At 72.7% G+C, this 111558-nt stretch carries 113 protein-coding genes and 2 pseudogenes (1 of these 115 only partly in view); 91 read left to right on the top strand and 24 right to left on the bottom strand.

The window, feature by feature from the left end; genetic code table 11:
- Positions 1-650, top strand: a pseudogene (locus Q7L73_RS07145) (choice-of-anchor D domain-containing protein); its annotated part reaches 109 nt to the left of the window's first position; the annotation flags it as partial.
- Between the two features lie 332 nt (positions 651-982).
- Here Q7L73_RS07145 and Q7L73_RS07140 read toward each other — a convergent pair.
- The gene (locus tag Q7L73_RS07140; protein WP_304687544.1) at positions 983-2095 is read right to left on the bottom strand and encodes a YihY/virulence factor BrkB family protein; all 1113 of its coding nucleotides are present in this window, start codon (positions 2093-2095) and stop codon (positions 983-985) included.
- Positions 2096-2212: 117 nt separating this feature from the next.
- Here Q7L73_RS07140 and Q7L73_RS07135 point away from each other — a divergent pair, with 117 nt between their 5' ends.
- Positions 2213-3091, top strand: coding sequence for a sulfurtransferase (locus tag Q7L73_RS07135; RefSeq protein ID WP_304687543.1), 879 nt, complete (start codon positions 2213-2215; stop codon positions 3089-3091).
- Positions 3092-3094: 3 nt separating this feature from the next.
- Here Q7L73_RS07135 and Q7L73_RS07130 read toward each other — a convergent pair whose 3' ends face one another.
- Positions 3095-4528: a cytochrome P450 gene (locus Q7L73_RS07130; protein WP_304687542.1), complete on the bottom strand. Its 1434-nt coding sequence runs from the start codon at positions 4526-4528 to the stop codon at positions 3095-3097.
- A gap of 66 nt (positions 4529-4594) precedes the next feature.
- On the opposite strand from Q7L73_RS07130, the gene Q7L73_RS07125 reads away from it, so the two are divergent.
- Genes Q7L73_RS07125 through Q7L73_RS07100 form a run of 6 tightly spaced genes read left to right on the top strand, consistent with a single transcriptional unit; the run spans position 4595 to position 8623 of the window.
- On the top strand, positions 4595-5311 hold the full coding sequence (locus tag Q7L73_RS07125; protein ID WP_304687541.1) for a TetR/AcrR family transcriptional regulator: 717 nt from the start codon (positions 4595-4597) through the stop codon (positions 5309-5311).
- A 34-nt stretch (positions 5312-5345) separates the two neighbouring features.
- Positions 5346-5567, top strand: coding sequence for a ribbon-helix-helix domain-containing protein (locus Q7L73_RS07120; protein WP_304687540.1), 222 nt, complete (start codon positions 5346-5348; stop codon positions 5565-5567).
- A complete protein-coding gene (locus tag Q7L73_RS07115; protein WP_304687539.1) occupies positions 5560-5913 on the top strand; it encodes a type II toxin-antitoxin system VapC family toxin in 354 nt (117 codons plus the stop codon). Before Q7L73_RS07120 ends, Q7L73_RS07115 begins: the two co-directional genes overlap by 8 nt.
- A gap of 13 nt (positions 5914-5926) precedes the next feature.
- Positions 5927-6943: a tryptophan--tRNA ligase gene (trpS, locus tag Q7L73_RS07110; RefSeq protein ID WP_304687538.1), complete on the top strand. Its 1017-nt coding sequence runs from the start codon at positions 5927-5929 to the stop codon at positions 6941-6943.
- Positions 6944-6983: 40 nt separating this feature from the next.
- Complete coding sequence (locus Q7L73_RS07105) at positions 6984-7649, top strand: RNA polymerase sigma factor (RefSeq protein ID WP_304687536.1); 666 nt, start codon at positions 6984-6986, stop codon at positions 7647-7649.
- The gene (locus tag Q7L73_RS07100) at positions 7646-8623 is read left to right on the top strand and encodes a hypothetical protein (RefSeq protein WP_304687534.1); all 978 of its coding nucleotides are present in this window, start codon (positions 7646-7648) and stop codon (positions 8621-8623) included. Before Q7L73_RS07105 ends, Q7L73_RS07100 begins: the two co-directional genes overlap by 4 nt.
- A gap of 1 nt (position 8624) precedes the next feature.
- On the opposite strand, the gene Q7L73_RS07095 is transcribed toward Q7L73_RS07100, so the two are convergent.
- Positions 8625-9068, bottom strand: coding sequence for a nitroreductase/quinone reductase family protein (locus Q7L73_RS07095; RefSeq protein WP_304687533.1), 444 nt, complete (start codon positions 9066-9068; stop codon positions 8625-8627).
- A 101-nt stretch (positions 9069-9169) separates the two neighbouring features.
- Between Q7L73_RS07095 and Q7L73_RS07090 the strand changes: the two genes are divergently transcribed.
- Together Q7L73_RS07090 and scpB are read left to right on the top strand one after the other, a co-directional pair.
- A complete protein-coding gene (locus Q7L73_RS07090) occupies positions 9170-9922 on the top strand; it encodes a ScpA family protein (RefSeq protein WP_304687531.1) in 753 nt (250 codons plus the stop codon).
- Entirely contained in the window at positions 9922-10758 is an 837-nt protein-coding gene (gene scpB, locus Q7L73_RS07085; protein WP_304687529.1) for an SMC-Scp complex subunit ScpB, read from the top strand. The genes Q7L73_RS07090 and scpB overlap by 1 nt, the downstream gene beginning before the upstream one ends.
- On the opposite strand, the gene rlmN is transcribed toward scpB, so the two are convergent.
- Positions 10736-11728 (bottom strand): 23S rRNA (adenine(2503)-C(2))-methyltransferase RlmN, encoded by a 993-nt coding sequence (gene rlmN, locus Q7L73_RS07080; RefSeq protein ID WP_304687516.1) that lies wholly within the window; start codon positions 11726-11728, stop codon positions 10736-10738. The two genes, scpB and rlmN, sit on opposite strands and share 23 nt — an antisense overlap.
- 25 nt (positions 11729-11753) lie before the next feature.
- Between rlmN and Q7L73_RS07075 the strand changes: the two genes are divergently transcribed.
- The 16 genes from Q7L73_RS07075 to metK all read left to right on the top strand — a co-directional run bounded on the left by Q7L73_RS07075 (position 11754) and on the right by metK (position 27877).
- Positions 11754-12470 carry a pseudouridine synthase gene (locus tag Q7L73_RS07075; protein WP_304687509.1) on the top strand — a complete coding sequence of 239 codons (717 nt, stop codon included), beginning with the start codon at positions 11754-11756 and terminating at the stop codon, positions 12468-12470.
- Entirely contained in the window at positions 12470-13129 is a 660-nt protein-coding gene (locus Q7L73_RS07070) for a haloacid dehalogenase-like hydrolase (protein WP_304687502.1), read from the top strand. The genes Q7L73_RS07075 and Q7L73_RS07070 overlap by 1 nt, the downstream gene beginning before the upstream one ends.
- 21 nt (positions 13130-13150) lie before the next feature.
- Positions 13151-13516 (top strand): chorismate mutase, encoded by a 366-nt coding sequence (gene aroH / locus Q7L73_RS07065; RefSeq protein ID WP_304687498.1) that lies wholly within the window; start codon positions 13151-13153, stop codon positions 13514-13516.
- 21 nt (positions 13517-13537) lie between these two features.
- Positions 13538-15658 carry an ATP-dependent DNA helicase RecQ gene (locus Q7L73_RS07060; RefSeq protein WP_304687493.1) on the top strand — a complete coding sequence of 707 codons (2121 nt, stop codon included), beginning with the start codon at positions 13538-13540 and terminating at the stop codon, positions 15656-15658.
- Positions 15659-15666: 8 nt separating this feature from the next.
- Complete coding sequence (gene hisC, locus Q7L73_RS07055; RefSeq protein WP_304687491.1) at positions 15667-16752, top strand: histidinol-phosphate transaminase; 1086 nt, start codon at positions 15667-15669, stop codon at positions 16750-16752.
- Between the two features lie 66 nt (positions 16753-16818).
- Positions 16819-17889, top strand: coding sequence for a hypothetical protein (locus Q7L73_RS07050; protein ID WP_304687489.1), 1071 nt, complete (start codon positions 16819-16821; stop codon positions 17887-17889).
- A gap of 315 nt (positions 17890-18204) precedes the next feature.
- Positions 18205-19245 (top strand): 3-deoxy-7-phosphoheptulonate synthase, encoded by a 1041-nt coding sequence (gene aroF / locus Q7L73_RS07045; RefSeq protein WP_370552361.1) that lies wholly within the window; start codon positions 18205-18207, stop codon positions 19243-19245.
- A 16-nt stretch (positions 19246-19261) separates the two neighbouring features.
- Complete coding sequence (locus Q7L73_RS07040; RefSeq protein WP_304687480.1) at positions 19262-20332, top strand: prephenate dehydrogenase/arogenate dehydrogenase family protein; 1071 nt, start codon at positions 19262-19264, stop codon at positions 20330-20332.
- Positions 20329-21630 carry a 3-phosphoshikimate 1-carboxyvinyltransferase gene (aroA, locus tag Q7L73_RS07035; protein ID WP_304687473.1) on the top strand — a complete coding sequence of 434 codons (1302 nt, stop codon included), beginning with the start codon at positions 20329-20331 and terminating at the stop codon, positions 21628-21630. The genes Q7L73_RS07040 and aroA overlap by 4 nt, the downstream gene beginning before the upstream one ends.
- A complete protein-coding gene (gene cmk / locus Q7L73_RS07030; RefSeq protein ID WP_304687472.1) occupies positions 21630-22247 on the top strand; it encodes a (d)CMP kinase in 618 nt (205 codons plus the stop codon). Before aroA ends, cmk begins: the two co-directional genes overlap by 1 nt.
- A complete protein-coding gene (locus Q7L73_RS07025) occupies positions 22247-22801 on the top strand; it encodes a hypothetical protein (protein WP_304687470.1) in 555 nt (184 codons plus the stop codon). Before cmk ends, Q7L73_RS07025 begins: the two co-directional genes overlap by 1 nt.
- A 28-nt stretch (positions 22802-22829) precedes the next feature.
- The gene (locus tag Q7L73_RS07020) at positions 22830-23117 is read left to right on the top strand and encodes an AbrB/MazE/SpoVT family DNA-binding domain-containing protein (RefSeq protein ID WP_304687468.1); all 288 of its coding nucleotides are present in this window, start codon (positions 22830-22832) and stop codon (positions 23115-23117) included.
- A gap of 10 nt (positions 23118-23127) precedes the next feature.
- Complete coding sequence (locus Q7L73_RS07015; protein WP_304687465.1) at positions 23128-23490, top strand: type II toxin-antitoxin system VapC family toxin; 363 nt, start codon at positions 23128-23130, stop codon at positions 23488-23490.
- A complete protein-coding gene (gene der / locus Q7L73_RS07010) occupies positions 23487-24917 on the top strand; it encodes a ribosome biogenesis GTPase Der (RefSeq protein WP_304687464.1) in 1431 nt (476 codons plus the stop codon). The genes Q7L73_RS07015 and der overlap by 4 nt, the downstream gene beginning before the upstream one ends.
- Positions 24918-25001: 84 nt before the next feature.
- Entirely contained in the window at positions 25002-26657 is a 1656-nt protein-coding gene (locus Q7L73_RS07005; protein ID WP_304687460.1) for a DUF3352 domain-containing protein, read from the top strand.
- Entirely contained in the window at positions 26654-27877 is a 1224-nt protein-coding gene (gene metK / locus Q7L73_RS07000) for a methionine adenosyltransferase (protein ID WP_304687455.1), read from the top strand. Before Q7L73_RS07005 ends, metK begins: the two co-directional genes overlap by 4 nt.
- 1 nt (position 27878) lies before the next feature.
- Here the strand turns inward: metK and Q7L73_RS06995 are convergent, their stop codons facing one another.
- Both Q7L73_RS06995 and Q7L73_RS06990 read right to left on the bottom strand, forming a co-directional pair.
- Positions 27879-28652: an alpha/beta fold hydrolase gene (locus Q7L73_RS06995; protein WP_304687452.1), complete on the bottom strand. Its 774-nt coding sequence runs from the start codon at positions 28650-28652 to the stop codon at positions 27879-27881.
- Positions 28653-28715: 63 nt separating this feature from the next.
- Positions 28716-29243, bottom strand: coding sequence for a PH domain-containing protein (locus Q7L73_RS06990; RefSeq protein WP_304687451.1), 528 nt, complete (start codon positions 29241-29243; stop codon positions 28716-28718).
- Between the two features lie 111 nt (positions 29244-29354).
- Here Q7L73_RS06990 and priA point away from each other — a divergent pair, with 111 nt between their 5' ends.
- The 3 genes from priA to Q7L73_RS06975 are packed head-to-tail and all read left to right on the top strand — an operon-like array spanning position 29355 to position 33146.
- Positions 29355-31625, top strand: coding sequence for a primosomal protein N' (gene priA, locus Q7L73_RS06985; RefSeq protein ID WP_304687449.1), 2271 nt, complete (start codon positions 29355-29357; stop codon positions 31623-31625).
- A gap of 23 nt (positions 31626-31648) precedes the next feature.
- Positions 31649-32248: a peptide deformylase gene (gene def / locus Q7L73_RS06980; protein ID WP_304687448.1), complete on the top strand. Its 600-nt coding sequence runs from the start codon at positions 31649-31651 to the stop codon at positions 32246-32248.
- 7 nt (positions 32249-32255) lie between these two features.
- Complete coding sequence (locus tag Q7L73_RS06975) at positions 32256-33146, top strand: methionyl-tRNA formyltransferase (RefSeq protein WP_304687447.1); 891 nt, start codon at positions 32256-32258, stop codon at positions 33144-33146.
- Positions 33147-33195: 49 nt separating this feature from the next.
- Here Q7L73_RS06975 and Q7L73_RS06970 read toward each other — a convergent pair whose 3' ends face one another.
- Positions 33196-34440 (bottom strand): cytochrome d ubiquinol oxidase subunit II, encoded by a 1245-nt coding sequence (locus Q7L73_RS06970; protein ID WP_304687444.1) that lies wholly within the window; start codon positions 34438-34440, stop codon positions 33196-33198.
- Positions 34440-35813, bottom strand: a complete 1374-nt coding sequence (locus tag Q7L73_RS06965; RefSeq protein ID WP_304687443.1) for a cytochrome ubiquinol oxidase subunit I — start codon at positions 35811-35813, stop codon at positions 34440-34442. Before Q7L73_RS06965 ends, Q7L73_RS06970 begins: the two co-directional genes overlap by 1 nt.
- A 27-nt stretch (positions 35814-35840) precedes the next feature.
- Here Q7L73_RS06965 and rsmB point away from each other — a divergent pair, with 27 nt between their 5' ends.
- From rsmB to Q7L73_RS06920, 9 genes are all read left to right on the top strand, one after another.
- Positions 35841-37265, top strand: coding sequence for a 16S rRNA (cytosine(967)-C(5))-methyltransferase RsmB (rsmB, locus tag Q7L73_RS06960; protein WP_304687440.1), 1425 nt, complete (start codon positions 35841-35843; stop codon positions 37263-37265).
- Between the two features lie 78 nt (positions 37266-37343).
- Positions 37344-37571, top strand: a complete 228-nt coding sequence (locus Q7L73_RS06955; protein WP_304687439.1) for a zinc-ribbon domain-containing protein — start codon at positions 37344-37346, stop codon at positions 37569-37571.
- Positions 37572-37648: 77 nt separating this feature from the next.
- Entirely contained in the window at positions 37649-38401 is a 753-nt protein-coding gene (locus Q7L73_RS06950; RefSeq protein WP_304687436.1) for a hypothetical protein, read from the top strand.
- 44 nt (positions 38402-38445) lie between these two features.
- The gene (rpe, locus tag Q7L73_RS06945; RefSeq protein ID WP_304687435.1) at positions 38446-39138 is read left to right on the top strand and encodes a ribulose-phosphate 3-epimerase; all 693 of its coding nucleotides are present in this window, start codon (positions 38446-38448) and stop codon (positions 39136-39138) included.
- A gap of 83 nt (positions 39139-39221) precedes the next feature.
- The gene (locus Q7L73_RS06940; RefSeq protein ID WP_304687432.1) at positions 39222-39575 is read left to right on the top strand and encodes a response regulator transcription factor; all 354 of its coding nucleotides are present in this window, start codon (positions 39222-39224) and stop codon (positions 39573-39575) included.
- Positions 39572-41362, top strand: a complete 1791-nt coding sequence (locus Q7L73_RS06935) for a sensor histidine kinase (protein ID WP_304687428.1) — start codon at positions 39572-39574, stop codon at positions 41360-41362. The genes Q7L73_RS06940 and Q7L73_RS06935 overlap by 4 nt, the downstream gene beginning before the upstream one ends.
- A 22-nt stretch (positions 41363-41384) precedes the next feature.
- Positions 41385-42053 (top strand): response regulator transcription factor, encoded by a 669-nt coding sequence (locus tag Q7L73_RS06930; RefSeq protein ID WP_304687426.1) that lies wholly within the window; start codon positions 41385-41387, stop codon positions 42051-42053.
- A gap of 89 nt (positions 42054-42142) precedes the next feature.
- A complete protein-coding gene (locus tag Q7L73_RS06925; protein WP_370552360.1) occupies positions 42143-42877 on the top strand; it encodes an ABC transporter ATP-binding protein in 735 nt (244 codons plus the stop codon).
- Positions 42877-45435 carry an ABC transporter permease gene (locus Q7L73_RS06920; protein ID WP_304687424.1) on the top strand — a complete coding sequence of 853 codons (2559 nt, stop codon included), beginning with the start codon at positions 42877-42879 and terminating at the stop codon, positions 45433-45435. The genes Q7L73_RS06925 and Q7L73_RS06920 overlap by 1 nt, the downstream gene beginning before the upstream one ends.
- Before the next feature lie 43 nt (positions 45436-45478).
- On the opposite strand, the gene Q7L73_RS06915 is transcribed toward Q7L73_RS06920, so the two are convergent.
- From Q7L73_RS06915 to Q7L73_RS06905, 3 genes are read right to left on the bottom strand one after another with little or no spacing between them, the layout of a single operon-like run.
- Entirely contained in the window at positions 45479-46843 is a 1365-nt protein-coding gene (locus Q7L73_RS06915) for a lipopolysaccharide biosynthesis protein (protein ID WP_304687423.1), read from the bottom strand.
- Between the two features lie 3 nt (positions 46844-46846).
- On the bottom strand, positions 46847-47476 hold the full coding sequence (locus Q7L73_RS06910) for a class I SAM-dependent methyltransferase (protein ID WP_304687421.1): 630 nt from the start codon (positions 47474-47476) through the stop codon (positions 46847-46849).
- Positions 47473-48519 carry a glycosyltransferase family 2 protein gene (locus Q7L73_RS06905; RefSeq protein ID WP_304687420.1) on the bottom strand — a complete coding sequence of 349 codons (1047 nt, stop codon included), beginning with the start codon at positions 48517-48519 and terminating at the stop codon, positions 47473-47475. Before Q7L73_RS06905 ends, Q7L73_RS06910 begins: the two co-directional genes overlap by 4 nt.
- Before the next feature lie 155 nt (positions 48520-48674).
- On the opposite strand from Q7L73_RS06905, the gene Q7L73_RS06900 reads away from it, so the two are divergent.
- Genes Q7L73_RS06900 through ribH form a run of 5 tightly spaced genes read left to right on the top strand, consistent with a single transcriptional unit; the run spans position 48675 to position 53905 of the window.
- The gene (locus tag Q7L73_RS06900; RefSeq protein ID WP_304687419.1) at positions 48675-50351 is read left to right on the top strand and encodes a glycosyltransferase family 39 protein; all 1677 of its coding nucleotides are present in this window, start codon (positions 48675-48677) and stop codon (positions 50349-50351) included.
- 60 nt (positions 50352-50411) lie between these two features.
- Positions 50412-51533 (top strand): bifunctional diaminohydroxyphosphoribosylaminopyrimidine deaminase/5-amino-6-(5-phosphoribosylamino)uracil reductase RibD, encoded by a 1122-nt coding sequence (gene ribD / locus Q7L73_RS06895; protein ID WP_304687417.1) that lies wholly within the window; start codon positions 50412-50414, stop codon positions 51531-51533.
- On the top strand, positions 51533-52123 hold the full coding sequence (locus Q7L73_RS06890) for a riboflavin synthase (RefSeq protein ID WP_304687415.1): 591 nt from the start codon (positions 51533-51535) through the stop codon (positions 52121-52123). Before ribD ends, Q7L73_RS06890 begins: the two co-directional genes overlap by 1 nt.
- Positions 52120-53442 (top strand): bifunctional 3,4-dihydroxy-2-butanone-4-phosphate synthase/GTP cyclohydrolase II, encoded by a 1323-nt coding sequence (locus Q7L73_RS06885; RefSeq protein WP_304687409.1) that lies wholly within the window; start codon positions 52120-52122, stop codon positions 53440-53442. Before Q7L73_RS06890 ends, Q7L73_RS06885 begins: the two co-directional genes overlap by 4 nt.
- Positions 53432-53905, top strand: coding sequence for a 6,7-dimethyl-8-ribityllumazine synthase (gene ribH / locus Q7L73_RS06880; RefSeq protein WP_304687407.1), 474 nt, complete (start codon positions 53432-53434; stop codon positions 53903-53905). Before Q7L73_RS06885 ends, ribH begins: the two co-directional genes overlap by 11 nt.
- 69 nt (positions 53906-53974) lie before the next feature.
- On the opposite strand, the gene Q7L73_RS06875 is transcribed toward ribH, so the two are convergent.
- Positions 53975-55477, bottom strand: a complete 1503-nt coding sequence (locus tag Q7L73_RS06875) for a tail fiber domain-containing protein (protein WP_304687403.1) — start codon at positions 55475-55477, stop codon at positions 53975-53977.
- Between the two features lie 151 nt (positions 55478-55628).
- Here Q7L73_RS06875 and rpmB point away from each other — a divergent pair, with 151 nt between their 5' ends.
- Together rpmB and Q7L73_RS06865 are read left to right on the top strand one after the other, a co-directional pair.
- Positions 55629-55817, top strand: coding sequence for a 50S ribosomal protein L28 (rpmB, locus tag Q7L73_RS06870; protein ID WP_304687401.1), 189 nt, complete (start codon positions 55629-55631; stop codon positions 55815-55817).
- A 24-nt stretch (positions 55818-55841) separates the two neighbouring features.
- On the top strand, positions 55842-57542 hold the full coding sequence (locus Q7L73_RS06865) for a DAK2 domain-containing protein (RefSeq protein ID WP_304687399.1): 1701 nt from the start codon (positions 55842-55844) through the stop codon (positions 57540-57542).
- Between the two features lie 50 nt (positions 57543-57592).
- Here the strand turns inward: Q7L73_RS06865 and Q7L73_RS06860 are convergent, their stop codons facing one another.
- Positions 57593-57976, bottom strand: a complete 384-nt coding sequence (locus Q7L73_RS06860; RefSeq protein WP_304687397.1) for a hypothetical protein — start codon at positions 57974-57976, stop codon at positions 57593-57595.
- A gap of 59 nt (positions 57977-58035) precedes the next feature.
- Between Q7L73_RS06860 and recG the strand changes: the two genes are divergently transcribed.
- The 14 genes from recG (at position 58036) to Q7L73_RS06790 (ending at position 72699) form a co-directional block, all read left to right on the top strand.
- Positions 58036-60159: an ATP-dependent DNA helicase RecG gene (gene recG / locus Q7L73_RS06855; protein WP_304687394.1), complete on the top strand. Its 2124-nt coding sequence runs from the start codon at positions 58036-58038 to the stop codon at positions 60157-60159.
- Between the two features lie 10 nt (positions 60160-60169).
- Positions 60170-60715 carry a 16S rRNA (guanine(966)-N(2))-methyltransferase RsmD gene (gene rsmD, locus Q7L73_RS06850; RefSeq protein ID WP_370552359.1) on the top strand — a complete coding sequence of 182 codons (546 nt, stop codon included), beginning with the start codon at positions 60170-60172 and terminating at the stop codon, positions 60713-60715.
- The gene (coaD, locus tag Q7L73_RS06845; protein ID WP_304687392.1) at positions 60702-61199 is read left to right on the top strand and encodes a pantetheine-phosphate adenylyltransferase; all 498 of its coding nucleotides are present in this window, start codon (positions 60702-60704) and stop codon (positions 61197-61199) included. The genes rsmD and coaD overlap by 14 nt, the downstream gene beginning before the upstream one ends.
- Before the next feature lie 16 nt (positions 61200-61215).
- Positions 61216-61680, top strand: coding sequence for an ATPase (locus Q7L73_RS06840; RefSeq protein WP_012935166.1), 465 nt, complete (start codon positions 61216-61218; stop codon positions 61678-61680).
- A gap of 71 nt (positions 61681-61751) precedes the next feature.
- Positions 61752-62894 carry a DNA recombination protein RmuC gene (locus tag Q7L73_RS06835; RefSeq protein WP_304687385.1) on the top strand — a complete coding sequence of 381 codons (1143 nt, stop codon included), beginning with the start codon at positions 61752-61754 and terminating at the stop codon, positions 62892-62894.
- Entirely contained in the window at positions 62887-63870 is a 984-nt protein-coding gene (locus Q7L73_RS06830) for a hypothetical protein (protein ID WP_304687383.1), read from the top strand. Before Q7L73_RS06835 ends, Q7L73_RS06830 begins: the two co-directional genes overlap by 8 nt.
- A gap of 81 nt (positions 63871-63951) precedes the next feature.
- Positions 63952-64902 carry a hypothetical protein gene (locus Q7L73_RS06825; RefSeq protein WP_304687382.1) on the top strand — a complete coding sequence of 317 codons (951 nt, stop codon included), beginning with the start codon at positions 63952-63954 and terminating at the stop codon, positions 64900-64902.
- A 64-nt stretch (positions 64903-64966) separates the two neighbouring features.
- Positions 64967-66565, top strand: a complete 1599-nt coding sequence (locus tag Q7L73_RS06820; protein ID WP_304687381.1) for an AMP-binding protein — start codon at positions 64967-64969, stop codon at positions 66563-66565.
- A 22-nt stretch (positions 66566-66587) separates the two neighbouring features.
- On the top strand, positions 66588-67103 hold the full coding sequence (locus tag Q7L73_RS06815) for a DUF177 domain-containing protein (RefSeq protein ID WP_304687379.1): 516 nt from the start codon (positions 66588-66590) through the stop codon (positions 67101-67103).
- Between the two features lie 98 nt (positions 67104-67201).
- The gene (gene rpmF / locus Q7L73_RS06810; protein ID WP_304687377.1) at positions 67202-67393 is read left to right on the top strand and encodes a 50S ribosomal protein L32; all 192 of its coding nucleotides are present in this window, start codon (positions 67202-67204) and stop codon (positions 67391-67393) included.
- 13 nt (positions 67394-67406) lie between these two features.
- A complete protein-coding gene (gene plsX / locus Q7L73_RS06805) occupies positions 67407-68441 on the top strand; it encodes a phosphate acyltransferase PlsX (RefSeq protein WP_304687376.1) in 1035 nt (344 codons plus the stop codon).
- Complete coding sequence (gene acpP / locus Q7L73_RS06800) at positions 68438-68704, top strand: acyl carrier protein (RefSeq protein ID WP_304687374.1); 267 nt, start codon at positions 68438-68440, stop codon at positions 68702-68704. The genes plsX and acpP overlap by 4 nt, the downstream gene beginning before the upstream one ends.
- Positions 68692-69378, top strand: coding sequence for a ribonuclease III domain-containing protein (locus Q7L73_RS06795; protein WP_310720153.1), 687 nt, complete (start codon positions 68692-68694; stop codon positions 69376-69378). The genes acpP and Q7L73_RS06795 overlap by 13 nt, the downstream gene beginning before the upstream one ends.
- A 9-nt stretch (positions 69379-69387) precedes the next feature.
- Entirely contained in the window at positions 69388-72699 is a 3312-nt protein-coding gene (locus Q7L73_RS06790; protein ID WP_304687371.1) for a chromosome segregation SMC family protein, read from the top strand.
- Between the two features lie 16 nt (positions 72700-72715).
- Here Q7L73_RS06790 and Q7L73_RS06785 read toward each other — a convergent pair whose 3' ends face one another.
- Both Q7L73_RS06785 and Q7L73_RS06780 read right to left on the bottom strand, forming a co-directional pair.
- Positions 72716-74134 carry an amidase gene (locus tag Q7L73_RS06785; protein WP_304687366.1) on the bottom strand — a complete coding sequence of 473 codons (1419 nt, stop codon included), beginning with the start codon at positions 74132-74134 and terminating at the stop codon, positions 72716-72718.
- A 96-nt stretch (positions 74135-74230) separates the two neighbouring features.
- Positions 74231-74719, bottom strand: a complete 489-nt coding sequence (locus Q7L73_RS06780; RefSeq protein ID WP_304687365.1) for a GNAT family N-acetyltransferase — start codon at positions 74717-74719, stop codon at positions 74231-74233.
- A 22-nt stretch (positions 74720-74741) separates the two neighbouring features.
- Here Q7L73_RS06780 and ftsY point away from each other — a divergent pair, with 22 nt between their 5' ends.
- The 11 genes and pseudogenes from ftsY to Q7L73_RS06725 all read left to right on the top strand — a co-directional run bounded on the left by ftsY (position 74742) and on the right by Q7L73_RS06725 (position 82767).
- Positions 74742-75737, top strand: a complete 996-nt coding sequence (gene ftsY, locus Q7L73_RS06775; protein ID WP_304687362.1) for a signal recognition particle-docking protein FtsY — start codon at positions 74742-74744, stop codon at positions 75735-75737.
- Positions 75738-75778: 41 nt separating this feature from the next.
- On the top strand, positions 75779-76210 hold the full coding sequence (locus Q7L73_RS06770) for an NfeD family protein (RefSeq protein ID WP_304687358.1): 432 nt from the start codon (positions 75779-75781) through the stop codon (positions 76208-76210).
- Between the two features lie 56 nt (positions 76211-76266).
- Complete coding sequence (locus Q7L73_RS06765; RefSeq protein WP_304687356.1) at positions 76267-77232, top strand: SPFH domain-containing protein; 966 nt, start codon at positions 76267-76269, stop codon at positions 77230-77232.
- 71 nt (positions 77233-77303) lie between these two features.
- Positions 77304-78638 (top strand): signal recognition particle protein, encoded by a 1335-nt coding sequence (ffh, locus tag Q7L73_RS06760; RefSeq protein ID WP_304687351.1) that lies wholly within the window; start codon positions 77304-77306, stop codon positions 78636-78638.
- Between the two features lie 163 nt (positions 78639-78801).
- Positions 78802-79047 carry a 30S ribosomal protein S16 gene (gene rpsP / locus Q7L73_RS06755; RefSeq protein ID WP_304687345.1) on the top strand — a complete coding sequence of 82 codons (246 nt, stop codon included), beginning with the start codon at positions 78802-78804 and terminating at the stop codon, positions 79045-79047.
- 29 nt (positions 79048-79076) lie between these two features.
- Positions 79077-79310 (top strand): KH domain-containing protein, encoded by a 234-nt coding sequence (locus tag Q7L73_RS06750; protein ID WP_304687339.1) that lies wholly within the window; start codon positions 79077-79079, stop codon positions 79308-79310.
- A 4-nt stretch (positions 79311-79314) separates the two neighbouring features.
- On the top strand, positions 79315-79944 hold the full coding sequence (rimM, locus tag Q7L73_RS06745) for a ribosome maturation factor RimM (RefSeq protein ID WP_304687338.1): 630 nt from the start codon (positions 79315-79317) through the stop codon (positions 79942-79944).
- Between the two features lie 6 nt (positions 79945-79950).
- Entirely contained in the window at positions 79951-80706 is a 756-nt protein-coding gene (trmD, locus tag Q7L73_RS06740; protein WP_304687336.1) for a tRNA (guanosine(37)-N1)-methyltransferase TrmD, read from the top strand.
- 84 nt (positions 80707-80790) lie between these two features.
- Positions 80791-81132: pseudogene (gene rplS / locus Q7L73_RS06735) on the top strand (50S ribosomal protein L19); the annotation flags it as partial.
- Positions 81133-81384: 252 nt separating this feature from the next.
- Positions 81385-82011, top strand: coding sequence for a signal peptidase I (gene lepB / locus Q7L73_RS06730; protein WP_304687330.1), 627 nt, complete (start codon positions 81385-81387; stop codon positions 82009-82011).
- 66 nt (positions 82012-82077) lie between these two features.
- Positions 82078-82767, top strand: coding sequence for a ribonuclease HII (locus Q7L73_RS06725; protein ID WP_304687328.1), 690 nt, complete (start codon positions 82078-82080; stop codon positions 82765-82767).
- A 38-nt stretch (positions 82768-82805) separates the two neighbouring features.
- Here the strand turns inward: Q7L73_RS06725 and Q7L73_RS06720 are convergent, their stop codons facing one another.
- Entirely contained in the window at positions 82806-83174 is a 369-nt protein-coding gene (locus tag Q7L73_RS06720; protein WP_304687326.1) for a YraN family protein, read from the bottom strand.
- 145 nt (positions 83175-83319) lie between these two features.
- Between Q7L73_RS06720 and Q7L73_RS06715 the strand changes: the two genes are divergently transcribed.
- The 6 genes from Q7L73_RS06715 (at position 83320) to ilvD (ending at position 89958) form a co-directional block, all read left to right on the top strand.
- Positions 83320-84846, top strand: coding sequence for a YifB family Mg chelatase-like AAA ATPase (locus Q7L73_RS06715; RefSeq protein ID WP_304687324.1), 1527 nt, complete (start codon positions 83320-83322; stop codon positions 84844-84846).
- Entirely contained in the window at positions 84843-85958 is a 1116-nt protein-coding gene (gene dprA, locus Q7L73_RS06710) for a DNA-processing protein DprA (RefSeq protein ID WP_304687322.1), read from the top strand. The genes Q7L73_RS06715 and dprA overlap by 4 nt, the downstream gene beginning before the upstream one ends.
- A gap of 88 nt (positions 85959-86046) precedes the next feature.
- Complete coding sequence (locus tag Q7L73_RS06705; protein WP_304687320.1) at positions 86047-86952, top strand: hydroxymethylpyrimidine/phosphomethylpyrimidine kinase; 906 nt, start codon at positions 86047-86049, stop codon at positions 86950-86952.
- 70 nt (positions 86953-87022) lie between these two features.
- On the top strand, positions 87023-87271 hold the full coding sequence (locus tag Q7L73_RS06700; RefSeq protein ID WP_304687318.1) for a hypothetical protein: 249 nt from the start codon (positions 87023-87025) through the stop codon (positions 87269-87271).
- Positions 87272-87283: 12 nt separating this feature from the next.
- Complete coding sequence (locus tag Q7L73_RS06695) at positions 87284-88273, top strand: hypothetical protein (protein ID WP_304687317.1); 990 nt, start codon at positions 87284-87286, stop codon at positions 88271-88273.
- Positions 88270-89958, top strand: coding sequence for a dihydroxy-acid dehydratase (gene ilvD, locus Q7L73_RS06690; protein ID WP_304687315.1), 1689 nt, complete (start codon positions 88270-88272; stop codon positions 89956-89958). Before Q7L73_RS06695 ends, ilvD begins: the two co-directional genes overlap by 4 nt.
- A 109-nt stretch (positions 89959-90067) precedes the next feature.
- On the opposite strand, the gene Q7L73_RS06685 is transcribed toward ilvD, so the two are convergent.
- The gene (locus Q7L73_RS06685; RefSeq protein ID WP_304687314.1) at positions 90068-90982 is read right to left on the bottom strand and encodes an alpha/beta fold hydrolase; all 915 of its coding nucleotides are present in this window, start codon (positions 90980-90982) and stop codon (positions 90068-90070) included.
- 24 nt (positions 90983-91006) lie between these two features.
- Between Q7L73_RS06685 and Q7L73_RS06680 the strand changes: the two genes are divergently transcribed.
- Together Q7L73_RS06680 and Q7L73_RS06675 are read left to right on the top strand one after the other, a co-directional pair.
- On the top strand, positions 91007-91579 hold the full coding sequence (locus Q7L73_RS06680; RefSeq protein WP_304687312.1) for a hypothetical protein: 573 nt from the start codon (positions 91007-91009) through the stop codon (positions 91577-91579).
- Positions 91580-91648: 69 nt separating this feature from the next.
- On the top strand, positions 91649-92686 hold the full coding sequence (locus Q7L73_RS06675) for a L,D-transpeptidase family protein (protein WP_304687309.1): 1038 nt from the start codon (positions 91649-91651) through the stop codon (positions 92684-92686).
- Positions 92687-92738: 52 nt separating this feature from the next.
- Here the strand turns inward: Q7L73_RS06675 and Q7L73_RS06670 are convergent, their stop codons facing one another.
- Complete coding sequence (locus Q7L73_RS06670; RefSeq protein WP_304687307.1) at positions 92739-93041, bottom strand: hypothetical protein; 303 nt, start codon at positions 93039-93041, stop codon at positions 92739-92741.
- Between Q7L73_RS06670 and Q7L73_RS06665 the strand changes: the two genes are divergently transcribed.
- The 7 genes from Q7L73_RS06665 to Q7L73_RS06635 all read left to right on the top strand — a co-directional run bounded on the left by Q7L73_RS06665 (position 93040) and on the right by Q7L73_RS06635 (position 99059).
- Positions 93040-93969: a tyrosine recombinase XerC gene (locus tag Q7L73_RS06665; RefSeq protein WP_304687305.1), complete on the top strand. Its 930-nt coding sequence runs from the start codon at positions 93040-93042 to the stop codon at positions 93967-93969. The genes Q7L73_RS06670 and Q7L73_RS06665 overlap by 2 nt on opposite strands.
- Before the next feature lie 15 nt (positions 93970-93984).
- A complete protein-coding gene (whiG, locus tag Q7L73_RS06660) occupies positions 93985-94776 on the top strand; it encodes an RNA polymerase sigma factor WhiG (RefSeq protein ID WP_304687871.1) in 792 nt (263 codons plus the stop codon).
- Positions 94777-94867: 91 nt separating this feature from the next.
- Positions 94868-96937 (top strand): elongation factor G, encoded by a 2070-nt coding sequence (gene fusA / locus Q7L73_RS06655; RefSeq protein WP_304687303.1) that lies wholly within the window; start codon positions 94868-94870, stop codon positions 96935-96937.
- A 32-nt stretch (positions 96938-96969) separates the two neighbouring features.
- On the top strand, positions 96970-97662 hold the full coding sequence (locus tag Q7L73_RS06650) for a hypothetical protein (protein WP_304687289.1): 693 nt from the start codon (positions 96970-96972) through the stop codon (positions 97660-97662).
- A gap of 114 nt (positions 97663-97776) precedes the next feature.
- Positions 97777-98001, top strand: a complete 225-nt coding sequence (locus Q7L73_RS06645; RefSeq protein WP_304687284.1) for a hypothetical protein — start codon at positions 97777-97779, stop codon at positions 97999-98001.
- Positions 97998-98396, top strand: a complete 399-nt coding sequence (locus Q7L73_RS06640; protein WP_304687282.1) for a ribonuclease HI family protein — start codon at positions 97998-98000, stop codon at positions 98394-98396. Before Q7L73_RS06645 ends, Q7L73_RS06640 begins: the two co-directional genes overlap by 4 nt.
- 99 nt (positions 98397-98495) lie before the next feature.
- Entirely contained in the window at positions 98496-99059 is a 564-nt protein-coding gene (locus Q7L73_RS06635) for a hypothetical protein (protein ID WP_304687279.1), read from the top strand.
- A 25-nt stretch (positions 99060-99084) separates the two neighbouring features.
- Here Q7L73_RS06635 and Q7L73_RS06630 read toward each other — a convergent pair whose 3' ends face one another.
- Both Q7L73_RS06630 and Q7L73_RS06625 read right to left on the bottom strand, forming a co-directional pair.
- Entirely contained in the window at positions 99085-99834 is a 750-nt protein-coding gene (locus Q7L73_RS06630; protein ID WP_304687277.1) for a Crp/Fnr family transcriptional regulator, read from the bottom strand.
- Between the two features lie 214 nt (positions 99835-100048).
- Positions 100049-100936 (bottom strand): class I SAM-dependent methyltransferase, encoded by an 888-nt coding sequence (locus tag Q7L73_RS06625; protein WP_304687276.1) that lies wholly within the window; start codon positions 100934-100936, stop codon positions 100049-100051.
- A 33-nt stretch (positions 100937-100969) separates the two neighbouring features.
- Here Q7L73_RS06625 and Q7L73_RS06620 point away from each other — a divergent pair, with 33 nt between their 5' ends.
- Positions 100970-101437, top strand: coding sequence for an RNA polymerase sigma factor (locus tag Q7L73_RS06620; RefSeq protein WP_304687869.1), 468 nt, complete (start codon positions 100970-100972; stop codon positions 101435-101437).
- Positions 101434-102117, top strand: a complete 684-nt coding sequence (locus Q7L73_RS06615; RefSeq protein WP_304687274.1) for a transcriptional regulator — start codon at positions 101434-101436, stop codon at positions 102115-102117. Before Q7L73_RS06620 ends, Q7L73_RS06615 begins: the two co-directional genes overlap by 4 nt.
- 79 nt (positions 102118-102196) lie before the next feature.
- Here Q7L73_RS06615 and Q7L73_RS06610 read toward each other — a convergent pair whose 3' ends face one another.
- From Q7L73_RS06610 to Q7L73_RS06595, 4 genes are all read right to left on the bottom strand, one after another.
- Positions 102197-103216, bottom strand: a complete 1020-nt coding sequence (locus Q7L73_RS06610) for a hypothetical protein (RefSeq protein WP_304687272.1) — start codon at positions 103214-103216, stop codon at positions 102197-102199.
- A gap of 106 nt (positions 103217-103322) precedes the next feature.
- Positions 103323-104534, bottom strand: coding sequence for a cation:proton antiporter (locus Q7L73_RS06605; protein ID WP_304687270.1), 1212 nt, complete (start codon positions 104532-104534; stop codon positions 103323-103325).
- Between the two features lie 31 nt (positions 104535-104565).
- Entirely contained in the window at positions 104566-105480 is a 915-nt protein-coding gene (locus Q7L73_RS06600) for an MYG1 family protein (RefSeq protein WP_304687268.1), read from the bottom strand.
- 283 nt (positions 105481-105763) lie between these two features.
- Positions 105764-106792, bottom strand: a complete 1029-nt coding sequence (locus Q7L73_RS06595) for a DUF2600 family protein (RefSeq protein ID WP_304715512.1) — start codon at positions 106790-106792, stop codon at positions 105764-105766.
- 183 nt (positions 106793-106975) lie between these two features.
- On the opposite strand from Q7L73_RS06595, the gene Q7L73_RS06590 reads away from it, so the two are divergent.
- The 4 genes from Q7L73_RS06590 to Q7L73_RS06575 are packed head-to-tail and all read left to right on the top strand — an operon-like array spanning position 106976 to position 111504.
- Positions 106976-107554 (top strand): PadR family transcriptional regulator, encoded by a 579-nt coding sequence (locus tag Q7L73_RS06590; RefSeq protein WP_304687264.1) that lies wholly within the window; start codon positions 106976-106978, stop codon positions 107552-107554.
- Positions 107551-108276 (top strand): ATP-binding cassette domain-containing protein, encoded by a 726-nt coding sequence (locus Q7L73_RS06585; protein WP_304687263.1) that lies wholly within the window; start codon positions 107551-107553, stop codon positions 108274-108276. Before Q7L73_RS06590 ends, Q7L73_RS06585 begins: the two co-directional genes overlap by 4 nt.
- A 1-nt stretch (position 108277) precedes the next feature.
- Positions 108278-108985, top strand: a complete 708-nt coding sequence (locus tag Q7L73_RS06580; protein WP_304687262.1) for an ABC transporter ATP-binding protein — start codon at positions 108278-108280, stop codon at positions 108983-108985.
- Positions 108985-111504, top strand: a complete 2520-nt coding sequence (locus Q7L73_RS06575) for an ABC transporter permease (protein ID WP_304687258.1) — start codon at positions 108985-108987, stop codon at positions 111502-111504. Before Q7L73_RS06580 ends, Q7L73_RS06575 begins: the two co-directional genes overlap by 1 nt.
- Positions 111505-111558: the final 54 nt, after the last annotated feature.

Genomic DNA, 111558 nt, shown 5'->3' with positions numbered 1-111558 from the left:
CCGACAGCTGCCGCGCCGCGGTCCCCGCCGGCGGCAGCTGCGAGCTGCGCGTGCGCTTCCTGCCGCAAGCGCAGGGGGAGCGCGCCGCGACGCTGACGGTCCTCTCCAACGCGGCCGGCCTGGCGCCGATCGCGCTGAGCGGGACCGCCGGGCCGCTGCCGCAGGGTCCGGCCGGAAGCGACGGGACCGACGGCGCGAGAGGCGACACCGGCGCGGCGGGTGCGAAGGGCGACACGGGCGCGGCCGGCGCGAGGGGCGATGCCGGCACGGGCGTCGCCGGGGCGAAGGGCGACGCGGGCGCGACCGGGCCGAAGGGCGAGACGGGCGCGGCCGGGCCGGTCGGGGCTCAGGGGAGAGCGGGGTCGATCCAGCTTGTGACGTGCACGGTGCAGAAGGCGAGGGGCAGAAAGTCGCGCAGACGTTGCACGACGAAGACGATCTCCGGCAGCGTGACGTTCACGACGGCGGCGAAGGCGTCGGCGACGCTTGCGCGCGGCAGTCGCGTCGTCGCGCGCGGCAGCGCGAGCGCCCGCGGCGGCCTGGAGCTGCGCAGCGGCGCGCGGCTCGCGGCCGGTCGCTGCACGCTCACGCTGCGGTGGAGCGAGGGCGGGCGCAGCGTCACCTCGCGCGCGCCGCTGACGATCCGCTGACGCATCGCGCGCGCGACGAGGCGCCCGCGTCGCGCTGCCCGCCCGCGGTCGTCCGCGGCGCGCCCGCCGCCGAGCTCGGCCGCGGATGTATCTGGAAAGCGGTGGGTAGCCTCGTTCACATGAGCGAGCTTCCCCCGCGAGACCTGCCCGACGAGCCTGCGCGACCGGACGAGGCGGGCGACGCGCCTGGCGCGAGCGACCGACTCGAGGCGGAGCGGCCCGAGCCCGGCGCCGAGCCGGCACCCGGCGACGCGCTCGCGGCCGGCGGCGCCGTCGATGCGGACGAGCCCGACGCCGCGCTCGTCCCGCCTCCGCCGCCGCCCGAGCGGCCGTCAGTGCAGGAGGCCGACGAGCGCGCCCAGCGCCGGCTGGAGCGCGAGCAGCGGCGCGGGGGCCGTCCGCAGGCGCAGGGGATGGTGCCCGCGCGGGAGCACCGGCGGTTCGCCGTCGAGCGCATCTTCGTGCGGCTGATCGCGACCGGCGGCATCGTCGCGATCGCCGTCGTGCTCGGCGCGATCCTCGTCTCGCAGGACGTCGCCGGTTGGACCACCGGGCTCGTGATCGGGCTCGTCACGGTTGTGCTCGCCGCGCTTCTCTGGTCTTCGCGCGAGCTGTAGCGCGTCCGCGGCGATCGCGGCGTTCAGCTCGGCGCCGAGCAGGAGCGCGACGTTCGAGAGCCAGATCCAGCCGACGAGCACGATCGCGCCGGCGAAGGCGCCGTAGAGCGCGCCGACGTCGGCGACGCGCGAGATGTAGGTGGCGAAGCCCCATGAGGCGCCCAGCCACAGCGCGACGCCGACGCCCGCACCAGGTGTCAGCCAGCGGAACGAGCGCTGGCGCAGGTCGGGCGTGACGGTGTAGAGGAACGAGAAGACGAGCACCGCGACCGCCACCGCAGCCGGCCAGCGGGCGAGGTTCCAGACGTCGGCGACCTGGGTGCCGAAGCCGGCGAACCCCAGCAGGTCCTCGGCGAAGCGGCCGCCGACGAAGACGAGCACGAGGCTGACGAGGATCAGCGTCATCAGCACGACGGTCGAGAGCACGTCGACGGTCTTGCGGTGCAGGAAGCTGCGTCCGCCGCTGACGCCGAAGACGACGTTCAGCGCGCGCCGTGCCGACTCCAGCACGCCGGTGGCGCCGTAGAAGGCGATCACGATCGAGAGGGCGAGCGTCGTCGCCGCGGTGCCCTTGTGCTGGAAGGCGCTGCGCAGCGAGCTGTCGAGCGGGTCGAGCGCGGAGGCCGGCGCGACCTCGCGCAGGTAGCTCATGATCGCGTTGTAGGTCGTCGGGTACTGGCCGACGAGGCCGAGCAGCGAGACCGCGAGCAGCAGCGCCGGGAACAGCGACATCAGCCCGTAGTAGGTGAGCGCCGCGGCGTGCTGCGTCATCTGGTCGTCGTAGAAGGCGATCAGCGCGCGCTTGCCGATCCGCAGAGACCTGCGCATATGGGTCTGACAGCTACCCGCTCAGGCGGGGATGAGATCGCAGCGCGGCGCGAGGGCGGCTGTCATCGCCCGCTAATCTCGACTCACTGAGTCGAGATTGAAGCGAGGATCGTCCGCATGACCGCCACGCCGCTGCTGCCCGCCCTGATCGACGCCGCCGCGCTCGACGCCCACCGCGGCGATCCCGAGCTGCGGATCTTCGACACGACCGTGCTGCTGCAGCGGCCGCCAGAGGGCGGGCCGTACGAGGTCGTCAGCGGCCGTGCCGGCTACGAGCAGGGCCACATCCCCGGCGCCGCCTTCGCCGATCTCGCCGCCGACCTCGCCGACCCCGACGCGCCGTTCGCCTTCACGCTCCCGCGCGCCGAGCGGTTCGCGCGCGCGGCCGGCGCGCTCGGGATCGGCGACGGCGCGCACGTCGTCGTCTACGCGCAGAGCGCGACGATGTGGGCGACGCGGCTGTGGTGGCTGCTGCGCTACTTCGGCTTCGACGCCGTCAGCGTGCTCGACGGCGGCCTGCCGGCGTGGCGGGCGGCGGGCCTCCCGCTGGAGACCGCCGCGACGCCGTACCCGCCCGCGACGTTCACCGCGCGGCCGCGCCCCGAGCTGCTCGCGACCCGCGCCGACGTCGAGGCGATCGCTCGCGGCGAGACGCCCGCCTGCCTCGTCAACGCGCTCTCGCCCGAGGTCTTCCGCGGCGAGGGCCCGAGCTCCTACAGCCGTCCGGGCCGGATCCCGGGCAGCGTCAGCCTCCCGCACGCGACGCTCGTCGACCCCGGCACGAACCGGTTCCGCCCGCTGCCGCAGCTGCGCACCGCGCTCGACGCCGCCGGCGCGCAGCCGGGCCAGCAGGTCGTCGCCTACTGCGGTGGCGGCATCTCCGCGACGGTCGACGTCTTCGCCTGGGCGCGCACCGGCCGCGACGACGTGAAGCTCTACGACGGCTCGCTGACCGAGTGGACCGCCGACCCCGATCTCCCGGTCGAGGTCGGCTGATCCTCACGCCGGCCGCTTCGCCGTCACGATCACCTGCGCGCCCTCCTGCGGGATCATCGTGACGTTGCGGTGGCGGGCCTTCTCGGGCGCCGCGTCGACCGGCGCGAGATCGGTGCGGCGGGCGATCGCGCGCATCACGACGCGCTGCTCGGCCATCGCCAGCGCCGCGCCGAGACAGCGGCGGATGCCGCCGCCGAACGGGATCCACGTGTAGGTGCCGGGTCTGACGCCGAGGAAGCGCTCGGGGCGGAAGGCGAACGGGTCGGGGTAGACGTCCGCGCGGTGGTGCAGCAGCAGGATGCTGACGAGCAGCTCCGACTCCGCTGGCAGCACGTGCTCGCCGAGCTGCCAGGGCCGCTTCACGCGCCGGCCTATGATCGGGATCACTGGGCGGGAGCGCATCGTCTCGTGGATCGTCGCCTCGATCCAGCCGTCCTCGTCGGCGAACTCGGCGCCGCCGGAGCGGGCGACCTCGCGCAGGCGGTCGTACGCCGCCGGCGTGCGCACGAGCCGTTCGAACGACCAGGCGAGCGAGTTGGCGGTCGTCTCGTGGCCGGCGAGCACGAGCGTGACCAGCTCGTCGCGCAGCTCTCTGTCGGTCAGCGGCGTGCCGTCCTCTGCGGTCGTGCGCAGCAGCAGCGAGAGGATGTCGGTCCGCTCGGCGGCGTCGTCGGCGGCGCGGCGGGCGTCGATGACGGCGTAGATGTAGCGGTCGAGTCTCGCCAGCAGCCGCTTCAGCGGCCCGGCGGGCTCTTCGCGGTTGATGTTGAGCAGCTCGAAGAACTGCGCCTCGGGCCGCACCGACAGCGCGATCCCCCAGCGGATCGCCTCGCGCAGGCTGCGCTCCGGCGTGCCCTTCTCGGGCAGCCCTTCGATCCCGAAGATGCCGGCCATGATCACGTCGAGCGTGATCGCCTGCATCCGCGGCGCCAGCCGGATCGGCTCGCCGATCGGCCAGGCGTCGATCTCTCTGTCGGCGACCTCCGCGATCATCGCCGCGTAGCGCGCGACCGCCTCGCCGTGGAACGGCGGCAGCAGCAGCTTGCGCTGGCGCATGTGGCGCGGGCCGACCGCGGTCAGGACCGAGTTGGGGCCGACGATCGGCCGCAGCGGCGACTCGCCCGTCAGCGACGGCGCGTCGTCGGCTCTGGCGGTGAAGAGCGACTTGACGTGGTCCGGGTGGCTCGTCATCACGACGGTCGCGTCGCGGTCGAACATCCCGCTGAAGCGGAACGTCTCGCCATACCGGCGCTGCGCGGCGAAGACGAACTCGATCTGGCGGACGGAGAAGCGCAGCGTCTGCAGCGCGCGCGGCAGCGCGATCAGCGGCGGCAGCGCAGGCGGGCGGCGGTCGTCGGATGCGAGCGGCCCGGCGGGAGAGGAGGGGGCCTCGCCGATCAGCACGTCGTCGGCGCAGGACGGGGCGAGCGTGGCCATGGGAGCTATTGAATCAGAGTCCAATAGCTTCGCTCAAGCGGGAACCGCCCTAGACTCGCCTGGACGATGGCCAGCGTCCGCACCCGCCTCGACGTCGACGTCCGCCGCGAGCAGCTGCTCGACGCCGGCGTCGAGCTGTTCGCGCGCAGGTCGTGGGAGGAGGTCTCGATCGACGGGATCGCCGCCGCCTGCGGCGTCTCGCGCGGCCTGCTCTACCACTACTTCAAGGGCAAGCGCGAGTTCTACGTCGCCTCCGTCGAGCGGGCGGTGCAGCGGCTGCACGAGGAGATCGAGCCGGAGCTGACGCTGCCGCCGACCGCCCAGCTGCTGACCGGCCTGCAGCGCCACTTCGCCGGGATCGAGCAGCACGCCGATGCCCACACGCTGCTGCTGGGCGTCGCCGCCGCCGACGAGGAGGTCGCGGCGATCGTCGCGCGCGACCGCGAGGCGTTCGCGCAGCGCGTGCTCGCCGGCATGCCCGGCGCCGGCGGCTCCTCGCCGCTCGCGCGCGCGACCGCCCGCGCCTGGATCGGCTCGGTCGAGGCGGCGACGCGCGAGCTCATCGCCAGCGACGGCGACGTGACCGCCGAGCAGCTCGTCGCCGTGCTGGCCGAGTCGCTCGTCGCCGCGCTGCTCGCCGCCGCCCGCCTCGACGCCTCGATCGAGGTCCCGCCCGGGATCGACGGCCTGGCCGGCGGCGGCATCGTCGAAGCGATCGTCGCCAGCTGGTCGGATGACCCGCCCGGCGAACGCCCCGGTGGCGCCGAGCAGCCGGTGCCATAGGGCGGTAGACCTACTGCTGTATGCTGTGCTGTATATGGCTGCTCTGCGCACACAGATCTATCTGACGTCGGACCAGCGCGAGCGATTGGACGAGATCGGTCGCCGGGAGGGCAAGCCGCTGGCCGAGCTGGTGCGAGCCGCCGTCGACGAGTACCTCGCACATACCGCGCCCGACGCCCAGATTGCGCTCGACGCGACCTTCGGCGCAGTCCCCGACCTCACGGTCCCAGCCCGCGACGAGTGGGATCGTGCCTGACGTCCTCGTCGACAGCGACGTCTTCATCGACCATCTGCGCGGCGCGCACGCTTTCAGACCGCCGCGCGGTGACGTCGCCTACTCGGTCGTGACGCGGACCGAGCTGTTCGCCGGTCGCGCGAGCCAGGAGCGCGCCGTCGTGCAACTGCTCGCGCCCTTCCGCGAGGTGCCAGTGGATCGTGCGGTCGCCGAGCTGGCCGGTCGTCTGCGGCGGGAGCGCGGGGTCCGCATCGCAGACGCGCTGATCGCCGCGACGGCCGTCACGCAGGGTCTGCGCCTGATGACGCGCAACGTCAGAGATTTCGAGGGCGTTCCACGGCTGCGACTGATCCCGCCGGACCGATAGATTTCAAGCCATCGTGCGCATCTTCTCTGGGATCCAGCCGACGGGTCGCAAGCACCTCGGCAACTTCATCGGGGCGATCGAGCCCTACGTCGTCCATCAGGAGCGGGGCGAGGCGATCTACTGCGTCGTCGACCTGCACGCCACGACCGTGCCGTACGAGTCCGCGAGAATGCGCGCGAGCGTCTACGACACGGCGTGCATCCTGCTCGCGGCCGGGCTCGACCCGGAGCGCTGCATCTTCTTCCGCCAGTCCGACGTGCCGGAGCACACCGAGCTGAGCTGGCTGCTGGCGGCGGTCACCTCGTTCGGCGACCTCAACCGCATGCACCAGTTCAAGGACAAGGCCGGCGCGCAGCGCGACCTCGTCTCGGCCTCGCTCTTCACCTACCCGGTGCTGATGGCCGCCGACGTGCTCGCCTACCGCGCCGACGAGGTCCCGGTCGGCGACGACCAGCGCCAGCACATCGAGCTGATGCGCGACATCGCCGAGCGCTTCAACGCCCGCTTCGCGCCGGAGGCGGGGACGCCGCCGCTGGTCGTGCCCGAGGGCGTCTACCGCGAGGTCGGCGCGCGCATCATGGACCTGCAGGAGCCGACGCGGAAGATGTCGACGACCGGCGGCACCGAGCAGGGCACCGTGCTCGTGCTCGACGAGCCGAAGACGATCGAGAAGAAGTTCAAGCGCGCCGTCACCGACTCCGGCAGCGAGATCGTCCACGACCGCGAGCAGAAGCCGGGCGTCGCGAACCTGATCGAGATCTACGCGGCGGTGCGCGGGCTGTCGTTCGCCGAGGTCGAGCGCGAGTTCGCCGAGGCCCGCTACGGCGACTTCAAGGTCGCGGTCGCAGGCGCGGTGGTGGAGCGGCTGGAGCCGGTCCAGCAGCGCTACGCCGAGCTGCGCTCCGACGAGGGCGCGCTGGAGGCGATCTTCGCCGCGGGCGCCGAGAAGGCCCGCGCGATCACGCGCGAGACGCTCGCCGACGTGCGCGAGCTGATGGGCGTCGGGCCCAACCGCGCCGCCGTCCCCTAGCCGTTTGTAAGCGGGCGCGCCCGTCTGGACATATGGGGGTGTGACCGCTCCCGCCGACCGCGCCGCGCCCGCTGCCGCCCCGTCTCCGCCTGCGGGCGGCGCCGACCCGGCGCGCGCCCGCCTGGAGGCGCTCTACGTCGCGCACGCCGTCGCCGTCCATGCCTACGCGCGGCGCCGGACCGATCCCGCCAGCGCCGAGGACCTCGTCGCCGAGACCTTCCTCGTCGCCTGGCGCCGGCTCGACCGCGTCCCCGCCGACGCGCTCCCGTGGCTGTACGCGACCGCCGGCCGGCTGCTCGCCAACCACCGCCGCGGTGAGGCGCGGCGGGCTGCGCTGGCGGCACGCGTCGGGCGCGAGCGGGCGGTCGTCGCCGGCATCGGCGGCGCAGCAGCCGGTGGGACCGAGTTGAGCGACGACGGAGAGCGGCTGCTGCGCGGGCTCGCCGCGCTGCGCCCGGCCGACCGCGAGGCGCTGCTGCTGACGGCGTGGGAGGGCCTGGAGCCGGCCCGCGCCGCGACCGCGATGGGCTGCACGAAGGCGACCTTCCACGTCCGCCTCCACCGCGCCCGCAGACGGCTGGAGGCGGCGCTGGAGCGCGAACGCGCGGCGGCAGAGGTCCAAGCGAGCGCAGGCCGCGCGACAGGCGGCGGCGTTGACGCGGACGCCGCGGCAGCAAGCGGATCGATCGAGGAGGCACGCACATGAGCGACGTGATCGACCGCCTGCGCGCGCTCGACCCCGAGCCCGACGGCCGCTCCGGCGCGCCCCCGCTCGGCTGGCTGCGCGCGCTGCTCGACGCGGAGCCCGAGCCACCCAGCCGCGTCCGCCGCCCGCACCGCGCCCCCGGCCCCCGTCGCCGCGGCCCGATAGCCGTCGCCGTCGCCCTCGCCTGCCTCATCGCCCTCGCGCTCGTCGCCGTCGCCGTGCTCGGGGGCGGGAAGGACGAGGACGGGTTGGTCCCTGCGCACAGCGAGCAGCCGGTCGTCGTACATGTCGTCGTCGACGCCGTCGAGCCTGGTCCCGTGATTCAGATAGGCGAGGGCAGAAACCGAGGGAGGCTCGACGGCCCCGTCGAACGCTGGAGCGACGTCGGCGGTCAGCGCTGGCGTGAACGGACGACGCTGAGCCGCGCGAGAGGGCTGCCGGGCGGGACGATCGACACCGCGTTCGAGAAGAACGTCGAGCGCACGCGCGAATCGTGGAGCCGAAGAGTGCGCGTCCAACGCGACCCCGGCAGGTCAGGAGCCACCTTCGGCAGCAATATCGCATTGCTGAACGGCCTCTCGCCGTTGGCGCACACCGACGCGGGTCGCGCGTTCATCGCCGGAGTTCCCGATCCACGTGGCGCGATTGAAGCGATGATCGCGCGCCGAGAGATTCGTGCGGCAGGCGAGACGATCCGTGACGGACGGCGATTGCTGCGCTTCACAGGGGAGACGGCTGCGCGCCGCACTCGGCCCGGCAACGGCTTCTGGCCGGCGACACGGTCGACCTTCCTGCTCGATCCCGACAGCTACGTGCCATTCGAGATCGAGTGCCGATACGCCTTCCTGCCGCAGAGTCCGAGACAGCCGCCGCGGTTCACGGGCCATACGACGTTGCGCTTCCTCGTCTACGAGACGCTTCCCCTGAGCAGACGCACGGAGTCGTTCCTGCGGCTCGGCGGGCCGACCCGCTGAATCAGCGCGGGTCGAGGTCGACGCGGACCGTCAGCAGCTCGCTGCCGAAGGCGCGCACGGCGCGGGCGTTGGCGCCGCGGCCCTTGCCGGTGGTCGCCAGCCATCTCTGCCGTTCGAGCGGGTCGTCGTCGGGCAGGGCGGTGGCGGTGCCGCTGAGCCACTGCTTGCTGCCGCCCGTGCGGACCTGGACACGCACGCGCGGGTCGGCGGCGATGTTCTTGACGTAGGCGGCATTGGGACCATGCTCGGCGACGATCCAGAACTGCTCGCCGACGAGGCCGTCGCCGACCGGCGTCTGGCGCGGCTGGCCGCTCTTACGGCCGGTCGTCTCCAGCAGCGCGTAGCCGGGCGGGAGCCAGCCGCGCGCCAGCAGGCGCTTGATCAGCGGGTTCACCAGCTTGTTCTGGAACGGGCGCACGACCCGGTGCTTGAAGCTCCCTGACATGTCATGAGCCTGACAGATGAGCGCGGTGAGCAGGGAGAAGCAGGAAGCCGGCGCGACTGCGCACGGAGGCGTCGGGTGCTGCCGCTAGCGTGTTCGAACAGATGCGCGCCGCCGATCTCGATCTCGACCTGGACGTCTTCGCAGGGCCGTTCGACCTGCTGCTGACGCTCGTCCTGCGCGAGGAGGTCGACCTGCTCGAGGTCGACCTCGCCGACGTCGTGCTGACCTACATCGACTTCCTCGAGGCGAAGGGCGAGCTGGACCTCGAGCTGGCGACCGAGTTCCTCGTCCTGATCGCGGCGCTGCTGGAGCTGAAGTCGCGCCTGATGCTGCCGGGCGAGGAGGAGGAGCTGGTCGACCTGCAGCCGAGCGAGGCGGCCGAGGAGCTGCTCGCGCGCCTGCTGGAGGCCCACCGCTACCGCGGCGCCGCCGACTACCTGACGAGACGGCTCGCCGCCGAGACCGGCTACCGCTTCCGCCAGGCGCCGCTGCCGGCCGCGCTGCGGCGCGGCACGCTGGACGACTCGCGCCCGGTCTACGACCCGGCGCAGCTGGGCCGCGCGATCGGCGGGCTGCTGCGGATGCCGGCCGAGATCTCGCTCAGCCACGTGACGATCCAGAGAGTCACCGTCGTCGAGCGGCTGAGACACTTGCGCTCGCTGCTGCACCGCGGCCGCTTCTCGTTCGACGAGGCGGTCGCGAGAGCGGACCGCGTCACGGTCGCGGTCACGATCTGGGCGCTGCTGGAGCTGTACAAGCGCGGCGAGGCGACCTGGGAGCAGGACGAGCCGTTCGCCGAGATCACGGTGCAGGCGCGCGCCGAGAACCCGTGGGCGACCGCCGAAGCGGTCTGATGGCCGACGAGCAGCCGCCCGACGCGCCCGACGCCGAAGCCGAGGCGCCCGCGCCAGCAGCGCCCGCGCCCGCAGCGGCCGACTTCGACACCTCCGAGCTGGAGCGCCTGATCGAGGCGCTGCTGTTCCTCTCCAGCGACCCCGTCAGCGCCGACCAGCTCGCCGACGCCGCCGACGCCGACGTGCCGCAGGTCGAGGCCGCGCTGAGAGCGCTCGGGGAGGACCTCGAGGAGCGCCGCCGCGGGATCGTCGTGCGCGAGCTGGCCGGCGGCTTCGTGCTCGCCTCCAACCCGCTCGCCGAGGACGCCGCCCGCCGCCTCTTCGGCAAGCCGCGCACGCCGCCGCTGACGCCCGCGCAGGCCGAGACGCTCGCGGTCGTCGCCTACCTGCAGCCGGTCTCGCGGCCGGAGATCGCCCGCATCCGCGGCGTCAACGCCGAGTCGGCGGCGGCGACGCTGATCGAGCGCGGCGTGATCGAGGAGGGCGGCCGCTCGCAGTTCGGCGCCGTCCTCTACCGCACGACCGACCTGTTCCTGCGCCTGTTCGGCCTCAGATCGCTCGACGACATGCCCGACGTCAGCGCCTGGGACCCGTCGCCCGAGGTCGCCGCCAACATCCGCGACCGGCTGCTGCGCGCCGGCGAGGCGCGCCTCGGCGTGCCGACCGCCGCCCAGCCGGCCGAGGGCCGCACCGAGCGTCCCGGCGGCGCCGAGGCGGCCGTTCCCGCCGGCGACGCGCTCGGCGCGCTGGGCGCCGACGTCCCGCCGGAGGAGGAGCCGGACCAGGAGCCGGCCGGCGCCGACGTGATCCCGATCAGCCCGCCGCAGCAGCCTTGACGGCCAGCTGACCGCAGGCGGCGTCGATGTCGCGGCCGCGCGTCAGGCGGACCGTGGCGGAGATCCCGTGCTCCTCCAGCACCGCGCGGAAGGTCTCGATCGCCTCGCGCGAGGAGCCGTCGTAGATCGAGTCGGTCGGGTTGTACGGGATCAGGTTGACCTTGAAGATCCACGGCTCGAGCGTTCTCGCGAGCTGCAGCGCCTGCGCGTAGGAGTCGTTGACGCCGGCCAGCATCACGTACTCGATGAAGACCATCCGCCGCTTGACCTCGTAGAAGTCGCGGCACGCTCTCAGCACGTCCGCGAGTCTGTAGCGGTCGTTGACCGGCATGATCTGCGAGCGCAGCGCGTCGTCGGGCGAGTGCAGCGAGAGCGCCAGGCGGATCGGCATCTCCTGCGCCGTCAGCCGCTCGATCCCGGGGATCCAGCCGACCGTCGAGATCGCCGTGCGGCGGTGCGTGATGCCGACCGACGGCAGCCGTCTGCAGGCGGCGAGCACGTGGTCGAGGTTCATCATCGGCTCGCCCATGCCCATGAAGACGCAGTGGTCGACCTCCTCGATGCGGCGGAAGTGGAGCGCCTGGTCGAGGATCTCTGAACGCGTCAGGTTGCGGCCGAACTTCATCGTGCCGGTCGCGCAGAAGGTGCAGGTCAGCGGGCAGCCCGACTGCGACGAGAGGCAGAGCGAGCGGCGGCCGTCCCTGTAGCGCATCAGCACGGCCTCGACCGCGCGCCCGTCTCTCGTCGAGAAGAGCGCCTTGACGGTGCCGTCGCTGGCGTGCAGCTCGCGCTCCAGTCTGAGGCAGGAGAACGGCACCCGCTCGGTGAGCGTGGCGCGCAGGTCGGCCGGGAGGTTGGTCATCTCCTCGTAGGAGGAGGCGCCTCTGGCGGTCCACTCCCACACCTGCTTGGCGCGGAAGGCCGGCTGGCCGAGGTCAGAGAGGGTGCTGTCGAGCAGGTCGAGATCCATCGCAGCCCTCTATGGTGGCAGGCCCGTGCGACTTGCAAAGTTCCTCGCCCATGCCGGCGTCGCCTCGCGACGCGCCTCAGAGCTCCTGATCGCCGAAGGCCGCATCACGGTCGACGGCCGCACCGCGACCGATCCGGCGCTCGACGTCGGTGAGCACAACGACGTCCGCTACGACGGCGATCGCATCCGCGGCGCCGAGCAGCGGGTCGTCTACGCGCTCAACAAGCCGGCCGGCGTCGTCTCGACCGCGTCCGACACGCACGGCCGCCGCACGGTCACCGACCTCGTCCCGCAGGGCCTGCGGCTCTACCCGGTCGGGCGGCTCGACGCCGACTCGACGGGCCTGATCCTGCTGACCAACGACGGCGAGCTGGCCAACCGCCTGACGCACCCGCGCTACGAGGTGCCGAAGACCTACAGAGCGACCGTCAAGGGCCCGTCGATCACCGACCGCGCGCTGCGGCAGCTGCGCGAGGGCGTGCGACTGGAGGACGGCCTGACCTCGCCGGCGCGCGTCCAGCGGCTCTCCGGCCACGTGCTGGAGATCACGATCCACGAGGGCAAGAAGCGCCAGGTGCGGCGCATGTGCGACGCCGTCGGCCACCCGGTCAGAGCGCTCGTACGCGTCCAGTTCGGCCCGCTGCGGCTCGGCGAGCTGCAGCCCGGCCGCAGCCGCCGCCTGACCGCGAGAGAGATCAGAGACCTCGCCGCGGCGGCGCACGAGCCGGCCGGCACCGCCTGATGGACGACGCCCGCGAGGTCGCCGTCTTCGACCTCGACGGCGTCCTCACGCGGCGGGACACCTTCACGCTGTTCGTCGTGAGCCGCTTCCGCCGCCGCCCGCTGCGGGTCGCGCTGGTGCTGCCGCTGGTGCCGCTGATGCTGCTGCCGGCGACCCGCCGCTGGGCGATCACGGCGGCGGTGCGGATCTCGCTGATCCGCCTGACCGTCGCGCAGTACCAGGCCGAGGCGGCGGCGTTCGCGCGCGAGCTGGCGGCGACGCCGGGCGCGCTGCAGCCGGGCTGCGTGGAGCAGGCGCGCGCGCACCTCGACGCCGGCGCGCGGGTCGTCTTCGCGACCGCCTCCGAGACCGCGCTGGCGCGGGCGCTGCTGGACGCCGCCGGCCTGCCGGACGCGGAGCTGGTCGCCTCGCGGCTGGTGCGCGCCGGCCGCGGCTGGCAGGTCGCGCTGCACAACCTCGGCGCCGAGAAGCCGCGCCAGCTCGCGGCGCACGGGGTGCGTGCGCCGTGGGCGGTCGCCTACAGCGACCACGCCGTCGACCTGCCGCTGCTGCGCGGGGCCGAGGTCGCGGTGCTCGTCAACGCCTCGCCGGCCTTCCTCGGGCTGGCGCGGGCCGAGCTGGAGGGGGAGGTGCACCTGGCCGACTGGCCGGCCGGGTGACCATCTACACTTCCGCCGCCTATGCGGCTCTTCGCGCTTCGAGGCGCCATCACCGTCGAGGACAACGACGCCGAGCAGATCCTGTCGGCGACCGATGAGCTGATGCGCGAGCTGATGTCGCGCAACAGCCTGGAGGCCGACGCGATGGTCTCCTGCCTCTTCACCAACACCGACGACCTCGACGCGCAGTTCCCGGCGGTCGCGGCGCGCAGGATGGGCCTCTCGAACGTGCCGCTGATGTGCGCCCGCGAGGTGCCGGTGCCGGGCTCGCTGCCGCTCGTGATCCGCGTGATGGTCCACTACTACGCGGCCGAGGACCACGTTCCGCAGCACGTCTACCTGCGCGGAGCCCGCGTCTTGCGGACGGACCTCGAGTCGGCGCAGTAGTCGTCGGCTACCGTCGTCTGCATGCAGCGCGCGCTCAGCTCTCTCCAGACCGTCTTCGCCGATCCCGCCGCCCCCGGCGCCGCCCCCGCGCTCGCTGAGCTGCGCGCCCGCTGGCGCGAGCTGGGGGAGCAGGAGCGGACGGCGCTGACCCCGCTCGCCAAGCTCGCCGCCGAGCGGATCAGAGCGGCGCAGCCGCCGTCGCCGCCGGCCGAGGACGACCACCTCTCGTATCTCGACAGCCTCGGCGGCCCCGCCGACGAGCACGACGATCCCGGCCGCTTCGAGCCGGCCGCCTTCGCGCCGCCGGCCGCCGCGCCGCCGCCGGCGACGGCCGCCGCCCCCGGCGCCGAGCCGACGCTCTTCTCCGCGCCGGCGCCCGCCGCCGTGACGGCCCCGCCGCGCCCCACCCGCGCCGCGATCGACGCCGACCCGGCCTCGCTGCTGCACCTGCTCGGCCTCTCCAGCTTCCGGCCCGGCCAGCGCGAGGCGGTCCAGGCGGCGCTCGACGGCCGCGACGCGCTGGTCGTGATGCCGACCGGCGGCGGCAAGTCGCTCTGCTACCAGCTGCCGGCGCTCGCCAGCGACGACCTGACCGTCGTCGTCTCGCCGCTGATCGCGCTGATGCGCGACCAGTGCGCCCGCCTGACCGACCTCGGCCACCCGGCCGTGATGCTCGCCTCCGGCGTCGACGCGGAGACCAATCGCCGCGCGCTCGACGACATCCGCAGCGGCGCCGCCACGGTCGTCTTCGCCGCTCCGGAGCGGTTCGCGAGCAGCGCCTTCCGCAGCGCGATCGCCGCCCGCACGATCGCCCTCTTCGTCGTCGACGAGGCGCACTGCGTCTCCGAGTGGGGCCACGACTTCCGCCCCGACTACCTGCGGCTGGCGCAGGTGATCGCCGACCTCGGCCACCCGCCGACGATGGCCTGCACGGCGACCGCGACGCCGAAGGTCGCGGAGGAGATCGTCGCCCGCCTGAGCCTGCGCGAGCCCGAGCGCGTCCGCTCCGGCTTCGACCGGCCGAACATCTCCTTCGACGTGCTGCCGTTCGACGGCGAGGGCAGCGTCGCCCGCAAGCGCGCGACGCTCGTGGCCGGCGTGACGATGGCGGAGAACCGCCCCGCGGTCGTCTACTGCGGCACGCGCAGATCGACCGAGGAGATCTCGGTGCTGCTCGACGAGGCCGGCATGAACACGGTCGCCTACCACGCCGGCATGAACGCCGAGCAGCGCTCGCTGCGGCAGGACGCCTTCATGCGCGGCGACGTCGACGTCGTCGTCGCGACCAACGCCTTCGGCATGGGCGTCGACAAGGCCGACGTGCGCTCGGTCTGGCACTGGGCGCTGCCGTCGAGCCTCGAGGCCTACTACCAGGAGGCCGGCCGCGCCGGGCGCGACGGCCAGCCCTCGCGCGCCGTCCTGCTCGCCTCGCGCGCCGACCTCGGCCGGCTCGTGCGCTTCATCCAGCAGGCCGAGGTGACGCCGGAGCAGGTCGCCGGGCTGGTCCAGCGGCTGCGCCACCAGGCCGGCGCGGAGGGCGTCGAGCTGGACGCCGGCGCCGAGAACGACCGGATCGCGCTCGCCGTCGCCGAGCGGGCCGGCGCGCTGCGGCTGGAGCCGGGCGCCGGCGGGCGGCTGCACGTCAGCCTCAACGACGGCGGGCTGGACCGCGGCCGCGTCGCGCAGCTGTGCCGCGCCGCGACCGACCGCCGCTGGCAGTCCTACCGCTCGATCGAGGCCTATTCGAGAGAGGGCGACCGCTGCCGCCGCCGCCAGCTGCTCGACCACTTCGGCGACGACACGCCGGTCGCGCCGCTGGGCCGCTGCTGCGACGTCCACGACGCGGTCGACTGGCTGCCGCCGATCACCGTCACGGCCGGCGGCCGCAAGGCGCGCGCCGCTGCCGCCGCGGCGCAGGAGGAGGGCCCGCCGGTCAGCGACGGCGAGCTGGCGCCGCTGAAGGAGTGGCGCCGCGAGCGCGCCGACGGCAAGCCGGCCTACACCGTCGCGACCGACGCGACGCTGCGCGAGATCGTCCGCCGCAAGCCGGCGACCGCCGCCGAGCTGCTCGACATCAGAGGGATCGGCCCGTCGTTCGTCGACAAGCACGCCGACTCGCTGTTCGAGCTGCTGGCACAATAGGCCCACTCATGGCCATCGAATTCACCGACAAGATCCGCCGCCTGCCCGTCTACCCGACCGCCGGCGGCTACGCGCTCGACGGCTTCGCGATGCTGGCGAGCAACGAGGCGCCGTTCGGGCCGATGCCGGGCGTGCTGGAGGCGGCGACGGCGGCCGTCGAGACCGCCAACCGCTATCCGGACCCGTCGAACATGAGGCTGCGCAGAGCGCTCGCGGCCCGGTACGACTACGACCCGATGAGAATCGCGATAGGCGCGGGCTCCTGCGACATCCTGCTGAGCGCCGCCGAGGCGCTGCTGGAGCCGGGGGCGGAGGTCGTCTACGCGTGGCCGTCGTTCTCCGTCTACCCGCACATGGCGGCCGCGACGGGCGCCCGCGCGATCAGAGTGCCGCTCGACGCCGAGCACCGTCACGACCTCGACGCGATGCTCGCCGAGATCACCGCCGCGACGCGCCTGGTGCTGATCTGCAACCCGAACAACCCGACCGGCACCGCCCACGCGCTGCCGGCGATCGAGCGCTTCATGGCCGAGGTGCCCAGCCACGTCTGCGTGATCCTCGACGAGGCCTACTGCGAGTTCTCGACGCTGTACGACCCGGACGAGTCGCTCGCGCTGCTCAAGCGCTACAGCAACCTCGTGATCCTGCGCACCTTCTCGAAGGTCTACGGCCTCGCCGGCCTGCGCGTCGGCTACGCGCTCTGCGGCGACGAGCGCTTCCGCGTCGCGGTCGAGCAGGTGCGCCAGCCGTTCTTCTGCAACTCGGTCGCGCAGGCCGCCGCCGAGGCCGCGCTGCTGCGCCAGGACGAGCTGACGCGGCGGATCGAGGAGACGGTCGCCAACCGCCTGACGCTGGAGGAGGAGCTGCGCGCGATGGGCCTGGAGGTCGCCGACTCGCAGGCGAACTTCATCTGGCACTCGCTCGGCGACGGCGACGAGCAGGAGATCCTCGCCGGCCTCAGAGAGCGCAAGGTGCTCGTCCGCTCCGGCGGCGCGCTCGGCCGCGCCGGCTGGTCGCGCACGACGATCGGCACGGCAGCCGAGAACCGCCGCTTCCTCGACGCGCTCAAAGAGCTCGTCCAGCAGCCGGTCTGACGCGGTCGCGGCAGCTCCCAGCGCGCGCTCAGGGGAATCCCAGGCGGGCGCGGGAGGCTGCCGCGCATGAGCCAGAGAACGTCGTCCCTCACGCGCCGGCAGGCGCTCACCGCCGCCGGGGCCGCTGCCGGCGGCGGCCTCCTGCTCGGGCGCACACCGGTCGCCGCGCTGTTCGGCGCCGATCCCGCGCAGGCCGCGAGCTGCGCCTCGCTGACGCCCGAGATGACGATCGGGCCGTACTTCGTCGAGGAGCAGCTCAACCGCTCCGACATCACGACCGACCAGGCGACCGGCAGCGCGCTCGCCGGCACGCCGCTGGCGCTGACGCTGAGGCTGGTCGACGAGGACGACGGCTGCGCGCCGGTCGCGGGCGCCTGGGTCGACGTCTGGCACGCCGCCCCCAGCGGCAAGTACAGCGACGAGCAGGTCGAGGGCACCAGCGGCGTGACGTGGCTGCGCGGCTACCAGGTCAGCGACGCCGCCGGCAGCGTCGCCTTCAAGACGATCTGGCCCGGCTGGTACCGCGGCCGCACCGTCCACATCCACGTGCGGGTGCGGACCTTCGACGCCGCCGGCAGAGCGACCTACGACTTCACCTCGCAGCTGTTCTTCGACGACGCGCTGACCGACGAGGTGTTCGCGGCGGCGCCGTACGCCGCCCGCGGCACGCGCGACACGCGCAACGCCGCCGACGACATCTACAACGGCGGCGGGTCGAGCACGAGGCTGCAGCCGACCCGCTCCGGCGACGGCTGGGCCGCGAGCTTCACGTTCGGGCTCAGCGGCGTGCCCAGCACCGGCGCCGCGACCACCACACCCGCGACGAGCGACGACACGACCGTCGCCGCGCGCCTGCTCGGCCTCTCCTGGAAGCGCTCGGTGCGCGGCGTGCGGCTGCTCGACCTGCGCCTGCGCACGCGCGAGGCGACGACCGTCGAGGTGCGGCTGCTGCGCGGCTCGCGCACGCTCGAACGGCGCGGCCGGAGAGCGCTGCAGGCCGGCACGCACACGCTGCGCCTGCCGCTCGGCTCCGGCCTCCACGCCGGCCGCGCGACCGTGCGGGTCGTCGTGCGCGACGGCGCCGGCAACCGCGTCGCGATCAGCCGCATCGTGCAGCTGCCGGCGCGCGCCCGCTGAGCAGACGGCAGGTGCGGCGACCGCCGGGCTTGCCCTCGGCGGTCGCGCTCTGCCACAATGGCCGCAGCGCCATGAACCCCGCTGACCGTACGATCGACGCCCTCACCGTGGCCGGCACCTATGCCGGCTATGCGTCGTACGCCAGCCTCTGGCGCCTCTCCGCCTGGCGATTTATCTAGGCGTCCGGCCAGATCGTCCACCGATGCACCCACCCGTCGTGGGTCCTCGTGGGGTCGGGCGCCACTCCCGCCGCCGGCACGGCTCCGTGCCGCTCCGTTCCGTAGATTCCAGGCCGAGAGGACCCGTGAAGCAATGATGATCGTGATGAAGCAGGACGCGACCGAAGCCGAGATCCAGGCTGTCGTCGAGCGTGTCGAGGGCGTTGGCGCCAGGACCCACCGCATCAACGGCGAGGAGCTGACGGTGCTCGGCGTCCTCGGCGACCGCGAGCACGTCCAGCGGCTGGAGCTGGAGGGTGCACCCGGGGTCGACAAGCTGGTGCCGATCCTCAAGCCCTACAAGCTCGCCTCCTCGCAGATCCGACACGGCGAGCCGAGCGTCTTCGAGATCGGCGGCCGCAAGATCGGCGGCACGAACTTCGCGCTGATCGCCGGCCCCTGCACGGTCGAGTCGCGCGAGCAGACGCTCGGCACCGCCCACACCGTCGCCGCCGCCGGCGCGACGCTCTTCCGCGGCGGCGCGTACAAGCCGCGCACCTCGCCGTACGCCTTCCACGGCCTCGGCGTCGAGGGCCTCAAGCTGCTGGCCGAGGCGAAGGCCGAGACCGGCCTGCCGATCGTCACCGAGCTGATGGACGCGCGCGACCTCGACGCGGTCCTCGAGGTCGCCGACGTGATCCAGATCGGCGCGCGCAACATGCAGAACTACACGCTCCTGACGGAGCTGGGCCGCGCCGGCCGCCCGGTGCTGCTCAAGCGCGGCCTGTCGGCGACGCTGGAGGAGCTGCTGAACGCCTCCGAGTACATCCTCAAGGAGGGCAACGAGCACGTCCTCCTGTGCGAGCGCGGCATCCGCACGTTCGAGACCGCCTACCGCTTCACGCTCGACCTGACCGCGGTCCCGGTGCTGAAGGGGCTGACGCACCTGCCGATCATCGTCGACCCGTCGCACGCCGCCGGCCGGCGCGACCTCGTCGAGCCGCTGTCGCTGGCGGCTGCCGCCGTCGGCGCCGACGGGATCATCGTCGAGGTCCATCCGAACCCGGACGAGGCGATCTGCGACGGTCCCCAGCAGCTGGTGGCGGCCGAGTTCGCCGCCTACGCCGAGAAGGTCGCGCAGACCGCGGCCGTCGTCGGCAAGACGATCTCCAACGTGGCGGCGGAGGCCGCCGCCTGAGAGGAGCACGAGCCGCTTGCGGATCACGATCGTCGGCGTGGGCCTGATCGGAGGGTCGATCGGGCTCGCGGCCCGCGAGCGGCTCGGCGCCGACGTCACCGGCTGGGACCCGAACCCGGCCGCGCTCGATACCGCCTGCGCGCGCGGCGCGCTCGACCGCGGCGCGGCCTCGCTGGAGGAGGCGGTGAACGCGGCCGAGGTCGTCTTCGCCGCCGCCCCCGTCGGCCAGCTGCCGGCGACCGTCGAGCGGGTGCTGGCGGCGATGCCGGCCGACTGCGTCGTGACCGACGTCGGCTCGACCAAGCGCTCCGTCGTCGCCGCGATCGACGATCCGCGCTTCGTCGGCGGCCACCCGCTCGCGGGCGCCGAGACGGCCGGCGTCGAGCACGCCCGCGGCGACCTGTTCCAGGACGCCGTCTGGTACCTGACGCCGACGCACGCGACGACCGGCACCGGCTTCGAGCGGCTCCACCGTCTGCTGCGCGGGCTCGGTGCGCTGCCGACGACGATCGACGCCGCCACGCACGACACGATGCTGGCGGCCGTCAGCCACCTGCCGCACGCGATCGCGAACGTGATGGTCGCGCAGGCGGCGCGCGCGCTGGAGGAGGAGTCCGAGCAGCTGCCCGCGACCGGCCCCAGCTTCCGCGACGCGACCCGCGTCGCCGGCGCCAACAGCGCGATCTGGACCGACATCTACCTCGCCAACCGCGACGCGCTGATCGAGCGGATCGACGACGCGACGCGCCGCCTGACAGAGTTCCGCAGGCTGCTGGAGGACGGCGACGCGAGCGCCGTCACGGCCTGGAACGACGGCGCGCGCGACGACCGCCGCCGGCTGCTGGAGGCGCAGCTGGCCGGCGGCCCGCTGCACGAGCTGCGCGCCTCCGTGCCGAACGAGCCGGGCGTGATCGCGCGCCTGGCGCTGGAACTGGGACGCGCGGGCGTCAACATCACCGACATGGCGCTGTATCCGGCGCCGAACCAAGCGGAGGGCGTCGTGGCACTGTGGATCGCAGGGGACGAACCGGCGGAGCGCGCGCTCGCGCTGATCGAGCAGCAGGGCTTCCCGGTGGCCGAGGCATGAGCACGGTCCGCTTCGATCCCGCCCCCGCCGGGCTGCAGGGCACGCTGCGCGTCCCGCCGGACAAGTCGATCTCGCACCGTTCGGCGATCTTCGGCGCGATCGCCTCGGGGTCGGTGCACGTCACCAACTACCTCGACGCCGCCGACACCAACTCGACGCTCGCCGCCGTCCAGGCGGTCGGCGCACGCGTCGAGCGGCTCGGCCCCGGCGAGCTGCGGATCCACGGCACCGGCCTGCAGGACCCGCGCCCGCCGGCCGGCCCGATCGACGTCGGCAACGCCGGCACGCTGATGCGGCTGCTGCCCGGCTGGCTCGCGGCGCGTCCCGGCACGAGCTGGACCTTCGACGGCGACAGCTCGATCCGCAGACGGCCGGTCGACCGGATCGCCGTGCCGCTGCGCGAGATGGGAGCGACGATCGACGCGACCGCCGAGCGCTTCCCGCCCTTCACCGTCCACGGCGCCGAGCTGCGCGGGATCGAGTACGTGCTGCCGGTCGCCTCCGCGCAGGTCAAGTCGTGCGTGCTGATCGCCGGCATGAGCACGAGCGAGACGACGGTCGTCGAGCCGAAGCCGAGCCGCGACCACACCGAGCGGATGCTCGCCGCCGCCGGCGTGCCGATCGAGCGCGACGGCGGGCGCGTGACCGTGCGCCGCGTCGAGCGGCTGGAGCTGGAGTCGATCGCCGTCCCCGGCGACCTCTCCAGCGCCGCCTTCTGGGTCGCCGCCGCCGTGCTCGTGCCCGGCTCGAGGATCGTGCTGGAGGACGTCAACGTCAACTGGACGCGGACCGGCTTCCTGCGGATCGTCGAGCGGATGGGCGGCCTCGTCAGCGGCGAGCTGGAGGAGCACGGCGCGTTCACGCCCGGCGAGCCGGTCTCGTCGCTGGAGATCTCCCACGGCCCGCTGCGCGGCACGACTGTGGCGCCGGAGGAGGTGCCGCTGGCGATCGACGAACTGCCATTGGTCGCGCTGCTCGGCTGCTTCGCCGAGGGCGAGACGGTCGTGACGGGCGCGCAGGAGCTGAAGGTGAAGGAGTCCGACCGCATTGCCACGGTTGTGGAGGGACTCCGTGGATTGGGCGCCGACATCGAGGCGACCGACGACGGCTTCGTCGTGCGCGGCACGGGCGGCCTGCGCGGCGGGTCGATCTCCTCCCACGGCGACCACCGCCTCGCGATGCTCGGCGCGATCGCCGGCCTCGCCTCGCGCGACGGGGTCGAGGTGCAGGAGATGGAGGCGGCCGCCGTCTCCTACCCGCGCTTCACCGAGGACCTCGCGACCCTGCTGGGGCGCTGATGGTCGTCGCGATCGACGGACCGGCCGGCGCCGGCAAGTCGACGGTCGCGCGCGCCGTCGCGGCCGCGCTCGGCTTCACCTACCTCGACACCGGCGCGATGTACCGCTGCGTCGGGCTGGCGGCGGAGCGGCGCGGGCTCGCGCCGGCGGCGGTCGCGGGGGAGATCGAGATCGAGCTGGGGGAGCGGGTGCTGCTCGACGGCGAGGACGTGACCGACGCGATCCGCACGCCCGCGGCCTCCGAGGGCGCCTCGCGGGCCGCCGCCGACCCGGCGGTGCGGACCGCGATGGTCGCGCAGCAGCAGCGGATCGTCGGCGCCGGCGACTGGGTCGCCGAGGGCCGCGACATCGGCACCGTCGTCGCGCCCGACGCGGCCGTCAAGGTCTTCCTGACCGCCAGCGCCGAGGAGCGCGCCCGCCGCCGCGCCGAGCAGATCGGCGCCGACGTGCGGACCGTCCTGGCCGAGCAGCAGATCCGCGACGAGCGCGACTCGACGCGCGCGGTCGCACCGCTGGCCGCCGCCGCCGACGCGGTCGAACTCGACACGACGGGCCTGAAGTTGGAGGATGTGGTCGCGCGGGTCACCGCGCTCGTCAACGACCGCCAGGAGTCGTGATGCGCCGAACCGCCGCACTCATCACCGCCGTCACCGCCTCCGCCGCGCTGACCGCGACCGCCGTCGCCCCGCTCGCCGCCTCCGCGGCGGCGTCGAGAGCGGCGATCCGCAGATTCGCGCTCGCGAGAGGGCTGAGACGCCAGATCGCCGCGATCGAGCGCCACACGACCGTGCCCGTGCTGCTGCCCGACGAGGTCCTGATCGACGTCCCCAACGGCCACGGGATCGAGCAGAAGTGGTCGGCCAACAGGCCCGGCTGGCAGATCTCGCTCGGCATCGGCCCCCGCTGCGGCGGCGCCAACGCCTGCTTCGTCGGCCAGTTCACCGGCACCCGCGGCGGCAGACTGGCGTTCAGAAGCCGCGTCAGACTGCACGGCGGCGTGATCGGCCGCTACAAGCCCTCCACCTGCGGGGCCTCCTGCTCGCCGCCGGAGATCCAGTGGAAGCTCAGAGACGTCCTCTACGACGTCCAGTTCCGCGCCGCCGGCAGCGGCACCGACAAGCAGAAGCTCGTCGCGATCGCCAACAGCGCCCTCGCCGCCGGCCCGCGCTAGCGGGGCTTCTGCGGTTATACTCGCCGGTATGACTTACAAGGTGGGACCGAAGGGACAGGTCGTCCTGCCGAAAGCCGTGCGCGAACGCCTCGGGATCCATCCCGGCGACGAGGTGCACGTCGAGGAGGCCGACGGCGAGATCCGCATCCGCCGCGCCGACCCTGTCTTCGTCGAGTTGCGCGGCCTGCTGCGCGACGACGGCGATCCGGTTCCGCTGACGCGCGCCGTCGAGGCCGAGCACCGCTGGGAGATCGCGCACGACGCGCTCCGCGAGGCGGAACTGGAGATTCGCGATGCTGCGCGCCACGCTCGATAGCTGGGCGTTGATGGCGCTGCTCGACGACGAGCCCGCCGCGACCCGTGTCGCCGCCGTCATCGACGACGGAGCGGCCGTCATGTCGTGGATCAACCTCGGCGAGGTCTACTACCAGACGATGCGCCGCCGCGGCGAGCCGCAGGCGCGGGTGGCGATCGAGGCGATCCAGCGCCGCGTGCGCGTCGAGACGCCGGACCCGCCGCTCGTGATGGCAGCCGCCGAGATCAAGGCCGGCGGCGGTCTCTCCTATGCTGATGCGTTCTGCGTCGCGACCGCGCGGCGTCACAGAACCGCCATCTACACCGGTGACCCGGAGATCGTCCGCATGGACGCGCCCGGCATCGAAGTGATCGATCTGAGGAGCACCGTATGAAGGTCGCCGTCGTCGGCTACCCCAACGTCGGCAAGTCGTCGCTGGTCAACCGCCTCACGCAGACGCGCGAGGCGGTCGTGCACGAGCGGCCCGGCGTCACGCGCGACCGCAAGGAGCTCCCGACGGAGTGGAACGGGCGCAGATTCATCCTGATCGACACCGGCGGCGTCGACCTCGACGACCGCAACGAGATGCAGCGGTCGATCCAGGAGCAGGCGAGAGCCGCGCTCGCCGACGCGCAGCTGGCGCTGTTCGTCGTCGACGCGCAGTCCGGCATCCGCCCCGGCGACGAGGAGATGGCCGACCTGCTGCGGCGCGGCAGAGTTCCGGTGATCCTCGCTGCCAACAAGATCGACTCCGTCAAGGACCTCGTGCTCGCGGCCGAGTTCTACGCGCTCGGCTTCGGCGAGCCGACGGCGGTCTCGGCCGTCCAGGGCCTCGGCACCGGCGACCTGCTCGACCGCGTCGTCGAGCACCTGCCCGACGAGGACGATCTGCAGGAGGACGAGGACCTCGTCCGGCTCGCGCTGATCGGCCGCCCGAACGTCGGCAAGTCGAGCATCGTCAACAAGATCCTCGGCAACGACCGCGTGATCGTCTCCGACGTCGCCGGCACCACGCGCGACGCGATCGACCTGCCGTTCACGTTCGAGGACCGCAGACTGATCCTCGTCGACACCGCCGGCATGCGCCGCCAGGCGAAGGTCGGCGACTCGGTCGAGTACTACACCGCGCTGCGCTCGCGGCGCGCCGCCGAGCGGGCCGACGTGGCGCTCGTCGTCTGCGACGCGCAGGAGGGCGTCACCGCGCAGGACCTGCGGATCGCCGAGCTGGCGATGCAGTCGGGCTGCGCGACCGCGCTGGTGCTGAACAAGTGGGACCTGACCGGCGGCGAGGACGAGCCTGAGTTCGACCTCGACCACGAGCGCGCCCGCGTCAACCAGAAGCTGCGGCTGCGCCCGCGCGTGCTGACGACCAGCGCGCTCACCGGCCGTCACATCCACCGCCTGCTGACGGAGGCGGTCGCGCTCGCCGACCGCACCTCCGGCCGCATCCCGACGCCGCAGCTGAACCGCTTCCTCTCCGACATCCAGGAGATCCGTCAGCCGCCGGCGAAGCAGAACCACCGCCTCAAGCTGATCTACATGACGCAGACGAGCGAGCGGCCGCCGCGCTTCTCGATCCAGATCAACTCGCGCAACCGCGTTACGCGCGACTACGCCTACTTCATCGAGAACCGCCTCCGCGAGCGCTACCGGATGGAGGGGATCCCGCTGATCATCGACTTCGTCGAGCGGCGCGAGCGGCGCGGCGAGAGACAGGGCCGCCCGGCCCGCGGCGAGAGCCGGCGCGACCGCGCCAGAGCCCGCGAGGAAGCGGCCGGCGGCACCTTCGACGCGCTCGACGGCGACGACTCGTTCGCCTGACGCAGTCGCCGACGCCGCCTCCCGACGGCCGCCGCGCGGCGGGCTGACGCGGCGCGCCGCGCCGTCTGGCAGACTCGCCGGCCGATGGGCACCGCGAGGAGCAGAGCACCCGCCGGGCCGCCGCGCACGGCGGCGCCGCGGCGGCAGGCCAGACGCCCGCTCCCGCCGGTCCTGCGCGACTGGCGCGCCGGCGCCGGCCTGCTCGCGCTGATCGTCGCCGTCGTGCTGGCGGTCGTGCTGCTCGGCGGCGGCTCCGACGGCGGCGGCCCCGCCGCCGATCGCGCCGCGCAGCTCGCGCCGGCCGACGCGCTCGCCTGGGTCCACCTCTCGACCGACGGCGACCGCGAGGCCGTCCAGCAGGCACTGACGCTCGCCGGCCGCGCCGGCCTCGACAGCACGCTCGGCGAGCTGGCCGGCGGCCTGCTCGGCAGCGGCGGCGGCCAGCCGGTCGACTTCGCCCGCGACGTGCGGCCGTGGCTCGGCGACGAGGCGGCGCTGGCCTTCACCCAGAGCGGCAGAGGCACGGCCGGTTCGCTGCTGCTGCTCGCGGTCGCCGACGAGGACGGCGCGCGCCGCTTCCTCTCGCGCACCGCCGGCCCGGCCAGACGCGGCAGCTATCGCGGCCACACCGTCTCCAGCTACGGCAACGGCACCGTCGCCGCCTTCGCCGACGGGTTCCTGCTCGTCGGCCAGCAGGCGACCGTCCGCGGCGCGCTCGACCGCGTCGAGGGCGTCAGAGGCGCCAGAACGCTCGCCGACGATCCCGCCTACCGCCGCGCGACCGCCGGCCAGCCCGCCGACCGCGCGCTCGACGCCTATGCGACCGTCGCCGGCGTGCGGCTGCTGCTGGCGCCGCGCAGCGGCCCGCTCGGTCTGCTCGGCGCGCTGCTGGACCAGCCGTCGCTGCGCGCCGTCGCGCTGACGGTCAGCGCGGCCGGCACGAGCATGAGAGTCCGCATCCGCTCCGATCTCGATCCCAGCAGCCGCGTCAGACCGGCGACCTTCGCGCCGACGCTGATGAAGGCGCTCCCACGCGCCACGATCGGCTACCTCGGCTTCCCCGGCCTCGCGAAGGCGGCGCCGCTGCTGCTGAGCCTCGGCGGCGTCGGCGGCGGCAGCGCGACCGAGACGCTGAGACTGGTCCAGGCGGCGGAGAGAACGCTGAGAGCGCAGGGCGTCGACTTCGGCAGAGACCTGCTGCCGCTGCTCGGCGGCGAGGTCGCCGTCGCGATCGTGCCGGTCGGCAGAACGCCGTCGCTGGTGCTGCTGGCGAAGGTCCGCGACGAGGCCGCCGGCGCGGCCGGGCTGCGCAGACTCGAGCCGGCGCTGGCGAGATTGTTCGCGACGGCGGACGGCGCCGCGCCCGCCTTCGCCGACGCCCCGGTCGGCGGGATCGCCGCGCGCAGACTCGACGCGGGCGGCGGCGTGGAGCTCGACTACGCCCTTGCAGACGGCATGCTGGCGCTCTCCACGGGCGCCGCGCCGCTCGCAGCCGTCCTGAGACCGCAGGGGTCGATTGACGAGAATCCGGATTACAAGGCGGTAATCCCTGATTCCCAATCAGAGTTGACCTCGATAGTCTTCTTTGACTTCAGCCAGCTTCTCACCTTCTTCGAGCCGCTGGGACTGACCGCGGATTCGGGCCTCGGCGCGGATCTGCAGCGCGTACGCGCAGTCGGTCTCACCTCGACGGGCGAGAAGGCACAATCGACCGCGGAGCTGACGTTCGAGATCCCATGAGCACCTTTAGCGACAACGAGTTCCTGTTCACGTCGGAGTCCGTGACGGAAGGTCACCCGGACAAGATCGCCGACCAGATCTCCGACGGGGTCCTGGACGCCGTCCTCAAGGACGACCCCTACGGCCGCGTGGCGTGCGAGACGCTCGTGAACACGGGCCTCGTCGTGGTCTCGGGTGAGATCTCGACCTCCACCTACGTCGACATCCAGGAGATCGCCCGCGAGACGATCCGGAAGATCGGCTACGTCGACGGCAACCTCGGCTTCAGCGCCGACTCCGTCGCCGTCCTCAACGCGATCGACAGACAGTCGGCTGACATCGCCCAGGGCGTCGACCAGGCCTACGAGACCCGCACCGACCCGGCCGACGACGACAAGCTCGACGTCGCCGGCGCCGGCGACCAGGGCATGATGTTCGGCTACGCCACGCGCGAGACCGACGAGCTGATGCCGCTGCCGATCGCGCTGGCGCACAAGCTCGCCAAGCGCCTCGCGGACGTCCGCAAGGACGACACGCTCAACTACCTGCGCCCGGACGGCAAGACGCAGGTCTCCGTCCGCTACCGCGACGGCAAGCCGGTCGAGATCGAGAAGCTGCTGATCTCGACCCAGCACGCCGAGGGCGCCGAGTCGCTGATCCCGGACGACCTCTGGGAGCACGTCGTGCTGCCGGTGCTGCCGAAGGACCTGTTCGACGCGGGCAAGCTGCGCGGCGAGTTCCTCGTCAACCCGACCGGTCGCTTCGTGATCGGCGGCCCGGTCGGCGACGCCGGCCTCACCGGCCGCAAGATCATCGTCGACACCTACGGCGGCGCTGCCCGCCACGGCGGCGGCGCCTTCTCGGGCAAGGATCCGTCGAAGGTCGACCGCTCGGCCGCGTACGCCGCCCGCTACGTCGCCAAGAACGTCGTCGCCGCCGGCCTCGCCGACCGCGCCGAGGTCCAGGTCGCGTACGCGATCGGCGTCGCCCACCCGGTCTCGGTGATGGTCGAGACGTTCGGCACCGAGAAGATCGGCCGCGCGAAGATCGAGCAGCTCGTGCGCGAGCACTTCGACCTCCGTCCGGGCGCCTTCCGCGAGTACCTCGACCTCCACCGTCCGGTGTACCAGAAGACGGCTGCCTACGGTCACTTCGGCCGCGAGGACGCCGACTTCACGTGGGAGAAGACGGACAAGGCCGACGCCCTCCGCGACGCCGCCGGCATCAGCGCCGCCGCGTAGCTCAGGCGCGAGGAAGCATCCCGTCGAGCAGTCCGAGCAGGTGCTCGGGCTGCTCGAGCGGCAGCATGTGGCCGCAGTCGGCCACCAGCTCGAAGCGGCCTGAGGGCGCCAGCGCGGCCGCCTCACGGGCCAGCTCGGGCGTCGCGACGCCGTCGCGCTCGCAGGCGATGACGGTCACCGGTGCGGCTATCTCGGCCATCCGCTGCTGGCCGTCATACGAAGCGATCATCCGCAGGGCGGTCGCGTAGGCGGCGGCGTCGGCACGCGCCAGCGTCGCGCGCACGTAGTCGATCGCGGCGCCGCCGGCGGCGACGTGGCCGGCGCCGAGCCAGCGCTCCATCAGACCCTCCGCCAGCGGCTCGATGCCGTCGGCCTCGACTCTGGCCGCGACCTGCTCGAACGGCGGGAACGGCGCCAGCCGGCCGCAGACGATCGTCAGCGACGCGAGCCGCTCCGGCAGCTCGAGCGCGAACGTCTGCGCGACCTGCGCGCCGAAGGAGTGGCCGACGACGTGCGCGCGCTCGATCGCGAGCAGGTCCAGCAGACGGCCGAGGTCGGCCGCCAGCAGCGCGTAGTCGGGCGGCAGCGGCGTCGGCGCGGCGCTGCCGTGACCGCGCAGGTCGTAGGCGAGCACGCGCCGGCCGGCCTGCGCCAGCGCCGGCGCGATCAGGCGCCAGCTGCCGGCGTCCAGCGGCGTGCCGTGGACGAGCACGACCGCCGGCCCGTCGCCGCGGTCGTGGACGGCCGTCTCGTAGCCGATCTGCGCGCTGCGCACGAGGATCCCTGCGTCGCGTCCGTGCCGCCCGCGCCCGCGCGCCGGGCGGCCGCGGCGCTCGCGCTAGAGCCCGCCGCCGATGGTCGGGTCGTCGTTCTCGCGGGCGCCGCGCGACTCGCGGTCGCGATGCGCTCTGTCGACCGCGCGCACGACCTGGTCGGGATTGGCGACGCCGCGGAAGGTGAAGTCGGAGTCGTCGGAGCCGGCGGTGTCGAAGTCGACCTGGCCGACGCGCAGGAGGCGATCGAGCAGCGTCTGGTCGGTGTTGACGTTCTGGACGCGCTCGACGCGGGTCTGCTGCATGTGCTTCGCGAGTATCCCGCGCTCGATCGTCAGGCGCTGGTTGGTGATCGTGTACGTCGTCGAGAAGCGGAAGAGGAAGCCCGCGAGGATCACGAGCGCCATCACGACGACGAAGACGGCGATCACGACCCCGACCGAGAATCCGCTCCCGATCGCCGTGACGGCTGCGGCGATCGCCGCGCCGATCAGCGCGATGACCGCGCCGCGCACGTAGAAGCTGAGCGTCCCCCGCCACGACGGGTGCCCGGCGAAGATGACGTGCTCTTCCTGATGGAGCTCGAGTGCCATAGAGCGGGAGCGTACTGCCCCAGGCGGCGGTCGATCGCGCTTTCATCACGGGCGTCTACCTTGAGCGGCGTGCTGCTGTTCTCCCGCCCGCGCGCGTAGGGTCCTGCTCCCGTGCCGCCGATCGCCCGCATCGAGCCGTTGACGACGGCGCGCGCCCTGCGCGGACCGTTCGACTACCTGCTGCCGCCGGAGCTGTCCGACGTCGAGGCGGGGGCGGTGCTGGTGGTGCCGTTCGGCGGGCGCGACGTCGTCGGCGTCGTCGTCGAGCGGACCGAGACGACCGACGTGCCGGCCGAGAAGCTCGCGCAGCCGCGCTCAGCGTCGGGGCCCGGGGTCCCGGCCGAGCTGGTCTCGCTGGCGCACTGGATCGCCGAGGAGTACTGCTCGACGCCGGCGCGCGCGCTCGGGCTCGTGCTGCCGCCCGGCGCCGGCCGCGCGACGAGACCGCGCGTCTCCAGCCGCACCGCGCTCGTCGCCGAGCTGACGGCGAGCGGGCGGCTGGCGCTCGCGCTCGCGGCCGAAGGCGCGCCGCTGCCGGGCGAGCCGGCGCCGGGTGCGTCCGGCAGCGGCGCGGCGACGACCGCCAAGCCGGTCAGGCTCACGCCCAAGCAGCACACGATCCTCTCGACGCTGCAGACGGCGGGGCCGCTGCCGGCCGCCCAGACCGGCGCCGACCACGGCACGCTCAGACGGCTCGCCGAGCGCGGGCTGCTGCTGCTGGAGCGACGCGAGCAGCGGCGGCGGCCGGTCCACGCTGCGATCGGCCAGCGCGCCAGCGCCACGCCGCCGCGCCTCACCGCCGAGCAGGAGCGCGCGCTGGAGCCGCTGATCGCCGCGCTGGAGGCGCCCGACGGGACGCTCAACCCGGCCGACCGCCGCTTCCTGCTGCACGGCGTCACCGGCTCCGGCAAGACCGAGGTCTACCTGCAGGCGGCCGCCGCGGCGCTGCAGACCGGCAGAAGCGTGATCGTGCTCGTGCCGGAGATCGCGCTCGCGCCGCAGACCGTCGCGCGCTTCGAGGCGCGCTTCGGCGACACCGTCGCGGTGCTCCACTCGCAGCTCGGCCAGGGCGAGCGCTACGACGAGTGGATGCGGCTGCGGCGCGGCGAGGCGCGGATCGCCGTCGGGCCGCGCTCGGCCGTCTTCGCGCCGCTGGAGCAGGTCGGGCTGGTGATCGTCGACGAGGAGCACGAGTCGGCCTACAAGCACGAGGGCGACCCGCGCTACGACGCCCGCCGCGTCGCCGCCCGCCGCGCTCACGACGCCGGCGCCGTGCTGCTGAGCGGCTCCGCGACGCCCCGGCCGGAGTCGGTCCACGCGCTGCGGCGGCTGCGGATCTCCAGACGCGTGGACGGCCGTCCACTGCCGCCGGTCGAGATCCTCGACATGCGCGACGCCAAGCATCCGCTGCACCCGGTCACGCGCGAGGCGCTCGGCGACGTGCGGCGCGCGGGCCGTAAGGCGATCGTGCTCGTCAACCGCCGCGGCTGGTCGAACTTCCTCTCCTGCCGCTCCTGCGGCAAGGTCTGGCAGTGCCCGCAGTGCGATGTCGCGCTCGTGCTCCACCGCAGCCAGCGTGCGGTCACCTGCCACCACTGCGGCCACGCCGAGCGGGTGCCGTCGAGCTGCCCCGACTGCGGCTCGGTCACGCTCGCGCGCCACGGCGCCGGCACCGAGCGGATCGAGCAGGAGCTGATCGAGGCGATCGGCGACCCGCAGTTCCCGGTCTTCCGCCTCGACGCCGACACGACCGCGACGAAGGGCGCGATCGCGAAGGCGCTGGGCAGGTTCGACGCCGCCCCGGCCGGCGTGCTCGTCGGCACGCAGATCGTCGCCAAGGGCCACGACTTCCCCGACGTGACGCTCGGGGTCGTGCTCGACGCCGACCAGACGCTGCGCTTCCCCGACTTCCGCGCCGACGAGCGGACCTTCTCGCTGATCGCCCAGCTCGCCGGCCGCGCCGGCCGCGGCCAGCACGGCGAGGGGCGCGTGCTGGTGCAGACGCTGGCGCCGGAGGAGCGCGCGATCGTCGCCGCCGCCGAGCACGACAGCGACGGCTTCGTCGCGGGCGAGCTGCAGCGGCGCGAGCTGCTGCGCTATCCGCCGTTCGCCTCGCTGATCAGGGTCGTCTGCTCGGCCGAGCAGCTGAGCGACGCGCACGCCGCCGCCGACGCCGTCGCGAGACTGATCGACGCGCCCGGCGCGCAGGTGCTCGGCCCCGCGCCGCTGTTCAGGCTGCGCGGCAGAGAGCGCAGCCAGCTGGTCGTCAAGGCGACGCAGCGGCGCGCGGCGGTGCAGTCGGTCGCGGCGGCGGTCGACGCGGTCGCGAGAACCGCGATCGGCCGCCGCGTCAGCCTCTCCGCCGACGTCGATCCGCAATGACCGCTCTACACTCCAGCAGCGATATGGCCGAGCGAGACGACAGCGACAACGAGACCGAGATCGGCGAGGCCCCGCGCCTCGACCCCGAGACAGCCGCCCGCCGCAACGAGGCGATCAGATACGTGCGCCAGTTCGGCGATCCCGTGCTGAAGAGCAAGGCGATGGTCGTGACGCAGTTCGACGACGACCTGCGCGCCCAGATCGAGGGGATGGGCGAGATCATGAACGACTCGCTCGGGATCGGCCTGGCGGCGACGCAGCTCGGCAAGCTCAACCGCGTGCTCGTCTATCGCGTCGAGCAGGACTCGCCGGTGATAGCGCTCGTGAATCCGCAGCTGGAGTGGTCCGGGGAGGAGCTGGAGACGGTCGAGGAGGGCTGCCTCAGCCTCCAGGGCGTGCTGGTCGAGGTCGAGCGCCCCGTCAACGTGCGCGTCAGCGCGCAGGACGAGCAGGGCGAGCGGATCACGGTCGAGGCGAGCGGCCTCGAGGCGCGCGTGATCCAGCACGAGATGGACCACCTCGACGGCGTCCTGATCCTCGACCGCACCTCGCGCTCGGAGCGCAAGCAGGCGATGAAGATCCTGCGCGAGCGCGAGCGGGCCGCCGAGGACGCGGTCGCGTAGGGCTGCCTTGCGCACCGTCTACCTCGGCACCTCCGACTTCGCCGCCGCGATCCTGCGGCGGCTCGCCGACAGCCCCCACCGCCCGCAGCTCGTCGTGACGCGGCCCGACCGCCCGAAGGGGCGCGGCCGCAGGCTGCAGTCGCCGCCGGTCGCCGACGCGGCGCGCGAGCTGGGGATCGAGCTGGACCAGCCGGCCGACGTCAACGGCGAGGAGGCGCGCGCCCGCATCTCGGCGGCCGAGCCCGGCGCCGTGATCGTCTGCGCCTTCGGCGCGCTGATCAAGGAGCCGCTGCTGAGCGAGCACGAGATCGTCAACGTGCATCCGTCGCTGCTGCCGCGCTGGCGCGGGGCGGCCCCGCTGGAGCGGGCGATCATGGCCGGCGACGCGGAGACCGGCGTCGCGATCATGCAGCTCACCGCCGGGCTCGACTCCGGCCCCGTCGCGCTCGTCGAACGCGCGCCGATCGGCCCGCGCGACGACTACGGCGCGCTCGCCGCGCGGCTGGAGACGATCGGCGGCGAGCTGCTCGTGCGCGCGCTCAGCGAGCGCCCGCCGTACGTCGAGCAGACCGAGGAGGGTCTCACCTACGCCGAGAAGATCGGCCCCGAGGACCGCACGCTCGATCCGGCGCGCGACGACGCCGCCCAGCTCGACCGCACGATCCGCGCGCTGCACCCGCACATCGGCACGCGCCTGCCGCTGGGGGACGAGTTCCTCGGCGTCCTCAGCGCCCAGCCGGCCGACGGCGCCGCGCTGGCGCCCGGCGCGCTGGAGGGACAGGAGGGCCGCCTGCTGCTCGGCGCCGCCGGCGGAACGGTGCTGGAGCTGCTGACCGTCCAACCGCCCGGCAAGAGAGCGATGGCGGCTGCCGACTACCTGCGCGGGCGCGCGCTCTAGCCGATCCCCGTGAATCTGCTGGTCCAGGAGACCAGCAACTTCACGGGGATCAGTCGCTCGGCACCGCTGCGCGGAAGCCGAGCAGCGCGGAGGCGAACAGGCAGGGGACGCCGATCGCGTGCGCCCAGCCGGCGTTCGCGACCGTCAGGAAGGCGAAGCCGAGCACGGCGAAGGCGATCGCCCCGCGCGCCAGCAGGCCGTTGCGGGCGGCGCTGAGCGCGTGGACCGGCGTCGGCCACTCGTCGGTCAGGCCGGCGCCTCCGCCAGACGCGCCCGCAGGAGCGTCGCCGCCGTGCCCGAGCGACCCGCGCAGCGTCAGCGTGAACAGCAGCCCCAGCGACGGCGCCAGCACGACCAGGCCGGCCAGCACGGCCGCGACGACGGCGATCAGCGTGTCGTCGCCGGCGGCGGCCTGCTCGACGGTCATCGCGCCCGGCAGCAGCTCCGGCGACTGCGCGATCGCCCAGCCGGCGACGATCGCCGCGACCGCCACCGCCGCGCTGTAGCGCGAGTACTCGTAGCTGCGCGCCCGCACCAGCAGCAGCGTGCCGAGGCCGGCCAGCGCGCTGACGATCACGGCCGCCAGGCCGGCGCCGGACAGCAGCGCGTCGAACAGCGTGCGCGTGTCGTCGCGCAGGACCACGAGCGCGCCGGCGGCCATCCCGCCCGCGACGAGGCCGGCGACCAGCGCGCGCAGGCGGAAGGCCCGCTCCATCTCCGCGTCGCCGCGGCGGACGGCGTCTGCGGCGAGGTAGACGGCCGCCAGGTAGGCCGACAGCGCGACCGCCAGCAGGCCGATCGTGACCGAGGTCGGGTTGAGCCAGCTCGACCACTGGTCGCCGGCCGCGTTGCCGACCGGCACGCGGCCGGAGGCGATGCCGCCGACGACGGTGCCGAGCGCGAACGGCGTCAGGATCGAGGCGACGGCGAAGACGCTGTCGATCACGCGCAGCTCGCGCGCCTGCGCGGTGCCGGCCCGGAGCGCGTAGGCGGCGCCGCGGAAGACGATCCCGAGCGCCGCCACGAACAGCGGGATCGAGAGGGTGGAGGCGATCGACGCGAACGCCTCCGGATAGCAGGTCCACATCACCACGAGCACGAAGATGAGCCAGACGTGGTTCGCCTCCCAGACCGGCGCCATCGACTCGTGGGCGTGCTCGCGGACACGTCGGCCGTGCTCGCCGCGGCCGGCGACCAGCTGCCAGAAGCCGGCGCCGAAGTCGGCCCCGGCGAGCACGACATAGAGCACCATCCCGATCAGCGCGAACAGCAGCGGCACGGCGTAGAGGTGCATCAGGTCAGCACCTCGGCGTCGTCGTGCAGCGGCATCTTCGACAGCCGCCGCAGGATCCACGCGAGCGCGGCCAGCAGCCCCACGTAGACGAGCGCCAGCAGCCCGTAGCCGACCGGGACGCCGCCGGCGCCGGTGACGGCCGCGTCGACGCGCATCACCTCGTAGACGATCCACGGCTGGCGGCCGACCTCGGTCACGACCCAGCCGCAGATCAGCGCGACGACCGCGCCCGGCCCGGCGAGCACGAGCGCGCGGTCGAACCAGACCGACTCGGGCAATCGCTTCTTGCGCCAGCGGAAGAACAGCACGAGCGCGGCCAGCGCCGCGAGGCCGGTGCCGATCCCGACCATCCCCTGGAAGGCGAAGCGGACGGTGTTGATCGGGCCGGGACGGTCGTCGGGCGGGACCGCGTCGAGCCCTCTGACGGTCGCGTTCGGGTCGTGGTAGGAGAGGAACGACAGCAGCTTCGGTATCGAGATCCCCCATCTGATCTCGCCGGTGTCCTTGTCGTACCAGCCGAGTATGTGCTCGGGCGCGCCCTTCGTCGTCTCCTGCAGACCCTCCAGCGCGGCCAGCTTCACCGGCTGGTGCGAGGCGACCTCGCGCGCCGCCCAGTCGCCGACGAGCAGCTGCACCGGCGCCGCGACCGCCGCGACCGTCAGCGGGATCGTCAGCGCGATCCGCTCGTAGCGGCCCCATCTGCCTCTCAGCTTGCCCCACGCGTAGGCGCCGGCGAGCAGGAAGCCGACGACGATGTACGCGGCGACGTACATGTGGATCAGCTCGTGCCAGAAGAACGTGTTGCCGAACAGCGCCGCCCACGGGCGCACGTTCTCGATCTGGCCGCCTGCGAGGTCGAAGCCGCCCGGGTGGTTCATCCAGCCGTTGACGGCGATCACCATCGCCGCGCCGAGCATGCCGGTGAGGACGATCGGGATGCCGCTGAGGAAGTGATGGCGCGGCTTCATGCGATCCCAGCCGTAGACGTAGATCGCGATGAAGATCGCCTCGAGGAAGAAGGCGAAGCCCTCGATCGCGAAGCCGAGCCCGAAGACGTCGCCGAACGAGCCCATGAAGTTCGGCCACAGCATCCCCAGCTCGAAGCTGAGGATCGTGCCGGTGACGACTCCGACGGCGAACAGCGCGACCATGATCCGCGACCAGCGGCGGGCGATTCTGCGGTAGACCGGATCGCCCGTGCGCAGGTGCAGCCACTCGACGAACAGGATCAGCGCGGGGAAGGCGACGCCGAAGCAGGTCAGCGGGATGTGGACGGCGAACGACATCGCCTGCATCTGGCGCGCCTGGTCGAGGTGGTCCTGCTCGACCGGGGTCAGCTGGACGGCGGCGGTGATCGTCTCCAGAAGGGCCACTGGCGGGGATCATGCCACGATGGGCGGGTGCCTCTGGTCGAAAATGGAGTTTCGCCCGCCCGCCGGGTCGCCGCCGCGGTGCTGCGACGGGTTCAGGAGGAGGGCGCGTACGCCGATCGCGCGCTCGCCGGCGAGGCCGCCCGCGCCGGGCTCGACCACCGCGACCACGGCTTCGCGACCGCGCTCGCCTACGGCGCCGTCCAGCGTCGCCGCACGCTCGACCACCTGATCGAGCGGCTCACGAGACGGCCCGTCGAGCAGCTCGATCCGGCCGTCCGTGACGCGCTGCGGCTGGGGCTGCTGCAGCTGCTGTTCCTCGACGGGGTCGCGCCGCATGCGGCCGTCGACCAGAGCGTCGAGCTGGCGAAGGCGGGCGGCGGCCACGGCTACAAGCTCGTCAACGCCGTCCTGCGGCGGGCGCAGCGCGAGGGGCCGCGGATGCTGGCGCAGCTCGGCGACGGCAGACCGAGAACGGCGGCGCTCAGATATTCCGTGCCCGACTGGCTGGCGCGGCTGTGGTGGCAGGCGATCGGCCCGGACGACGCCCGCGCGCTGCTGGCGCGCGTCAACGAGCCGGCCGAGAGCGCGCTGCGGGTCAACACGCTGCGGGCGGCTCGCGAGGTCGTGGCCGACGCCGCACGCGCCGACGCGCCCGCTCCGCGCGAGGCCCGCGACGCCGTCGCGGCCGCGCTGCGCGCCGATGGCGTCGAGACCCACGCGGCCGCGCTCGACGGCCTCGACCTGCCCGAGGGCCTCGTCGCCGACGACGCCTTCGACCTGCGCGGCGACGCGCGCTTCGCGGCCGGCGAGCTGGTCGCGCAGTCGCGCGCGGCGCAGGCGGCGGCGCGGCTGCTGGCGCCCGCTCCGGGGATGCGCGTGCTCGACCTCTGCGCCGCCCCCGGCGGCAAGGCGAGTCACCTCGCGCAGCTGGTCGGCCCCGACGGCGCGGTCGTCGCCGTCGAGCGCAACCCGAGACGCGCCGCCGCGCTGCGCGAGACGCTGAAGCGGCTCGGCGCGCAGTCGATCGTCGAGGTCGAGGCCGGTGACGCCGCCCGTCCGCGTGACGACGAGCCGTTCGACGCCGTCCTGATCGATCCGCCCTGCTCGGGCCTCGGCACGCTGCAGGGCCGGCCCGATCTGCGCTGGCGCGCGAGCGAGCAGGCGATCGACGAGCTGGCCGAGCTGCAGTTCCGCATCCTCACCGCCGGCGCGGCGGCGCTGCGGCCGGGCGGCGCGCTGCTCTACGTCACCTGCACGATCTCGCCCAGAGAGAACGAGCGCGTCGTCCAGCGCTTCCTCGCCGACCCCGCGGGCGCCGGCTTCGCGCTCGCCGACCTCGGCAGCGCGCGACCGTCGCTGCGGTCGCGGATCGAGCCGCGCACGTTGCAGCTGCTGCCGCATCGCGACAGCACCGACGGCTTCTTCATCGCGCGGCTGGAGAAGGCGAGCTGATGCCATTTCGAGCTGTTCGGCAGGCGCGCCCATCCGCCCGATGCGCTATCACGGAGGGGTGCGGACGAGGTTTCGGACATGAGTGAGCAGCCGGCCAGACTCGGCCCCGAGTGCCCGGGCTGCGGCGAGCCGTGGCTGCGCCCGACGACGATGCCGGGCCGCTACCGCTGCGTCTACTGCCTGAAGCGCTACGAGCTGGTCTCGGTCTGCCCCAACTGCGGTGAGCATTCGACGATCGTGCGCATGTCGAGCACGGCGATCGTCATCTGCAACCACTGCAAGGGCAGCATGCTGACACCGGTCTGAGACCGATCCGACACTGACGCCCGCGCCGCTTTCCGGTTGAGTGCCACCCGGCACCGATCCGGACAAGGGAGCAGCAGATGCGTGGACGCAGTCGCCGGTTGGTCATCCTCGTCGCCGCGGCCGCAGCCGCCGCCTTCGTCGTCTCCGGCGGCCTCGCGACCGCCGCGAAGCTGATCACCGGCAGAGACCTCGCCGCCGGCACGATCACCGGCCGCGAGCTGGCGAGAGGGAGCGTCAGCGCAGAGAAGCTGACGAGATCCGCGAAGAGATCGCTGCGCGGCCCCGCCGGCGCGAGAGGCGCCAGAGGCGCCGCCGGCGCCAACGGCGCGGCCGGCGCCGCCGGACCGCAGGGGCCTGCCGGCGCCAACGGCGCGCCCGGCGCCGTCGGCGCGCCCGGCGCCTTCAACGTGGCCGACGCCGCCGGCCGCAACCTCGGCGTCTTCGCCGGCTTCTTCTCCAGCGGCTACATCACGGTCATGACGAGAGAGGGCGCGCTGCTCGTCTACGACAGCAGCACGTCGACGAACTACCCGACGTACTACAACGCGTCGCAGATCCTCTACAGAGCGACCTCGTGCAGCGGCCCGGCGTACGGCTCGTACAGCTCCAGCTACCCGATCCAGCTGCCGTACTACGGCGAGACGCAGCTGCTCCCGGGCACGAGAATCTGGATCGGCGTCGCGGCGGTGCCGGAGGAGTCGACCTTCCAGTCCTATCGTTCCAGCGGCACGTGCACGAACTCGTCGACCAGAACGACGGCGATCCCGCTGAGAGACGCGGGCTCGGTGCCGGTCGTGACGAAGCCGTTCACGCTCGTGCCGGCGAGCTGACGAGCTGACGCCCTCGGGCGCGATCCGCAAGACTGATCGGCCTGATGCCGAGACCGAACGCCAGCGAGCTGCTCAGCGCGACGCGGATCGCGCCCTCGATCCTGTCGGCCGACTTCGCGCGCCTCGGCGCGCAGGTCGGCGAGGTGATCGCCGCCGGCGCGCGCGTGATCCACGTCGACGTGATGGACGGCCACTTCGTGCCGCCGATCACGATGGGGCCGATCGTCGTCTCGGCGCTCGCCGACGAGGTCCACGCCGCCGGCGCGCTGCTCGACGTCCACCTGATGATCGAGCGGCCGGAGCGGCAGGTCGCCGAGTTCGCGAAGGCCGGCGCCGACTCGATCACCGTCCACGCCGAGGCGACGCCGCACCTCAACTACTCGCTCGGCGCGATCAAGCAGGCCGGCGCCAACGCCGCCGCCGCGATCAACCCGGGCACGCCGGTCAGCGTCCTGGCCGAGGTCGGCGAGCTGCTCGACATGGCGCTCTGCATGTCGGTCAACCCGGGCTGGGGCGGGCAGCCGTTCATCCCGGCCTCGCTCGACAAGCTGGCGCGGCTGCGCGCGCTGCTGCCGCAGACGGCGGCGATCGAGGTCGACGGCGGCGTCGACGCGACGACCGCGGCCGCCTGCGCCAGACATGGCGCGAACGTGCTCGTCGCCGGCTCGGCGATCTTCGGCGCCGACGATCCTGCCGCCGCCTACGCGGCGATCGCCGCCGCCGCGCACGCCGCCTGAGCCGCCCGCCGGGAGCCCCGTCTCGCTGACGGGGGCTACCCGTACGCTTGCTCGTGCAACGGTCGGCCACAATCATCTGCCTGATGGCTCGTACGCTCCTGATCGTCGACGACCACCCGTCGTTCCGCTCCAGCGCCAGACGCGTGATGGAGGCCGGCGGCTTCCTCGTCGTCGGCGAGGCGCAGGACGGCGCCTCCGGCCTGGTCGCCGTCAGAGAGCTGCGCCCGGACGTCGTGCTGCTCGACGTCGGCCTCCCCGACCTCGACGGCTTCGTCGTCGCCGACCGCATCAACGCGCTCGACCAGCCTCCGCGGATCGTGATCGTCTCCAGCCGCGACTCGAGCGACTTCGGGCCGCTCGTCTCCGCCTGCGGCGCCTGCGGCTTCGTCTCGAAGGCCGACCTGTCGGGCGACGCCGTGACCGCGCTGCTGCCATGAGCGGCGCCGGGCTGACGCCCGCCAAGCGCGCCGCCAACACGGCGATCGGCTTCGTCGCCCTGCTCGGCGTCTCGTGGACGATCGTCGCGATCCTCACCAGCAGCCGCGCCGATCCGCGCTGGCTGTCGCTGACGCTGCTGCTGACGATCGGGATCTTCTTCACCGCGACCGGCATGTACGCCTGGGCGCGGCGGCCCGACTCGTGGTTCGGCCTGCAGATGAGCCTCACCGGCCTGAGCTGGTTCCTCGTCTCGCTCGCCGCCTCCGACGACGACGTGATCTTCTCGCTCGGCTACGCGTTCAACTCGCTCTACGCGGCGCTGATGGCGCACACGCTGCTGGCGTTCCCGACCGGGCGGCTGCAGACGCGCGCCGAGCGGCGGGTGATCGCGGTCGCCTATGCGATCGTGCTGATCGGGCCGCTGCTGCTGCTGTCGGTCACGCCGACGCCCGCGGACCTGCCGCGCAACATATTCCTCGTCACGCCCGACGAAGGGCTCTCCGACGCCGGCCAGACGCTGCTGCGCGCGACGCTGCTGGGGGTCGCGATCGTCGTCACGGGCATGCTCGTCGCGCGCTGGCAGCGGGCGACGAGCCCGCAGCGGCGGCTGCTGGCGCCGGTGCTGTGGTGCGGCGTGGCGACGACCGCCGCGCTCGGCCTCTCGCTCGCCGGCCAGCTCGCGCACCTGCCCGACGACGTGCTGAACGTCTTCGACTTCACCGGCCTCTTCATCTTCGCCTCGGTCCCGGTCGCGTTCCTGTCCGGGATCGTGCGCCAGAACCTCTCCAGCGGGCAGTCGGTCGGGCGGCTGGTGGCGCGCCTCGGCGACGGCCCCGGCCGCGGTCCCAACCGCCTCCGCGACGCGCTCGCCAGCGCGCTGCGCGACCGCTCGCTCGCGATCGCCTACTGGCTGCCGACGAGCGGCCCGGCGAGAGCGGCGGGGGAGGGGCGCTACGTCGATGCCAACGGCGCGCCGGTCGCGCTGCCCGAGCCCGGCAGCGGCCGCTCCTTCACGCTCGTCGAGCACGACGGCCGCCGCGTCGCCGCGCTGATCCACGACGCCTCGCTCGACGAGGACCCGGAGCTGGTGCGGGCGGCCGGCGCCGCCGCCGCGCTGACGCTGGAGAACGAGCGGCTCGACGCGGAGCTGCGCGTGCAGATCGCCGAGGTGCGCGCCTCGCGGGCGCGGCTGCTGGAGGTCGTCACGCGCGAGCGGCGGCGGATCGAGCGCGACCTCCACGACGGCGCGCAGCAACGGCTGGTGGCGCTCGCGCTGACGCTCGGGATCGCCGAGAACCAGGTCGAGGCCGACCCCGAGCAGGCGCGCGCGCTGATCCGCGAGGCGCGCGACGAGGCGCGGCTGGCGCTGGAGGAGCTGCGCGAGCTGGCGCGCGGCATCCACCCGGCGATCCTCACCGACCGCGGCCTCGGCCCGGCGCTGGAGGCGCTCGCCAGCCGCGCGCCGCTGCCGGTCGAGCTGAGCACGGTGCCGCAGGAGCGGCTGCCGGCGCCGATCGAGGGCGCCGCCTACTTCGTCGTGGCCGAAGCGCTCGCCAACGTCGCCAAGTACGCCGGCGCGACCCACGCCGAGGTCAGCGTGCAGCGGCTGGAGGGCCACGCGATCGTGCAGGTCAGCGACGACGGCGTCGGCGGCGCCGACCCGGCCGGCGGCACCGGCCTGCGCGGCCTCGAGGACCGGCTGTCCGCGATCGACGGCCGTCTGGCAGTCTTCAGCCCGTCCGGACGAGGCACCACCATCCGGGCGGAGATCCCATGCTCGCTCTGACCGACATCGAAGGGGCGGCGCCGTGCGCGTCGTGATCGCGGAGGACAGCGTGCTGCTGCGCGAGGGGATCGCGCGGCTGCTGGAGGACGCCGGCCACGAGGTCGTCGGCCAGGCCGGCGACGCCGTCGACCTCGTCCGCAAGGTCGCGGCGCACAAGCCCGACATCGCGATCGTCGACGTGCGGATGCCGCCGACCAACACCGACGACGGCCTCAGAGCGGCGCTGGAGCTGCGCGAGCGCGTGCCGGAGACGGCGGTGCTGGTGCTGTCGCAGTACGTCGAGGAGCGCTACGCGCACGAGCTGATCGGCGGCGGCGCGGCCGGCGTCGGCTACCTGCTGAAGGATCGCGTCGCCGACGTCGAGCGGTTCGTCGACGCGGTCGCGCGCGTCTGCGACGGCGGCTCGGCACTCGATCCCGAGGTCGTCGCGCAGCTGCTCGGGCGGCGTCGCCGCGACGATCCGCTGGAGGCGCTGACGCCGCGCGAGCGCGAGGTGCTGGGGCTGATGGCCGAGGGCCGCTCCAACAGCGCGATCGCGGCCGAGCTGGTCGTCACCGAGCGGGCCGTCGAGAAGCACGTCACGAGCATCTTCGGCAAGCTCGACCTCGCACCCGCCCAGCAGGACCACCGCCGCGTGCTCGCGGTGCTGCGCTACGTCGGCGCCGGTGGTGCGGGTAGCCGTAGCGGCTGACACGGGCCATCCGGATTCCCGCCAGGTTCGGCGGACGCCAGGCTGTGGGCAGCATCCAACCCGACTGTCCTGAACTCGAAAGGAACCCCATCCCCGTGAACGTGCCCCCGATCGTCACCGCCGTCGACCTGCGCCGTCGCTTCGGCCAAGGCGAGGCCGCCGTCGATGCCCTCGCCGGCGTCACGCTGGAGCTGCCGCCGGGCGCGTTCACGGCCGTGATGGGGCCGTCGGGCTCCGGCAAGTCGACGCTGATGCACATCCTCGCCGGGCTCGACACGCCGACCTCCGGCTCGGTCGTGATCGACGGCACCGAGCTGGCGAACCTCGACGACAAGAAGCTGACGCAGCTGCGGCGCGACAAGATCGGCTTCATCTTCCAGTCGTTCAACCTGCTGCCGGTGCTGACGGCGGAGGAGAACATCACGCTGCCGCTGAAGATCGCCGGCCGCAAGCCCGACGAGCAGTGGCTGGAGACGCTGATAGAGACGGTCGGCCTCGGCCACCGCCGCACGCACCACCCGTCGGAGCTGTCGGGCGGCCAGCAGCAGCGCGTCGCGGTCGCCCGCGCGCTGATCTCCAAGCCGGCCGTCGTCTTCGCCGACGAGCCGACCGGCAACCTCGACTCGCAGTCCTCCGGCGAGGTGCTGGGGCTGCTGCGGCGCTCGGTCGACGAGCTCGGGCAGACGGTCGTGATGGTCACCCACGACGCGCACGCCGCCTCGGTCGCCGACCGCATCGTCGTGCTCGCCGACGGCCAGATCGTCCATGACGGCGAAGCCGGCACGACCGACGACGTGCTCGACCTGATGCGGACGGTCGCCTGATGCTGTCGCTCTCCCTGCGCGGGCTCGTCTCGCGCAAGCTGCGAACGGCGCTGACGATGTTCGCGGTCGTGCTCGGCGTCGGGCTCGTCGCAGGCACGTACGTCGTCACCGACTCGATGAACAACGCCTTCGACGACGTCTTCCAGACCGCGAACGAGAACATCGACGTCAGCGTCACGCCGCGCGAGCAGTTCTCCGGCGCCGGCAACGTGCAGCTGTCCGACAGAGCGGTCAGCGCGGCGCAGGCGGTCCCGGGCGTGAGACTCGCGGTCGGCACGGTCAGCTCGTCGGAGGCCGTCATCTACACGAAGGACGGCAGAGATCCGCTGATCAGCGGCGGTGGAGCGCCGATGATCCTCAACGGCGAGACGCCGAGAGAGCTGACGCCGCTCAACTACGTCGAGGGCCACGAGCCGACGGCGCCCGACGAGGTGTCGGTCACCAAGAGCACCGCCGACAAGGGCGACTTCAAGCTCGGCGACACGGTCAAGGTGTCGGCCGACGGCCCGGCGCGCGACTTCAGACTGGTCGGCATCGCCAAGTTCGGCGACAAGGACACGATCGCCGGCGCGATGCTGGCGATCGTGCAGACGCCGGTCGCGCAGGAGCTGCTCGGCCAGAGAGGCGAGTACGACTCGATCGACATCGTCGCCGACCAGGGCGTCAGCGACGACGCGCTCGCGGCGAGAGTGCGGGCCGCGCTCCCGCGCGAGCTGTTCACCGTCCGCACGGGCGAGCAGGAGGCGCGCTCGCAGGCCTCCGACCTGCAGGACCAGCTCGGCTTCCTCAGAACCTTCCTGCTGGCGTTCGCCGCGATCGCGCTGTTCGTCGGCGCCTTTCTGATCGTCAACACCTACTCGATCACCGTCGCGCAGCGGATGCGCGAGTTCGCGCTGCTGCGGATGATCGGCGCCTCGCGCCGGCAGGTGCTGCGGGCGGTGCTCGGCGAAGCGTTCGTCGTCGGGCTCGTCGCGGCCGTGATCGGCCTCGGCTTCGGGATCGTGATCGCGCTCGGCCTGCGCGGGCTGTTCAGCTCGTTCGGCGCCGAGCTGCCGACGGCCGGCCTGCCGGTCGAGCCGCGCACGGTGATCGTCTCGCTGCTGATCGGCACGGTCGTGACGGTGCTGTCGGCCGCCGGCCCGGCGCTGCGCGCGACGCGCGTGCCGCCGATCGCCGCGCTGCAGGACGCCGCCTCGCTGACGCGCGGCAGAACCGGCCGGCTGCGCACGCCGCTGTCGATCGCGGTCGCCGCGATCGGCGCCGTGCTGATCTGCCTCGGCCTCTTCGGCGGCGGCTCCGCGACGCAGAGCGCGGCGCTGATCGGGATCGGCGCGGCGGTCGTCTTCGTCGGCGTCGGGCTGCTCGCCTCGCACGTCGTCAGACCGCTGTCGCTGCTCGTCGGCGGGCCGCTGGAGAAGGCCTTCGGCGTCAGCGGCCGGCTGGCGCGCGAGAACTCGGCGCGCGAGCCGCGCCGCACCGCCTCGACAGCGTCGGCGCTGATGATCGGCGTGACGCTGGTCGCGTTCGTCGCGATCTTCGCCTCCGGCCTGAAGGCGTCGATCGACGACGCCGTCAACAAGGGGCTGAAGGGCGATCTCGTCGTGCAGAGCGAGACCTTCCAGCCGGTGCCGCAGAGCGCCTCGAGAACGCTCGCGGACGTGCCGGGCGTCGGCGTCGTCTCGCCGGTCCGCTTCGGCGTCGGCCAGGTCGTCGACGGCGGCGACAAGGTGCAGATCTCCGGCGTCGACCCGGCGACCGTCGGCGACGTCTTCACGGTCGGCTGGAAGGACGGCTCGGACGAGCTGCTGAGAGCGCTCGGCGGCGGCAGAGCGGTCGTCTCCAAGGGCTACGCCTCCGACCACTCGTTGAGAGTGGGGAGCAGCTTCGAGGTGCTGACGCCGACCGGCGAGAGAGTGCCGATCGAGGTCACCGGCATCTACGACGACGACTCCGGCCTGCTGGCCGACGTGACGCTCGCCAACGAGACGCTGGCGACGAGCTTCAACCAGACCAGAGACGCGTTCGTCGTCGCGACGACGCGGGCCGGCGAGAACGCCGACGCGGTCCAGAAGGTCGCCGACAGAACGATCTCGGCCGACTACCCGACGGTCGAGGTGCTGACCAAGCAGGGCTTCGTCGACAGACAGGCGGGCCAGATCGACCAGCTGATCACGCTCGTCTACGTGCTGCTGTCGCTGTCGGTGATCGTCTCGCTGTTCGGCATCGTCAACACGCTCGTGCTCTCGATCCACGAGCGCACGCGCGAGCTGGGGATGCTGCGCGCGATCGGCACCTCACGCCGCCAGGTGCGCCAGATCGTCCGCTACGAGTCGGTCATCACCGCCCTGATCGGCGCGGTCCTCGGTGTCGTCCTCGGCGTGATCTTCGCGGTCCTCGTGACGATCCCGCTGAAGTCCGAGGGCTTCGCCCTCTCGATCCCGATACTGACGCTGGTCATCCTGCTGGTCCTGGCCGCAGTCGCCGGCGTCCTGGCCGCCGTCCTCCCAGCCCGTCGCGCCGCCAAGCTCGACGTGCTGAGAGCGCTGGCGTACGAGTGATCCCGCCCCGGCGGCGGCGCAGCTGCGCCGTCGCCGGGCGGTGTCAGTCCGCCGGGCGGCGGTAGAGGCCGAACAGCAGGCAGCTGAGGATCAGAGCGGCGCCGAAGTAGCCGGTCTCGACGCGCATCACCTCGTCGCTGACGACGGGGGAGGCGACCCAGGCGACGAACAGCGCCGCGGAGAGGAGCCAGGCGACCGCCGCGAGCGGGGCGCGTCTGCGGGCGAGGGCGGCCTGGTTGAGGGTGCCGGCGACGAGGTGGAAGCCCATCCCGAGCGCGACCAGGACGAGGCCGCCGCGCTCGTAGCTGAAGCCCTTGTCGCCCAGCAGCAGCTCCATCGCCCACGGGCCGATCGCCGCCAGCGCGATCGCGCAGGTGCCGGCGAAGGCGGCGATCGCGAGCACGGTCGTGCGGATCGCTCTCGCGAACGCCTGCGTGTTCTCGCGCGCGTCGAGCGCGGTCAGGTGGGGGAGGATCGAGGTCTGCACCGCCTGGAACAGCTGCAGCGGCGCACGCACGATCAGCAGCACGTTGAAGACGAAGCCGGCCAGCTCCGGCCCGGACGTGTGCTCGACGATCAGCACCGCGGCGTTCATCAGCGTCTGCTCGGCCAGCATGATCGCGAAGACGGCGATCGCGAAGCCGGTGCCGTGGCGCAGCGACAGGTCGGCCGAGGCCTCCTCGATCTCCGCATGCGCCGGGCCCTCGCCGGCCGCGTCGAGCACCGCCACGTCGTGGAGCGCGTCGGCGGCGTCCCCGCCCGCGCCGACCGGCGCCTGCCCGCGCGCCATCCGCCGGATCGCGAACGGCACGACGACCATCGAGACGAACGGCGCGACCGCGATCCCGACCGCGATCGCCGTCTGGCCCGACGTGATCCCGGCGACCGCGGCGACGGCGAAGAGGAAGCGCGAGGTCGACTCCAGCAGCACCAGCCCGCCGTAGCCGGCGAAGCGCTCGTGGCCGGCCAGCCAGCCGCGCGCGAAGTAGCTGCCCGCGTACGCCAGCACGGCGATCACGAGGATCCAGTAGAGCGACGCGTTGCCGCCGAAGAGGTCGTCCTCGATCGTCGTGCGCAGGATCAGCGCGACGACGAGGAAGATCAGCGCGAAGCCGGCCTGGATCAGCGCCGGCGTGCGCAGCGAGTGCTGCGCGATCCCGCGCGCGCGGCGGTCGGCGATCGTGCGCGAGAGCAGCTGCTCGATCGGCCGGTAGATCACCGACAGGATCACGAACGCGATCGACCACAGCAGGCTGACGTGGCCGTAGTCGGTCGGGCTCAGCTCACGCGAGGCGAGCGCGAGGTAGAGGAACGAGAGCGCGCCCGTGGAGGCGATCCCGGCGGTCAGCAGCAGGCGGCCGTTCCGGCCACCGCGGCCGCCTCCCTCAGCGCGCTCTGAAACGGACAAGCGCTACCGGAGCTTCACGAGCAGCATCGTCCACGGGAACGGGCTCTTCGCCTCGATCACGTCGCCGTGCCGCGACAGCAGCTTCACGAACGAGCTCTTGGACCAGTGGTTGACGTGCCCGGGCGTGTTGCCGAGCTCCTTCAGGTACGCGCCGCGGGCCATGTTGAGACCGCGCCAGAGCGGCTCGCGCGGGACCGAGACGAGCAGATTGTCCTTCGCCACGCGCGCCATCTCGGCGACCGTGTGGGCCGGATCGGGCACGTGCTCGAGCACCTCGATCGCGCTCGCGAGGCCGAACTCGTCGTCCGCGAACGGCATGTTCTCGGCCTTCATCACGCGGTACTCGAGGTTCGGCGCGGTGCGCGTCGCCTGCTCGGCCAGCAGCTTCGGGTCGTCGAGGTCGATGCCGACGATCCGCTTGTCGCCGAGCGCCAGCGCCCACTGGTGCGTCAGCACGCCCTCGCCGCAGCCGACGTCGAGCACCGAGCTGGGCGCCGCCTGCAGGAACAGCTCGCCGAGCGTCCGCTCGAAGTTCGACATCAGCCGGCGCACGACGGGGTTCGTCGAGCCGTACTTGTCGAAGGTGTTGCCGGTGGGGACGTCTTCAGGCGCGGCCGCGGACGTGGTGCTCATACCTCGATTGCCTTTCGCTCGCCGGTCTCGCCGGAGTCGCCGTCAGGGCGCTCGCCGGCGGGCGCCTTCGGTGCGCCCGGCTCGTAATGGGACGGGGGGATGCCGAGCTGCAGCTCGATCCGGCGGACACGCTCGAAGGTCCGCTGCGACAGCGTGCGCTGGGCGGCGAGCAGGTCGCCGATCACGCCGAGCGCGAACAGCAGCATCGTGGCGGTGAAGAGGACCGAGCCGAGGATCAGCGACTGCACGTGACCGGCGCCCTCGCCCTGTATCCAGGAGACGAGGAAGCGCGCCCAGACGGCGAGCGCGAGCACGCCGACGATCGTGCCGGCGGTCCAGAAGACGCGCAGCGGCTCGTACTGCGCGTAGATGCGGAAGATCGAGATCGAGTTGCGGCGGACGTAGGCGCCCATCGACGGGAACAGACGCGACTCGCGCGTCTTCGGGTTCGTTCTGATCTTCACGTCGTCGATCGCGACCAGCTGTCTGCCGGCCTGGATGATCGTCTCGAGCGTGTAGGTGAACTTCGACACGACGACGAGCTGCAGCGCCGCCTCGCGGTTGTAGGCGCGGAAGCCGGAGGTCGTGTCGGGCACTCTCGTCGAGGAGGCCTGGCGCACGACCCACGAGCCGAGCTTCTGCAGCGAGACCTTCAGCGGCGAGAAGTGCGCGATCGACGCGACGTCGCGGTCGCCGATCACCATGTCGGCGCTGCCGGCGAGGATCGGCGCGACCAGCTTCGGGATGTCGCCGCCGAAGTACTGGTTGTCGGCGTCGGTGTTGACGACGACGTCGGCGCCGAGCTTGAGACAGGCGTCGAGCCCGGCCTGGAAGCCGGCCGCCAGGCCCTTGTTGTTGGTCAGCTTGACGATGTGGTCGACGCCGTGCTCGCGCGCGACCTCGATCGTGCGATCGGTCGAGCCGTCGTCGATCACGAGCGTCTCGATCACGTCGATGCCCGGGATCGATCTGGGCAGGTCGGCGAGCGTCGCGGGAAGGTGCTCTTCCTCGTCTTTACAGGGGATCTGGATGATCAGCTTCATGGGGGACTCCGGGCACCGTGGGCGCGGGCCGCGTCGAAGGATGACCGACGGCCGGTGCCGTAGACTCGCGCCGCAGTATCCCAAAGGACCGGATGGAACGCCACGCACGCCGGCCGCGACTGCGGTTCGATCGGCTTTCGGCGGCCCTGATCGCGGTGCTCCTGGGCGCGTTCGGACTGCGCGTGTGGGGGATCGGGCACGGCCTGCCGTTCTCTTACAACATCGACGAGGAAGGCCATTTCGTCCCGGTTGCGATCGGGTTCTTCGGCCATGGGCTGGATCCGCGCTACTTCCTCAACCCGCCCGGCTACACCGAGCTGCTGTACGTCGTCTACGCCGTCTGGTTCGGCGGCCGCGAGGCGATCGCGCGCGCCTACGTCGAGCATCCGAGCGAGGTCTTCCTGGTCGCGCGCGTCACCGTCGCGCTGCTGGGGACGGTCTGGGTCTGGCTCGTCGCGCTGCTCGGCAGCCGGCTGTTCTCGGACCGCCGCGTCGGGCTGCTGGCGGCGGCACTCGGCGCGGTCGCGTTCCTGCCGGTCTTCTACAGCCACCTGGCGCTCAACGACGTGCCGTCGCTGGCGCCGGCGACGCTGGCGCTCGTCTGCGCCGCGCTGATCGCGACCGGCAGCGGCCGCGGCGGCGGGATCTGGTGGCTGCTGCTGGGCGGGCTCGCGGTCGGCCTCGCCGCCGGCACCAAGTACACCGCCGGAATAGTCCTGCTGCCGCTGCTGACGGCGGCGCTGATCCGCACCCGCGCGGAGCGGCAGGGCTTCGCGCACCTGCTCGCGGCCGGCGCGCTCGCCTGCTTCGCGGCCGGCGCCGGCTTCCTGATCGCGAACCCGCACGCGCTGCTCAGCTACCACGAGTTCCGCGCCGGGGTCGGCAGACAGCGCGAGCTGGCCGGCGGCGACGAGCTGGCGAAGCTCGGCCTGACCGAGGACAACGGGATCGTCTACTACCTCTGGGTCTTCAGCTGGGGGCTCGGCTGGATCCCGGCGCTGCTGGCGCTCGGCGGGGCGGTGCTGGCGTGCGTCAAGCAGCGCGCGGTCGCGCTCCTGCTGCTGCCGACGGTCGTCGTCTACCTCGTCTACATGGGCACGCAGGACCGCTACTTCGGCCGCTGGCTGCTGCCGCTGTTCCCGATCGCCTGCGTGCTGGCCGCGTGGTTCCTGATCTGGCTGGTCGAGCAGGCGGCGCGGCGCTGGCCGCGCTTCGCGACGCCGGTCGCGGTCGTCGCGATCGTGCTGGCGCTCGGCCAGGGGCTGATCCACGTCGTCCACAACGACCGCGTCCTGTCGCGGCCGGACACGCGCGGCCTCGCGCACGACTGGATGGTCGCCAACATCCCCGCCGGCACGCCGATCGTGCTGGAGCCGATCGTGCCGGCGCGCTGGAGCGAGGACCCCGACCGCGCGAACCCGGCGACCCCCGACGGCAAGCGCTGGAGACTGTGGGACACGACCCGCGCCGACGTCGACGACTTCGGCAGACCGGTCGCCAAGCCGCGCTTCGTCAAGGTCGACAAGTACGAGCGCACGCTGCGCCCGGCGCTGATCGACGAGTACGAGCAGAAGGGGTACTGCTGGGTCGTGATCGGCTCGCACCAGCGCGATCGCGCCTACGCCCAGCCTGAGCAGGTGCCGCAGGCGCTCGCCTACTACGACGCGCTCAGACAGCGCGGGCAGGAGGTGGCGCGCTTCACGCCCTACAGAGACGGCGCCACGGCGCCGAGATTCAACTTCGACTGGGCGTTCGACTACTACCCGCTGGCGTACGAGCGGCCGGGCCCCGAGATCGTGATCTACCGGTTGTCGGGCGGAGGTTGTTCGTGAGCGTCTGCGTATCCTCAAGCGGCAGGGCTTGAACGGCGAACCGACGAGACCCGATCGACTTTGTCTGAAACGACCAACACCGACCGCCTCCTTCTGGCGCGCACGCTGGAGCTGGCTTCCCGCGGGCGCGGACGCGTCAGCCCCAACCCGATGGTGGGGGCGCTGCTGGCGCGCGACGGCGAGGTGATCGCCGAGGGCTGGCACACCGCCTACGGCGAGCGCCACGCCGAGGCCGAGGCGATCGCCGCCGCCGGCGACCAGGATCTCTCCGGCGCGACGCTCTACGTCTCGCTGGAGCCCTGCTGTCACAGCGGCAAGCAGCCGCCCTGCACCGACGCGATCCTCGCCGCCGGCATCGGCCGCGTCGTGATCGCCTCCGACGACCCGACCGAGAAGGCCTCCGGCCGCGGCCTCGGGATCCTCCGCGACGAGGGCGTCGAGGTGGCCGTCGCCGACGGCGACGTGGCGACGCGCGCGCGCCAGCTCAACCAGTCGTTCCGCAAGCAGGCGCGGACCGGTCGCCCGTGGGTGCTGTTCAAGTCGGCGATGACGCTCGACGGCAAGGTCGCCACCCGCGCCGGCGACTCGAAGTGGATCTCCTCGACCGACAGCCGCGAGCTGGCGCACCACTGGCGCGCCGAGTGCGACGCGGTCGCGGTCGGGATCGGCACCGCGCTCGCCGACGACCCGCAGCTGACGGCGCGGATACCGAACGTCGTGCGTCAGCCGCGCCGCGTCGTGTTCGACTCGCTCGCGCGCCTGCCGCTCGACTCGCAGCTGGTGCAGGCGGCCGCCGACGTGCCGCTGACGGTCGTCGTCTCGCGCGCCGCGCCGCGCACCGCGACCGACGCGCTGGAGACGCACGGCGCCGACGTGATCGTCGCGACCGGCGCCAACGAGCCGGCCCGCGTCGTCTCCGCGCTCGACCAGCTCGGCGCCGCCGGCATCGGCTCGATCCTGCTGGAGGGCGGCCCGCGCCTCGCCGGCGCCTTCCTCGACGCCGGCGAGATCGACGAGCTGCGGCTGTTCCTGGCGCCGCTCGTGCTCGGCGGCCGCACTGCGCGCGACCCGCTGGAAGGCGAGGGCGTCGAGACGATCTCGGAGGCGCTGCGCGCCCTGACCCTGGACTGCGACCGCGTGGGGGAGGACCTGCTCGTCTCCGCGCGCCTGAAGGAGTGGTGATGTTCACCGGACTGGTACAAGGCCTCGGCACCGTCGCCGCGGTCGAGCCGACCGGGGAGGGCGTCCGCCTCGCGATCGCGACCCCGCTCGGCAGAGAGCTCGCGCCCGGCGACTCGATCGCCGTCAACGGCGTCTGCCTGACCGCGGTCGATCCCACCAACGGCACCTTCGCCGCCGATGTCATGAACGAGACGCTGCGCCGCTCCTCGCTGGCCGAGGCCGGACCGGGCGCCGAGGTCAACCTCGAGCTGGCGCTGCGCGCCGACGCCCGTCTCGGCGGCCACATCATGCAGGGCCACGTCGACGGGGTCGGCACGATCGCGGAGATCGCGCAGGACGGCTTCTCGCGCGTCGTCAAGGTCAGCGTCGAGCCGGAGCTGCTGCGGTACGTGGTCGAGAAGGGATCGATCGCGATCGACGGCGTCTCGCTGACGGTCTCGGCGGTCGACGACGACTCGCTCTCCGTCTCGCTGATCCCGGAGACGCTGGAACGCACGATCCTCGGCCGTGCCGAGGTCGGCAAGCCGGTCAACCTCGAAGTCGACGTGCTCGCGAAGTACGTCGAGAAGCTCGTGGGGGCGCATCGATGAGCCAGTCCGAGTCCCAGTCCGACGTCAGAACCGTCAGATCGCCGTTTGCGACGATCGAGGACGCGATCGAGGACATCCGCCAGGGCAAGATGGTCGTCGTCTGCGACGACGAGGACCGCGAGAACGAGGGCGACCTGACGATGGCCGCCCAGTTCATCACGCCCGAGGCGATCAACTTCATGGCGAAGGAGGGGCGCGGGCTGATCTGCCTCGCGCTCACCGGCGAGCGCTGCGAGGAGATGGGCCTCGACCTGATGGCGAGCAAGAACGAGTCGTCGTTCGAGACCGCCTTCACCGTCTCGATCGAGGCGCGTGACGGCGTCACCACCGGCATCTCCGCCGCCGACCGCGCGCACACGATCCAGGTCGCGATCGACCCGAAGGCCGCCCCGCGCGACCTCGTCCAGCCCGGCCACGTCTTCCCGCTGAAGGCGAAGGACGGCGGCGTGCTCGAGCGGATCGGGCAGACCGAGGCCGCGGTCGACCTGTCGCGCCTCGCCGGCCTCAACCCGTCCGGCGTGATCTGCGAGATCATGAACGACGACGGCACGATGGCCCGCGTCGGCGATCTCGTCCCGTACTGCGAGCGCCACGACCTCAAGATGGTCACGGTCGCCGACCTCGTCGCCTACCGCCGCAAGCACGACAAGCTGGTCGAGCGGGTCGTCTCGACGAGGCTGCCGACGGCGTTCGGCGACTTCGAGGTCGTCGGCTACCGCTCGCTGGTCGACGACAAGCACCACGTCGCGATGGTCAAGGGCGACGTCTCCGGCAAGGACGACGTGCTCGTGCGCGTCCACTCCGAGTGCCTCACCGGCGACGTCTTCCACTCGCTCCGCTGCGACTGCGGCGAGCAGCTCGAGTCGGCGCTCGCGATGATCGAGGAGAGAGGCGAGGGCGTCCTGCTCTACCTCGCGCAGGAGGGCCGCGGGATCGGCCTGCTGAACAAGCTGAAGGCGTACAAGCTGCAGGAGCAGGGGCTCGACACGGTCGAGGCCAACCTCAGACTCGGCCTGCCGGCCGACCTGCGCGACTACGGCATCGGCGCCCAGATCCTCAAGGACCTCGGCCTGACCTCGATCAGGATCCTCACCAACAACCCGAAGAAGATCATCGGGCTGGAGGGCTACGGCCTCTCGGTCACCGACCAGGTGCCGATCGTGCCGACGCCGAACCCGCACAACGAGGCCTACCTGCGCACCAAGCGCGACCGGATGGGCCACACGCTGCACCACCAGGGCCTCGCGCTCGACGAGGAGATGATCCTCGAGGAGCACGAGCACGATCACGAGAAGCAGGAGAACGCCGATGGGCGCTGAGAACCGCCGCTTCGCGCTCGTCGTCGGGCGCTTCTACGAGGACCTCGCCGAGAAGCTCGTCGCGGGCGCCACGGCCGAGCTGGAGAAGCACGGGGCGTCGGTCGTCGACGTGTATGACGTCCCGGGCGCCTTCGAGCTGCCGCTGGCCGCCAAGTACGCGGTCGAGTCGGGCAGGTACGACGGGATCGTCGCGCTCGGCGCGGTCATCCGCGGCGAGACCTCGCACTACGACTACGTCTGCGGCGAGTGCGCCCGCGGGCTGCAGCAGGTCCAGCTCGCGAGCGGGATCCCGGTCGGCTTCGGCGTGCTGACGGTCGACACGCGCGAGCAGGCCGAGGCGCGCGTCGGCGGCGGCGCCAAGCGCGACTCCGGCGCCCACGCGGCCGAGGCGGTGCTCGCCTCGCTGAAGGTGAAGGAGTCGGTCAAGCAGCAGCGCGCCCGCACGGGCTTCGCTCCCGCCTGACGCCCGGCTCAGCCCGCCGCCCGCGCAATCTCTGGGTCCAACAGACCCAGAGACTGCACGTCTGGCGCGTCAGCGCTGGTCTTCGAGCGCCGCGATGCGGCGTTCGAGGCCGTCGACCCGCTCCGCCAGCGCCTGGCCGGCGGCGAGCGCGACGCCGGCCTCGTCGAGCTGGCCGATCGTCGTGTCGTCGGCGCCGAGCCCGAAGGCGGCACGGAACGCCTGCGCGGTCGGGCCGAGGTGACGGACACGGCCCGGCTCGTCTCTGTACTGCCAGGTCGAGATCTCCAGCCCGCGCAGCCGCGCCAGCAGCTCGTCGCGGTCGAGCGGCGCGAACGCGTGCTTGAGGCGCGCGTCGCTGGTGCAGGCGAAGACGCCCGAGCCGGCCGGCAGGTCGCAGCCGGTCGAGCCGTCGGCGCTCGTGCGCAGGCGGATCCCGCCGGCGAAGCGGGCCGCCAGCTCGTTCTCGGCCTCGCTGGCGAAGCCGCCGCCGCTGCCGTCGCCGAGCACGACCGCGCCGTTGTCGTCGGCGGTCACCTCGGTGCCGAAGGCGATCGAGCCGTCGCCGCTGGCGAGCGAGGAGAAGCCGAGCGCGGCGGAGTACTGGCCCGAGGCGACGTTGAACTTGCCGCCGAGCACGGTCGCGTACTCGCCGGTCGCCTCGTTCTGACGGCCGCCCGCGACCGTCCCGTACGGGCCGGAGGCGACGTTGCTGACGCCGCCGGCGATCGTCGCCTGGTCGCCGCCGGCGTGGTTGTCGTCGCCGCCGCCGATCGTGCTCGTCTCGCCGCCGGCGCCGTTGCCGGTACCGCCGGCGATCGTCGCGTAGGGCGCGGTGATCGCGTTGCCGCGGCCGCCGCCGATCGTGCCGAAGGCGCCGCCGACGCTGTTGCCGAGGTCGGCGTCGCCGCCGCCGGCGATCGTCGCGCCGGCCGCCTCCGCGTCGACGCTGTTGGCGGCCGCGCCGCCGATCACGCTCGGCGTGCCGTCGCCGCGCGGCTCCAGCCGCAGCGCGCGCGTGCCGTCGACGCGCAGCTCCAGCGGCTGCTCGTCAGTCGTGCCGAGGAAGCTCTCGTCGGTCGTGCCGGCGTTGCCGGCACGACCCCAGGCGTCAGCCGAGCCGGCTGCGCCCTGCTCGCCTCTCTCGCCCTGCGCTCCTCTGGCGCCCTGCTCGCCTCTCGGCCCCTGGAGGCCCTGAGCGCCTCTCGCGCCCTGTTCGCCCGCGGCGCCTCTCTCGCCCTGCGCGCCGCTCGCGCCCGCCGCGCCGGTCTCGCCTCTGGCGCCCTGCGGCCCGGCCGGACCGGCCGCGCCTCTGGCTCCGGTGGCGCCTCGCGCCCCGCGCGCGCCCTTCAGCCTCGCCCGCTCGGCGCTGCTGAAGTCGCGCGCCAGCAGCGAGCCGTCACGCACCTTCTCCGACGTGACCGCGTCGCTTTGCAGCTGCGCGGAGCCGACGCTCGCGCGCGGCAGCTGGACCGCGGCGTACGACGCGCCCCCGAGCGCGACGAACAGCGCCAGCGTCGCGACGACGTTGGCATAGCTGAGCCGGCGCGCGAGGGCGCCCAGCAGACCTCTCATCGACCATCCTCCTCAGTTGGCGATTCGCGGGCGGCATCCCCGACCGCCGCCCGGCGCCAGCATATGGAGTGTCGAATGACCAGATGCGCACTTCTCCGTCGCGACCGCGGCGCGCCCTTTCCGGAGAAGACCCCCTATACTCCTGCGACCCATGCCCCGTATCTGCCATGTCTGCAACAAGGGTCCCGCCTTCGGCAACAGCCGAAGCCACTCGAGAGTGGCGACGAAGCGGCGCTTCGACCCGAACCTCCAGCGGATCCGCATCAACGATGCCGGTACCGCTCGGCGCGTCTACGTCTGCACGCGCTGCCTGAAGGCCGGCAAGGTCATCAAGGCGTAGGGGCCGGCCAACCGGCCCCCGTCTGTGTCCGACCCCAGCCTTCTCCGCTTCCGTGCCGTAGTCGACGCCGCGCTCGTTCAACTCGAGTCGCGGCGTGACGAGGTCAACGACCTCAACGTCTTTCCCGTCGCCGACGGCGACACCGGCGACAACATGGCGCTCACGCTGCGCGCCGTGCTCGCCGAGATCGACCGGCTCCTCGCCGAGCCCGGTCAGAACCGCACCCTCGACGAGATCGGGCGCGACGAGATCGTCGCGTCGGTCGCTCGCGCCGCGCTGCTCGGAGCACGCGGCAACAGCGGCGTGATCCTCTCCCAGCTGATCCGCGGCGCCGCCGAGGAGCTGGCCAGCCGCCCCGGCGAGCTGGTCGACCCCGTCCTGATCGGCGCCGCGATGGCCCGCGCCGCCGAGCAGGCCTACGGCTCGGTCCGCAACCCCGCCGAGGGGACGATCCTCACCGTCGTGCGCGAGATGGCGCACCGGATCGCGACCGAGCTGGCGCACATGCCGCAGACGCGGCTCGACCCCGATGCCGCGCCGCAGGAGCAGGACGCGCTGATCGCCGACGTGCTCGAGCGCGCGCTCGACGCCGGCCAGCAGTCGGTCGCGCGCGGCCCGGACCTGCTGCCGATCCTGCGCGAGGCGGGCGTCGTCGACGCCGGCGGCTACGGCCTCACGGTCCTCTTCGCGGGCGTCGTCGCGGCGCTGCGCGGCAGCGAGCCGCCCGAGCTGGCCCATCACAGGGCGGCGCGGGTCACGCGGCCCCAGCACGACTCCTCGACCTACCGCTACTGCACGAACTTCGCCGTCACCGGCAGCGGCCTCGACGCGCGCCGCTTCGTGCCGGCGCTGGAGGCGCTCGGCGACTCGGTGCTGGTCGTCGGCGACGCGCAGACGCTGAAGGTCCACGTCCACACCGACGATCCCGACGCCGCCGCCGGCGTCTTCGCCGCGGACGGGACCGTCTCCCACCTCGACGTCGCCGACATGCACGCGCAGGTCGAGGAGCGCGCCGAGCGGCTCTCCGGCAGCGACGGCGCCGACGCGGCCGCCGTGCCGCCGGCCACCGCCGCGCCCGCCCCGACGGCGACGACCGGCGTGCTCGCGGTCGTCTCCGGCGACGGCGTCAGCGCGCTGTTCGAGGGCCTCGGCGCGCACGTGCTCGACGGCGGCCCGACGCTCAACCCCTCCACCTACGAGCTGCTGGCGGGGATCCACGACGTGCCGGCCGAGCAGGTCGTCGTGCTGCCGAACAGCTCGAACGTCTTCATGGCCGCCGAGCGAGCGGCCGAGCTGTCGGAGAAGCGCGTCGTCGTCGTCCGCGCCGCCGCGCAGCAGTCCGGCCTCGTCGCCGCCGTCGCGCTCGACCCGGCGCGCGACGCGGCCGCCAACGCCGACGCGATGACGGCGGCGCTGGGGAGGATCCGCACCGGCGCGGTCGCCCCGGCTGCGCGCGAGGACACCGCCGGCCGCTTCGCGATCGGCGACGCGATCGGCTTCGTCGACGACGAGCTGGTCGCCTGGGGCGAGCCGGCGCCGACGCTCTCCGCCGTGCTGCGCGCGCTCGCCGGCCACGCCGAGCTGATCACCTGCCTGACCGGCGCCGAGACGCCGCTGCCCGACAGCGAGGTCGAGGCGCTCGCGACCGCCGCCGGCGACGCGATAGAGCTGGACCTCCAGCGCGGCGGGCAGAGCAGCTGGTGGTGGCTGCTGTCGGCCGAGTAGCGGCTGGCACGGCGACGCCGAACCGCTGCCGCGCCGCCGCACGAACCGGCTCAGCGACCTCCGCGCGGCGCCGCGCAGCCGAGCAGGGCGCGCCGCGTCGCCGCCGGCAGGCCGCGCGGCCGCGCGCGACAGGCGCCGGCGCGCGTCTCGAAGCGGCGCAGCTCCTGCCAGCCGCTGCGCGGGTCCTCGCGCACGAGGATCGCGTACGGCAGCTCGGGGCAGCCGCCGCCGGGCAGCAGCCGCAGCGCGCCGAACGGCCCGCGCCGCTGCAGCAGCGCGCCGAAGCAGCTCCAGCGCGGCTGTCTGATCTCGACCGCGATGCGATGCGTCTGCGCCTCGCTCGCCGTCCGCACCGGGCTCGCGCCGGCTGCGGAGGCCGCCGCGGGCGCGAGCGCTGCCGCCGCCAGCGCCGCCGTGAGGATCGCGATCCGCATCGCGCCAGCATGACAGCCGCCGCGACGCCGCCGATCTCGCCATAGTTGTGGACGCCGCCATGACGTCCACCGGGTTGAACCAGTTCGCGAGCGACGAGCCGCTCGACGAGGAGCAGCTGCGCGCCGCGCCGGTGCGGCTGCCGCGCCCGTCGCGGCTCGCGCAGCCGCTCGACGCGCCCGGTCCGAGAGCGGCGAGAGCCCTGGAGACGCTCGGCGTCGAGACGGTCGGGGCGCTGCTGCACCATCTGCCGCGCGCTTCCGGCGAGGCGCGCACGATCGCCGGCCTGGTCGAGGAGGAGACCTCGACGGTGCTGGTCGAGGTCCGCTCGATCACGTCCCGCCCGGTCCGCAGACGCGGCATGCGGCCGATGGTCGAGGCGACCGTCGCCGACCAGACCGGGACGCTCAGAGTCGTCTTCTTCAACCAGCCCTGGCTCGTCGACCGCTACCGCCCGCCGACGCGGCTGATGCTGACCGGCCGGCTCGGCCCGCGCAGCTTCAGAGTCTCCGGCCACGCGCCGACGACGCAGCAGATCGCCGGCGCCGAGCACGTCGTCCAGTACCCGGCCAGCGAGGGGATCGGCTCGGTCCAGCTGCTGGCGCTGGCGCAGGAGCACCGCGACGCGATCTTCGACGTGCCCGAGCCGCTGCCGGCCGCGGTCCGCGTCGAGGACGAGCTGCCGGACGTGCAGGCCGCCCTGACCGCGGTCCACTTCCCGAGCCGTGAGCGCGACGCCGTCGAGGGCCGCCGCCGGCTCGCCTACGACGAGCTGCTGCTGCTCCAGCTCGGCCTGCTGCGGCGTCGCGCCGCGCGCGAGCGGCGCAGCAGAGCGCCGCGGCTCGACGGCCCGCGCGAGCTGAGCGCCCGCTGGCTGGAGAGCGGCCTCCCGTTCGCGCCGACCGACGACCAGACGGCCGCGATGGAGGCGATCGACGGCGACCTCGCGCGCGACCACGCGATGCAGCGGCTGCTGATGGGCGAGGTCGGCTCCGGCAAGACCGTCGTCGCCCTGTTCACGCTGCTGCGCGCGGTCGAGCAGGGCTGGCAGGGCGCGCTGATGGCGCCGACCGAGACGCTCGCCGAGCAGCACTTCGCGACGATCCAGGCGCTGACGGCGAACGAGAACCTGCAGGTCGCGCTGCTGACCGGCTCGACCCCGGCCGCCCGTCGCAGAGACCTGCTCGGCAAGCTGGCCAGCGGCGAGCTGGCGCTGATCGTCGGCACGCATGCGCTGATCGAGGACGCGGTCGTCTTCACGCGGCTCGGCGCCGTCGTCGTCGACGAGCAGCACCGCTTCGGCGTCCGCCAGCGCGCCGCGCTCGACGCGAAGGCGCCGGCGGGTCTGACCCCGCACGTGCTGCACATGACCGCGACGCCGATTCCGCGCACGCTCGCGCTCGTCCAGCACGGCGACCTCGACCACACCGCGCTGCGGCAGCTGCCGCGCGGCCGCCAGCCGATCGAGACGCACCTCGCCAGCGGCGAGAGAGCGCGCGAGCGCGCCTACGAGCGGATCCGCGAGGAGCTGCGCGCCGGCCGCCAGGCGTTCGTCGTCTGCCCGCTGGTGGGGGAGTCGGAGGCGCTGCAGGCGCGCGCCGCGACCGAGGAGTACGAGCGGCTGAAGAGAACCGAGTTCAGGGACTTCCGCGTCGTGCTGATGCACGGGCAGATGAAGCCGAGAGAGAAGCAGGAGGCGATGGCCGACTTCTCCGCCGGCGGCGCCGACGTGCTCGTCGCGACCTCGGTGATCGAGGTCGGGATCGACGTGCCGAACGCGACCGTGATGCTGGTCGAGGACGCCGAGCGCTACGGGATCTCGCAGCTGCACCAGCTGCGCGGGCGGATCGGCCGCGGCCAGCACAAGTCGCTCTGCCTGCTGTTCGGCCCGCGCGACTCGGCGCGGCTGAGAGCGCTCGCGGCCCACTCCGACGGCTTCCGGCTGGCGCAGATCGACCTCGAGCTGCGGCGCGAGGGGGAGATCGTCGGCGTCCGCCAGCACGGCGAGGCCGCCTACCGGATCGCGATCCTGCCCGACGACGCCGACCTGCTGGAGAAGGCCCACTTCCGCGCGGAGACGCTGCTGGCGGACGATCCGGAGCTGGAACGGCCAGAGCACGCGCTGCTGCGCGACGCGCTGGCGCAGGTCTTCGGCCCCGAGGCGATGGCGCCGATCGCGGCATGAGCGGCCTCGTCTGATGCGGATCGTCGCCGGCCTCTACCGCGGTCGCCGGATCGCCGCCCCGGCGGGCGACGCGACCCGCCCGACGAGCGATCGCGTGCGCGAGTCGCTCTTCTCGATCCTCGGTCCGCTCGACGGCGCGCGCGTGCTCGACCTCTTCGCCGGCAGCGGCGCGCTCGGGCTGGAGGCGCTCTCGCGCGGGGCCGAGCACGTCACGTTCGTCGACTCCGCGACCCCCGCGATCAAAGCGGTGACGGCGAATCTGGCCGCTCTCGGGGTGCCGGCGGAGCGGGTGACGGTGCGGCGCCAGGATGCCCGCGCGTTCACGCGTGGAGCAGATGTCGGCGGTCGTCAATACGATCTCGTGCTTCTCGACCCTCCATACCGACTCGCGCCCGAGCTGGGACGCGAGCTCTCGCCGGCGCTCGCGGAGCTGATCGCCGCGGACGGCAGGATCGTGTGCGAGAGCGACCGTCGCGCGCCGCTCGGGCTCGACCTGCCCATGACCGACGAACGCCGATACGGCGACACACTCATCCGCATCCATGAACTCGACTAAGCGAATCGCCGTCTGCCCAGGGTCCTACGACCCGGTCACGAACGGCCACCTGGACGTCATATCGCGTGCCTCGCGGATCTTCGACGAGGTCGTCGTGAGCGTCGTCAATCTGCCGATCCGCAAGGGCAGAACGCTCTTCGTCGCGGAAGAGCGGATCAGTTTCATCGAACGCGCGACCGAGCATCTCGGGAACGTGCGCGCCGAGGCCTTCAGCAACCTGGTCGTCGACTTCGCCAGAAGTCTTGGCGCGACGGCGATCGTCAAGGGACTGCGGGCGATCTCGGACTTCGAGTACGAGCTGGAGATGCATCAGCTCAACCGCCGGCAGGCGCCGGAGATCGAGTCCGTGTATCTGATGGCGTCGTCGCAGTACAGTTTCTTGAGTTCCTCCGGCGTCAAGGAGCTGGCGACGTTCGGCGGGAACATCTCAGATCTCGTCCCCGACTACGTGGCCACGCGCTTGCAGGAAGAACTCGGCCGTTGACGAAACAGAGGTTCCGATGGATGTCCTGGTTCTGATCGACAAGCTGGACGACCTCGTCCACAACGCGAAGCCGGTCCCGCTGACCGATCAGGTCCGCGTGGACAAAGAGGAGATCTACGACCTCCTCGACCAGATGCGCGCCACGATCCCCGAGGAGATCAAGCAGGCTCGCTGGATCGTCAAGGAGCGTCAGGAGATGCTCGCGGAGGCGAAGCGCGAGGCCGAGCGGATCCTCAGAGAGGCGCGTGAGCGCCAGGATCGCCTGATCTCCGACGAGGAGGTCACCAAGCAGGCCGAACGCGGGGCCGAGGACATCATCGAGGACGCCCGCGCCCGCGAGCGCGAGATCCGCCTCGGCGCCGAGGACTACGCCGACGAGATCCTCAACACGCTCGAGGTCAACCTGTCGAAGTTCATCGCGGCCGTCCAGCGCGGTCGCGAGCGCCTGCAGGGCAAGGACGAGCCGGCCGAAGTCGGGTAGACGGCCGGGCAGGCGGAGCGCCCTGCAACGGACGTTGCATTCCGTCCGTCGCGCGCGCGACGCTCACCTGCATGTCGGCTCTCTGGCTTCTGACCGGTCTCCTGCTCGGCGGCGGCGCCGTGCTGCTGGCGCTGCGCTCGCGCGCCGCGACCGAGCGCCGCGCCCGCGGGATGGAGGAGCTGGTCGCGCCGATCGGCGCCTCGCTGCGGCGGGTCGACGAGCAGCTCGCCGCGCTCGACCGCGACCGCGCCGTGCAGCGCGGCGCGCTGGAGCAGCAGCTGCGCGAGCTGGTCTCCTCGCAGGAGCGCCTGCGCGGCGAGACGGCCGGTCTCAGCGCCGCCCTGCGCCAGCCGCAGACGCGCGGCCGCTGGGGCGAGCTGCAGTTGAAGCGGGTCGTCGAGCTGGCCGGGATGGTCGATCGCTGCGACTTCAGCGAGCAGCAGTCGCTGCGCGGTGACGACGGCGTCCTGCGACCCGACCTGGTCGTCCAGCTGCCCGGCGGCAAGCAGGTCGTGGTCGACGCGAAGGCGCCGCTGCACGCCTTCCTCGACGCGCACGAGGCGCGCGACGAGACGACGCGCACGGCGGCGCTCTCCCAGCACGCGCGGCTGCTGCGCGAGCATGTCCGCAGGCTCGGCGCGAAGGCCTACTGGTCGCAGTTCGCCACCGCGCCCGAGTTCGTCGTGCTGTTCCTGCCCGGCGAGCACTTCCACTCGGCTGCGCTGGAGGCCGACCCGGCGCTGCTGGAGGAGGGCGTCCGCGACGGCGTGCTGATCGCGACGCCGACGACGCTGATCGCGCTGCTGCGCGCGGTCGCCTACGGCTGGCAGCAGGAGACGGTCGCCCAGTCGGCGCGCGAGATCGCGACGCTGGGGCGGGACCTGCACCGCCGCCTCGGCACCTTCGCCGCCCATCTCGACAAGGTCGGCGCACGGCTGCGCGGCGCGGTCGGCGCCTACAACGAGGCGGTCGGCTCGTTCGACAGCCGCGTGCTGCCGAGCGCCCGCCGCTTCGCCGACCACGGCGTCGTCGACCCGGCCAGCGCGCTCGCGCCGCTGACGCCGATCGACCTGACCGCGCGCGAGCTGCACGCCCCCGAGCTGCGCGACGCCGCGCGACACGCGCCGGACCCGCGCGAGAGCGCGCGACACGCGCCGGACCCGCGCGACGCCGGGCGACACGCCCCCGAGCTGCGCGAGGCGGCCGATGGCTGACCTGTTCGGGCGCGGGCGCCGCCGCCGGCGCAAGGCGCAGGTCTCCTCCTGGCACCAGGCCGGCGCCGCGGTGCCGTTGGAGAACCTCGCGGCCGCGAACGAGCTGGCGCAGGAGGCGGCTTCGCCGTTCGGCTACAAGCGCTCCGCGGGCGACCTGCTGGCGCGCTTCGGCGGCGACACGCCTGACGGCCGCCGCCGCGCGACCGCCGCGCTCGCGCTCGCCGGCGTCCTGGTCGATCCACCGCTGACCGAGGCGACGGCGAACCAGCTCGTGCGGCTGCGCCACAGCGAGGTCGACCCGGCGGCGATGCAGCCGCTCGCCGAGCCGCTGACGCCGCCCGCGCAAACGCCGACGCCGACGCCGCCCGCGCCCGACGCCCCCGCGGACGTGATGCCGCGCAGGCCGTCGTGGGCGATGAGGGTCGCCTCCAGACACGCGACGAGCGGTCCGGTCGACAGCGAGAGCAGATTCCGCGCGGGTGCGCTCGGCCTGCTCGCGCTCGTCGTCCTGATCGTCGCCGTCGTGCTGCTGCGCGGCGCGATCGGCTCGCCCGGCGGCGGCGACCGCGGCGGCGATCTCGCCCCACCCGCGACCGCGACGACCACCACGACGACCACCGCGCAGACGCCGCCGGCCACCACGCCCGCGCCGGAGCAGCGCCGCGACACGCTCCGCTACGAGACGCGCCCCAGCAGAAGAGCCCGTCTCCGCCGCGTCCGCCTGCGGATCGTCCCGCGCGAGCCGTCCTACCTCTGCGTCGCCGATGGCGCCGGCAGAACGCTGTGGGAGGGGATGCGGACCGGTCCCTACGAGGTCAGCCGTCGCAGGCTGAGACTGCGCGTCGGCGTCGCGACGATGCGGATCAGCGTCGATGGCAGACCGCTCACCGTCCGCAGCGCTCCCAGCGCCTACCTGCTGACGCCGCGCGGCGTCAGCGGCCTGCCGGCCGACAGACCGGTTTGCGGAGCGGGTTGACCGGCTGACGCCGCGGCGCCCGCGCCGGCGGCCTGCCGGCGTCGAGCCGGCGCGCCGCACCCACTAGGGTTCGCCGCGCAGATGAGCAGACTCGGCTCCGTCATCACCGACGCGGGCGGCACCCGCGCCCCCAGAGATCGCGCCGCGCAGCTGCGCGCGGAGATCGTCGACGCCTTCGGTGACGGCGCCCACGAGCTGACGCTCGCCCGCTCCGGCTACCCGCCGGCGGCACCGGTCCCGGTCGCGATCGCGGCCGAGAAGACGCGCCTGCTCGCGATCGCGCCGGTCGCGCCGGAGCTGCGCGCCGACCCCGATGCCGTGCCCGAGCGCGCGTGGGTGCTGACGGCGGCGCTCGTCGGCGCGCTGGTCGAGGCGGCGGAGGCGATGGCGCCGGCCGACGGCCGCGACCTCGCGCTCAGCGTCGGCAGCTGGGAGGGCTGGCTCGCGTTCGCCTTCCCGCTGACCGGCGGCGACCTCTACGAGCACGTCGAGTTCGCGCTGGAGTTCTTCCCCGACCACCTCGACGGGGTCGACCGCCTGAGAGCGGCCGCCTACGGTCTACCGGCCTCCGCGCTCGCCGACGTCGAGGATCTGCGCCCGCCGATCGGCGAGCTGCACCCGCTGCGGATCGCGGAGGCGGTCGCGCGCTTCGGCGGCCGGCCGGCCGACGCCGCCTCGGTGCGCGAGCGCGAGGAGGACGTGATCGCGATCCTCGACCCGACCTTCGACGTCGCCCGCCCGCACGACGACGCCGACCGCGGCCGCCGCGTCGCCCGGCGGATCCTCCAGCGGCTGATGGGGATGGGCAAGTGGGGCGGCTACCACACCGAGATCAGCCACCTCGCACGCGGCTTCGCCGGCCACGACCGGGCGCTCGCGCTGGCGATCGGCGAGCGGCTGCTGGAGGCCGGCCTGCTGCAGGAGAAGCCGAGCGTCGGCCAGCGCCACGTCTACCTCAACCCCCGTCGCGCGGCCGAGATCCACGGCCTGGTCGAGCGCGGCGAGACGCCCAAGGGCCTCGACCTCCCGTAGCGAAGATGACGCACCCGTCACAAACTGACACGCGACCTGCGCCGTTCGTGGTTGGATACGTCTCGTGTTGAGAGAGATCCCGCATCAGGCGTTCATCGCCAAGACACTGTTCAGCTCCGGTCTGCTCGGCCCGACGCGGCCCGACAGGCTCGCAAAGGTCGGCATCGCGCTCAAGCGCTGGGGGACGACCTCCGCCGGCGCCTTCGCCGTCGCGGCGGCGCGCACGCCCGACCAGCCGGCGATCGTCGACGAGCTCGGGACGCTCAGCTACGGCGAGGTGCACCGCCGCGCCAACGCGCTCGCCAGCTCCTTCCAGGCGCGCGGCCTGCGGCCCGGCGACTCGATCGCCGTCATGTGCCGCAACCACCGCGGCTTCATCGACGCCTCGGTCGCGACCGCGCGGCTGGGCGCGAACGTGATCTACCTCAACACCGCGTTCGCCGCGCCGCAGCTGGCCGAGGTCGTCGAGCGCGAGCAGGCGGCGGCGATCGTGTACGACGAGGAGTTCGCCAACCTCGTCGAGCGGGTCCGCGCCGGCCGCCAGAGCTTCATCGCCTGGCACGACGGCGAGTCGGTCAACGGCGACCCGCTGCTGGAGGACCTGATCGCCGAGGGCGACGCCAGAGGCGTCGCGACGCCGCCCGCGCCGGGCCGCGTGATCATCCTCACGTCCGGCACGACCGGCGCGCCGAAGGGCGCCAAGCGCAGCGCCGCAGGCCTCGGCGCCGCCGCCGCGCTGCTGTCGAAGATGCCGCTGAGAGCGCGCGAGACGACGATGGTCGCGGCGCCGATCTTCCACACCTGGGGCCTGGCGCACCTCACGCTCGGCGTCCCGCTCGCGTCGACCGTCGTGCTGAGGCGGCGGTTCGACCCGGAGGGCACGCTGCGGGCGATCGCGCGCCACAGAGCGACCGCGCTGGCGGTCGTGCCGGTGATGCTGCAGCGGCTCCTCGAGCTGCCCGACGACGTCTTCGCCAAGTACGACACCTCGTCGCTGCGCGTGATCGCCGCCTCCGGCTCGGCCCTGCCCGGCCCGCTCGCGACGCGCGTGATGGACCGCTTCGGCGACGTGCTCTACAACACCTACGGTTCGACCGAGGTCGCGTGGGCGACGATCGCGACGCCGGAGGACATGCGCGCCGCGCCCGGCACGGCCGGCCGCCCGCCGCACGGCACGCGCATCCGCCTGATCGACGAGCAGGGGCGCGACGTCCCGACCGGCGAGACCGGCCGCATCTTCGTCGGCAACGAGCTGCCGTTCGAGGGCTACACCGGCGGCGGCGGCAAGGAGATCGTCGACGGCCTGATGTCCTCCGGCGACGTCGGCCACTTCGACGCGGCCGGGCGCCTGTTCGTCGACGGCCGCGACGACGACATGATCATAAGCGGCGGCGAGAACCTCTTCCCGTCGGAGGTCGAGGACCTGCTCGCCGGCCACGCGAAGGTTCGTGAGGTCGCCGTCGTCGGCGTCAGCGACGAAGAGTGGGGCCAGCGGCTGAAGGCGGTCGTCGCGCTGAAGGCCGACTGCGAGTGCACGGTCGAGGAGCTGCAGGCGTACGTGAGAGCGAACCTCGCCGGCTTCAAGGTCCCGCGCGAGGTCGTCTTCGTCGACGAGCTGCCCCGCAACGCGACCGGGAAAGTGCTCAAGCGGGAGCTCCGCTGAGGTCGTCGCTAACGTAGGAGGCATGTCCACTGCTGCCTCCTTCGACCTCGCCGCGCTGCGCCTGACCTCCGGCGAGGGTCGTTCGATCGATCTCGAGGTGCCGGTCGGCGAGTTCGACCTCAGCGGCCAGACGTATGCGGTGCAGCCGCCGACGATCCCGGTCAAGCTCGACGTCTCGCGCACGACCGGCAGCGGCTGGGCGCTGCGGCTGCGCTTCCGGGCCGCGCTCGTCGGCCCCTGCATGCGCTGCCTGGAGGCCTCCTCGACGGCGTTCAAGGTCGACGCTCGCGAGGTCGACCAGCCGGGCACCAAGGAGGACGAGCTGGACAGCCCCTACGTCGACGCCGACGAGGTCGTCGACGTCGCCCAGTGGACCAACGACGCGCTCGCGCTGACGCTGCCCGCGCAGCTCGTCTGCAGACGCGACTGCGCCGGCCTCTGCGCCGAGTGCGGCGAGAATCTCAACCTCGACCCGGAGCACGCCCACGAGCGCGAGCCTGACCCGCGTTGGGCGAAGCTGCGGGAGCTGGAGCTGTAAGATCTCCCGGCGCGCGCTGTCCAGGCGCGTCGCGCACGCTCGCCCGCGGCCAGCGTCAGCGCGCCACGCCCCCGACAACTGGTACATTCTCCCGCTCTATGGCCGTCCCGAAGCAGAAGCAATCCCACGCGCGCACGAACAAGCGCCGCTCCCAGCACAAGATCACGGCGCCGTCGACGCAGGCGTGCCCGCAGTGTCACAGCCCCCGGCGGCCGCATCGCGTCTGCCCGGTCTGCGGCACGTACGCCGGTCGCGAGGTCGTCACGGCCTCCGGCGACAGCGACGTCTGATCTTCCCGCGGCCGTGAAGCCGATCACGGTTGCCGTTGACGCGAACGGTGCCGACCTCGGTCCTGCCGAGGTCGCAGCCGGCGCTGCCATGGCGGCAGAGCGCGGCACACGCGTGCTGCTGTTCGGCCCCGCCGCCGAGATCGGTCCCGTGCCCGCGGGCGTCGAGGTCGTCGACGCCCCGCGCTCGATCGCCAAGGCGCCTGACCCGGCGCTGGCGGTGCGCGGCACCCCCGACGCCTCGATCGTGCTCGCGACCAAGGCCGTGGCCGACGGCCGCGCCGACGCGCTCGTCTCGGGCGGCTCGACCGGCGCCGCATTGGCCGCCGGCCTCTTCAACATCCGCCGCGCCCGCGGCATCTACCGGCCGGCGCTCGCGCTGCCGATGCCGGTCCCGGGCGCGCCCGTGCTGCTGCTCGACGTCGGCGCCTCGGTCGAGGTGCGGCCCGAGCACCTCGTCCAGTTCGCCTTCATGGGCGCGGCCTTCGCCCAGTCGGTGATGGGCGTCGAGGCGCCGCGGATCGGCCTGCTCTCCAACGGCGAGGAGCCCGGCAAGGGCACCCCCGACGTGACCGCCGCCCACGCCCGCCTGGTCGAGACCGGCGGCCGCATCAACTTCATCGGCAACGTCGAGGGGACGCAGGTCGTCGACGGCGTCGCCGACGTCGTCGTGATGGACGGCTTCACCGGCAACGTCACGCTGAAGCTGATCGAGGGCGTCTCCAGCAAGCTGATGCGCTCGATCAGAGAGACCGCGATGCAGACGCCGCGCGGCCGCCTCGGCGGGCTGCTGCTGCGCAAGCCGCTGCGCTCCCTGCGCGAGACGCTCGACCCCGAGCTTGCCGGCGGCGCCTACATGCTCGGCCTCCGCCGCACCGGCGTCGTCGCCCACGGCCGCTTCACGCGAACCGGCTTCGCGCGCGCGATCGAGGTCGCCGAGCGGGCCGTGCGCGAGGACGTCACCGCGCGCACGCTGACGGCGCTCGACGCCGCCGGCGCCCTCCGCCAGGCCCCTTCGTCCGACGCCCCGGCTAGCGTCCAGTCGACATGACTCGCGAGGAGATTCTCACCCTGATCCGCAACCACCTGGCCGACGAGCTGGCGATCGAGCCTGCCCGCGTCCAGGCGGAGACCCGCTTCCGCGAGGACCTCGAGGCCGACTCGCTCGACCTCTACACGCTCGTGCAGGAGCTCGAGGACACGTACGGCGTGCAGATGTCCGACGAGCAGGCGGCAGGGATCCTCACGGTCGGCCAGGCGGTCGACTTCGTGCTCTCCTCCGGAGTCGCCGCGGACCGCGGATCCGGGGCCTGACGCTGCGCCAGCTCGCCGAACTGCTCGACGCGCTGCCGGACGACCTCGCTCGCCAGGTCTTCACGCACTCGTCGTGGACCGATCGGCGCGCCGACTCCTACGAGCGGCTCGCCTTCCTCGGCGACAGCGTGCTCGGCCTCGCCGTCACGACCCACCTCTACCCGCGCCTGGAGGCCGACAGGTACGGCGCCGGCCGGCTGACGAAGATCCGCGCCCAGGCGGTCTCGGGCAGATCGTGCCAGCAGGTCGCGGAGCGGCTCGGCGTGCCCGAGCGGCTGCGTGCCGCCGCGCCGCAGGGCGTCGGCCAGAACGCCGACGCGCTCGTGCGCACCGAGCGCGTGCTGGCGTCGGTGATCGAGGCCGTGATCGGCGCCGTCTATCTCGCCAACGGCTACGAGAGCACCGCGGCCGCGGTCGTCGAGGCGTTCGAGCCGGAGATCGAGCAGGCGCTGGAGCACCCGGTCGACTTCAAGTCGGCGCTGCAGGAGAGACTGGCGCGCAGGGGAGACGTCGTCGCCTACGCCGTCTCCGCCGAGGAGGGTCCGCCGCACGACCGCGTCTTCGAGGTGATCGCCGAGGTCGCCGGCAGAAGAGTCGGGAGCGGCCGCGGGCGCTCGAAGAAGGACGCCGAGCAGGAAGCGGCGCGCGCGGCCTTGGGCGCGATGGGAGCATAGGCAGCGACGATGCACCTGAAATCGCTCACGCTGAAGGGCTTCAAGTCGTTTCCGGATCGGACCAGGCTTGCGTTCGGCCCGGGCGTCAGCGTGGTCGTCGGGCCCAACGGCTCGGGCAAGTCGAACGTCACCGACGCCGTCCTGTGGGCGATGGGCGAGCAGTCGCCGCTGGCGATCCGCGGCCAGTCGATGCAGGACGTCATCTTCGGCGGCGGCCACGGCCGCAAGGCGAGCCAGAGCGCCGAGGTCGAGCTGGTGCTGGACAACTCCGACGGCACGCTGGAGATGGAGTTCGCGGAGGTCTCGATCCTGCGCAGACTCGACCGCAGCGGCGACGGCGAGTACCGCCTCAACGGCGCCCGCTGCCGCCTCGCCGACGTGCTCGAGGTGCTGTCCGACACCGGTCTGGGCAAGGAGTCGCACTCGGTCATCTCGCAGGGGCGCGTCGAGGCGATCGTCACCTCCAAGCCGAAGGACCGGCGGCTGCTGATCGAGGAGGCGGCCGGCCTCGGCAAGCACCGCAAGCGCCGCCGCCGCGCCCAGCTGAAGCTCGCCAGGACTCAGGACAACCTGGACCGCGCCCTTGACGTCGAGCGCGAGGCGCGCTCGCGGCTGCGGCCGCTGAAGAGACAGGCCGAGGCGGCCGAGCTGCACGAGCGGATCGAGCGCCAGTCGCTGGAGGCGCGCTGGGAGCTGGGCCGCGACGCGGTCCGCGCCTCGCGCGTCGAGCTGGCGCAGGCGGAGGAGGCGGTCCGCTCCGCGCGTGCCCGGCGCGACGAGGCCGAGCAGGCGCTCGGCGGCGTCGCGAAGCGGCGGGAGGAGGCCGAGCAGGCGCTGCAGGCGCGCTCGGAGCAGCGCGAGGAGCTGTCGGGCCGGGCGTTTCGCGCGCGCGGCGCGAACGAGCGCGTCGGCCTGCGGCTGGAGGCGATCCGCGGGACGGCGCAGTCGCTGAACGAGCGGATCCTCCGTCACGAGGCCGAGCTGGTCGCGCTGCGCGAGCAGGCGGCGGCTGACGTCGTCGATCCCGAGGTCGAGGCGCGCGTCGCGGAGCTGAGAGACGAGCTGGTGCGGCTGGAGCGCGACCGCAGAGCCGAGCTGGAGCGCGAGCTGGCCGAGCTGGAGACGAGACGCGCCGGCGCCCACGCGGAGGTCGAGCGGCTGCAGGCGGTCGTCGCCGAGCGCAGAGCGGAGCTGGTCGCGGCCGAGCAGAGAGCCGAGTCCGCCCGCGCCGCCCGCCGCGAGGCTGAGAAGGTCGTCGAGACCGCCCGCCGCGAGGCCGCCAGAGTCGGCGGCGAGCTGGCGGCGGCGAACCAGTTCCTGCGCTCGCAGGCCGGCGCCCCCGGCGGCGCCCCCGCGCTGGCGGACAAGCTGCAGGTCGACGGCGGCTTCGAGCTGGCGCTCGCCGCCGCGCTCGACGGCCGCCTCCGCGCCGCCGTCGTCGCCAACCGCGAGGCCGGCATCGCACTGCTCGCGAGAGCCGGCCGCGATGGTGGCTCGGCACTCGTCGCGCGGCCCGCGGCCGCCGCGCCCGCGGATGCCGACGCCGCCGCCCCACCCGCAGCCGCCACCCCCACGGGTGATGAACCCGATTCCGGCGCTAAGTCGCCTCCCTGCGACGGCGCCGAGCGCCTCCTCGACCACGTCCGCGGCCCCGCCGAGACGCTCGCGATCGCCGCGCCGCTGCTGCGCGACACCTGGGTCGTCGACGACGTCACCGCCGTCCCCGAGACCTTCAGCGGCATCGCCGTCACCGCCGACGGCCGCGTCTGGAACGGCGCCCTGCGCGTGCTGCGCAAGGTCCCGGCCGGCGGCGAGGAGCGCGTGCTGGCCGAGCGCAACCGCCGCGACGCGCTGATCGTCAAGAGCGAGGAGGCGGCGCGCGCCGAGCAGGCCGCGCTGCAGCAGGTCGAGGCCGCCTCGGCCGGCATCGGCGCGGTCGACGCCGCTCGCGACGCGGCCGACCGGGTCCAGCGCGAGGCCGTCCGCGCGCTCGACGAGGCGGTCGAGTCCGAGCACCGCGCGCGGCTGCTGATCGAGCAGCGCCGCAGAGCCGAGGATGCCGGTCCGGGCGCGATCCGCAGAGCCCAGATCGAGGCCGAGCTGACGGCCGAGCGGCGGCTCGCCGAGCGGGCCGAGCGCGAGCGCGCAGAGCGCGACCGCCGCATCGCCCAGGCCGAGGCGCGGCTGGCCGCCGAGCAGCAGCTCGTCCCGCACGCCGAGCGGCTGGTCGAGACGTTCGCCGAGCTGGCGAGCGCGATCGCCGCCCGCGTCGAGGTCTTCGACGCCGAGCTGGCCGCCCACCGCAGCGCCGGCGAGCACGTCGCCGTCGAGCTGCGCGCCTGCGCCCGCGAGGAGGCGGAGCTGCAGGGCCGGCTGAAGCGCGACGGCGAGGCCGTCACCGCCGCCGAGGTGCGCGCCCAGCAGGCGCGCGACCGCTCGACCGAGGTCGAGGGCGAGCTGCGCGCGCTCGCCGAGCGGCTCGGCCTCGAACCCGAGCCGGCGAGCGAGCCGCTGCCCGACGAGGAGCGCGCCGCGCTGGCGCAGCGGATCCAGAGACTGGCGAAGCGGCGCGAGCAGCTCGGCCCGGTCAACCCGCTCGCGAAGGACGAGTACGAGGAGGCGCTCGCCCACGTCGAGGAGCTGGAGCGCCAGCGCAACGACCTCGAAGCGGCGCTGCGCGAGCTGAGCACGCTGATCAGAGACACCGACCGGCAGATCCGCGAGACCTTCGAGGAGACCTTCGAGGCTGCCGCGAGAAACTTCGAGGAGCTGGCGCAGCAGGTCTTCCCGGGCGGCCGCGGCAGACTGCGGCTGGTGCGCGAGGACGCCGGCCCGCGGCCGGTGATCGGCGGCCAGAACGCCGACGCGAGCGAGGCGGAAGCCGCCGCCGAAGCGGCCGAGGTCGACTCCGACGACGCCGACGAGCGCGACGGCGAGGAGGACCTGCTCGGCGTCGAGATCGAGATCACGCCCGCCGGCAAGTCGATGAAGCGGCTGACGCTGCTGTCGGGCGGCGAGAAGTCGATGACCGCGCTCGCCTTCCTGTTCTCGGTCTTCCTCGCGAAGCCGTGCCCGTTCTACATCCTCGACGAGGTCGAGGCGGCGCTCGACGACCTCAACATCGACCGCTTCCTGAGACTGCTGCGCAGCTACCGCGACCGCGCGCAGTTCATCGTCGTCACGCATCAGAAGCGGACGATGGAGGCGGCCGACAGCCTCTACGGCGTCTCGATGGGCGGCGACGGGATATCGAAGGTGATCTCGCGCAGACTCCCGCCCGAGCAGGCGGCCGAGGCCGAGACCGCCGGCTCGGCCGCCTGAGCGGCCGCGTCCTCCGTCAGCCGACCGACAACGGCGCTCGCCGGCTCTGCCACGGCTGCGCTCGCTCCAGCTGCGCGCTGACGCTCAGCAGCAGCGCCTCGTCGCCGTGCGCGGCGGTCAGCTGCACGCCGATCGGCAGCTCGTCGTCGTTCCAGTGCAGCGGCACCGTCGCCGCCGGCCAGCCGGTCCAGTTGGCGGTCGGCGCGAACGGCGTGAAGCGCTCGTGGGCGGCGAAGAAGCGCTCGGCCGGATGGGTGACGACCAGCTCGCCGAGCGGCACGGGCGGCTGCGCCAGCGTCGGCGTCAGCCACAGGTCGTAGCGCTCCCAGATCGCGTCGGCGGCGCGCGTCAGCCGCTGGAGCGAGGCGATCGTCTCGATCCACTCGACTGCGCCGATCTTGACGCCGCCTGCGACCAGCTCGGCGATCGTCGCCGGCAGCGGGCCCTTCGCCGGCCCCAGCTCGCGCTCCATCCAGCCGGCGAACTGCGCGACCCCGACCAGCTCGATCGTCGCCAGCGCGCGGCCGATCGGCTCGGCCGGCAGCTCCGGCGCGGCCGGCTCGACGACATGGCCGAGCTGCTCCAGCAGCCGCGCGGCCGCCTCGGTCGCGGCGACGCAGTCGGGCGCGGGCGGCTCGCCCGAGGGCGGCAGCGTCGAGAGCGCGATCCGCAGCGTGCGCGGGTCGCGCTGCGTCGCGTCGAGGAAGCTGCCCGCGGGCGGCGCCGCGCGGTGCAGGTCGCCGGGCAGGTTGCCGGCGACGACGTCGAGCAGCACCGCGCTGTCGCGCACGGTGCGGGTGATCGCGTGCTGCGTCGTCATCCCGGTCAGGTCCTCGGCGTCGGGCGCGGAGGAGACGCGGCCGCGGCTCGGCTTGAGCCCGTAGAGGCCGCAGCAGGAGGCGGGGATGCGGATCGAGCCGGTCTGGTCGCTGGCGTGCGCGGCCGGCACCATCCCGCTCGCGACGGCGGCGGCCGCGCCGCCGCTGGAGCCGCCGGCGACGCGCCCCGGGTCCCACGGGTTGCGGGTCGCGCCGAAGCGGCGCGACTCGGCGCTCGCCGGGATCGCGAGCTCGCCGACGGTGGTCGTCGCCAGCGCGATCAGGCCGGCCCGCTTGATCCGCGTCCCGAAGACGCTGTCGGCGGTCGGGACGAGATCGCGCGTCCAGTCGCTCGCGAAGGTCGTCGGCACGCCGGCGTGGCCGTGCCCGAGATCCTTCAGCAGGTAGGGGACGCCGCCGAGCGGCCCGTCGGCCGCGCCCGGCGCCCGCGCCGCGGCGCGCGCCTGCTCGAACAGCTCGACCGCGATCCCGCCGACCAGCGGCTCGGCCCGCTCGATCCGCGCGATCGCCGCGTCGACCAGCTCCGGCGGCGAGACCTCCCGCCGCGCCACCCGCGCCGCCAGCCCGAGCAGGTCGTCTTCGAAAGCGTCGTTCATGCGGCGCCACCATAGCGCTGATGTAATCGATTGCATAGGTGAGCGGAGAAGCTGGCATCCGCGGCCGGCCAGCGCGGCTCCACGCCGGCGTCTGCGCTAGAGCGTCTTCTCGAACCAGTGGGTCGCGAACGGGTTGCCGTTGTAGTCGGCGATCTCCGCGTACCCGGTCGCGTGGTAGAGCGCGAGCGCCTCGGGCTGGACCGCGCTCGTGTCCAGGCGCACGCGCGCGTGGCCCAGATCGCGCGCGATCGCCTCCAGCTCGGTCAGTATCGAGCGCGCGATCCCGCGCCGCCGCGCGCCCCGCACGACGAACATCCGCTTCACCTCGCCGAGCCCGGGGGCAAGCGTCCGCAGCCCGCCGCAGGCGACCGCGACGCCGCGATCCTCCGCCAGGAGGAAGACGCCGCCCGGCGGCTCCAGCTCGTGCGGCTCGACCCAGATCCCCGGCCGCCTCCCGACCGGCGGCTCGACCGGCGAGAAGGGGCGGCCCCGCCCGACCAGCTCGGCGCCGTACGCGCGCAGCAGACGGGTCGCCTCGGGCGCGTCGGGGCTGCTGCGCCGGAAGCGGATGGGGGAGGTCTGCACACTGGTATCGTCGCCGATCCTCATGGCACGCGACTGGCAGGACCTCTTCATCACCCGCGACGGCGCCTCGGCGGTGGCCGTCGAGGACGCTCCGCAGCGCGAGGAGAAGCGCCGCGGCTTCTTCAGACGGCTGCGCGAGAACATGCGCAAGACGCGCGAGGCGCTCACGAGCGAGATCACCTCGACGCTGTTCGAGGATCTCAACGAGGAGACGTGGGAGAAGCTGGAGGAGGCGCTGATCACGGCCGACGTCGGCGCTCGCACGACCGCCGAGATCGTCGAGAAGCTGGAGCGCGAGGCCGAGGCCGGCGAGCTGGTCGGCGGCGAGCAGCTGACCGCGCGCCTGACGGAGCTGCTGGCCGACGTCGCGCGCGTCGGCGAGCCGACGATCGACCTGACGGCCGGTCCGGCCGTGATCCTCGTCGTCGGCGTCAACGGCACCGGCAAGACGACCTCGGTCGGCAAGCTCGCCTGGCACCTGCGCAAGGAGCTGGGGCAGAAGGTCGTGCTCGGCGCCGCCGACACCTTCCGCGCCGCCGCCGTCGAGCAGCTGGAGGAGTGGTCGCGCCGCGCCGACGTGCAGTTCGTCAAGGGCCCGCCGGACTCCGATCCCGGCTCGGTCGCCTACGAGGCGGTCGCGACCGGCGTTCGCGAGGGCGCCGACGTCGTGATCGTCGACACCGCCGGCCGCCTGCACACGCAGGACAACCTGATGGCGGAGCTGACGAAGGTCCGCCGCGTGATCGCCAAGCAGCTGCCGGGCGCGCCGCACGAGACGCTGATCACCGTCGACGCGACGACCGGCCAGAACGGCCTGCGCCAGGCGAGACTGTTCGCGGAGGCGGTCGAGGTCAGCGGGATCGTGCTGACGAAGCTCGACGGCACCGCCAAGGGCGGCATCGCGCTGGCGATCGCGCGCGAGCTGGAGATCCCCGTGAAGATGATCGGGATCGGCGAGTCGCTGGAGGACCTGCGCCCGTTCGAGCCGGACGACTTCGCGAAGGCACTGCTGTCCTAGCGCTTCTCGGCCGCCTGCCGCAGCGATAAGCTCGGCTGCACATGGACGACTGGGTCATCTGGATCATCCTCGCCGTCGTCTTCGGCGTCGGCGAGATCGCCTCCACGAGCTTCTTCCTCGCGCCGTTCGCGGTCGGCGCCGCCGTCGCGGCGGTCGTCGCCGCGGTCGGCGCCGGCGTCGTCGCCTCGGCGGCCGTCTTCATCCTCGTCTCGGTCCTGCTGCTGCTGTTCGTGCGGCCGATCGCGCGAGCGCACATGAGAGTGCCGGCGCAGATCCGCACCGGCACCGCCGCGCTCGTCGGCCGCCGCGCGATGGTGATCGAGCGGATCAGCAACGACGAGGCCGTCGGCTGCGTGCGGATCGACGGCGAGGTTTGGACCGCCCGCGCCTACGACGATGACGAGGTCATCGAAGCGGGCAGACCGGTGACGGTCGTGGAGATCAGGGGCGCCACGGCGCTCGTATCCGAGTGAGCGGGCTTCCGGGCGCGCGCTTCCTGCAACCAACCGACTAGGGGAGACCACCACATATGGCGAGCCTCATCGTCCTCGGCGTTCTCGCGCTGTTCATCCTGTTCGTCGCAGCGCGGACGATCCGCATCATCCCGCAGGCGCGTGCCGGCGTCGTCGAGCGGCTCGGTCGCTACAGCCGCACGCTGACCCCCGGCCTGACGATCGTGGTGCCGTTCATCGACAAGGTCAAGCCGCTCGTCGACCTGCGCGAGCAGGTGATCACGTTCGCGCCTCAGCCGGTCATCACCGAGGACAACCTCGTCGTGCAGATCGACACCGTCCTCTACTTCACGATCACCGACCCGAAGTCGGTCACCTACGAGGTCGCCAACCCGCTGCAGGCGATCGAGCAGCTGACGGTGACGACGCTGCGCAACGTGATCGGCGGCCTCTCGCTGGAGGACGCGCTCACCTCGCGCGACAACATCAACTCGCAGCTGCGCGTCGTGCTCGACGAGGCGACCGGCAGATGGGGCATCCGCATCGCCCGCGTCGAGCTGAAGTCGATCGACCCGCCCGGCAGCATCCAGGAGGCGATGGAGAAGCAGATGCGCGCCGAGCGCGACCGCCGCGCCGCGATCCTCAACGCCGAGGGCATCAAGCAGTCGCAGATCCTCACCGCCCAGGGCGACCAGCAGTCGGCCGTCCTGCGCGCGCAGGGCGAGCGCGAGGCGGCGATCCTGCGCGCCGAGGGCGAGGCGAGAGCGATCCAGACGGTCTTCACGGCGATCCACGAGGGCCGGCCCGACCGCGAGCTGCTCAGCTACCAGTACCTGCAGATGCTGCCGAAGCTGGCCGACGGCCAGGCGAGCAAGGTGTTCGTGATCCCGTCGGAGTTCACGCAGGCGCTCGGCGGCCTCGGCAGCGCGATCGGGAGCGCGATCGGCGGCCAGACCCCGCCGCCGCCCGCCCCGCCGGCCGCCGGCGAGGCGCCGCCGGCCGGCCCGAGCGAGCCGCCGACGCTGCCGAGACCGGCCGCCTGAGGTCCGGTCACCCTGCGCGGGCGGCGTTTCCCCCGCCCGCGCACCCGCCGGCCAGGTAGATTCTCTGGCACATGTTCGACTCACTCGCCGAGAAGCTCCAGGCCACGCTCGCGGACGTCCGCGGGCGCGGCACCCTGACCGAGGACGACATCAACGCCGCGATGCGCGAGATCCGTCTCGCGCTGCTCGAGGCGGACGTCAACTTCAAGGTCGTGAAGAGATTCACGAACGCGGTCAAGGAGCGGGCGCTCGGCAGTGACGTGATCGGGCAGCTCAACCCCGGTCAGCAGGTCGTCAAGATCGTCAACGACGAGCTGTCGGAGCTGATGGGCGGCGAGTCGGCTGAGCTGAAGTTCGCCTCCAGCCCGCCGACGGTGATCCTGATGGCGGGCCTGCAGGGCTCCGGCAAGACGACCGCGACGGCGAAGCTGGCGCGGTACCTGAAGGAGCAGCACAACTCTTCGGTCGCCGTCGCCGCCTGCGACGTCTACCGCCCGGCCGCCGTCGACCAGCTGATCACGGTCGGCAGACAGGCCGGCGCCGAGGTCTACGAGAGAGGCACCGACGCCGACCCGGTCGAGATCGCCAAGTGGGCGCGCGAGCGGGCGGGGCGCGAGGGCAAGGACGTCCTCATCGTCGACACCGCCGGCCGCCTCCACGTCGACGAGAACCTGATGAAGGAGCTCGCCGAGATCAAGCGCGTCACGGGGCCGACCAACATCCTGCTCGTCGTAGACGCGATGACCGGTCAGGACGCGGTCAACGTCGCCGAGCAGTTCGCGGAGACGGTCGCCTTCGACGGCGTCGTGATGTCGAAGCTCGACGGCGATGCCCGCGGCGGCGCCGCGCTGTCGGTCAAGTCGGTCACCGGCAAGCCGATCCTGTTCGCCTCCACCGGCGAGAAGCTCGACCAGTTCGAGCGCTTCCACCCGGATCGGATGGCGCAGCGGATCCTCGGCATGGGCGACGTGCTGACGCTGATCGAGAAGGCCGAGGCGCAGTTCGACGAGGCGCAGGCGAAGGAGCTCGAGCGCAAGATCCGCAAGTCGGAGTTCGGCCTCGACGACTTCCTCGACCAGCTCAGACAGGTGCGCAAGCTCGGCCCGCTGCAGTCGCTGCTGGGGATGATGCCGGGCCTCGGCGGTCACCAGCTGCGTAACCTGAGAGTGGACGAGAGAGAGTTCGACCGGATCCAGGCGATCATCACCTCGATGACGCCGGAGGAGCGCCGCAACCCCGACATCATCAAGGGCTCGCGCCGCATCCGGATCGCGAGAGGCTCCGGCACCAACGTGCAGGCGGTGAAGGCGCTGATCAGACAGTTCGGGCAGATGCAGAAGCTGATGAAGTCGATGCAGTCGGGCAAGATGCCCGACATCGGCGCGCTGATGCGGCAGGCGCGGTAGGCAGCCCTCGCGGGCGCCCGCACCCGCGCGCGTGCCCGCGCATTTCGCCCGCCCGCACCGTGCGCGCACTGCCCGCGCGACCCACCCGACGCGTTCGCCCGCGATGCAGGCGTTTCCGCTACCCTCCCTCGTCGGTCTTCGACTCAACCTCCGAAAGGAAACCGTGGCAGTTCGACTCCGGCTCACCCGCGTGGGCGCTAAGAAGAATCCGATCTGGCGAATCGTCGCCGCTGATCAGCGCAGCAAGCGCGACGGCCGTGTGCTCGAGACGATCGGTCACTACAACGCCCAGACCGAGCCCTCGACGATCGTGCTCGACGAGGAGAAGGTCCGCGCCTGGCTCGCCAAGGGCGCGCAGCCGAGCGAGACGGTCCAGAAGCTGCTCAAGACCCAGGGCATCAAGGCCTAGGGTCTCCGCACCGGGCCGAGCGTTCACCCATGAGAGAGCTGCTCGAGTACCTCGCCAGACAACTCGTCGACAGTCCCGACGAGGTCGAGGTCGAGGAGTTCGAAGAGGATGACGGCACGCTCGTGCTCGAGCTGGCCGTCGCCGAGGACGACTACGGCAAGGTGATCGGGCGCGGGGGCCGCACGGCCAACGCCCTGCGCCTGGTCGTGAAGGCCGCCGCGGTGAAGGACAACCGCCGCGTGCTGATCGACATCGTCGATTGAGCCGATGACGGACGACTCCCGCTCGGCCGCGCAGTCGCCGGCCGCCGGGGGCGGCGACGATTGGCTCCTCGCCGGCCGCATCGGCCGGCCCCACGGGCTCGACGGCAGCGTCCACGTGACGCAGCCGCGCCCGCCGCTGCTCGCCGCCGCCCGCAGACTCCGCATCGCCGACAGGGAGGACGAGATCGTCCGCCGTGCCGGCACCGATGCGAGACCGATCATCCGCCTCGCCTCCTGCACGTCGCGCACCGACGCCGAGGCGCTGCGCGGCAGAGACCTGCTGGTCTCCAGAGCCGACGCGCCGCCCTTGGAGGAGGACGAGTGGTGGCCCGAGGAGCTGGAAGGCTGCCGCGTCCGCGACGGCGAGCGCGAGATCGGCAGCGTCCGCAGCCTGCTCGCGATGCCCTCCTGTGAGCTGCTCCAGGTCGCCCGCGACGGCGGTGGCGAGGACCTGCTCGTACCGCTGATCCGCGACGCCGTCCGGATGGTGGACATCGAGGGCGGCCAGATCGACATCGACCTGGCGTTCCTCGGTGAGGGCGCTGCCGACGCGCCTGAGGCCGGCGCCGCACCGCCCGCTGACGCCGCACCGCGCGCCGCCGCGCCCGATGCCGACGCTCCCGAGAGCGCCTGAGCGGCGATGCAGCTCGACGTCTTCACCCTCTTTCCGCAGTGGTTCGACTGGTTCCGCACCCAGCGCCACGTCGAGAACGCCCAGCGGCTCGGCCACACGCTCGGCTGCGTCAACTACCGCGACACGACGCCGCTCAGCGGCGGCCAGGTCGACGACACGCCGTTCGGCGGCGGCGCCGGGATGGTGCTGCGCGTCGACGTCGTCGAGGCGGCGCTGCGGGCGCGCTATGAGTGCGACCCGGTCGAGCTGCGCCAGCGCCGGCGGGTGATCGTGCTCACCCCGGGCGGCCGTCAGCTGGACGACCCGCTCGTCGACGAGCTGGCCGCCGAACCCGAGCTGACACTGCTCTGCGGTCGCTACGAGGGCTTTGACGAGCGCATCGTCGAGCATTTCGCCAGTGACGCCGTGTCGATCGGCCGCTACGTGCTCGCCGGCGGCGAGCTGGCGGCGATGGTCGTCGCCGACGCCGTGCTGCGCAAGCTGCCCGGCGCGCTCGGTCACGTCGACTCCGCGCACGAGGAGTCGTTCAGCGCGGCGTTGGAGGGTGCGCCGGAGTATCCGCACTACACGCGCCCGGCCGAGTATCGTGGCTGGAACGTGCCGGAGATCCTCCTGTCCGGCCACCATCAGCGGGTCCACGACTGGCGGATGGATCAGAGCCGCGCTCGTGCTGCTGCCGCCGACGCTGCCAACCGTTCCGCGGGCGACCTGGAGGCACGCCCGCACGAGACTTTGCCGGAACGCTCCGAAGAGGAGCGCTGACGGACCGCGCCTCACGCGCTTCACAGGTCCGCTACCATTCCCGATCCGCGGTCGGCCGCAAGGGCCCCGCCATTTACTCTTGCCATGAGCACTGTTATCGAAAATCTTGAGCGCGAGCAGCTTCGACGCGCGCCGAAGTTCGACGCGGGCGACCGAGTGCGCGTCCACTTCCAGGTCATCGAGGGCACGCGTCGTCGTACGCAGGTCTTCGAGGGCGTGGTCATCAAGCGCCAGGGTCATGGCGTTCGCGAGACCTTCACGGTCCGCAAGCAGTCGTTCGGCGTCGGCGTGGAGCGTACGTTCCCCGTCCACTCCCCGAAGATCGAGAAGATCGAGGTGGCTGCTCGCGGTGACGTCCGTCGCGCGAAGCTGTACTACCTGCGCGGTCGCATCGGCAAGCGGGCTCGCGTCCGCGAGCGCCGCTCGATCGGTCCGGAGGAGGTCATCGAGCGCGAGCTGCTGTACGTGCCCGGTGCCGAGGTCGAGGAGACCGCTCCGGAGGAGGCCGTCGCCGCCACCGAGAGCGCTCCCGAGGCTGAGGTCGAGGCGCCTGCCGCCGAAGCCGCTCCGGCCGAGGAGGCCGCTCCCAAGGCTGAGGCCGCGTCCGAGCCCGCTGGCGAAGACGCCGCCGGCTCCGACGAGCCGAAGTCCTAGACCGGCATCGCCGCCGAGCGCGAAGTGCGAAGAAAGCAGAAGTCCGCCTCCGGCTCGTTGCTGGAGCTGGTCTTCATCGTCGCAGTCGCGCTCGGCCTGGCGCTCGGGATCCAGGCGTTCATCATCAAGCCGTACCGGATCCCGAGCGGTTCGATGGAGCCGACGCTCGCCGTCGGCGAGCGTGTGCTCGTCAACCGCATCGGCAACAACTTCGGTGATCCGAAGGTCGGAGACATCCTCGTCTTCCACCCGCCGAGGGGCGCCGACACCAACGAGTGCGGCATCCCCGGTCAGGGGCCGTTCTACGACGGCCCGCAGAGCCGGATCCCCTGCTCGCGGTCGACCGCCGACCGCTCGGACCAGAACTTCATCAAGCGCGTCGTCGCAGGCCCTGGCGATCGCGTCTCGATACGCGAAGGCCGCGTCGTGCTGAACGGCAGACTGCAGAAGGATTCGTTCATCAACGCCTGCGGCAACGGCGCTGACTGCAATCTCGGCACGATAACCGTGCCGAAAGACCAGTTCTTCATGATGGGCGACAACCGCGGCGAGTCCGACGACAGCCGCTATTGGGGCCCGATCAAGCGCGACTGGGTCATCGGCGGCGCCTTCGCCAGCTACTGGCCGCCGAAGCGCATCGGCCCGCTCTGATCCGTCGCACCGCCTGCCGGCGGCGCAGCGTTCCGCCGCCCTCGTCGTGCATGATGAGAGGCGACGATGCCTGACGCGATCGCCACCGACCCGCCCGCCAGGCGCAGAAGAGCCAGACGCCGCCCGCCCGGCCGCAGACTGTTCGCCTTCGACCGCGCGCTCGGCGCCCGCTTCGTCGCCGGCGCCGACGAGGCCGGTCGCGGCTGCCTCGCCGGTCCGCTGGTCGCAGCCGCGGTCCTGTTCGACTACGAGCGGCTGTCCCGCGCCGACATGAGAGCGCTCAGCGCCCTCAACGACTCCAAGCAGCAGACGGCGGAACGGCGTGACGCGCTCTATCCGGTGATCCTGCGCGTCGCGACCAGAGTCGCGGTCGTGTCGCGCTGCGCGCCCGGCATCGATCGCCGCGGCCTCCACGTCACCAACCTCGCCGCGCTGCGCGACGCGCTCGCCCGGGTTGCCTGCGACGGCACGATCTGCCTCAGCGACGGCTTCCCGGTCGCCGACCTCGGGCACGAGCAGCAGGCGGTCGTCGGCGGCGACGCGCGCAGTGCGGCGATCGCCGCCGCCTCGGTCATCGCGAAGGTCACGCGGGACCGCTACATGCATCGCGCCGACGCGACCCACCCCGGTTGGGAATTCGCATCTCACGTCGGCTACGCGACCAGAGAGCATCGTGCCGCGATCGAGCGGCTCGGCATCACGCCGCTGCACCGGCTGTCGTTCCAGTCGGCCGCGTATCAGCAGCTGGCTCTCTGAGCGCTCGCCGACCGGCCTGCACAGCTTCTGGCCGCGCATCAGAACGCGCCTTCCAGGTGCTCGATCGCGACCAGGCGATCGCTGGCGTCGAGCATGACCCCGAGCGCGTCGAAGCGCAGCTCGGGGACGTAGGGCCGTCTCGGCTGCTCTCCGAGCCACGTCAGCGCCATCCGCCGCAGCCGGCGGCGCTGGCTCTCCCGCAGGCCCTCGAACGGTGAGGTCGCGCCGGCGCGGCGGGTCTTGACCTCGCAGAAGATCAGGCGTTCGGCATCGCAGGCGATGACGTCGAGCTCGCCGTAGCGGGTGCGGTAGTTGCGCTCGAGCACGACGAATCCGCGGCGCTCGAGGTGCTCGACCGCGAGGTGCTCTCCGAGTCTTCCGAGACGGTGGCGGGGATCGCTGGACATGCCAGCAACCGTACGCCTCGGGGCTGTTGCGTTTCACCGCTCAATTGCAACGATTTGCAGGAGAAAGTGTAACAATTCTCCGCATCCGCAGAATTGTTGCAAAGCGCGTGTCCGCTGTTGCATCTGCTCCCGTAGCGTGGCGGCCGTGCTCAGCCGTGTCGCCACCTTCGCCATCGACGGAATCGACCCCAGGCCCGTCTGGGTCGAGGTCGACGTCCGCCCCGGCCTGCCGACCTTCCGTGTCGTCGGCATGGCGGGCAAAGCCGTTCGCGAGTCACGCGATCGCGTGCGTGCGGCGATCCTCAACAGCGGCTTCGAGTTCCCGGCCCGCCGCATCACGGCCAATCTCGCGCCGGCGAGCTTGCCGAAGGTCGGGCCGGGGTTCGACGCCGGCCTCGCGGTCGGTCTGCTCGCCGCGAGCGGTCAGTGCCCGGCCGAGGGACTGGAGCGGTGGGCGGTCTTCGGCGAGCTGTCGCTCGGCGGTGAGCTGCGCCCCTGCCGGGGCGTCCTCTCGGCCGCCGAAGGCGCGCGCAGGAGCGGGCTCAGGGGCCTGATCGTCCCACGCGAGCGCGCGCGTGAGGCGGCGCTCGTCGAAGGGATCGAGGTCGCGGCGGTGGCGAGCCTGCGCGACGTCGCGGAGGTGCTGGAGGGAGGCACGGTCCCGGAGCTGCCACCGGCCGAGAAAGCGCTGCCGGACTCGCCGGACACCGAGATCGACCTCGCTGATGTACGCGGGCACGTGCTGCCGCTGCGGGCGCTCGAGATCGCCGCGGCCGGTGGTCACAACCTCTTGATGGAGGGGCCGCCCGGCAGCGGCAAGACGATGCTCGCGCGGCGGCTGCCGTCGCTGCTGCCGTCGCTGTCGCTCGACGAGGCGCTCGAGGTGACGCGGATCCACAGCGCCGCCGGCGTGCAGCGACATCCCGGCCTCGCGCGGACCCGTCCGTTCCGCGCGCCGCACCACACGATCTCGGCCTCGGGGCTGGTCGGCGGCGGACAGGTGCCGATGCCCGGTGAGGCGAGCCTCGCCCACCACGGAGTGCTGTTCCTCGACGAGCTGTCGGAGTTCTCCCGTCCGAGCCTGGAGGCGCTGCGACAGCCGCTCGAGGACGGCCATGCGACGATCGTGCGCGGGCAGCGCGCGCTGCTGTTCCCGACGCGCTTCATGCTGGTGGCGGCGACCAATCCCTGCCCGTGCGGCTACGCCGGCAGTGAGCGCCCGTGCAGTTGCAGCGACGCCGAGCTGGCGCGACACCGACGGCGGTTGAGCGGGCCGCTGCTCGACCGGCTCGACCTGCTGATGACGGTCTCGCGGCCGAGCGCGGAGCAGTTGCGGGCGCCGGCACACTCCTCCTCGGCGGTCGTGCGCGAGCGGGTCCTGGCGGCGCGCGAGCGCCAGGCACGACGGCTGCGCGACAGCGCGGCGAGCTGCAACGGGCAGCTCGACGCGCGCCTGGTGCGCTCGCACGTGCGCGCCGACGAGGCGGCGCAGCGGGCGCTCGGCCGCGCCTACGACGCCGGCGCGCTGAGCGCTCGCGGCCACGATCGCGTGCTGCGGGTCGCGTGCACGATCGCCGACCTCGACGGTCGCGACGGCGTCGGTGTCGATGACGTGATGCAGTCGCTCGCGCTGCGGCTGCGGGTCGCCGACAGCTGGGAGGTGGCCGCGTGAGCGTCAACGGAGCCGGGACGGGGGCCTGCGCCGTCTGCCTGCGGCGCACATGGCTGATCGCACGGCTGGCCGGCGCGATCGAGCTGGCATGGGCCGCGCGCAGACCGCTGCCGGCGCTGCTCGCGCTCACCGACGAGGAGCTGATCGCGGCGCTCGGCGGAGAGCGGCGAGAGCGGCTCAGGGCAGAGTGGGAGGACTTCTCCGCCGCCGCGGCCCGGCAGCGCTGCGACGACCGCGCCGTGACGGCGATCTGCCGCTGCGATCGGCGCTACCCGCCGGCGCTGCGAGAGCTGCCCGACCCGCCTGCGGTGCTGCACGTCTTCGGCGATCCGGGCCGGTTCGTCGCGCTCGTGGAGCAGGACTGCGTCGCGGTCGTCGGCGCGCGGCGCGGCACGCCGTACGGGCTGGAGCAGGCGCGCGGGCTCGGGCGCGGGCTGTCGGCGGCCGGGCTGACCGTCGTCAGCGGGATGGCGCTGGGGATCGACTCCGCGGCCCATCTCGGCGCGCTCGACAGCGCCGGCACGACGGTGGCGGTGCTGGCCGGCGGCGCCGAGCGTGCGTATCCGGCGAGCAAGCGGCAGCTGCACGCGCGGATCGCGGCGGCAGGCGCGGTCGTCTCGGAGCTGCCACCGGGCGCGGCCGTGCGGCGCTGGACCTTTCCGGCGCGCAACCGGATCATCGCGGCGCTCGGCCGGCTGACGGTCGTGGTGGAGGCGGGGGAGCGGTCCGGCTCGCTGATCACGGCGACGCTGAGCCTCGACCTGGGCCGAGACGTCGCGGCGATGCCGGGGCTCGTGACCTCGCCGGCGTCGGCAGGCGCGAACGGGCTGATCGTCGACGGGGCGCGGCTGGTCCGCGGGGCGGCCGACGTGCTGGAGCTGCTCTACGGCGCGGAGGCAGGGCAGCTGACGGCGACAGCGCCCACGCCGGCGGCATTGCCGGGCGACCTGAGTGCGCTGCTGGAGCGGGTCGGCGGCGGCTGCGACACCGTCGCCGCGCTGACGGCGGACGGAACGGGACTCGACAGCGTGCTCGCCGGGCTGGCGCAGCTCGAGCTGCGGAGACTGGTGTGGCGCGCGGAGGGAGGACGCTATGTCTGCCGCGCTCGATAGCTGCTTCCCGAGTCCCGGCGGCGCGCGCGAGCCGCACCGCTGGCAGCCCGCGGGCGTCGTCCGCGGCAAACGTCCTAAGCTGCTCGCCGTGACTGCGAGAACGATCCCGGCGGTGCTCTCGATCGCCGGTTCAGACTCCGGCGGCGGCGCCGGCATCCAGGCCGACCTGAAGGCGTTCGCGGCCTGCGGGGTACACGGCATGACGGCGATCACCGCGCTGACGGCGCAGAACACGATCGCGGTCGACGCGGTCGTGGCGGTCGCGCCGGAGATGATCGTCGCGCAGGTGCGCGCGGTCGCGCGCGACATCGGCGTCGACGCGGTCAAGATCGGCATGCTCGGAACGGTCGCGACGATCGACGCGGTCGTCGCGGCACTCGACGAGCTGCCGCCCGCGACGCCGATCGTGCTCGACCCGGTGATGGTCTCGGAGTCCGGCTCGCAGCTGCTGCAGGACGATGCGCGCGACGCGCTCGTGACGAAGCTGCTGCCGCGCGTGACGGTCACGACGCCGAACGTGCCGGAGGCGCGCGTGATCGCGGCTGGGATCGCGCGTGCGGGCGCGGGCGGCACGGGGAGCGCGAGCGCGCGCGGTGCGGAGGGAGCGGGCGGGGCGGGGGAGGCGGAATCGGGCGCGGCGGACCTGACCCGGGCCGACGCTCCCGAGCTGGCGCGGGCGATCCACGCGCTCGGGCCGACGATCGTCGTCGTCACCGGCGGCCACCGCGAGCAGGCGACCGACGTGCTGTTCGACGGGCGGACGCTGGTCGAGATCCCCGGCGCGCGCTTTCCCGACGGGGCCGCCCATGGCTCCGGCTGCACCCACTCCTCGGCGCTCGCCGCGCATCTGGCGCTCGGCTACGAGCCGGTCGCGGCAGCACGGGCGGCGAAGGCGGTCGCGGCGCGGGCGGTCCGCGACGGGCTGCGCGAGATCGGAAGAGGCGCCGGGCCGGTCGACGCGCTCGGCATCCGCGACAACCAGCCCCGGCGCTGAACGGCGGGCGCGAATCGCCCGGCGGGGGCGAGGACGCGTAGCTCTGGGACAGTGGTGGCATAATCCGCGCATGAAGTTCCTGCGCATGAGACCGGGACACGGTGAGGTCCTGATCGCCGAGGGCGATGTCGACGTGCGTGAGCAGGAAGCCGAGCTGGTCGCCGAGTTCCGGCGGCAGCTTGACAGCGGCATGTGGGCGGCGGTGCCGATCGTCGATCGCTCTGGCCGGCGCGAGGCGCAGATGGCCCGCAGCTTCGACGAGGTTCCGCGCGACGCTGATCGCGTCATCTTCTTCCCGCGCGCGTCGGGCGGGCAGTAGGCACACGCGCCCGTGGTCCTCGCGCTCGCCGCCACCGGGATCGTCATCTTCGCGCTGCTCGGCGAGGTGGTGCTGCCGCGGGCCGGACGCGCGGTCGCCAACCACCGCGCCCGCCGCCGGCGGATTCCGCAGACCGCCGAGTTCGACCTCGACCCCGGCAGAGAGCGACGTGCCGAGGCCCGCGCCCGCCTGCTGCTGAAGTCGTGCGTCAACGACGAGGAGTGGGCGATGTACCGCGACCTCGGCTTCATCCGCGTCTGGGGGATGGAGGCTGGCCGCGGCAAGCGCGACGCGAGCGACACCGCGCCGACCGGCGACGCGAGCGACGCCACGCGAGCGGGCGACGCAGGCGACACCGCGCCGATCGGCGACGCGAGCGACACCGCGCCGATCGGCGACGCGAGCGACACCGCGCCGGCGGCCGACGCGCTCGACGCCGATGCCGCTCACGCGGATGCGGCCGCTGACGCCGCGGAGCGCGCCGAGGCGCGCCGCGACGACGCGCGCCGCCAGCGCGAGTGGGAGCGGCTGGAAGGATTCGGCGAGCGCGCTCGCGGTCGCGGCGCCCGCCGTCACCGGCTCTCGCGCCGCAACGAGCTGCGCGAGGAGCCGTACGCCTACCTGATCTACCCGCACAGGCCGATCCTCGCGTACGTGCCGCAGACCGGTCGCCTGCTGAACGAGTACTGCGTCGAGTTCCCGGACGAGACGCGTCCCTACGGCAGCCCGCGCCTGCCCGACTCCGACGACATGCTCGCCAAGTGGATGGCGCTGACCGGCGATGAGCGGCGGCTGATCGGCTCCGCCAACATGCACCTTCCCGGCCGCCAGATCGACCCGCGCCAGGTCAAGCGCGACCTCTGGCGGCTGCGGCAGTGGGAGCGCGAGCGGGCGCGTGCCGCCGGCCCCGAAGCGCCGAGCGGCAGAGGCGGCGGGCCCGACGGTGGCGGCCCCGGCGACGGATCCGAGCCGGAACGGGACCGGAGAGTCCCGCTGCCGTGAGCTCCGCGCCGTTCGACCTCAAGCACCGCAGCCGCGCCCTCACCGAGGGGCCGCATCGCGCAGCCGCGCGCTCGTACCTCCACGGCATCGGCTACACCGCCGAGGATCTCGCCAAGCCGATCGTCGGCGTCGCGCACTCGTGGATCGAGACGATGCCGTGCAACTTCAACAACCGCGTGCTGGCGGCGAGGGTGAGAGAGGGGATCCGCGCGGCCGGCGGCACGCCGATGGAGCTGAACACGATCGCGATCTCCGACGGGATCACGATGGGCACCTCCGGGATGCGCGCCTCGCTCGTCTCGCGCGAGCTGATCGCCGACTCGATCGAGCTGGTCGCCAGCGCCCACCACTTCGACGCGATCGTCGTGATCAGCGGCTGCGACAAGACGATCCCCGGCACCGTGATGGCGCTCGCGCGCCTCGACATCCCCTCGCTGATGCTCTACGGCGGCTCGATCCGGCCCGGCATCTACAAGGACCAGGAAGTCACGATCCTCAACGTCTTCGAGGCGGTCGGCGCGCACGCCGTCGGCAAGATCAGCGACGAGGAGCTGCACGCGCTGGAGCAGGCCGCCTCGCCGGGCGCGGGCGCCTGCGCCGGCCAGTTCACCGCCAACACGATGGCGATGGCCTTCGAGGTGCTCGGGATCTCGCCCGCCGGCTCGGCGATGGTGCCCGCCGAGGACGGCAGAAAGCGCGACGTGGCGCGCGACTGCGGCGAGCTGGTGATGGACGTGCTCAGACGCGGCCTGCGTCCGCGCGACGTGATCACCAAGCCGGCGCTGGAGAACGCGATCGCCGCCGTCGCGATGAGCGGCGGCTCGACCAACGCCGTCCTGCACCTGCTGGCGGTCGCGAAGGAGATGGGCGTCCCGCTCAAGATCGACGAGTTCGACCGCATCAGCGAGGCGACGCCGATGCTCTGCGACCTCGCCCCGGGCGGCAGATACAACGCGACCGACCTCTACGCCGCCGGCGGCGTGCCGGTCGTCTTCAAGCGGCTGAGAGAGCACGGCTCGCTGCACGCCGACGCGATCACGGTCAGCGGCCAGACGGCCGGTGAGATCGCCGACGCGGCGGTCGAGACGCCCGGCCAGGTCGTCGTCCATGCGCTCGACGAGCCGCTCAAGGCGACGGGCGGCTTCGCGATCATGAGAGGCAACGTCGCGCCCGACGGCTCCGTCATCAAGCTCGCCGGCCACGAGCGACGGCATCACGTCGGCCCGGCGAAGGTCTTCGACGGCGAGGAGGCGGCGATGAGAGCCGTGCTCGCGAGCGAGATCGAGCCCGACGACATCGTCGTGATCCGCAACGAGGGCCCGGCCGGCGGCCCCGGCATGCGCGAGATGCTCGCGGTCACCGCCGCGATCATCGGCGAGGGGCTCGGCGACAGCGTCGCGCTGATCACCGACGGCCGCTTCTCCGGCGCCAGCCACGGCTTCATGGCCGGCCACATCGCGCCCGAGGCGGTCCACGGCGGGCCGATCGCCGCGCTGCGGACGGGCGACACGATCACGATCGACGTCGACAACCGCAGGATCGACGTCGACCTCACCGACGCGCAGATCGAGGACCGGCTGCGGGCCTACGAGCCGCCGCCGCGCCACGACCACAACGTCGACGTGGCGATCCGCAAGTACGCGAAGCTGGTCGGCAACGCCTCAGAGGGCGCTGTCACACACTGAGCGTTCCCGACGGTGAAACAGCCGCGTCGGGGTGGTGGGTCGGCTTGGCCGGCGGGCCGATGCTGGCGCGGGCGGCGCCTGGCGGGTGCCGGGCCGGCGCCGGCGGCTGCTACTCCGCCAGGAAGCCCCGCAGCAGGCCGTTGAAGATCAGCGGGCGCTCGAGCATCGTGACGTGGCCGGTGTCGGGCAGGATCACCTTGCGGGCGCCCGGGATCAGGCGCTCGAAGCGGTGGGCGTCGCCGACGGGGACGATCTGGTCTCTGTCGCCCCAGACGATCAGCGTCGGGCAGACGATCTGGCCGAGCCGGTCGCGCAGCGGGTATCTCAGGAGCGCGTCGAGGGCGGGGACGAAGCCCGGTCTGCCCGAGCCTTCCATCAGCTCGTACGCGAGCGGCGCCGACAGCCGGTCGGGGTGGCGCACGACGAACCGCAGCGCGAGCCTGCGCAGCCGCGGCCGGCGCGCGAACGGCTCGTGCCGCGACGCCGCCCACGCCGTCACGATCCCCAGCGCGCGGGCGCCCGTCACCATCGGCGCGCGCTTGGCGCGGTCGCTGGAGATCCCGGCCGCCGCCACCAGCACCAGCCGCTGCACCCGCTGCGGCACCGCCAGCGCCAGCTCGGCGGCGACGAAGCCGCCCATCGAGTTGCCGACGACCGTCGCCGGCCCGGAGACCTCCAGCGCGTCGAGCAGGCGGTCGAGGAAGGCCGCGTAGGCGGGGATCGAGATCTCGCGCTCGGGCAGCTGCGAGACGCCGAAGCCGGGCAGATCGACCGCGATCGCCTGGTAGCCGGCCGCGGCGAAGGCCGGAAGCTGCTCCAACCAGTTCTGCCAGCAGCCGGAGAGGCCGTGGACGAACAGCAGCGGCGGCCCCTCGCCGAGTGAGATCACGTTCGCCCAACGGCCGTCGACGCGCACCCAGCGCTGGTGCGAGCGCCAGTCGATCGCGCGCCACGGCTCGGCCGCTGGCGCGCTCGCGGCCCCGGCCGCTGGCAGGCCGTCCGCTGCTGTCGGCACGCGCGCCATCGCGTGTCTACCCTACCGGTACCAATGCGGATCGCCATCGACATCGACTCGACTCTCCACGACTACTGGGAGATCTTCGCCAGGCTCGCGCGCAAGCGCTTCGGCGTGGCGCTCGCCTACGAGGATCAGATCACCTACGACATCGACCGGCTCCGCCCCGAGCAGGTCGCGGCGCTGACGGCCGAGAGCCACGCCGCCGTCCACGTGCTCGGCGCGACGCCGTACGCGGGCGCCGTCGAGGTCGTGCGCGACTGGCACGAGGCCGGTCACTTCATCCACGTGACGAGCCATCGCGCGCAGGACGCGCACGCGGCGACCGCTTCCTGGCTGGACCAGATCGGCCTTCCCCACGACGAGCTGTACTGCTCGTTCGACAAGATCACGCGCTGCACCGAGATCGAGATCGACGTGCTGATCGACGACAGCCCGGAGAACATCCTGCGGGCGCAGGAGGAGGGGATCGTCCCGGCGACGATCCTGCACCCGTGGAACCGCGAGCTGTGCGAGGAGGAGGGCGTCATCTGCGCCGCCGACTGGGCGCAGCTGGCGACGAAGCTCGCCCCGGTGCTCGGGCGCCCGGTCGCGCGCAAGCCCTAGCAGCCGCCGACAGCCGCCCCGCGCTTCCGTCCGGAGCGCCCGTACACTGCCTTTCGGGAAACCGGGGAAATGCGCAGCCGCCGATTCATCATCGTCGTCACGTTCGTCGCCATCCTGCTGGCGGGGGCATTCGGGGCGTTCGCCTACGACCACAGCAAGCGCGACACGATCGCCGACGGCGTCGTCGTCGGCGGAGTCGGTCTCGGCGGGCTCGACCCGGCCGCCGCCCGCGCGAAGCTCGAGCGCGAGCTGGGCAGACCGCTCGCGCAGCCGGTCGTCGTCACCTTCGAGAGACGACGCTACGTGCTCTCGCCGCGGATCGCCCACGTCAGACCGCGCTGGGACGCGATGGTCGACGAGGCGCTGCTGCACAGCCGCAGAGGCACGATCCTCGCCCGCGTCAGCCGCGAGGTCACCGGCGGCAGCGTCGACGTGCGGATGCGCGCGCAGCTGACGGTCGACCGCCGCGCCGTCGACCGCTTCGTCACCGACACGATCAGAAGACTCGACCGCCCGCCGACCGACGCGCACGTCAGCTTCGCGGGCGACTCGCTCGGCGAGGTCGGCGGCGTCAGCGGCGTGACGGTCGACGCGCGCCGCCTGCGCCGCGCCGTCATGCGCGAGCTGCGGACCGTCTCCGGCAGCCGCGAGATCGAGCCGGTCGCGGAGAAGGTCGCGCCGAGAACGACGACCGCGCAGCTGGCGAAGGAGTACCCGACCGTGATCACGGTCGACCGCGCGACCTTCACGCTGCGGCTGTGGAAGGACCTCAGAGTCGCGAAGCAGTACACCGTCGCGATCGGCCAGGTCGGGCTCGACACGCCGGCCGGGCTGTACAGAATCGAGAACAAGGCGGTCGATCCCGTCTGGAATGTGCCCAACAGCGCCTGGGCGGGCGACCTCGCCGGCTCGGCGATCCCGCCCGGCCCGTCGAACCCGTTGAAGGCGCGTTGGATGGGGATAATAGGCGGGGCCGGGATCCACGGGACCGACGCCGACTACTCGCTCGGCAGCGCCGCCTCGCACGGCTGCGTGCGGATGGCGATCCCGGACGTGATCGAGCTGTACGACCTGACGCCGGTGGGAACGCCGATCTACATCGCCTGAGCCGGCCCGCCGGCGCCGATCGGACGACCTCGGCGCCGTGACGGCGGGCGATTCACGCCTCCTGCGGTGATCCGTTCGCCGGCCACGCACGCAGCTCTTCGACCGTGACTTCTTCCCAATCTTCGTTCAGCAAAGAGGCATGATGGTCGCTGTGGCGAATAGCGAGAGCGCCGATGAAGATTCCACGTGTCCGCTTCCGCAACACGGCGTACCACAAGGTCGTCGCGTCATCCGTACCCTGGATGCGAAACCATGGGCGTTCGGGCCCGTCGGTGTCGGTCATCAGACCGGCCTCAACAAGCTGTCTGCGAGTGGCGATCTGACCAGTGTCGGTATCGATGAAGAACAAGGCCATGACGACGGAGCCTAGCGGCGCGCCGCTCGGTGACGCCTGGCGCCGTGCGCTCCTGCTGCAAGAGCAGGACCTGCGCCGCCGCGGCGCCGCCGAGAAGACCCGCCACGCGTACGCCGTCGACGGCGCCCAGTTCGTGCAGTGGGCCGAGTCGATGCGGTTCGCCCCCGGCGCGATCACGCCGAAGGCGCTGCGCCGCTACGCCGCCGGTCTGACCGCCGATGGGCAGGCCCCGACGACGGTTGCCCGTAAGCTCGCGTCGATGCGATCGCTCTTCCGCACACTCGTCGAGCACGGCGAGCTGCAGCAGAACCCGGCCGACCTGCTGTCGGCCCCGCGCAAGGCGCAGCGGCTGCCGCACGTGCTGAAGCCCTCCGAGGTCGCCGCGCTGCTCGACCGCATCCCCGCCGACACGGCGCTGTCGCTGCGCGACCGCGCGCTGTTCGAGCTGGCGTACTCCTCCGGCCTGCGCGCCGAGGAGCTGGTCACGCTCGACGTCGGCGCGATCGAGTTCGACGGCGAGCGCGTCCGCGTCGAGGGCAAGGGCTCCAAGACCCGCTTCGTGCCGACCGGCGAGCCGGCCCTGGCCGCGATCGCTCGCTACCTCGAGCGCGCCCGCCCCGCGCTGGCGACGCCTGAGAGCGACGGCGCACTCTTCCTCTCCAAGTCCGGACGGCGCCTGTCGACCTCCGACGTGCGCCGCCGGCTGCGCGTCTGGGCGCGGCAGGCGGCAGGCGTCTCGACGGCCGGCGGGGTCTCCCCGCACGCCCTCCGGCACAGTTTCGCGACCCACCTCCTGGACGGCGGTGCGGACCTGCGTTCGATCCAAGAGCTGCTCGGACATGCGAGCATCTCTACGACGCAGGTCTACACTCGGGTAGAGTCCTCGCGGCTGAGGTCGGCATACGCAAACAGCCATCCTCGGGCGTAGGCGGAGGGGGCGACGCTGGAAACAAACGTCAAAGCGATCGAGCTCAAGGACCTGTGGCGCCGCTACAAAGCGAGCGGCGACGGGCGTGCCCGCGAGCGACTGGTCGTTGCCTATTCACCGTTGGTGAAGTACGTCGCGGGGCGCATGGCCTCGGGACTGCCTGCCCACGTGGAAGAGGCGGATCTCATCTCCTATGGACTGATCGGCCTGATCTCGGCGATCGAGCGTTTCGACCTCGGCCGCGAGATCAAGTTCGAGACGTACGCGATCCCCCGCATCCGCGGCGCGATCATCGACGAGCTGCGCTCGCTCGACTGGGTTCCCCGGTCGGTCCGCGCGCGTGCTCGTGAGATCGAGCGCGCCAACGCGAAGCTGGAGCACAAGCTCCAGCGCGCGCCGACGGATGAGGAGATGGCGAACGAGCTCGACATGACGATGGACGAGTTCCAGGACGCGCTGATCCAGATCTCGAACTCGACGATCGCGGCGCTCGACGAGCTGTGGACGGTCTCGGACGCCTCTGGCGACCAGATATCGCTGCTCGACACGCTCCACGATCCGGACGCGCCGGATCCGGAGAAGATCGTCGACGCGAGCGAGCTGAAGGACCGCGTCGCCGACGCGATCGCGCGTCTGCCGGAGCGCGAGAAGCTGGTGATCGCGCTCTACTACTACGAGAACCTGACGCTGCGCGAGATCGGCGAGGTGCTCGGGGTGACGGAGTCGCGCATCTCCCAGCTGCACACGAAGGCCGTCCTGCGGCTGCGCTCGCGGCTGCAGAGCGAAGACGCCGAAGCCGGCATCTGAAACCTCGGTTGACCTCAGGCTGACCGGCCCCTTGGCGGGGGCCGGTCGCCAGGGGTAGTGTCCGATCACACTCGAGCAGAGGAGATCGGGCATGCACAAGTCCGCCGGCAGGATCCGGAACGTCGCCCTCGTCGGTCACCGCGGCAGCGGCAAGACCTCCCTGCACGAAGCGCTGCTCTACACCGCCGGCGCCGTCAGCCGGCTCGGCAAGGTCACCGACGGGACGACGTTCTCCGACTCCGACCCGGACGAGAAGGCGCGCCAGATGTCGATCTCCGCGTCGCTGGCCTCGTTCGAGTGGCAGGAGCGCAAGGTCAACCTGCTCGACACGCCCGGCGAGCCGAGCTTCGTCGCCGACGCGCTCGGGTCGCTGCGCGTCTGCGAGTCGGCCGTCTTCGTCGTCAACGCCGTCATGGGCGTCGAGGTCTCGACCGTGCGGCTGTGGCAGCGCGCCGCCGAGCTGGACCTCGCGCGGCTCGTCTTCGTCAACATGCTCGACCGCGAACGAGCCGACTTCTTCCGCACGCTCGAGTCGCTGAAGTCCTCGTTCGGCCCGCACGTCGTCGCGACCGAGATCCCGATCGGGCGCGAGCACGACGTCAGCGGCGTGATCGACCTGATCGACATGAAGGCCTACGCGTACGACGGCGACGGCCGCGAGAACTGCCGCGAGATCCCGATACCCGCCGAGCTGGAGGCGCAGGCGGCCGAATACCGCGAGAGACTGATGGACGAGGTCGCGGAGAACTCCGACGCGCTGATGGAGCGCTACCTCGAGGGCGAGGAGATCTCTCACCAGGAGATCGTCGACGCGCTCAAGGAGGGCACCAACCACGGCGCCCTGTTCCCTGTCACCTGCGGCGTCGCGACCCGCAACCTCGCGACCAACCGGCTGCTCGACGCGATCGTCGAGGACCTGCCCTCGCCGGTCAAGCACGGCGGCCTCGAGGTCGCCGGCATGACGCTCCAGCCCGACGAGCAGGCCGACCTCTACGCCTACGTCTTCAAGACGCGCGCCGATCCCTTCGCCGGCCGCATCAACCTCTTCCGCGTCTACCAGGGCGTGATGGCGCACGACAGCCACGTGCTCAACACGCGCGCTCACGCGAAGGAGCGGATCGGCCAGCTGCTCGCGTTCGAGGGCAGAGCGACCGAGCACGTCGACGAGTTCGGCCCCGGCGACATCGGCGCCGTCGCGAAGCTGAAGGAGACGACCGCCGGCGACTGGCTGGCCGCCCGCGACGAGCCGATCGAGATGCCGTCGATTCCGCTGCCGGCGCCGGTGATGGCGTTCGCGATCGAGCCGAAGACGAAGGGCGACGAGGACAAGGTCTTCACCGCGCTGCGACGGCTGCAGGAGGAGGACCCGACGATCGACCTCCACCGCGACGTGCAGACCGGCGAGCAGATCGTCGCCGGCCTCTCGCAGATCCACGTCGAGGTGATCGTCGCGCGGCTGCGCGAGCGGTTCGGGGCCGAGGTGACGCTGAAGCCGCCGCGCGTCCCCTACCAGGAGACGATCCGCGCGCAGGCGAAGGCGCACGGCCGCCACAAGAAGCAGAGCGGCGGCCGCGGTCAGTTCGGCGACTGCAGAATCGAGATCGAGCCGCTGCAGGCGGGCGCCGGATTCGAGTTCGTCAACGCGATCAGAGGCGGCGCGATCCCCGGCGGCTTCATCCCGGCGGTCGAGAAGGGCTGTCTGGAGGCGATGGAGCACGGCACCGTCGCCGGCTATCCGGTCAAGGACGTGCGCGTGCGGCTGGTCGACGGCTCCTACCACTCGGTCGACTCGTCCGAGATGGCGTTCAAGGTCGCCGGCGCGCACGCGATGAGAGACGCGCTCGAGCACGCCCGGCCGGTGCTGCTGGAGCCGATCATGCTCGTCTCGGTGATCGCGCCGGAGGAGTCGGTCGGCGACGTGATCGGCGACCTCAACAGCCGTCGCGGGCGCCCGCTCGGGATGGAGCCGAGCAGCGGCATGACCGAGGTCAGAGCCGAGGTGCCGATGGCCGAGATGCTCTCCTACGCGCCCGATCTGCGCGCGATCACGGGCGGTCAGGGCGAGTTCGGAATGGAGTTCCTGCGCTACGAAGAGGTGCCGCCGCATCTCGCCAGCAGAGTCGTGGAGGCGATCCGCGAGCAGGAGGCGGCGCACGCGTAGGGATGCGGCGCACTGCTACCCTCGTCGGCTCCATGGCGACGAAGGACATCCGGACAACGCAAGCGCACGTCTCCTGTGACGTCTGCGGCCGGACCCTCCTGCGCGGGGAGCGGGCGGAGACCTATCTGTCCGGCGGAACCAGGCGCGAGGTCTGCGAGCTGTGCCAGCCGCGCGCGCTGCACGAGGGCTGGGTGCGCGAGGGCGCGGCGCTGGAGCGGGGCACGCGCCCGGCCTCCGGCGAACGCCGCCGGTCGCTCTTCGGCCGCCTCAAGCGCCCGCGCCCGGAGGAGTCGGGCGGCGGCAACGGCCACGGGTACGACGAGTCGCACGAGCCGAGCCCGTCGCGCTCCACGCGCGTCTCGCGCGTCGAGCGGATGGAGCCCGAGCGCGAGCTGCGCCAGGTGCGCGCCGTGCCGACCAACGTCGAGCAGCGCACCGCGACCGCGATCGACCGCTTCAACCAGAGCGAGCACACGCGCACGATCTCCGGCGTCGCGCGCTCGCTCGGCGCGCCGGTCGTCGTCGCCCGGGCGCACGAGGAGCCGGCCAGCATCGTCACGATCGTCGTCTCCTGGGAGCTGTGCTGGTACCGCTACGAGGTCGACCTCGACGCCGGCAACGTCCGCACCGCAGGCCAGGGCTACGAGCTCGACGAGCTCGACCCGGCCGATCGCGTCGAGGCCAACGCGGTCGCCGACGAGTACGGCTCGCTGACGCCCGCCTGAGCGCGGCGCGATTGGCACCTTGGCGCGCCGCAGCGCGCTGCGTCCTGCCGTTCCATTAGCATCCGCTCACTCCCGGTCGGCGAATCGCGACGAGGCAAGTTGATCTACTGCGTAGTGCCCGCTGAGCTTGCGGAGCAGCTCTTCGACAGACTGACGGCGTACTACGCCGACGACGACAACGTGACCGTGATCGTCGACCGCCGCAGAGGCGAGCGGCGCGACAGAGGGTCGACCGGCGACGGCGCCTACGAGCGCACGCTGCGCGACCGCCGTCGTCGCGGCGCCTCCGAGCAGCTGCCGCTGGGGCCGGCCGCGGTCCCGATCGACGGGAGCGTGTGAGGCTCGTCCTCAACGTCGACGGCGGCGCCCGCGGCAATCCCGGGCCGGCCGCGATCGGGGTCGTGATCGCGACGCCGGAGGGGGAGACGGTCGAGCAGCTCGCCGAGACGATCGGCGTCGCGACCAACAACGTCGCCGAGTACCGCGCACTGCTGCGCGGGCTGCAGCGGGCGCGCGAGCTGGGCGCCGACGCCGTCGAGGTGCGCGGCGACTCGGAGCTGGTCGTCAAGCAGGTCGCCGGCGACTATCGCGTCAGAAGCGCCGACCTGCAGCCGCTGCACGCGGCCGCGCTCGACGCCTTCGCCGGCTTCGCGAGCTGGTCGCTGCGGCACGTGCCGCGGGCTGAGAACGCTGGCGCCGACGCGCTCGTGAACGCCGCGCTCGACGCCGCATAAGCGCGCGAATCCGCCCGCTTGCGCCGACGGGTGCCTGACGAGGCTGGCGCGCGGGTACCCCTCTCGTGCCGCCGGAGAGAGTCAGAAAGGGTGTGGGCCATGTCGGAGAACTGCGGGCACGCGAGCCATCAGACGATCAGGCTCAGCAAAGGCAAGCACGCCGCGCCGACCGAGGGCGCCTGCGTGATGGAGCTGGCGTCGATGCTGGCGGGCGAGCCGTTCAGCGACCGGCCGGCGACCGCCTGCCCCGTGATCGGCGGCTTCCTGCGGGCCTACAACGACCGCATCGACGACCAGCGCCGCCAGGATCTCTACAGATACGCCGCCGAGGTCGTCGCCACGCGCGGCAGCGCGGACGTCGAGCGGGCGCGCGAGCGCCGCTGCCTCGAGTGGGCGGAGGAGCGCAAGCGCGAGCGGGCTCGTCCGCTGCGCTGGGTGACGCGCACCGCGCCCGCGGTCGTCGACCGGCGACTCGGGCTCGACGCCGCCGGAACGTACGCGGCCCGGTCGATCCGCCGCCATACCGACCGCAGCCATGTCGCGGCGCTGGCGCTGATCGACGAGCTGATCGCGATGGGACCTCAGACGGGCGGGACGGGTGCGGAGGACAGCTCCGCGAAGGGCGCCTCCGTCGCAGGGCAGAAGGCGACGAGCGCCGGGTGAGGAGCGCGACGGCGTCGCGGCCTGGTCAGGCCGCGACGCCGTTGGGCGCCAGCACGCTCAGGTCTTCCGGCGGGTCGCCGGTCAGCAGCCAGTGGCCGTCGTCGTCGCGCCGCAGCAGCGAGCGGTCCGTCAACGTGCCGAGCGCGGAGGTGACCGACGGCCGCTGCGCGCCGACCAGCAGCGCGAGCTGGCGGTGGGTCAGCGCCAGCGGCACCAGCACACCGTCCGCCGTGACCTTGCCGTAGCGGTCGGCGAGGTGCCAGAAGAAGGCGAGCAGGCGCACGTCGACGCGCTTGAGGCTGTGGATGCTGACCATCACGGCCAGATCCTGGGCGCGCTCGTTCGCGCGCGCGACCAGCGCGGTGATCAACGGCGGCCAATGGGCGACGACGCGCAGGAAGTGCTGGTCGAGCACTGCGACGCGCAGCGGCTCGATCACCTGCCAGTCGACGTCGTGGCGCATCGGCGCGTCGAGGCCGGACTCGTCCCACGGGCGCAGGATCGTGCCCGGACCGATCAGCTCGCCGCAGCGGGCCTCGGCGACCGTCACGTCGCGGATCACGAGCCCGTCGAGCACGAGCAGGCCCAGCTCGACGTCGGGCATCGGGTGGGCCTGTGGATCCCACGGCCCGGAGGGGATCTCGGCGATCGCGGCGACCGCGTGCTGACGGCAGCGGGCGCGATCGGCTTCTCCGAGAACGCTGCGGAGACCGGCGTCGTGGTCGAGCACGTAGACGAAGCGGTCGCCTGAACGGGTTGTATCGCTGACACTCATCCCGTCCCAGCAGTACCCGTTCAGGGCGATTCGCTCTCTCGGATTTCCGTTCCGGCTGTGGGATGCGAGCGCCGACGACGCCGTGGTGCGCCGGCGACGCCCGTCCCCACAGGCGATTACGGGCGGATGATCGCCGGACGGATGATCGGCCGGATGATGGGACGGATGATCTGCATGACGGGTATCACCTCCTCTCTGTGATCGTGGTCGCGCGTCACGCGCTCAGGCTCGCGACGTAGACGAGCTTCGTGTGGACCTCCTCGTCGGCGTCCTCGTGGAGGACGCCGCCGGTGGACTGGCCCAGCACGGCTCGGCAGTCGAGCCCGGCGGACGCCAAGGCGTGGCGGATCGTCTGCTCGGGGTGGTGGCGCTGGACGTGGCGGCTGACCGTGCGGTCGCTGCCTCCCAGCTCGATCGTCGCCGAGCAGAGCGTGCCCGCGACGATCGGACCGGTCGTCTCGCCGCGCCAGATCGCGTCCGCGAGCGGGCGCTCGAACGTCGCGCGGGTTGAGAAGCCGTCGCGGTACGTCGCGAGCGTGTTGGTGTCGAACAGGAACAGGCCGTCCGGTTCGAGGCGCCCGGCGATCGAGGCGAAGGCCGCGGCGAGGTCGGCCGGGTCGAGCAGGTAGTTGACGGCGTCGTCGAGGCAGGTCACGAGCGCAAACGCGCCAACTTCTGGCAGCTCGCGCATGTCCGCGACGAGCACCCGGTCGGCCTCGAGGACACCCGCGCGGCGCGCCTGCGAGACCATCGCGGGGGAGAGGTCGCAGGCCCACACGTCGTACCCGCGGCGGACCAGCGGCTCGAAGCTCTTGCCGGTTCCGCAGGCGACGTCGAACGCCCGGCTGCCATGCAGTCCGTGCGCTTGAGCAAGCGCTTCGAGGCGCCCGATCCAGCCGTCATGGTCGTAGCCGTCGGTGAAGCGGTCATAGAACGGTGCCAGTCGCTCATACGCGAGGAGGGCAGCCGAGGCGGTCGCGGTCGTCGTCATGACAAGCAAGACCCGCTGACTGCTCACAACCGTTTCACGCAGTTCGAAAAATTTTCCGAAACGTCGATATTTGCCGATGTGGCCGGAGGAATCGCGGGGGATCGCGAGCACCTGCCGGGAGCCGCAGAATGGGATTGGGAGCGGATGCGGGCGGCGGCGACACGGGAGGCTCGTCGCTATCTCCTGGCATCACACGACGTCGATGACGCGGTGCAAGAAGCGCTGATGCGAGCGTGGCGTCGACGTGCCAGCTGCCGGGGCGAGGACACGCTGCCGTGGATGCGGCAGATCGCGCGCAACGAGGCGCTGCGGCTGCTCGACCGCCGCAGAACGCGCTCTGAACGAGAGCTGCTCGACGACGAGACGCTGCTCTCCACGGTCTCCGACGACGCTGCCGAGGAGGCGACCGAGAACCTGCTGCGGAAGCTGCAGGTGGGCCAGGTGATGGGACAGCTCTCCGTTGATGACCGCCGGTTGCTTGCTCTACGCTATGCAAAGGATTTGAGTCAACCCGAGGTGGCCAGGATGCTCGGAATTCCGGAAGGAACCGTGAAGGTCCGACTCCACCGACTCCGAGGACGCCTGCGGAAGGAACTCGAGACGAGCCGATGAAGCCGTACTCAGACATCACTGACCCACGCCTGATCAAGGCGCTTGCGCATCCGTTGCGGATCCGCATCCTCGCGATTCTGGAAGAACGCGAGATGGCAAGCCCGAACGAGCTTTCCGAGATGCTCGGCGTCTCGCTCGGCGTGATGAGCTACCACGTGCGGCGCCTGCACGCGCTCGGCTTCCTCGAGCTCGTCAGACGGACGCCGCGGCGCGGCGCGATAGAGCATCACTATCGCGGCAAGGCGCGCCCGGTCGTGACCGACGAGGGCTGGGCCGAGACGCCGTCGATCGTTAAGCGCGCGATGGTCGGCGCCTCGCTCGAACAGGTCACCGGCTACGTCAACAAGGCCGCGTCCAGAGGCGGCTTCGACCGCCCCGACGCGCATCTCAGCCGACGGTCGTTGACACTTGACGAGCGCGGCTGGAGACAACTCGCGGTCGAGCTCGAGAAGCTGATGAGCAAGGTCGACGAGATCGAGGGCGAGAGCACCGAGCGTCTGCGCGAGGCCGGCGAGGAGCACGGCGACGATGCGCTCACGAGCGGCATCGTGCTGATGCTGTTCGAGGCCGCCGGCGTGCCCGAGAACGACGCGGCCGCCGCCAAGGGCGAGCACCTCGGCCGCCGCTCCAGCCGCCGTCCGCGGCCGCTGCACGCGGCTGCCGGCGCCGAGCTCGACTGAGCCCGGCGCCTCCCGCACGGGGCTGGCCTAGAGCCAGCCCCTCCAGCATTGTCAGCTCAACAGGCGGAGACCGCCACGTTCAGCCCTTGACGCGGTAGATCGCGCCGGTCACGTCGCCGGCGTAGACCTGGCCGGCGTGTGTGCCGAGCGCGACGACCGGGGCGGCGAAGCCGACCAGCAGCGGCTTCGGCTTGGCGCTGCCGCCGGCGAGCGGGATCGAGACGACGCTCGGGCCTCTGCCGGTGCCGGTGAAGAGCGCCAGGTAGATCCGCTGGCCGATCACGCCGATCCCCATCGGGGAGCTGTGCGCCGGCAGCAGCGCGAGCGGTCTGGCGAAGCCGGCGCAGGCGGCCGGCTTGGACCAGTTGCAGCTCGGGAAGCCGTAGTCGTCGCCGTCGCGCGGCGCGATCACGTAGTCCGGCGGCTGCGTTCTGCCGAGGTTCTCCTGGCCGAGCGCGGTCGCCAGCGGCGTGTCGGAGCCGGGCGCGAACGTCAGCTGCCACGGCTGGCGCAGGCCGCTGGCGTAGGTCGTGACGTCCTCGCCGCGCTTCGTCAGCGAGATGATCGACTGGGCGAACGGCGCGTCGACCTTGGCGTGGTCGCCGTTTCTCCCCATTGTGACGCCGGCGTACAGGCGGGCGTCGGGACCGAGGGCGATCCCGTTCAGGTTGCTGAACCCTCTCGGACCGGTCCAGATCGCTCTGAAGCCCGAGCTGAAGCGTCTGCCGTTCCAGCCGCTCGCGGCGACGAGCCGGGGGCCGGAGGAGGCGAACAGCGTTCTGCCGTCCCAGGCGAGCCCGTAAATCGCCTTGGGCGCCCCCGCGACGCGCGTCGCTCTGCCCTTCGCGACGGTGTAGAGGCCGCCGGGCGCGCTGCCGTCCTCCGCGCCTGCGCCGGAGACGAACGTCGTCGTGCCGGCGAACGCGAACGCCGTCGGGGTCGGGACGCCCTGCGCCAGCGTCGTCACCTTCGCGCCGTTGGCCGCCTTCGGCGGGGGCGGCGGGCCCTGTGGTCTTCTGGCGGCCGACGCCGTACCGACGGTCAAGGGCGCCAACGCCAACGTCAGCGTCGCGGCGAACGCCATCCGCGAACGGTTCATGCAGTTCCTCCTGGTTGGAATCGTGAGGCTCACGAGCCTGACAACGGTCTTACGCCGTGGCACCGGGGTCCTCCCCCGAAGTTCGCCCGAGGCTCCCTCGAACGGCCTATGCGAGCGCCGGCTGGGGCGAGACGTCCGGCGGCGGCGTCGGGTCGAGGTCGCCGCGCAGTCTCAGCGCGACGATCGGGAAGATCGCGGTCGAGCAGATCGCGGCGAGGATCAGGCTGGCCGCGGTCGAGGAATGCATGTGGCCCTCCTCGACGGCGATCGTCGTGATCGCGACGACCAGCGGCAGCTCGGTGGCGCTGAAGAAGGCGAGCGCGGCGCGGTCGCGGGCGGCGAGCACCCTGCGGTACAGCACCATCGCCGGCACGCCGCGGACGATCAGGAACAGCACGAGGAACAGCGGCACCTTGAGGAACTCGATCGGGTCGCTGGTGAGCGCACCGAGGTCGACGCCGATGCCGGAGGCGACGAAGAAGAACGGGATCAGGAAGCCGTAGCCGACGGCGGTCAGCTTCGACTCCAGCACCTCGACCTCGCGGCCGCGCAGCGCCAGCCGCAGGATGATGCCGGCGACGAAGCCGCCCAGCAGCAGGTCGAGCCCGAGCGTCGCGGCCAGCGCCGCGAGCGCGAAGACGATCACGACCGTGAAGCGGATCGCCAGCTGGCTGCTCGTCTCCAGCGTGCGCTCGAACAGCTCCCAGCCCTGGCCGACCCAGCGGACCGCGAAGACGCCGGCTATCACCGCCAGGATCACGAAGGCGAGCAGGATCAGCGCGTTCTCGATCGCGCCCTTGGTCGAGAAGACGAGCGTGATCAGCAGGATCGGGCCGAACTCGCCGATCGCGCCGGCGCCGAGCAGATAGGTGCCGAAGCGCGTCTTCAGCTCGCCGGCGTCGCGCAGGATCGGGATCAGCGTGCCGATCGCGGTTGTCGCCATCGCGGAGCCGACGAACACGAGCGACAGCACGATCCCCATCGCGGCGAGGATCCCGCCGAGCGTGTACGCCAGTACCAGTGACAGCAGCCAGCCGAACGCGGCGAGCCGCAGCGGCTCGCCCTTGATCCGCTCGAAGTCGATCTCGTAGCCGGCGAAGAAGAACAGCATGCCGAGCCCGAGGTTGGCGAAGAAGTCGATGAAGGCGTCGCGCTCGGCGATCCCGAGCACCTCGGGGCCGATCACGATCCCCAGCACCAGCTCCAGCACGACGACCGGCACCACCAGCCGCCGCGCGAACAGCCCGGCGAGCACGGCGGAGAGCGCCGCGACCGCGACGATCGCGAGGAAGGAGCCGCTGTCGACGTCGACGGTCACGGGCGCGGCACTCTACTGCGCGGAGTGGTCGTCAGTCCACGTGCGCGAGCGCCTGCCGCGCCAGCTCCAGCGCGCCCTCGCGGCTGCCGGCGACGGCCATGAAGCGGCCGATGTGGCAGAAGCGGGCGTCGGCGACACCGGTCACCTCGGCCAGCTCGGCGTCGGAGCGGCCGGCCCACGCCTCCGGCAGATCCTTGCGGTTGGCGAACTCTCCGAGCACGCGCGGGACCGCCTGCAGGCCCCAGTCCTGCTCGCGCGGGTAGAGCACGTAGAGCGCCTCGGGCGCGCTCGGGACCAGCTCGCGGTGCCACGGCAGGCCGCGGTCCAGCTCGATCAGGCGCGGGTCCTCCGCGCGCGTGATCGCCGCCCGCACCAGCTCGGCGGCGCGCACCGACGCCGACGCCGACGCCAGCTCGCGCGTGAGGATCCCGTGCGCGAAGGCGAGCGCCTCGTCGAAGGCGGCGCGCTTGGCGTCGGCCGAGGCCTCCTCGTCCCAGTTCGGGTTGAAGGCCGCGATCGCGTGCGAGACCGTCACCGGCGCGACGTCGGCGATCAGCGGGCTGCTGATCGTCTGGCCGGTGTCGTTGGCGTCGACGGCCTGCACCAGCACCTCGTCGATCCGCCGCGCGATCGTCTCGGCCTGCTCGCCGCCGCCCGCGATCCGCGCGCCGAACTCGCGCCAGACGAGCCCGAATGAGGCGTAGCGGATCCCGTTGGGCCGCTCGCCGGCGCCGCCGCGCTGATGGTGGTCGAAGTCGCCGCTGGCCGGATCGTCGCGCTGGCCGACGTCGACGCGCAGGTCGGCCGCGGCGAGCAGCTCGGGGTCGCGGCTGCGGACGATCTCGAGCGGGCCAAGGGCGGGCTCGACGGCGACAAGCCGCGTCAGCGCGGCGAGCGCGAAGACGTCGTCGGCGTGGAAGGAACCGGAGTGGGTGGCGACTCTCATCGCCGCTCACGGTAGGGCATCGCGCGGAGCGACGGCTGAGGGCCCGGCCGGGCCGGAAGAGGGGCTCGGCGCGCCGCGGGGGATGCGGCGCGCCGGAAGCCCTCGTGCTCTTGGGGGCGCGGGCGGCTCAAGGGGAGTTTCACCGCCCGTCACGAGACTCGAACAGGGGGGATGCCGTCGAGTCGTAGAGCAGTGACGGAAGATACGCCGCTGTCACCTCACGGCCAATACCTGCGGTGCGAACACTCAGCCTGCAAATGCCCGTGGTTGCGGGAAGTTTCGCTCACGACGACTGCTTGTGCACCCGCCGCCAGACGCGCAGGACCGGCACCAGCAGCCGCACCAGCGAGCCGCCGCTGCGCGCCAGCGCGCGCGTCGTCTCGCGCAGCTCGGGGCTGTTCGCGCCGTCGGAGGAGAGGAACAGCGCGATCATGCAGCCGACGATCACCGCGTGCCTGCCGCCGCGCGGGAGCGTCCGCGTCAGCCGCATCGAGGTCGCGACGCACTCGTGCAGACGTGCGATCGCCGCTTCGTGGCTGTCGTAGTGGAGCAGGTAGCTATGGCCGCCGGGGGCGCGATCCTCCTCGAGGTCGGCGTAGCTGTCGAGCATGGTGGTCGCCAGCGCGACCCACGGCCAGTGCAGGCCGGCGACCGCCTCGATCTGCCCGTCGCTGACCGTCGGCTGCGCCGCCAGCGCGAGCAGCGCGTGCACGATCAGCGTTGCGCTGGCACCCGCGCTGAGCTCGAACCAGGGGTGCTTGCGTTCTGCTGGGAACTCCTGCTGCGCCCACGTGCGCAGATAGTCGTCGCGGCGTGCGGGGTCGAGCTCGTGGTTGAGCCCGAGCACGAGCGAGCGGCGCGTCTCAAGCGCGATGTGCTCACGCACCCGCTCGAACGAAGGCAGTCGCGCGCACCCCTCGCGGCAGCAGCCGACGAGCGCGGCCAGGTAGCCGCCATCGTCGCCCGTGCCGTTGTGGCGGTACCAGTCCGACAACGGCCCGCCGGGGTCGAGTGCCTCGCGCAGCGCCTGATGCAGCAGCTGGCCGTTCTCATAGGTGCGGCAGCGCTCGCTGACGTTGTCGAGGTAGTCGACGATCGTCTCGTATGCGACGAGCACGCGCAGCAGCGCGCGATCGCGATGTGCCGGAAGGATCGTGAAGAGCGCCGCGCCGTCGGCGTAGCCGCGCTTCTCCAGCAGCGACGAGATCGCGTCCGCGCGCAGGTCGTGATCGGGGATCGCGTTCGCCAGCGAGCGCCACCGATCGATCTGATCGGCGGTCAGTTTCCTGGACCAGCGCAAAGTCCGCCACACCGATGACACGAGCGCGACCGTCAACGCAGGAGTGAGTGGCGACGCGTCCCTCGCAGCGTCGTACGGCATCCCGCGCGTGACAGTACGCGGGACCACCGACAGGAGGTGCCGACACCGCCTACCGGTGGCGCAGAGAGGGTCGCTTCAGGTACCTTCTCGTTTACTGTTCACCGGGGATGGGGAATGAGCGGAGTCTCGACGAAGCATGTGGTGCTGGGGCTGCTGGTCGAGCGCCCTGGCTACGGATACGACCTCGGCCAGCGGCTTGACGAACGGCTCGGCTTTCTCGGCCTGTCCGAGAACGTCGTCTACCGGATCCTCGACCGGCTCGAGGACGAGGGCTGGATCGAGGAGATAGGACAGCGCAGCTTCGGCCGCACGCGTCGCGGCGCCGCGCGCGTCATGTACGGCCCGACCGCCTCGGGGATCGAGCGCTTCCGCGACTGGATCGCCGAGCCCAACGACCGCGCGGTGCTGCGCGACGAGCTGCGCACCAAGCTCGTGCTCGCCGATCCCGACGACCTGCCGAGACTGCGGGCGGCGGCCGAGGCGCAGGCGCGTGAATGCCTCGCCGAGCTGGAGCTGCTGCGCCGGCCACTGTTGGCCGAGGCCGCCAGTCGAACCGTGCCGTGGCAGAACGCCGCGGCGATGCTCGTCGACGACTTCAGAATGCGCTGGCTGCAGTGCCTGATCGACTGGCTCGACGCCGTCTGCGGAGTGCTCGACGAGCGCATCGAGGCGACGGCGGCGAGCAAGCGATGACACTGCTGCGGCTCGACAGCATCTCGAAGGCGTACGAGCGCGGGCCGCGACAGCTGAGCGTGCTGAACGACGTGACGTTCGCGCTCGAGGCCGGCGAGTTCGTCGGCATCTACGGTGCGCGCGGTGCCGGCAAGACGACGCTGCTGCGGATCGCGGCCGGCTTCGACCGGCCGGACGACGGGGCGGTCACGTTCGCCGGCGCGGCGCCGACCCTCGTCGGAAAGCGCCGCCAGCGGCACGCGCCCGGTGCGATCGCCTGGGTCGAGCAGAACGGGCCGCACAGCGGCGAGCTGCCGATCGAGGTCTTCGTGGCGCTGCCGCTCTACCGCGAGCTCGGCCCGTCCGTCGCACGCAGGCGCGCGTCGGAAGCGCTCGCGCGCGTCGGTGCCGATGACGCCGCCGGCGCGCGCTGGAGCGACCTGTCGGATGCCGCGCGGAAGCTGGTCACACTCGCTCACGCGTTGGTGCGTCGGCCGAGGCTGCTGCTCGCGGATGATCCCGCCGCAGGACTCGGCGTGATCGACCGCGAGCGCGTCACCAGCCTCCTGCACGCGGCCGCACACGACGACGACTGCGCGGTCCTGATGACGGCGCCCGAGCTGGCGGCGACGCGTCACGCCGACCGCGCCCTGCTGCTGAGCCGCGGTCAGCTGCTGACGCCGGCGGTGCGCGACGAGGACGGGACGGTCCTCCCGTTTCCCGGCCAAGAGCGACGCGCCTGAGATGCTCGAACTGGATGCGCTCGTCAAGCGCTACCGCGGTTTCGGCGGCGAGACCATTTGCGCGCTCGACGGCGTCTCGATGACGGTCACGCCGGGTGAGCTGATCGCGCTCTACGGACCGAGCGGCTCCGGCAAGACGACGCTGCTCGCGATCGTTGCGGCGCTGATGCGTCCCGACTCCGGATGCGTCGTCGTCGACGGCGTCGACGTCGTCGGGCTGGGGGAGCAGGACGCCGCTCGCTACCGGCGGCTCGAGCTCGGCTACGTCGGCCAGTCGCTGGAGCTGATCGCCGGCGTCCCGGCGATCGACAACGCCGCGCTGAAGCTGTTCGACACGCGCATCGGTGTCCGTGAGGCGCATCGTCGCGTCGTGCCACTGCTCGACCGGCTGGGGCTGGGACAGCGGCTGCGGCACCGCGGCGACCAGCTTTCCGCGGGCGAACGGCAACGGGTCCTGATCGCACGTGCGCTGGCGACCGATCCGAAGCTGGTCGTCGCCGACGAGCCGACGGGGAGCCTCGACACGGAGCGCAGCCGCGAGGTCCTCACGCTCCTGCGCGAGCTGTGCGAGGAGCGCGGAGTGGCGATGCTGCTGGCGACGCACGATCCACAGGCGGCGGCGTTTGCCACACGGACGCGCGCGTTGCTGGACGGGCGCTTGGTCGATCGGCTGCCGGATGTGCCGCTGGCAGGGTTGCAGGAGCGCTGATGCGCTTCTCGGCGCTCGTCCACCTCTACCGCGTCCGTCTGCGGGCGCGGGCAGTCCAGGAACTGCTTGCGCTCTGCGGGATCGTCGTCGGCGTCGCGCTCGTCTTCGCGGCGTTGATCGCCAACACGAGCATGAGCGGGTCGGTCCAGCAGCTCGCGACGGGGATCGTCGGCGAGGCGTCGACGCAGATCACGAGTCGCGGATCGGGCGGGTTCGATGCCGACGTGCTGCGGCAGGTGCGCGCGACCGACGGGGTCGCGGCGGCGGCGCCGATCGTCGAGGCGGCGGCGACGGTCGCGGTCGGAGGGCACAGCAAGTCGGTGACGCTCGTCGGCGGCGATCCCGGACTGGCGCGCATCGGCGGCACGCTGCTGCGTCAGTTCACAGCATCCGAGCTGGCGAGACAGCGGGCCGTGGCGTTGCCGGTGCCGATCGCCGACGAGCTCGAGGCGGGCATCTACGGGCCCGTCAGAATCGACACCGGCGCGACATCGACCACGGTCCCGCTCGGGGCCGAGCTGCGCGACAAGGACATCGGCACGCTCGTTCACAGCCCGGTCGCGATCGTGCCGCTGGCGCTTGCGCGCGAGTTGACCGGGATGGAAGGCCGGACGTCGCTGATCTACGTCGTCGCCAAGCCAGGACGCGAGGCTCAGGTCGAGCAGGCGTTGGACGCGCGCTTCGGGGACCGGCTCAACGTGCGCCCGGCAGACTTCGATGCGCAGGTGTTCGATCGGGCTGCCTATCCCACCAGCCAGTCGACGACGATGTTCTCGGCCTTTTCGGCGCTGGTCGGGTTCCTGTTCGCTTTCAGCGCGGTGCTGCTGACGGTGCCGCAACGGCGCCGCCTGGTGACCGACCTGCGTCTCTCCGGCCATCCCGCATGGGTGCAGCTGCAGGTGATGGTGTTCGACGCGGCCGTGCTCGGGCTGGCAGGTTCGCTGCTCGGACTCGCGCTCGGCGACCAGCTGTCCCGCCAGCTGTTCGCGGCCGCCCCCGGCTACCTGGCATACGCCTTCCCGATCGGAACTCAGCGGATCGTGACCGTCGAGAGCGTCGTGGTCGCCGGCGGAGCCGGACTGGTGGCGGCCTGCGTCGCCGTGCTCGTGCCGCTGCGCTCGATCATGCGCGATCGGCCCGCGCCGTCGGAAACCGAGCAGAGCGGGCACGTCACGGGCCGAGGCGTCATCGGAATCGGCCTGCTCGCGCTCACCGGGACGACGGTCATCGTGCTCGTGGCACCACGCCTGGCGCTCGCCGGTCTCTTTCTGCTGACGGTCGCGCTGTTCGCCCTGACCGGGCCTTTGCTGCGGATCGCGGTTCGTGGGTTCGAGCGCGTGACCCGGTCGCTGCGGACGCCGGTGCCGATTCTCGCGACGCTTGAGCTGCGCTCGGGCGCGGCGAGACTGCGAACGCTCGCGCTCGCCGCGACGGGCGCCGTCGCGGTCTTCGCGACTGTCTCGATCGGCGGTGCCCATGCCGATCTCGTCCGAGGGCTGGACAGCTCGGCCAGCGACTTCGACGCCAACGGCGACGTGTGGGTGACCGCCGCGGGTGGGGCCGGCACCTTCGCGGTCACGCCCTTCGTGTTGCCGCGCGATGCGCTCGACGCGGTTGCGCGGGTCGACGGGGTGGCCGGCGTCGGGGTCTACCGCGGCAGCTTCCTCGACGTCGGCGACCGGCGGGCGTGGGTGCAGGCGCCGCCGCGCACGGCGCCGCTGATCGTGCCGCCGTCGCAGCTGCGCGACGGTGACGCGCGGCTCGCGGCGGAGCGGTTGCGCGGCGACGGCTGGGTGGTGCTGTCGGACGCGATCGCGCGGCAGCTCGGCGTCGGCGTCGGCGATTCGGTGCTGCTGCCGACGCCGCATCCGCGGCCGCTGCGGGTGGCGGCGATCTCGACCAACATCGGCTGGCCGTCGGGCGCGATCGTGATGAACGCGGACGACTACGCGCGGCGCTGGGCCAGCGCGGAGCCGAGCGCGCTGCAGCTGCGGCTTGATGCGGGCGCCGACGCGGCGACCGTCGCGGCGGCGGTGCGCGCGACGCTGCGGGACGGGGTGGCGACCGAGGTCGAGACGCAGGCGACACGGCTTGCGCGCCACCAGGCCGCGACCCGCGACGGGCTCGAGCGGCTGACGCAGATCTCGGTGCTGGTGCTGGTGTCGGCGATGCTGGCGATGGCGGCGGCGATGGGCGGGATGATCTGGCAGCGGCGGCCGGCGCTGGCGGCGCTGAAGGTGCACGGCTTCCCGGAGGGCGAGCTGTGGCGGGCGCTGCTGCTGGAGAGCGGGCTGCTGCTCGGCACCGGCTGCCTGATCGGCGCGGTCTTCGGGCTCTACGGGCAGCTGCTGCTGAGCCGGGCGCTGGAGACGATCACCGGCTTCCCGGTCGTCTACTCGACCGCCGGGATCGTCGCGGTCGCGATCCTCGCGCTCGTGACGACGGTCGCCGTCGCGATGCTGGCGATCCCGGGCTGGCTGGCGGTGCGGGTCAGGCCGTCGCCGAGCGCGGCGGCGTAGGCGGCGGGCGCGGCGGCGGCGGGGCGGGCGCGCGGCCCGGCGCGGCGTCGCGCG

This window comes from Conexibacter sp. CPCC 205762 (assembly GCF_030646155.1).
In the GTDB taxonomy this organism is placed as follows: Bacteria; Actinomycetota; Thermoleophilia; order Solirubrobacterales; family Solirubrobacteraceae; genus Conexibacter.
Note: the sequence above shows the minus strand (reverse complement) of the source record. Positions and strands in the feature narration are given on the sequence as shown.

Coding starts and splice junctions, on each gene's coding strand:
- rimM (WP_304687338.1), top strand. CDS start 79,315: ATGACGGACGACTCCCGCTCGGCCGCGCAGTCGCCGGCCGCCGGGGGC.
- rpe (WP_304687435.1), top strand. CDS start 38,446: ATGCCGAGACCGAACGCCAGCGAGCTGCTCAGCGCGACGCGGATCGCG.
- Q7L73_RS07025 (WP_304687470.1), top strand. CDS start 22,247: ATGCGCCGAACCGCCGCACTCATCACCGCCGTCACCGCCTCCGCCGCG.
- Q7L73_RS06600 (WP_304687268.1), bottom strand. CDS start 105,480: ATGAGAGTCGCCACCCACTCCGGTTCCTTCCACGCCGACGACGTCTTC.
- Q7L73_RS06955 (WP_304687439.1), top strand. CDS start 37,344: ATGAGTGAGCAGCCGGCCAGACTCGGCCCCGAGTGCCCGGGCTGCGGC.
- aroH (WP_304687498.1), top strand. CDS start 13,151: ATGCGGCTCTTCGCGCTTCGAGGCGCCATCACCGTCGAGGACAACGAC.
- Q7L73_RS06590 (WP_304687264.1), top strand. CDS start 106,976: ATGAGCGGAGTCTCGACGAAGCATGTGGTGCTGGGGCTGCTGGTCGAG.
- Q7L73_RS06765 (WP_304687356.1), top strand. CDS start 76,267: ATGGCGAGCCTCATCGTCCTCGGCGTTCTCGCGCTGTTCATCCTGTTC.
- Q7L73_RS06750 (WP_304687339.1), top strand. CDS start 79,077: ATGAGAGAGCTGCTCGAGTACCTCGCCAGACAACTCGTCGACAGTCCC.
- Q7L73_RS06860 (WP_304687397.1), bottom strand. CDS start 57,976: ATGCGGATCGCGATCCTCACGGCGGCGCTGGCGGCGGCAGCGCTCGCG.
- Q7L73_RS06700 (WP_304687318.1), top strand. CDS start 87,023: ATGAAGTTCCTGCGCATGAGACCGGGACACGGTGAGGTCCTGATCGCC.
- Q7L73_RS06610 (WP_304687272.1), bottom strand. CDS start 103,216: ATGAACCGTTCGCGGATGGCGTTCGCCGCGACGCTGACGTTGGCGTTG.
- Q7L73_RS06830 (WP_304687383.1), top strand. CDS start 62,887: ATGGCTGACCTGTTCGGGCGCGGGCGCCGCCGCCGGCGCAAGGCGCAG.
- Q7L73_RS07020 (WP_304687468.1), top strand. CDS start 22,830: ATGACTTACAAGGTGGGACCGAAGGGACAGGTCGTCCTGCCGAAAGCC.
- Q7L73_RS06620 (WP_304687869.1), top strand. CDS start 100,970: ATGCGGGCGGCGGCGACACGGGAGGCTCGTCGCTATCTCCTGGCATCA.
- Q7L73_RS07090 (WP_304687531.1), top strand. CDS start 9,170: ATGCGCGCCGCCGATCTCGATCTCGACCTGGACGTCTTCGCAGGGCCG.
- recG (WP_304687394.1), top strand. CDS start 58,036: ATGACGTCCACCGGGTTGAACCAGTTCGCGAGCGACGAGCCGCTCGAC.
- Q7L73_RS06840 (WP_012935166.1), top strand. CDS start 61,216: ATGGATGTCCTGGTTCTGATCGACAAGCTGGACGACCTCGTCCACAAC.
- Q7L73_RS06885 (WP_304687409.1), top strand. CDS start 52,120: ATGAGCCAGTCCGAGTCCCAGTCCGACGTCAGAACCGTCAGATCGCCG.
- ftsY (WP_304687362.1), top strand. CDS start 74,742: ATGGCACGCGACTGGCAGGACCTCTTCATCACCCGCGACGGCGCCTCG.
- rpmB (WP_304687401.1), top strand. CDS start 55,629: ATGCCCCGTATCTGCCATGTCTGCAACAAGGGTCCCGCCTTCGGCAAC.
- Q7L73_RS06665 (WP_304687305.1), top strand. CDS start 93,040: ATGACGACGGAGCCTAGCGGCGCGCCGCTCGGTGACGCCTGGCGCCGT.
- ribH (WP_304687407.1), top strand. CDS start 53,432: ATGGGCGCTGAGAACCGCCGCTTCGCGCTCGTCGTCGGGCGCTTCTAC.
- Q7L73_RS06650 (WP_304687289.1), top strand. CDS start 96,970: ATGGCGACGAAGGACATCCGGACAACGCAAGCGCACGTCTCCTGTGAC.
- Q7L73_RS06725 (WP_304687328.1), top strand. CDS start 82,078: ATGCCTGACGCGATCGCCACCGACCCGCCCGCCAGGCGCAGAAGAGCC.
- Q7L73_RS06990 (WP_304687451.1), bottom strand. CDS start 29,243: ATGGCACTCGAGCTCCATCAGGAAGAGCACGTCATCTTCGCCGGGCAC.
- Q7L73_RS07120 (WP_304687540.1), top strand. CDS start 5,346: ATGGCTGCTCTGCGCACACAGATCTATCTGACGTCGGACCAGCGCGAG.
- Q7L73_RS06950 (WP_304687436.1), top strand. CDS start 37,649: ATGCGTGGACGCAGTCGCCGGTTGGTCATCCTCGTCGCCGCGGCCGCA.
- acpP (WP_304687374.1), top strand. CDS start 68,438: ATGACTCGCGAGGAGATTCTCACCCTGATCCGCAACCACCTGGCCGAC.
- Q7L73_RS06615 (WP_304687274.1), top strand. CDS start 101,434: ATGAAGCCGTACTCAGACATCACTGACCCACGCCTGATCAAGGCGCTT.
- Q7L73_RS06580 (WP_304687262.1), top strand. CDS start 108,278: ATGCTCGAACTGGATGCGCTCGTCAAGCGCTACCGCGGTTTCGGCGGC.
- Q7L73_RS06920 (WP_304687424.1), top strand. CDS start 42,877: ATGCTGTCGCTCTCCCTGCGCGGGCTCGTCTCGCGCAAGCTGCGAACG.
- rlmN (WP_304687516.1), bottom strand. CDS start 11,728: ATGGATCTCGACCTGCTCGACAGCACCCTCTCTGACCTCGGCCAGCCG.
- trmD (WP_304687336.1), top strand. CDS start 79,951: ATGCAGCTCGACGTCTTCACCCTCTTTCCGCAGTGGTTCGACTGGTTC.
- Q7L73_RS07100 (WP_304687534.1), top strand. CDS start 7,646: ATGAGCGACGTGATCGACCGCCTGCGCGCGCTCGACCCCGAGCCCGAC.
- Q7L73_RS07140 (WP_304687544.1), bottom strand. CDS start 2,095: ATGCGCAGGTCTCTGCGGATCGGCAAGCGCGCGCTGATCGCCTTCTAC.
- Q7L73_RS06815 (WP_304687379.1), top strand. CDS start 66,588: ATGTCCACTGCTGCCTCCTTCGACCTCGCCGCGCTGCGCCTGACCTCC.
- Q7L73_RS06905 (WP_304687420.1), bottom strand. CDS start 48,519: ATGAAGCTGATCATCCAGATCCCCTGTAAAGACGAGGAAGAGCACCTT.
- Q7L73_RS06630 (WP_304687277.1), bottom strand. CDS start 99,834: ATGAGTGTCAGCGATACAACCCGTTCAGGCGACCGCTTCGTCTACGTG.
- Q7L73_RS06970 (WP_304687444.1), bottom strand. CDS start 34,440: ATGCACCTCTACGCCGTGCCGCTGCTGTTCGCGCTGATCGGGATGGTG.
- Q7L73_RS06940 (WP_304687432.1), top strand. CDS start 39,222: ATGGCTCGTACGCTCCTGATCGTCGACGACCACCCGTCGTTCCGCTCC.
- Q7L73_RS07015 (WP_304687465.1), top strand. CDS start 23,128: ATGGCGCTGCTCGACGACGAGCCCGCCGCGACCCGTGTCGCCGCCGTC.
- Q7L73_RS07005 (WP_304687460.1), top strand. CDS start 25,002: ATGGGCACCGCGAGGAGCAGAGCACCCGCCGGGCCGCCGCGCACGGCG.
- cmk (WP_304687472.1), top strand. CDS start 21,630: ATGGTCGTCGCGATCGACGGACCGGCCGGCGCCGGCAAGTCGACGGTC.
- rpmF (WP_304687377.1), top strand. CDS start 67,202: ATGGCCGTCCCGAAGCAGAAGCAATCCCACGCGCGCACGAACAAGCGC.
- Q7L73_RS06685 (WP_304687314.1), bottom strand. CDS start 90,982: ATGGCGCGCGTGCCGACAGCAGCGGACGGCCTGCCAGCGGCCGGGGCC.
- Q7L73_RS06910 (WP_304687421.1), bottom strand. CDS start 47,476: ATGAGCACCACGTCCGCGGCCGCGCCTGAAGACGTCCCCACCGGCAAC.
- Q7L73_RS06835 (WP_304687385.1), top strand. CDS start 61,752: ATGTCGGCTCTCTGGCTTCTGACCGGTCTCCTGCTCGGCGGCGGCGCC.
- fusA (WP_304687303.1), top strand. CDS start 94,868: ATGCACAAGTCCGCCGGCAGGATCCGGAACGTCGCCCTCGTCGGTCAC.
- hisC (WP_304687491.1), top strand. CDS start 15,667: ATGGCCATCGAATTCACCGACAAGATCCGCCGCCTGCCCGTCTACCCG.
- der (WP_304687464.1), top strand. CDS start 23,487: ATGAAGGTCGCCGTCGTCGGCTACCCCAACGTCGGCAAGTCGTCGCTG.
- Q7L73_RS06680 (WP_304687312.1), top strand. CDS start 91,007: ATGCGGATCGCCATCGACATCGACTCGACTCTCCACGACTACTGGGAG.
- Q7L73_RS07130 (WP_304687542.1), bottom strand. CDS start 4,528: ATGGCCACGCTCGCCCCGTCCTGCGCCGACGACGTGCTGATCGGCGAG.
- ffh (WP_304687351.1), top strand. CDS start 77,304: ATGTTCGACTCACTCGCCGAGAAGCTCCAGGCCACGCTCGCGGACGTC.
- Q7L73_RS06770 (WP_304687358.1), top strand. CDS start 75,779: ATGGACGACTGGGTCATCTGGATCATCCTCGCCGTCGTCTTCGGCGTC.
- Q7L73_RS06785 (WP_304687366.1), bottom strand. CDS start 74,134: ATGAACGACGCTTTCGAAGACGACCTGCTCGGGCTGGCGGCGCGGGTG.
- Q7L73_RS06575 (WP_304687258.1), top strand. CDS start 108,985: ATGCGCTTCTCGGCGCTCGTCCACCTCTACCGCGTCCGTCTGCGGGCG.
- Q7L73_RS06935 (WP_304687428.1), top strand. CDS start 39,572: ATGAGCGGCGCCGGGCTGACGCCCGCCAAGCGCGCCGCCAACACGGCG.
- Q7L73_RS06790 (WP_304687371.1), top strand. CDS start 69,388: ATGCACCTGAAATCGCTCACGCTGAAGGGCTTCAAGTCGTTTCCGGAT.
- aroF (WP_370552361.1), top strand. CDS start 18,205: ATGATCGTGATGAAGCAGGACGCGACCGAAGCCGAGATCCAGGCTGTC.
- Q7L73_RS07070 (WP_304687502.1), top strand. CDS start 12,470: ATGGACGACGCCCGCGAGGTCGCCGTCTTCGACCTCGACGGCGTCCTC.
- Q7L73_RS07095 (WP_304687533.1), bottom strand. CDS start 9,068: ATGTCAGGGAGCTTCAAGCACCGGGTCGTGCGCCCGTTCCAGAACAAG.
- def (WP_304687448.1), top strand. CDS start 31,649: ATGGCCGAGCGAGACGACAGCGACAACGAGACCGAGATCGGCGAGGCC.
- Q7L73_RS06825 (WP_304687382.1), top strand. CDS start 63,952: ATGAGCAGACTCGGCTCCGTCATCACCGACGCGGGCGGCACCCGCGCC.
- Q7L73_RS06670 (WP_304687307.1), bottom strand. CDS start 93,041: ATGGCCTTGTTCTTCATCGATACCGACACTGGTCAGATCGCCACTCGC.
- Q7L73_RS06720 (WP_304687326.1), bottom strand. CDS start 83,174: ATGTCCAGCGATCCCCGCCACCGTCTCGGAAGACTCGGAGAGCACCTC.
- Q7L73_RS06875 (WP_304687403.1), bottom strand. CDS start 55,477: ATGAGAGGTCTGCTGGGCGCCCTCGCGCGCCGGCTCAGCTATGCCAAC.
- Q7L73_RS07060 (WP_304687493.1), top strand. CDS start 13,538: ATGCAGCGCGCGCTCAGCTCTCTCCAGACCGTCTTCGCCGATCCCGCC.
- Q7L73_RS06585 (WP_304687263.1), top strand. CDS start 107,551: ATGACACTGCTGCGGCTCGACAGCATCTCGAAGGCGTACGAGCGCGGG.
- Q7L73_RS06675 (WP_304687309.1), top strand. CDS start 91,649: ATGCGCAGCCGCCGATTCATCATCGTCGTCACGTTCGTCGCCATCCTG.
- aroA (WP_304687473.1), top strand. CDS start 20,329: ATGAGCACGGTCCGCTTCGATCCCGCCCCCGCCGGGCTGCAGGGCACG.
- Q7L73_RS07125 (WP_304687541.1), top strand. CDS start 4,595: ATGGCCAGCGTCCGCACCCGCCTCGACGTCGACGTCCGCCGCGAGCAG.
- Q7L73_RS06635 (WP_304687279.1), top strand. CDS start 98,496: ATGTCGGAGAACTGCGGGCACGCGAGCCATCAGACGATCAGGCTCAGC.
- Q7L73_RS07050 (WP_304687489.1), top strand. CDS start 16,819: ATGAGCCAGAGAACGTCGTCCCTCACGCGCCGGCAGGCGCTCACCGCC.
- metK (WP_304687455.1), top strand. CDS start 26,654: ATGAGCACCTTTAGCGACAACGAGTTCCTGTTCACGTCGGAGTCCGTG.
- coaD (WP_304687392.1), top strand. CDS start 60,702: ATGAACTCGACTAAGCGAATCGCCGTCTGCCCAGGGTCCTACGACCCG.
- scpB (WP_304687529.1), top strand. CDS start 9,922: ATGGCCGACGAGCAGCCGCCCGACGCGCCCGACGCCGAAGCCGAGGCG.
- Q7L73_RS06890 (WP_304687415.1), top strand. CDS start 51,533: ATGTTCACCGGACTGGTACAAGGCCTCGGCACCGTCGCCGCGGTCGAG.
- Q7L73_RS07135 (WP_304687543.1), top strand. CDS start 2,213: ATGACCGCCACGCCGCTGCTGCCCGCCCTGATCGACGCCGCCGCGCTC.